The 115220-nt window shown below is 69.3% G+C and carries 101 protein-coding genes, 1 other RNA gene and 2 riboswitches (1 of these 104 only partly in view); of the genes, 38 read left to right on the forward strand and 64 right to left on the reverse strand.

Annotation, left to right across the window (positions count from 1 at the left end; translation table 11 throughout):
* Positions 1 to 34, reverse strand: partial view of a WKL family lipoprotein gene (locus ABIC25_RS19755; RefSeq protein WP_476729722.1) — the beginning only. 494 nt of this gene lie to the left of the window's left edge; the window shows 34 of its 528 coding nt (coding positions 1–34); the start codon lies at positions 32 to 34; its stop codon lies beyond the left edge, outside the window.
* Between the two features lie 233 nt (positions 35 to 267).
* On the opposite strand from ABIC25_RS19755, the gene ABIC25_RS19760 reads away from it, so the two are divergent.
* Positions 268 to 1251, forward strand: coding sequence for an asparaginase (locus tag ABIC25_RS19760; RefSeq protein ID WP_354562819.1), 984 nt, complete (start codon positions 268 to 270; stop codon positions 1249 to 1251).
* Between the two features lie 56 nt (positions 1252 to 1307).
* Here the strand turns inward: ABIC25_RS19760 and ABIC25_RS19765 are convergent, their stop codons facing one another.
* Together ABIC25_RS19765 and ABIC25_RS19770 are read right to left on the reverse strand one after the other, a co-directional pair.
* Positions 1308 to 2882: a DNA polymerase IV gene (locus tag ABIC25_RS19765; protein ID WP_435529107.1), complete on the reverse strand. Its 1575-nt coding sequence runs from the start codon at positions 2880 to 2882 to the stop codon at positions 1308 to 1310.
* 10 nt (positions 2883 to 2892) lie between these two features.
* The gene (locus tag ABIC25_RS19770) at positions 2893 to 3348 is read right to left on the reverse strand and encodes a nitroreductase/quinone reductase family protein (protein ID WP_064571811.1); all 456 of its coding nucleotides are present in this window, start codon (positions 3346 to 3348) and stop codon (positions 2893 to 2895) included.
* A 116-nt stretch (positions 3349 to 3464) separates the two neighbouring features.
* Here ABIC25_RS19770 and ABIC25_RS19775 point away from each other — a divergent pair, with 116 nt between their 5' ends.
* Entirely contained in the window at positions 3465 to 4157 is a 693-nt protein-coding gene (locus ABIC25_RS19775; protein WP_101819472.1) for a TetR/AcrR family transcriptional regulator, read from the forward strand.
* A 27-nt stretch (positions 4158 to 4184) separates the two neighbouring features.
* On the opposite strand, the gene ABIC25_RS19780 is transcribed toward ABIC25_RS19775, so the two are convergent.
* From ABIC25_RS19780 to ABIC25_RS19890, 23 genes are all read right to left on the reverse strand, one after another.
* Entirely contained in the window at positions 4185 to 5090 is a 906-nt protein-coding gene (locus ABIC25_RS19780; RefSeq protein WP_354562821.1) for a sigma-70 family RNA polymerase sigma factor family protein, read from the reverse strand.
* A gap of 198 nt (positions 5091 to 5288) precedes the next feature.
* On the reverse strand, positions 5289 to 8432 hold the full coding sequence (gene ileS / locus ABIC25_RS19785; protein ID WP_308216949.1) for an isoleucine--tRNA ligase: 3144 nt from the start codon (positions 8430 to 8432) through the stop codon (positions 5289 to 5291).
* Between the two features lie 356 nt (positions 8433 to 8788).
* Complete coding sequence (locus ABIC25_RS19790) at positions 8789 to 9649, reverse strand: hypothetical protein (protein WP_354562822.1); 861 nt, start codon at positions 9647 to 9649, stop codon at positions 8789 to 8791.
* 33 nt (positions 9650 to 9682) lie between these two features.
* Positions 9683 to 10498, reverse strand: coding sequence for a DivIVA-like cell division protein Wag31 (gene wag31, locus ABIC25_RS19795; protein ID WP_004021224.1), 816 nt, complete (start codon positions 10496 to 10498; stop codon positions 9683 to 9685).
* A 322-nt stretch (positions 10499 to 10820) separates the two neighbouring features.
* Entirely contained in the window at positions 10821 to 11162 is a 342-nt protein-coding gene (locus ABIC25_RS19800) for a YggT family protein (protein WP_004021225.1), read from the reverse strand.
* Between the two features lie 56 nt (positions 11163 to 11218).
* On the reverse strand, positions 11219 to 11938 hold the full coding sequence (locus ABIC25_RS19805; RefSeq protein WP_004021226.1) for a cell division protein SepF: 720 nt from the start codon (positions 11936 to 11938) through the stop codon (positions 11219 to 11221).
* Between the two features lie 113 nt (positions 11939 to 12051).
* The gene (locus ABIC25_RS19810; protein WP_354562824.1) at positions 12052 to 12819 is read right to left on the reverse strand and encodes a YggS family pyridoxal phosphate-dependent enzyme; all 768 of its coding nucleotides are present in this window, start codon (positions 12817 to 12819) and stop codon (positions 12052 to 12054) included.
* Between the two features lie 25 nt (positions 12820 to 12844).
* Positions 12845 to 13606 carry a peptidoglycan editing factor PgeF gene (pgeF, locus tag ABIC25_RS19815; RefSeq protein ID WP_354562825.1) on the reverse strand — a complete coding sequence of 254 codons (762 nt, stop codon included), beginning with the start codon at positions 13604 to 13606 and terminating at the stop codon, positions 12845 to 12847.
* An 8-nt stretch (positions 13607 to 13614) separates the two neighbouring features.
* Complete coding sequence (gene ftsZ / locus ABIC25_RS19820; protein ID WP_004021229.1) at positions 13615 to 14781, reverse strand: cell division protein FtsZ; 1167 nt, start codon at positions 14779 to 14781, stop codon at positions 13615 to 13617.
* 330 nt (positions 14782 to 15111) lie between these two features.
* The gene (locus ABIC25_RS19825; protein ID WP_064571809.1) at positions 15112 to 15813 is read right to left on the reverse strand and encodes a cell division protein FtsQ/DivIB; all 702 of its coding nucleotides are present in this window, start codon (positions 15811 to 15813) and stop codon (positions 15112 to 15114) included.
* The gene (gene murC, locus ABIC25_RS19830) at positions 15810 to 17372 is read right to left on the reverse strand and encodes a UDP-N-acetylmuramate--L-alanine ligase (RefSeq protein ID WP_354562888.1); all 1563 of its coding nucleotides are present in this window, start codon (positions 17370 to 17372) and stop codon (positions 15810 to 15812) included. Before murC ends, ABIC25_RS19825 begins: the two co-directional genes overlap by 4 nt.
* A 109-nt stretch (positions 17373 to 17481) precedes the next feature.
* Positions 17482 to 18669: an undecaprenyldiphospho-muramoylpentapeptide beta-N-acetylglucosaminyltransferase gene (murG, locus tag ABIC25_RS19835; RefSeq protein ID WP_354562827.1), complete on the reverse strand. Its 1188-nt coding sequence runs from the start codon at positions 18667 to 18669 to the stop codon at positions 17482 to 17484.
* Between the two features lie 101 nt (positions 18670 to 18770).
* Positions 18771 to 20672: a putative lipid II flippase FtsW gene (ftsW, locus tag ABIC25_RS19840; RefSeq protein ID WP_354562829.1), complete on the reverse strand. Its 1902-nt coding sequence runs from the start codon at positions 20670 to 20672 to the stop codon at positions 18771 to 18773.
* Positions 20673 to 20677: 5 nt separating this feature from the next.
* Positions 20678 to 22276: a UDP-N-acetylmuramoyl-L-alanine--D-glutamate ligase gene (gene murD, locus ABIC25_RS19845; protein ID WP_354562831.1), complete on the reverse strand. Its 1599-nt coding sequence runs from the start codon at positions 22274 to 22276 to the stop codon at positions 20678 to 20680.
* Positions 22269 to 23366: a phospho-N-acetylmuramoyl-pentapeptide-transferase gene (mraY, locus tag ABIC25_RS19850; protein ID WP_004022875.1), complete on the reverse strand. Its 1098-nt coding sequence runs from the start codon at positions 23364 to 23366 to the stop codon at positions 22269 to 22271. Before mraY ends, murD begins: the two co-directional genes overlap by 8 nt.
* A gap of 124 nt (positions 23367 to 23490) precedes the next feature.
* The gene (locus ABIC25_RS19855; protein WP_004022876.1) at positions 23491 to 23976 is read right to left on the reverse strand and encodes a UDP-N-acetylmuramoyl-tripeptide--D-alanyl-D-alanine ligase; all 486 of its coding nucleotides are present in this window, start codon (positions 23974 to 23976) and stop codon (positions 23491 to 23493) included.
* Complete coding sequence (locus tag ABIC25_RS19860; protein WP_354562832.1) at positions 23973 to 25646, reverse strand: UDP-N-acetylmuramoyl-L-alanyl-D-glutamate--2,6-diaminopimelate ligase; 1674 nt, start codon at positions 25644 to 25646, stop codon at positions 23973 to 23975. The genes ABIC25_RS19855 and ABIC25_RS19860 overlap by 4 nt, the downstream gene beginning before the upstream one ends.
* A 286-nt stretch (positions 25647 to 25932) precedes the next feature.
* On the reverse strand, positions 25933 to 27858 hold the full coding sequence (locus ABIC25_RS19865) for a peptidoglycan D,D-transpeptidase FtsI family protein (protein WP_004022878.1): 1926 nt from the start codon (positions 27856 to 27858) through the stop codon (positions 25933 to 25935).
* A 108-nt stretch (positions 27859 to 27966) separates the two neighbouring features.
* Positions 27967 to 28836, reverse strand: coding sequence for a cell division protein FtsL (gene ftsL / locus ABIC25_RS19870; RefSeq protein ID WP_239401054.1), 870 nt, complete (start codon positions 28834 to 28836; stop codon positions 27967 to 27969).
* 2 nt (positions 28837 to 28838) lie between these two features.
* Positions 28839 to 29825, reverse strand: coding sequence for a 16S rRNA (cytosine(1402)-N(4))-methyltransferase RsmH (gene rsmH / locus ABIC25_RS19875; RefSeq protein WP_248642958.1), 987 nt, complete (start codon positions 29823 to 29825; stop codon positions 28839 to 28841).
* Between the two features lie 246 nt (positions 29826 to 30071).
* On the reverse strand, positions 30072 to 30512 hold the full coding sequence (mraZ, locus tag ABIC25_RS19880) for a division/cell wall cluster transcriptional repressor MraZ (RefSeq protein WP_064570559.1): 441 nt from the start codon (positions 30510 to 30512) through the stop codon (positions 30072 to 30074).
* 519 nt (positions 30513 to 31031) lie between these two features.
* Entirely contained in the window at positions 31032 to 31436 is a 405-nt protein-coding gene (locus ABIC25_RS19885) for an SCO2097 family morphological protein (protein ID WP_004022882.1), read from the reverse strand.
* 166 nt (positions 31437 to 31602) lie between these two features.
* Positions 31603 to 32082 (reverse strand): SAV_6107 family HEPN domain-containing protein, encoded by a 480-nt coding sequence (locus ABIC25_RS19890; RefSeq protein ID WP_354562834.1) that lies wholly within the window; start codon positions 32080 to 32082, stop codon positions 31603 to 31605.
* Positions 32083 to 32468: 386 nt separating this feature from the next.
* On the opposite strand from ABIC25_RS19890, the gene ABIC25_RS19895 reads away from it, so the two are divergent.
* The 3 genes from ABIC25_RS19895 (at position 32469) to ABIC25_RS19905 (ending at position 35923) form a co-directional block, all read left to right on the forward strand.
* Complete coding sequence (locus tag ABIC25_RS19895; RefSeq protein ID WP_101819454.1) at positions 32469 to 33143, forward strand: GNAT family N-acetyltransferase; 675 nt, start codon at positions 32469 to 32471, stop codon at positions 33141 to 33143.
* 1 nt (position 33144) lies between these two features.
* Positions 33145 to 34764, forward strand: coding sequence for a phytoene desaturase family protein (locus ABIC25_RS19900; protein WP_354562835.1), 1620 nt, complete (start codon positions 33145 to 33147; stop codon positions 34762 to 34764).
* 184 nt (positions 34765 to 34948) lie between these two features.
* Complete coding sequence (locus ABIC25_RS19905; protein WP_354562837.1) at positions 34949 to 35923, forward strand: LppM family (lipo)protein; 975 nt, start codon at positions 34949 to 34951, stop codon at positions 35921 to 35923.
* Between the two features lie 53 nt (positions 35924 to 35976).
* On the opposite strand, the gene ABIC25_RS19910 is transcribed toward ABIC25_RS19905, so the two are convergent.
* On the reverse strand, positions 35977 to 36954 hold the full coding sequence (locus tag ABIC25_RS19910) for a methylenetetrahydrofolate reductase (protein ID WP_033203915.1): 978 nt from the start codon (positions 36952 to 36954) through the stop codon (positions 35977 to 35979).
* Positions 36955 to 36965: 11 nt separating this feature from the next.
* Here ABIC25_RS19910 and ABIC25_RS19915 point away from each other — a divergent pair, with 11 nt between their 5' ends.
* Positions 36966 to 38240, forward strand: a complete 1275-nt coding sequence (locus ABIC25_RS19915) for a polyprenyl synthetase family protein (protein ID WP_354562838.1) — start codon at positions 36966 to 36968, stop codon at positions 38238 to 38240.
* Between the two features lie 8 nt (positions 38241 to 38248).
* On the forward strand, positions 38249 to 39883 hold the full coding sequence (locus ABIC25_RS19920) for an alpha-(1->6)-mannopyranosyltransferase A (RefSeq protein ID WP_354562840.1): 1635 nt from the start codon (positions 38249 to 38251) through the stop codon (positions 39881 to 39883).
* On the opposite strand, the gene ABIC25_RS19925 is transcribed toward ABIC25_RS19920, so the two are convergent.
* The gene (locus ABIC25_RS19925) at positions 39852 to 40217 is read right to left on the reverse strand and encodes an Rv2175c family DNA-binding protein (RefSeq protein ID WP_004022890.1); all 366 of its coding nucleotides are present in this window, start codon (positions 40215 to 40217) and stop codon (positions 39852 to 39854) included. The two genes, ABIC25_RS19920 and ABIC25_RS19925, sit on opposite strands and share 32 nt — an antisense overlap.
* A 153-nt stretch (positions 40218 to 40370) precedes the next feature.
* Here ABIC25_RS19925 and ABIC25_RS19930 point away from each other — a divergent pair, with 153 nt between their 5' ends.
* On the forward strand, positions 40371 to 41585 hold the full coding sequence (locus ABIC25_RS19930; protein WP_101819449.1) for a protein kinase domain-containing protein: 1215 nt from the start codon (positions 40371 to 40373) through the stop codon (positions 41583 to 41585).
* A 54-nt stretch (positions 41586 to 41639) separates the two neighbouring features.
* On the opposite strand, the gene ABIC25_RS19935 is transcribed toward ABIC25_RS19930, so the two are convergent.
* Both ABIC25_RS19935 and ABIC25_RS19940 read right to left on the reverse strand, forming a co-directional pair.
* Positions 41640 to 43031 carry a class II 3-deoxy-7-phosphoheptulonate synthase gene (locus ABIC25_RS19935; RefSeq protein WP_033203917.1) on the reverse strand — a complete coding sequence of 464 codons (1392 nt, stop codon included), beginning with the start codon at positions 43029 to 43031 and terminating at the stop codon, positions 41640 to 41642.
* A gap of 43 nt (positions 43032 to 43074) precedes the next feature.
* Positions 43075 to 43557: a polyadenylate-specific 3'-exoribonuclease AS gene (locus tag ABIC25_RS19940; RefSeq protein ID WP_004022893.1), complete on the reverse strand. Its 483-nt coding sequence runs from the start codon at positions 43555 to 43557 to the stop codon at positions 43075 to 43077.
* Positions 43558 to 43660: 103 nt separating this feature from the next.
* Between ABIC25_RS19940 and ABIC25_RS19945 the strand changes: the two genes are divergently transcribed.
* A complete protein-coding gene (locus ABIC25_RS19945; RefSeq protein ID WP_354562889.1) occupies positions 43661 to 45232 on the forward strand; it encodes a mannosyltransferase in 1572 nt (523 codons plus the stop codon).
* Between the two features lie 4 nt (positions 45233 to 45236).
* Here the strand turns inward: ABIC25_RS19945 and ABIC25_RS19950 are convergent, their stop codons facing one another.
* The 6 genes from ABIC25_RS19950 to ABIC25_RS19975 all read right to left on the reverse strand — a co-directional run bounded on the left by ABIC25_RS19950 (position 45237) and on the right by ABIC25_RS19975 (position 49980).
* Entirely contained in the window at positions 45237 to 45944 is a 708-nt protein-coding gene (locus ABIC25_RS19950) for a lysophospholipid acyltransferase family protein (RefSeq protein ID WP_101819571.1), read from the reverse strand.
* 152 nt (positions 45945 to 46096) lie between these two features.
* A complete protein-coding gene (locus tag ABIC25_RS19955) occupies positions 46097 to 47104 on the reverse strand; it encodes an ROK family protein (RefSeq protein ID WP_354562841.1) in 1008 nt (335 codons plus the stop codon).
* The gene (locus ABIC25_RS19960; RefSeq protein ID WP_354562842.1) at positions 47104 to 47637 is read right to left on the reverse strand and encodes a hypothetical protein; all 534 of its coding nucleotides are present in this window, start codon (positions 47635 to 47637) and stop codon (positions 47104 to 47106) included. The genes ABIC25_RS19955 and ABIC25_RS19960 overlap by 1 nt, the downstream gene beginning before the upstream one ends.
* A gap of 206 nt (positions 47638 to 47843) precedes the next feature.
* Positions 47844 to 49067, reverse strand: a complete 1224-nt coding sequence (locus ABIC25_RS19965) for an ArsA family ATPase (protein ID WP_354562843.1) — start codon at positions 49065 to 49067, stop codon at positions 47844 to 47846.
* 20 nt (positions 49068 to 49087) lie between these two features.
* Entirely contained in the window at positions 49088 to 49525 is a 438-nt protein-coding gene (locus ABIC25_RS19970) for an SRPBCC family protein (RefSeq protein WP_004022899.1), read from the reverse strand.
* Positions 49525 to 49980 (reverse strand): hypothetical protein, encoded by a 456-nt coding sequence (locus ABIC25_RS19975; protein WP_239401073.1) that lies wholly within the window; start codon positions 49978 to 49980, stop codon positions 49525 to 49527. Before ABIC25_RS19975 ends, ABIC25_RS19970 begins: the two co-directional genes overlap by 1 nt.
* Before the next feature lie 108 nt (positions 49981 to 50088).
* Between ABIC25_RS19975 and ABIC25_RS19980 the strand changes: the two genes are divergently transcribed.
* On the forward strand, positions 50089 to 51897 hold the full coding sequence (locus tag ABIC25_RS19980) for an AMP-dependent synthetase/ligase (protein ID WP_354562845.1): 1809 nt from the start codon (positions 50089 to 50091) through the stop codon (positions 51895 to 51897).
* Between the two features lie 37 nt (positions 51898 to 51934).
* Here the strand turns inward: ABIC25_RS19980 and ABIC25_RS19985 are convergent, their stop codons facing one another.
* From ABIC25_RS19985 to ABIC25_RS20000, 4 genes are all read right to left on the reverse strand, one after another.
* The gene (locus ABIC25_RS19985; protein WP_033203921.1) at positions 51935 to 53059 is read right to left on the reverse strand and encodes a glycosyltransferase family 4 protein; all 1125 of its coding nucleotides are present in this window, start codon (positions 53057 to 53059) and stop codon (positions 51935 to 51937) included.
* The gene (locus ABIC25_RS19990; RefSeq protein WP_354562847.1) at positions 53059 to 54453 is read right to left on the reverse strand and encodes a hypothetical protein; all 1395 of its coding nucleotides are present in this window, start codon (positions 54451 to 54453) and stop codon (positions 53059 to 53061) included. Before ABIC25_RS19990 ends, ABIC25_RS19985 begins: the two co-directional genes overlap by 1 nt.
* A 6-nt stretch (positions 54454 to 54459) precedes the next feature.
* Positions 54460 to 55497: an NlpC/P60 family protein gene (locus tag ABIC25_RS19995; RefSeq protein WP_239401222.1), complete on the reverse strand. Its 1038-nt coding sequence runs from the start codon at positions 55495 to 55497 to the stop codon at positions 54460 to 54462.
* A gap of 232 nt (positions 55498 to 55729) precedes the next feature.
* Positions 55730 to 56413 (reverse strand): C40 family peptidase, encoded by a 684-nt coding sequence (locus tag ABIC25_RS20000; protein WP_004022905.1) that lies wholly within the window; start codon positions 56411 to 56413, stop codon positions 55730 to 55732.
* Between the two features lie 16 nt (positions 56414 to 56429).
* Positions 56430 to 56661: riboswitch (cyclic di-AMP (ydaO/yuaA leader) on the reverse strand.
* A gap of 612 nt (positions 56662 to 57273) precedes the next feature.
* On the opposite strand from ABIC25_RS20000, the gene ABIC25_RS20005 reads away from it, so the two are divergent.
* Positions 57274 to 59076, forward strand: a complete 1803-nt coding sequence (locus tag ABIC25_RS20005) for a DEDD exonuclease domain-containing protein (RefSeq protein ID WP_354562848.1) — start codon at positions 57274 to 57276, stop codon at positions 59074 to 59076.
* A gap of 26 nt (positions 59077 to 59102) precedes the next feature.
* The gene (locus ABIC25_RS20010; protein WP_004022908.1) at positions 59103 to 59381 is read left to right on the forward strand and encodes an Lrp/AsnC family transcriptional regulator; all 279 of its coding nucleotides are present in this window, start codon (positions 59103 to 59105) and stop codon (positions 59379 to 59381) included.
* Positions 59382 to 59418: 37 nt separating this feature from the next.
* Here the strand turns inward: ABIC25_RS20010 and trpD are convergent, their stop codons facing one another.
* Together trpD and ABIC25_RS20020 are read right to left on the reverse strand one after the other, a co-directional pair.
* The gene (gene trpD, locus ABIC25_RS20015; RefSeq protein WP_004022909.1) at positions 59419 to 60489 is read right to left on the reverse strand and encodes an anthranilate phosphoribosyltransferase; all 1071 of its coding nucleotides are present in this window, start codon (positions 60487 to 60489) and stop codon (positions 59419 to 59421) included.
* A 22-nt stretch (positions 60490 to 60511) separates the two neighbouring features.
* Entirely contained in the window at positions 60512 to 60997 is a 486-nt protein-coding gene (locus ABIC25_RS20020) for a hypothetical protein (protein ID WP_354562850.1), read from the reverse strand.
* 153 nt (positions 60998 to 61150) lie between these two features.
* On the opposite strand from ABIC25_RS20020, the gene ctaE reads away from it, so the two are divergent.
* The 5 genes from ctaE (at position 61151) to ABIC25_RS20045 (ending at position 67131) form a co-directional block, all read left to right on the forward strand.
* Positions 61151 to 61762, forward strand: a complete 612-nt coding sequence (gene ctaE, locus ABIC25_RS20025; protein ID WP_081487040.1) for an aa3-type cytochrome oxidase subunit III — start codon at positions 61151 to 61153, stop codon at positions 61760 to 61762.
* 55 nt (positions 61763 to 61817) lie between these two features.
* Positions 61818 to 62714 carry a cytochrome bc1 complex diheme cytochrome c subunit gene (gene qcrC, locus ABIC25_RS20030; protein ID WP_004022912.1) on the forward strand — a complete coding sequence of 299 codons (897 nt, stop codon included), beginning with the start codon at positions 61818 to 61820 and terminating at the stop codon, positions 62712 to 62714.
* Entirely contained in the window at positions 62711 to 63868 is a 1158-nt protein-coding gene (qcrA, locus tag ABIC25_RS20035) for a cytochrome bc1 complex Rieske iron-sulfur subunit (protein ID WP_004022913.1), read from the forward strand. Before qcrC ends, qcrA begins: the two co-directional genes overlap by 4 nt.
* Positions 63865 to 65487, forward strand: coding sequence for a cytochrome bc1 complex cytochrome b subunit (gene qcrB, locus ABIC25_RS20040; protein ID WP_004022914.1), 1623 nt, complete (start codon positions 63865 to 63867; stop codon positions 65485 to 65487). The genes qcrA and qcrB overlap by 4 nt, the downstream gene beginning before the upstream one ends.
* Before the next feature lie 147 nt (positions 65488 to 65634).
* Positions 65635 to 67131 (forward strand): bifunctional phosphatase PAP2/diacylglycerol kinase family protein, encoded by a 1497-nt coding sequence (locus ABIC25_RS20045; RefSeq protein ID WP_435529106.1) that lies wholly within the window; start codon positions 65635 to 65637, stop codon positions 67129 to 67131.
* A 123-nt stretch (positions 67132 to 67254) separates the two neighbouring features.
* Here ABIC25_RS20045 and ABIC25_RS20050 read toward each other — a convergent pair whose 3' ends face one another.
* On the reverse strand, positions 67255 to 67671 hold the full coding sequence (locus ABIC25_RS20050) for a cytochrome c oxidase subunit 4 (protein WP_101819434.1): 417 nt from the start codon (positions 67669 to 67671) through the stop codon (positions 67255 to 67257).
* A 2-nt stretch (positions 67672 to 67673) separates the two neighbouring features.
* Positions 67674 to 68771, reverse strand: a complete 1098-nt coding sequence (gene ctaC / locus ABIC25_RS20055; RefSeq protein WP_004022917.1) for an aa3-type cytochrome oxidase subunit II — start codon at positions 68769 to 68771, stop codon at positions 67674 to 67676.
* Between the two features lie 404 nt (positions 68772 to 69175).
* Between ctaC and asnB the strand changes: the two genes are divergently transcribed.
* Positions 69176 to 71101, forward strand: coding sequence for an asparagine synthase (glutamine-hydrolyzing) (gene asnB, locus ABIC25_RS20060; protein WP_354562852.1), 1926 nt, complete (start codon positions 69176 to 69178; stop codon positions 71099 to 71101).
* Positions 71102 to 71228: 127 nt separating this feature from the next.
* On the opposite strand, the gene ABIC25_RS20065 is transcribed toward asnB, so the two are convergent.
* From ABIC25_RS20065 to ABIC25_RS20080, 4 genes are all read right to left on the reverse strand, one after another.
* Complete coding sequence (locus ABIC25_RS20065) at positions 71229 to 71543, reverse strand: DMT family transporter (protein ID WP_004022919.1); 315 nt, start codon at positions 71541 to 71543, stop codon at positions 71229 to 71231.
* Positions 71544 to 71553: 10 nt separating this feature from the next.
* Positions 71554 to 71620: riboswitch (guanidine-III (ykkC-III) riboswitch) on the reverse strand.
* Positions 71621 to 71687: 67 nt separating this feature from the next.
* Positions 71688 to 72665, reverse strand: coding sequence for a carbohydrate kinase family protein (locus ABIC25_RS20070; protein WP_197505607.1), 978 nt, complete (start codon positions 72663 to 72665; stop codon positions 71688 to 71690).
* Between the two features lie 204 nt (positions 72666 to 72869).
* The gene (locus ABIC25_RS20075) at positions 72870 to 73229 is read right to left on the reverse strand and encodes a HesB/IscA family protein (protein ID WP_004022921.1); all 360 of its coding nucleotides are present in this window, start codon (positions 73227 to 73229) and stop codon (positions 72870 to 72872) included.
* Positions 73230 to 73448: 219 nt separating this feature from the next.
* Positions 73449 to 74525, reverse strand: a complete 1077-nt coding sequence (locus ABIC25_RS20080; RefSeq protein ID WP_064570669.1) for a glycerate kinase family protein — start codon at positions 74523 to 74525, stop codon at positions 73449 to 73451.
* A gap of 217 nt (positions 74526 to 74742) precedes the next feature.
* On the opposite strand from ABIC25_RS20080, the gene ABIC25_RS20085 reads away from it, so the two are divergent.
* From ABIC25_RS20085 to ABIC25_RS20095, 3 genes are read left to right on the forward strand one after another with little or no spacing between them, the layout of a single operon-like run.
* Positions 74743 to 75432 (forward strand): DUF3043 domain-containing protein, encoded by a 690-nt coding sequence (locus tag ABIC25_RS20085; RefSeq protein WP_004022923.1) that lies wholly within the window; start codon positions 74743 to 74745, stop codon positions 75430 to 75432.
* Between the two features lie 3 nt (positions 75433 to 75435).
* Positions 75436 to 77304 (forward strand): nicotinate-nucleotide--dimethylbenzimidazole phosphoribosyltransferase, encoded by a 1869-nt coding sequence (gene cobT / locus ABIC25_RS20090; protein ID WP_354562853.1) that lies wholly within the window; start codon positions 75436 to 75438, stop codon positions 77302 to 77304.
* A gap of 17 nt (positions 77305 to 77321) precedes the next feature.
* Complete coding sequence (locus tag ABIC25_RS20095; RefSeq protein WP_248642975.1) at positions 77322 to 78119, forward strand: adenosylcobinamide-GDP ribazoletransferase; 798 nt, start codon at positions 77322 to 77324, stop codon at positions 78117 to 78119.
* 12 nt (positions 78120 to 78131) lie between these two features.
* Here the strand turns inward: ABIC25_RS20095 and ABIC25_RS20100 are convergent, their stop codons facing one another.
* Positions 78132 to 79238, reverse strand: coding sequence for a branched-chain amino acid aminotransferase (locus ABIC25_RS20100; protein ID WP_004022926.1), 1107 nt, complete (start codon positions 79236 to 79238; stop codon positions 78132 to 78134).
* A 91-nt stretch (positions 79239 to 79329) separates the two neighbouring features.
* Positions 79330 to 80448: a glycine cleavage system aminomethyltransferase GcvT gene (gene gcvT, locus ABIC25_RS20105; protein WP_354562854.1), complete on the reverse strand. Its 1119-nt coding sequence runs from the start codon at positions 80446 to 80448 to the stop codon at positions 79330 to 79332.
* Positions 80449 to 80561: 113 nt separating this feature from the next.
* Between gcvT and ABIC25_RS20110 the strand changes: the two genes are divergently transcribed.
* The 6 genes from ABIC25_RS20110 to ABIC25_RS20135 all read left to right on the forward strand — a co-directional run bounded on the left by ABIC25_RS20110 (position 80562) and on the right by ABIC25_RS20135 (position 87663).
* On the forward strand, positions 80562 to 82106 hold the full coding sequence (locus ABIC25_RS20110) for a leucyl aminopeptidase (protein ID WP_354562856.1): 1545 nt from the start codon (positions 80562 to 80564) through the stop codon (positions 82104 to 82106).
* A 241-nt stretch (positions 82107 to 82347) separates the two neighbouring features.
* Entirely contained in the window at positions 82348 to 84141 is a 1794-nt protein-coding gene (gene sucB, locus ABIC25_RS20115) for a 2-oxoglutarate dehydrogenase, E2 component, dihydrolipoamide succinyltransferase (protein ID WP_354562858.1), read from the forward strand.
* 36 nt (positions 84142 to 84177) lie between these two features.
* A complete protein-coding gene (locus ABIC25_RS20120; protein WP_004022930.1) occupies positions 84178 to 85077 on the forward strand; it encodes a TIGR01777 family oxidoreductase in 900 nt (299 codons plus the stop codon).
* Complete coding sequence (gene lipB, locus ABIC25_RS20125) at positions 85070 to 85807, forward strand: lipoyl(octanoyl) transferase LipB (protein WP_101819427.1); 738 nt, start codon at positions 85070 to 85072, stop codon at positions 85805 to 85807. The genes ABIC25_RS20120 and lipB overlap by 8 nt, the downstream gene beginning before the upstream one ends.
* Positions 85804 to 86892 carry a lipoyl synthase gene (gene lipA, locus ABIC25_RS20130; protein WP_101819426.1) on the forward strand — a complete coding sequence of 363 codons (1089 nt, stop codon included), beginning with the start codon at positions 85804 to 85806 and terminating at the stop codon, positions 86890 to 86892. Before lipB ends, lipA begins: the two co-directional genes overlap by 4 nt.
* Before the next feature lie 30 nt (positions 86893 to 86922).
* Positions 86923 to 87663 carry a DUF4191 domain-containing protein gene (locus ABIC25_RS20135; RefSeq protein WP_004022933.1) on the forward strand — a complete coding sequence of 247 codons (741 nt, stop codon included), beginning with the start codon at positions 86923 to 86925 and terminating at the stop codon, positions 87661 to 87663.
* A gap of 172 nt (positions 87664 to 87835) precedes the next feature.
* Here ABIC25_RS20135 and ABIC25_RS20140 read toward each other — a convergent pair whose 3' ends face one another.
* Positions 87836 to 88339 (reverse strand): RDD family protein, encoded by a 504-nt coding sequence (locus ABIC25_RS20140; RefSeq protein ID WP_064570570.1) that lies wholly within the window; start codon positions 88337 to 88339, stop codon positions 87836 to 87838.
* Between the two features lie 322 nt (positions 88340 to 88661).
* On the opposite strand from ABIC25_RS20140, the gene glnA (ABIC25_RS20145) reads away from it, so the two are divergent.
* Together glnA (ABIC25_RS20145) and ABIC25_RS20150 are read left to right on the forward strand one after the other, a co-directional pair.
* On the forward strand, positions 88662 to 90095 hold the full coding sequence (gene glnA / locus ABIC25_RS20145) for a type I glutamate--ammonia ligase (protein ID WP_004022935.1): 1434 nt from the start codon (positions 88662 to 88664) through the stop codon (positions 90093 to 90095).
* Positions 90096 to 90232: 137 nt separating this feature from the next.
* On the forward strand, positions 90233 to 90490 hold the full coding sequence (locus tag ABIC25_RS20150; protein WP_354562859.1) for a hypothetical protein: 258 nt from the start codon (positions 90233 to 90235) through the stop codon (positions 90488 to 90490).
* A 46-nt stretch (positions 90491 to 90536) separates the two neighbouring features.
* Here ABIC25_RS20150 and ABIC25_RS20155 read toward each other — a convergent pair whose 3' ends face one another.
* Positions 90537 to 91595 (reverse strand): zinc-binding dehydrogenase, encoded by a 1059-nt coding sequence (locus ABIC25_RS20155; protein WP_354562861.1) that lies wholly within the window; start codon positions 91593 to 91595, stop codon positions 90537 to 90539.
* 233 nt (positions 91596 to 91828) lie between these two features.
* On the opposite strand from ABIC25_RS20155, the gene ABIC25_RS20160 reads away from it, so the two are divergent.
* Entirely contained in the window at positions 91829 to 92014 is a 186-nt protein-coding gene (locus tag ABIC25_RS20160; RefSeq protein WP_004022938.1) for a hypothetical protein, read from the forward strand.
* 43 nt (positions 92015 to 92057) lie between these two features.
* Here ABIC25_RS20160 and ABIC25_RS20165 read toward each other — a convergent pair whose 3' ends face one another.
* The 4 genes from ABIC25_RS20165 to glnA (ABIC25_RS20180) all read right to left on the reverse strand — a co-directional run bounded on the left by ABIC25_RS20165 (position 92058) and on the right by glnA (ABIC25_RS20180) (position 98201).
* Positions 92058 to 92741, reverse strand: coding sequence for a biliverdin-producing heme oxygenase (locus ABIC25_RS20165; protein ID WP_435529105.1), 684 nt, complete (start codon positions 92739 to 92741; stop codon positions 92058 to 92060).
* Positions 92738 to 93688: an endonuclease/exonuclease/phosphatase family protein gene (locus ABIC25_RS20170; protein WP_101819423.1), complete on the reverse strand. Its 951-nt coding sequence runs from the start codon at positions 93686 to 93688 to the stop codon at positions 92738 to 92740. The genes ABIC25_RS20165 and ABIC25_RS20170 overlap by 4 nt, the downstream gene beginning before the upstream one ends.
* Positions 93689 to 93763: 75 nt before the next feature.
* On the reverse strand, positions 93764 to 96793 hold the full coding sequence (locus ABIC25_RS20175; RefSeq protein WP_081487044.1) for a bifunctional [glutamine synthetase] adenylyltransferase/[glutamine synthetase]-adenylyl-L-tyrosine phosphorylase: 3030 nt from the start codon (positions 96791 to 96793) through the stop codon (positions 93764 to 93766).
* 67 nt (positions 96794 to 96860) lie between these two features.
* Positions 96861 to 98201: a type I glutamate--ammonia ligase gene (glnA, locus tag ABIC25_RS20180; RefSeq protein WP_004022942.1), complete on the reverse strand. Its 1341-nt coding sequence runs from the start codon at positions 98199 to 98201 to the stop codon at positions 96861 to 96863.
* Between the two features lie 326 nt (positions 98202 to 98527).
* Here glnA (ABIC25_RS20180) and panB point away from each other — a divergent pair, with 326 nt between their 5' ends.
* The 3 genes from panB to ABIC25_RS20195 all read left to right on the forward strand — a co-directional run bounded on the left by panB (position 98528) and on the right by ABIC25_RS20195 (position 102006).
* Positions 98528 to 99373, forward strand: a complete 846-nt coding sequence (gene panB, locus ABIC25_RS20185; protein ID WP_064570574.1) for a 3-methyl-2-oxobutanoate hydroxymethyltransferase — start codon at positions 98528 to 98530, stop codon at positions 99371 to 99373.
* An 87-nt stretch (positions 99374 to 99460) separates the two neighbouring features.
* Positions 99461 to 100444, forward strand: coding sequence for a prolyl aminopeptidase (pip, locus tag ABIC25_RS20190; protein WP_004022944.1), 984 nt, complete (start codon positions 99461 to 99463; stop codon positions 100442 to 100444).
* Between the two features lie 68 nt (positions 100445 to 100512).
* Positions 100513 to 102006, forward strand: a complete 1494-nt coding sequence (locus ABIC25_RS20195) for a CYTH and CHAD domain-containing protein (RefSeq protein WP_354562863.1) — start codon at positions 100513 to 100515, stop codon at positions 102004 to 102006.
* Between the two features lie 64 nt (positions 102007 to 102070).
* Here ABIC25_RS20195 and ABIC25_RS20200 read toward each other — a convergent pair whose 3' ends face one another.
* The 6 genes from ABIC25_RS20200 to cobC all read right to left on the reverse strand — a co-directional run bounded on the left by ABIC25_RS20200 (position 102071) and on the right by cobC (position 107907).
* Positions 102071 to 103519, reverse strand: coding sequence for an RNB domain-containing ribonuclease (locus ABIC25_RS20200; RefSeq protein WP_354562865.1), 1449 nt, complete (start codon positions 103517 to 103519; stop codon positions 102071 to 102073).
* 72 nt (positions 103520 to 103591) lie between these two features.
* Positions 103592 to 104008: RNase P RNA component class A (gene rnpB / locus ABIC25_RS20205), an RNA gene on the reverse strand.
* Between the two features lie 71 nt (positions 104009 to 104079).
* Positions 104080 to 104772, reverse strand: a complete 693-nt coding sequence (locus ABIC25_RS20210; RefSeq protein WP_354562866.1) for a histidine phosphatase family protein — start codon at positions 104770 to 104772, stop codon at positions 104080 to 104082.
* 4 nt (positions 104773 to 104776) lie between these two features.
* Positions 104777 to 105514 (reverse strand): zinc ribbon domain-containing protein, encoded by a 738-nt coding sequence (locus tag ABIC25_RS20215; RefSeq protein WP_354562868.1) that lies wholly within the window; start codon positions 105512 to 105514, stop codon positions 104777 to 104779.
* A gap of 82 nt (positions 105515 to 105596) precedes the next feature.
* Positions 105597 to 106733, reverse strand: a complete 1137-nt coding sequence (locus tag ABIC25_RS20220; protein ID WP_354562870.1) for a Nif3-like dinuclear metal center hexameric protein — start codon at positions 106731 to 106733, stop codon at positions 105597 to 105599.
* Entirely contained in the window at positions 106711 to 107907 is a 1197-nt protein-coding gene (cobC, locus tag ABIC25_RS20225) for an Rv2231c family histidinol phosphate aminotransferase CobC (protein ID WP_354562872.1), read from the reverse strand. The genes ABIC25_RS20220 and cobC overlap by 23 nt, the downstream gene beginning before the upstream one ends.
* A 30-nt stretch (positions 107908 to 107937) precedes the next feature.
* On the opposite strand from cobC, the gene ABIC25_RS20230 reads away from it, so the two are divergent.
* Together ABIC25_RS20230 and ABIC25_RS20235 are read left to right on the forward strand one after the other, a co-directional pair.
* Positions 107938 to 108624: an HAD hydrolase-like protein gene (locus ABIC25_RS20230; RefSeq protein WP_004022951.1), complete on the forward strand. Its 687-nt coding sequence runs from the start codon at positions 107938 to 107940 to the stop codon at positions 108622 to 108624.
* Between the two features lie 45 nt (positions 108625 to 108669).
* The gene (locus tag ABIC25_RS20235) at positions 108670 to 109149 is read left to right on the forward strand and encodes a low molecular weight protein-tyrosine-phosphatase (RefSeq protein WP_354562873.1); all 480 of its coding nucleotides are present in this window, start codon (positions 108670 to 108672) and stop codon (positions 109147 to 109149) included.
* Positions 109150 to 109166: 17 nt separating this feature from the next.
* Here ABIC25_RS20235 and ABIC25_RS20240 read toward each other — a convergent pair whose 3' ends face one another.
* Positions 109167 to 110171: a zinc-binding metallopeptidase family protein gene (locus tag ABIC25_RS20240; RefSeq protein ID WP_004022953.1), complete on the reverse strand. Its 1005-nt coding sequence runs from the start codon at positions 110169 to 110171 to the stop codon at positions 109167 to 109169.
* Positions 110172 to 110208: 37 nt separating this feature from the next.
* On the opposite strand from ABIC25_RS20240, the gene ABIC25_RS20245 reads away from it, so the two are divergent.
* A complete protein-coding gene (locus ABIC25_RS20245) occupies positions 110209 to 111198 on the forward strand; it encodes an SURF1 family cytochrome oxidase biogenesis protein (protein WP_354562875.1) in 990 nt (329 codons plus the stop codon).
* Here the strand turns inward: ABIC25_RS20245 and ABIC25_RS20250 are convergent.
* Positions 111176 to 112111: a cobalamin biosynthesis protein gene (locus ABIC25_RS20250; protein ID WP_248645629.1), complete on the reverse strand. Its 936-nt coding sequence runs from the start codon at positions 112109 to 112111 to the stop codon at positions 111176 to 111178. The genes ABIC25_RS20245 and ABIC25_RS20250 overlap by 23 nt on opposite strands.
* A gap of 111 nt (positions 112112 to 112222) precedes the next feature.
* On the opposite strand from ABIC25_RS20250, the gene ABIC25_RS20255 reads away from it, so the two are divergent.
* Together ABIC25_RS20255 and ABIC25_RS20260 are read left to right on the forward strand one after the other, a co-directional pair.
* Positions 112223 to 113035 (forward strand): spermidine synthase, encoded by an 813-nt coding sequence (locus ABIC25_RS20255; RefSeq protein WP_354562878.1) that lies wholly within the window; start codon positions 112223 to 112225, stop codon positions 113033 to 113035.
* A 76-nt stretch (positions 113036 to 113111) separates the two neighbouring features.
* A complete protein-coding gene (locus tag ABIC25_RS20260; protein ID WP_354562879.1) occupies positions 113112 to 115067 on the forward strand; it encodes a protein kinase domain-containing protein in 1956 nt (651 codons plus the stop codon).
* Positions 115068 to 115220: the final 153 nt, after the last annotated feature.

Here is a 115220-nt window from a genome sequence, read left to right on the forward strand (position 1 = left end):
TCATGGTCGCGCCCAGAAATTTCCGATACTTCAACGATCTCCCTCACTGTGTTCTCGGGCATGGGGTGCGCCGGTGGGCGCTACTCGTACCGCGATGCCGGACGTGTCTGCCGGGTACGACCCGGCGACGGCCCACACCACTATGCCAAACGACGAGCACTGTGGGTCCCCGGTACCGACGACACCCCCGACGGTCCGGCAGTCCGGGGCGGCGCCGAGCAGGCAACGCTTGACGGGCCGGTCGGGTTCCGGTGACCCTTGGGCACCATGACAGGCACCCCTCCCACCGGCACCCCCGCGATCATGCTGATCAGCACCGGAGGCACCATCGCCGCCCACCGCACCGCCGACGGCGCGGTCCCCGCCCTCGGTTCCGCCGAACTCCTGTCCGTCACCGGCACAACCGACACGGGACCCGCGATCCGCACCGTCGATCTGATGTCGGTGGACAGCTCGGCGATGACGGTCGCCGACCAGTTCGCGGTGGTCCGCGCGATCGCCGACGCGCTCACCGACCCGGCGGTCCGCGGTGTGGTGGTCACACACGGAACCGACACGATGGAGGAGACGGCGTTCCTCGCCGACCTGTATGCCGCCGACGACCGGCCGGTCGTGTTCACCGGCGCGATGCTGCCGTCCGACTCCCCGGAGGCCGACGGTCCGGCGAACCTCGGCGCCGCGCTGGCCGCGGTCGTCGATCCGGCCGCGCGCGGTCGGGGCGTCCTCGTGGCCCTGGGCGGTCGGCTGCTACCCGCACGCGGTCTGTTCAAGGTGTCCACCACCGCCCTCGCTGCCTTCGACACCGTGCAGGCCGCCGGTCCCGCGAACGACCTGCCGCTCCCGCGACGGGTCCTGACGGGACCGGTGCCGGTCGGGCGGACGGCACGGGTCGACGCCTTCACCCTCTACCCGGGCGTGTCGCCGGGTCTGATCGCCGCGTCCGTCGCCCAAAACGCCGCGGGGCTGGTCCTGGCGGCCACCGGGGCGGGCAACACCCACCCGGACATCACCGCGGAGGTGGCCCTCGCCGTGCAGCACGGGGTGATCGTCGTCGTGACGAGCCGGGTCCCCTACGGCGAGGTGTCGGCGACCTACGGCGGGGGCGGCGGTGCCGTCGATCTGTGTCGGGCCGGCGCGATCGTGTCGCCATGGTTGCGCGCCCCGCAGGCTCGCATGGCCCTGATCGCCCTGGTGACCGCGGGCCACGATCGCGATGCGATCACGGATTTCTTCGTCGGCCGACACCCCTGAGGAGCGCCGCCGGCATCGGTTCACTGCGGGTGCCACCCGTCGCCCGTACGCGCGGGTCAGTCGTCGTGCGGGAGATCCCACTCGAGGCTGTCGAGTGGGTTCGCCGGACGGAGCTCGGGGTCGTCGACGCCGAAGGTGCGGGTGCGTCCCGGCCCGCTCGTCCGCGTCTCGAACCGCACGGTGACGACTCCGTGTCCGCTGCCCTGGACCCAGCCGTGTCCATGATCGGGATGGGTCACATCGGCGCCCGGCCCGAATCGTCCGACCGGCATCGAACTGCCACCCGGCGCGAATCGTGGGGGTGCGGACAGCGAGTCCGTCACCGGTGCGGCGAGCGCCGCGCCGACACCGTCGACCACCGGGTCGGCCGTCTCGGCGCCGACCTCCGGCAGAGGCACTGCAATCCGGTCCGCATCCGCGGCGTCGCCCTCGGCCGTGTCGTGGTGGGTGGTCTCGACATCGCCCGCCCCCTCCGCGAACACATCGTCGAACAAGGCATACTGCTGGACCGCGGTGAGGCCCGAGAAGCTCACGCCGACAAGACGAATGGCGCCGACCGACCGGGGGTCGAGGGCGAGTCGCTGCGCCGACCGCTCGAGATCGTCGAAGTCGGTGGTGGCCGTGGCGGTGGTCGCCGAGCGCGTCAGTATCGACATGTCGGATCTCTTGAGCTTCAGCACCACGGTGCGCGCGCCCCGTCCGTCGGCGCGCAATCGGCGGTGCGCGTCGACGGCGGCCTTGCGGATGGCGGGACGGAGCGCATCCAGTTCGACGATGTCCTCGGCAAAGGTCGACTCGGCGCTGATCTGTTTCGCGGACGCACGTTCGGCGACGGGCCGGTCGTCGATGCCGTGCGCGAGACGATGCAGGGCGGGCCCGACGGTACCGCCGAGGACGGAGGCGACCTCGACCGGCGACATCGCCGCGAGGTCCCCGATGGTCACGATGCCCAGGCGCGCCAGGCGATCACCCGACACCGGCCCGATGCCCCACAACTTGCGCACCGGGAGCGAATGCAGGAAGTCGAGCTGCCCCGACGGCGGGATCACCATCACCCCATCGGGTTTGGCCATACCCGAGGCGATCTTCGCCAGCTGCTTGCCACTCCCGAGTCCGACCGACGCGGCGAGTCCCACCTCGGACCGGATTCGGGCCCGGAGCAACTCGGCGAAATCGCGGGCCTCGTCGACCGTCGCCCCCACGAGCTCGGCCGGCTCGCCGAACGCCTCGTCGAACGACAATGTCTCGATGATCGGAACCGCTTCGCGCACAATGCCGAAGACCCGTTTGCTGACCGTGCTGTACACCGAGCCGCGCGGCGGGATGACCACACCGGTCGGACCGATGAGCCGACGCGCCTGGTGCATCGGCATCGCCGACCCGGCACCGAACACGCGGGCCTCGTAGCTGGCCCCGGCGACCACCCCGCGTCCGCCGGACCCGCCGACGAGGACCGGCCGGCCGCGCAGAGTCGGCCGGGTGAGCTGTTCGACGGAGGCGAAGAACGCGTCCATGTCGAGGTGCATCACCCAGCGCGAGCTGCGTTCGGGCCCCTGTCCGCCCGCCGAGGTCCCGGGGTGCTCCGACACCACACCGCGACGTTGCGGCGGTTCGGACTCGGGACGTGACACCTCACCGAGTCTAGTGAGCAGCGGTGACGGTGAAGACGGGGATCAGTTCGGCGTGCGCAGCCAGTTCGTCGTCCGACGACGAGACCTCGAGACCCGCGGGCAGGAAGCGCGCGACCTCCCACCCCCAGCGCCGCAGATAGTCACGGATGACCGGCGGACGGAGCGCGGGGTCGACTTCGGTGAGGGCCACGACGGTCCGCTGCCGGCCGCGGCGCAGTTCGGCCGTCCCGGCCGCCCGCGCATTCCGCACCCACTGGGTGTCGCCGCGGACCGCGACCAGGTACTCCGCCCCGTCGAGTCGCAGCACGTTGACGGGCACCCGCTGCGGCGTGCCGGTCCGCCGGCCGACGACGGTGAGCGTCTGCGCCCCGGCCAGATCGACCCCGCGGTCCGCGAGCCAGCGGACAGCGCGGTTGACGACGGCGTCGAAGCCGCTCGGGGCCTTGTAGTGGGCAGTCGCGGTCATGTTCGGCCTTTCGTCGAGGTGTCAGGTTCTCGAGAGCAGTGCTCTCGTTCTGAGTATGCAGACACCACGCCCGTAAATCAAGAGCACCGCTCTCGATTTGTGGCAGGATCATCGCCATGGCCACCGGACGAAGCCGCGCGGAGAACCGCGCGATGATGACCGACGAGATCCGTCGGTTGGGACGCGAACACCTGACCACCTACGGGGCCGCCGGGCTCTCCTTGCGCGCCATCGCCCGCGACATGGGCGTCGTCTCCTCCGCGGTGTACCGGTACGTCCCGAGCCGCGACGAGTTGCTGACCATGCTGCTGGTCGAGGCGTACACCGACGTCGCCGACGCGGTCGATGCCGCGGCCGACTCCGTCGATGCCGCCGACCGGCGCGAACGGCTCGCGGCCGCGGCCGCGGCGGCGAGAAGGTGGGCGCTCGCCGACCCCGCCCGATGGGCGCTGATCTACGGAAGTCCGGTGCCCGGTTACTCCGCCCCCGGTGATCGGACCATCGGTCCGGGTACTCGTATCCCCGTCCGGCTTCTCCGCGAGTGCGTCGCCGCCCATCACGAAGGCCTGCTGCGTCCCGACCTTCCTTCTCCGACAACAGACATCGCTGCCGACATGGACGCCATCCGCGACGAGTTCGACCTCGACACGCCGGCCGCGGTCCTGGCCGCGGCCACCACGCTGTGGGCGGTGCTCGTCGGCGCGATCAGCCTCGAGACATTCGGCCAGTACGGAGCCGACACCTTCGCACACCCCGAACAGCTGTTCCGGTTCCAGATCGAACAGACGCTGTCCGGACTGTTCGCCTGACGTGTCATTCCTCGAGCCGGCGGAAGGTCACCGGGTCACGGACCGGGGATGCTCGACCCCACCGAGCTTGTCGGGGTTGCGCATCACGTAGATGTCGGCGATCAGACCGTCGACGACGCGGAGGGTCAGGACGGTCTGCAACCGGCCGTCGAAGTGCAGGATCATTCCCGGCTGACTGTTGAACATCGCGAACTCGACGCGATAGTCGTCGAGCACCGCACCGATCCGGGCGAATCCGGACAGGACCTGCATGACCGCGGGCGCACCACACATGGGCCGGCGGACCGCCGTGGTCTTGCCGTCGCTGTCCGAGGTGAGCACCACGTCGGGTGTCATGAGGGTCAACAGGGTTCCGGCGTCACCAGATTCGGCCGCCGACAGGAATGCATCGACGATCTCCGCGGCGCGGGCACGGTCCACCGGATCGAAGCGGGGGCGCCGACGTTCGACGAGGGATCGGGCCCGTTCCGCGATCCGCTCCACGTCCCCCGACGTCGGCGACAGGATCGTGGCGATCGCGTCGGCGCCGAATCCGAACACCTCGCCCAGGACGTACACCGCGCGGGCTTCGGGCTCGAGTTCTTCGAGGACCACGAGCAGCGCGGTCGACACCGCCTCGGCGAGGACCCCATCGGCCATGGCGTCATCGTCCAACCGGATGGGCTCGGGCAGCCACGGCCCGACGTAGCCGTCCGCGGCGCGTCGACGGACAGCCAGCGCATCCACCGCTCGCGGCACGACCAGCGCGGTGACATGCGTCCGGGCCTCCCCGGGCCCGACCTCCCCCGGGCCGGGCGGGCTCTGACGCAAGCATTGCCGCACAACGTGTTCCGCATCGACGGCCGAGCCGAGGATCTCGTAGGCCACGGTGAACAGCAGCGGTCCGAGCGCAGCGTGGTGTGTCGTGCGGGGATCCACATCTGTGCCGGTCATCGAGTCGGCCCTCCTGCATGGGTCGGGCGGTGACGTCGGAAGGAGGTTCCGATGCCGCCGGGTCCGCGCCTTCCCCGGTCGCGGAAGTGACCACACGGTACGTGACGTTGCACCCCCTCGAAGGAAGTGCAGCAATCCCGTCCCGGATCACTCCGGCCGCCGGACCGAGTCCAGCGGGCGCGGTTCACCCGGCTCGCATCAACCCGCCTTCGCCACGTCGGCGGTCACGCCGTCACCGAGCTCGATGCTGCCGGCGTCGCCGTCGCCCGTGACGTCGAACCGCACCGCGAGCACTTCGCCCGCGATCAGATCGGCATGCGTCCGCGCCCAGTCCAGTCGCTCGGCGGGCACGACGAGCCGCACGGTGATCCGGTCGGAGACGTCGAGACCCAGGGTGCGCCGGGCATCCTGCAACTCGCGGACGCGGTCCTTCGCCCATCCCTCGGCCTCGAGTTCGGGCGTGACGGCGGTGTCCAGGACGACCAGACCGTTCCCGCCCGGCAGCTCCGCGGTCGAATCGGGCTCGACGGCCACGAGCCGGCGGCTGAACTCGCCCTCGCGCAGTTCGATGCCGTCGGCGACGACCACCTCGGAGCCGTCGGCACCCTCACTCACCGTCCAGTTGCCCGACTTCACCGCTTTGATCGCACGTTGGACGTCCTTGCCCAGACGCGGACCCGCGGCCCGGGCGTTCACCGCGATCTCGTACCGGCCGTATGCGCTGGCATCGGTGGCGAGCGTGACCGCCTTGACGTTCATCTCGTCCTTGATGAGGTCGACGAACGGTTCGAGTGCTTCCGCGGTGGACGAGGCCACCGTGAGTCCCGACAGCGGCAGGCGGACGCGCAGTTTGTTGGCCTTGCGCACACTCGACGCCGTCGAACACACCGCCTGGACCTGATCCATCGCCGTCACCAGGTCGGCGTCGGCCGGGAGTTCGTCGCCCGTCGGCCAGTCCGTCAGGTGTACCGACCGCTCGCCGGTGAGACCCCGCCAGATCGCCTCGGTGGCCAGCGGGAGTAGCGGTGAGGCGAGCCGGCAGGCCACCTCGAGCACGGTGTAGAGCGTGTCGAAGGCGTCGGTGTCCTCGTCCTGGCCCGCCCAGAAGCGCGCGCGGGACCGCCGCACGTACCAGTTGGTGAGCGACTCGACGAACTCGCGGAACGCATCACACGCCCCAGCGATGTCGTAGATGTCGAGGGCCTCGGTCATCGAGTCGCGGGTCGTCGCCAGCTTCGCGAGGATGTAGCGGTCCAGGACATGCTGTGAGTCCGTGCGCCACACCGCGGGTCGCTCGGCATAGAGCTGCAGGAAGCTGTAGGCGTTCCACAGTGGCAGCAGAGCCTGCCGGACGCCCTCGCGGATTCCCCGCTCCGTGACGACGAGGTTGCCGCCGCGCAGGATCGGTGAGGCCATCAGGAACCACCGCATCGCATCCGAGCCGTCGCGGTCGAAGACCTCGTTCACGTCGGGATAGTTGCGCTTCGACTTCGACATCTTCTGGCCGTCGTCCCCGAGCACGATCCCGTGCGCGGCAACCGTCTTGAACGCCGGGCGATCGAACAGCGCGGTGGCCAGCACGTGCAGCGTGTAGAACCAGCCGCGTGTCTGCCCGTTGTACTCGACGATGAAGTCGCCCGGGTTGTGTGCCGGCGCATTCGCGGAATCACCACCGTCGAACCAGTCCCGGTTCTCGAACGGGTAGTGCACCTGCGCGAAGGGCATCGAGCCCGACTCGAACCAGCAGTCGAGGACCTCGGGCACCCGCCGCATCGTCGACTTCCCGCTCGGGTCATCGGGATTCGGGCGCGTGAGGTCGTCGATGAACGGACGGTGCAGATTGTCCGGCCGCACCCCGAAGTCGCGTTCGAGGTCGTCGAGCGAACCGTAGACGTCGATCCGCGGGAACTCGGCGTCGTCGGACACCCAGACCGGTAGTGGCGCACCCCAATACCGGTTGCGGCTGATGTTCCAGTCGCGAGCACCCTCGAGCCACTTGCCGAACTGGCCGTCTCGGATGTGTTCGGGCACCCAGGTGATCTGCTTGTTCAGCTCCACCATTCGGTCGCGGAACTGCGTGACCGCCACGAACCACGAGGGCACCGCCATGTAGATGAGCGGCTGCCCCGACCGCCACGAGTGCGGGTAGGAGTGCTCGATGGTCTCGTGCCGCAGGATCCGCCCGGTGGACTTGAGGTCCTTGATGATCACCGGGTTGGCGTCGAACACCATGAGGCCCTCGTACGGCGGGACCTGCGAGGTGAAACGCCCACCCGGGTCGAGAGGCTGGACCACCTCGATGCCGTTGGCCGTCGCGAGGTCCATGTCCTCCTCACCGAAAGCCGGGGCGAGATGCACGACGCCGGTACCGCTCTCGGTGGTGACGTAGTCGCCGAGCAACACCCGATGCGCATTCGGATGCCCGGCGAAGAAGTCGAACGGCGGTGTGTACGACAGGTTCTCGAGTTCGGCCCCCCGATGCGTACCGACCACCTCGGGATCGGCCAGCTCTTTCCCGTACGCACCGAGCAACGCCTCGGCGAGCAGGTACTCCTGACCATCCGCGGCCCGGACGTGCACATAGGTGACATCGGGATTGACCGCGATCGCGAGGTTCGACGGCAGCGTCCACGGCGTCGTCGTCCAGATCAGCGCATTGACACCGTCGAGCGACGCGAGCGGACCGTCGGGTACCGAGAGCGGCATCGTGACGGTGACCGCCGGGTCCTGCCGCATCCGGTAGGCGTCGTCGAGCTTGGACTCCTGGTTCGACAGCGGCGTCTGCTCGTACCAGCTGTACGGCAGCACGCGGTAGCCCTGGTAGATGAGCCCCTTGTCGTAGAGGGCCTTGAATGCCCACATCACCGACTCCATGAAGTCGAGATCGAGGGTCTTGTAGTCGTTGTCGAAGTCGACCCAGCGCGCCTGGCGGGTCACGTAGTCCCGCCACTCCCCCGTGTAGCGCAGCACCGAGTCTCGGCAGTACTCGTTGAACTTGGCCATGCCCATCTTCTCGATCTCCGACTTGTCGGTGATCCCGAGCTGGCGTTCGGCTTCGAGTTCGGCGGGCAGACCGTGTGTGTCCCAGCCGAATCGGCGGTCCACCTTCTTGCCGCGCATGGTCTGGTACCGCGGTACCAGATCTTTGACGTAGCCCGTCAGCAGGTGGCCGTAGTGAGGCAGTCCGTTGGCGAAGGGCGGACCGTCGTAGAAGACGAACTCCTCGGCGTCGGCTCGATTGTCGATCGACGCGGCGAAGGTGGAATCGGTGTCCCAGTACTGCAGCACCCGCTGTTCCACGAACGGGAAGTCCGGGGCACTGCGCCCGGTGCCCCCGGTCATGTCGACCTTCGGGTACACCCGAGCGTTCTGGGCGGGGTCGGTCGCGTCGCTCACGGCTGGTCTCCTCGTGCCTGGTGATGTCTCATCGGCACGGGGACGCATTCCGGAGGTCTGCGCGGTACCACCCCGCTTGCACCGGGGACCCGGCGCCACTCGTCGAACCGCCGCGGCGAGTAGCCGGGGTGATCCTGCGGCTGTGACGGGCCACACCCGCCCGGTTCTACTGAGGACCCGAGGGTCCTGTTCTTCCGGGTGCTCCCCGGTGATGGCCGGATCGACGCGTGACCCAGTGTAGCGACGACCTGTCCGGTCGGGCCAACGGGTTCGACGGCACCCGCCACGCGCCCGCCACCGGGTCAGTCAGCAGGCGGATGCCAGTTCGGATCGAGCGGGTCGAAATCCGGGCGCAGACGGCGAGACCCGGAATCGTCGGGGCGTTCGGGATGCGTAGACCAGTCGTCCGGTCCGGCGGTGTCGCCGCCCGGCACGTCCTCGGGGACCCACCCCGACTGCGCCGGCTCGAACGGGCGCCGGCCCGATGGAGGTGACGTCGGGGGGCGCCCCCGTCCCTGCGGCTGCCCGGGCTGAGGAGGCGATTGCGGTGGTGCGGACGGCGGCGGTCCGAACCGACCGGACTGCTGGGCAGGCGGGACCGTGCCCGGAGGCGGCGACGCGTAGCGCGGTGGAGTCGGCGGCCGCTGGAGGCCAGGAGATCCCCCCGGCGCGCGCACGTCGTCGGGTGCTGCGCTCGGTACGGGATTGTCCGCGCTCGGCGCGTCGGCGCCGACCGACCGCAGGTAGTCCGCCAGATTTCCCTCGCGACGTTCCGGCGCGGGGCGACCGGGAGGCACGGAACCCTCCGGAGCGGCCATCCCGGGTTCGAACGACCCCGGCCGGTAGGCGTCCGGACCGTCATCGACCGAATCCACGGCACCGGACACGGGATACCGACGGGTGGGCGCATCCGCGGCCACATCGTCTGTCGGCTCGCGCTCGACATCGGAGTCAGCCGGGTCGCGACCAGCACCCGGGACCATGTCCTCGAGCGACCGACCCGCCTCGCCCTTGCGGCCGGCGAACACGTCCACCAGCAGGAATCCGAGGCCGACGAGACAGACCACGATGCAGGCCACGGCCAGCCACACGATCCCGGTGATGAGGCCGAGGATGAGCAGCACGAACCCGAGAAGGGTCGCGGCCAGGGCCAAGGTCAGCACATCACCAGCCTAGTGCGCACCGAATGGTCCAGATCAGCTGGGCGAGTAGCTGCTGAATCCACCGTTACCCGGATCGTTCGAGAACGACTGATCGGGCCGACCACCCTCGACAGGAGCCGCACTGCCACGCTGCTGGAGTTCCTCGAGCTGCGATTCCAGGTAGGTCTTGAGACGCGTCCGGTACTCGCGCTCGAAGGTCTTGAGCTGTTCGATCCGACCCTCGAGAACACCGCGCTGCTGGTTGATCGTGCCCATGATCTCGCTGTGCTTGCGCTCGGCATCGCTCTGCAGCGCGTCCGCACGCTCCTGCGCCTGGCGCAGCTGCGCCTCCGATCGCGTCTGCGCGTCGGCCAGGATGGCCTCCGACCGCTGGCGGGCGTCGGCGAGCATGGCGTCGGACTTCGTCTGCGCCTCGGACACCATTGTGTCGGCCCGTGTCTGGGCGTCGGACAGCATCGCGTCGGCATCCGCGCGAGCGCTCCCGGTCAGACGGTCCGCGGTGTCCTGGGCCAGTGCGAGCACGCGGGCGGCGCGCACGTTGGCGTCGTCGTTGGTCGCCTGCGGGGCCGGCGTCGGCGCCGGGGCGGGAGGCTCGGGAGCCGCAGCGGGCTTGGCGAACATCTGGGTCCGGTCGTCTGCCGAGGAGCCGGCACCGGAGCGGGCATCGGCGAGCTCTCCCTCGAGCTCCTCGACGCGCTGCTTCAGGTCGGTGTTCTCCTCGATCAGCCGGGCGAGCTCGGCTTCGACGAAGTCGAGAAACTGATCGACCTCATCCTCGTTGTAACCGCGCTTACCGATGGGCGGTTTGCTGAACGCGACGTTGTGCACATCAGCTGGAGTCAGCCGCATGTCGGTTCCCCTCGTGTCTGGTGGTGAACTTGTGTTCAGTTGGCGGGCCGTCCAACCCGGGTCGCGCGACGATGGGTCGTTCGACCAATCCAGGTTGTCACTAACTATTCATACCAGTCAAAAATCGTAACTGGCGTCCAATCCTGTCACACGCGAACCGTTGGTCGCATCTCTTCGATGCACTCTCGAAATGAAACAGTCATCCGAAGATGACTTACAACGGTAGACCATTCCCCTATCGCGGGGTAACCGCGCATCGCGGCGCGCGTGTCGACGAATGACGCCCCGCCGGGTGCGCGCCCGTTCGCGGGCGGGGCGGAGATCACGGACGGACGAGATGAGCGGCGATCGCCAGCGAGTCGGCCAGGGCGTCGGCACGCAGACCGTTCACGATGTTCATTCCGATGATCACGACGAGCATGACGATCATGAGCGACAGGTCGAGCCGGATGGGGCCGAGCGGGATCGGCGGGAGGACACGACGCAGGGCCTTGATCGGGGGGTCGGTCACGGTGAAGACCATCTCGATCACGACCACCGCGACGCCGGTCGGACGCCACTCACGGGCGAAGGTTCGGACCAGTTCGACGACCAGGCGGCCCAAGAGGAGCAACCAGAAGATCAGCAGGATGTAATACAAGACGCTCAACAGAATCGCAGCCACGCGTCAAGAGTGCCTGAACATGGCGCGCGGCGACGAACCGAGGTCCCCGACGCCGGTCAGGAGTGGTTGTAGAAACCCGTCTCGGCGATCTTGCGGCGGTCCTCCGGCGACACGTCGACGTCGGCGGGCGACAGCAGGAACACCTTCGTCGCGACCTTGTCGAACGACCCGCGGAGGGCGAACGCGAGACCCGCGGCGAAATCAACGAGTCGCTTGGCGTCGTCGTTGCTCATGTCGACGAGGTCCATGATGACCGGGTTGCCGTCACGGAACCGCTCACCGATGGTGCGCGCCTCGCTGTAGTCCGACGGCCGCAGGGTGGTGATCTTCTGCAGCGGGCTGTCGGCGAAGACGCGTTCCAGTTCGACGCGCGGGTCCGCGCCCATCGACCGCGGTGCAGCGGCGGCGCGCAGCGCGGCGCTCGACGAGCGCTGGAGGGGTTCGAGGCGCGCCGGCGCCCGCATCGGGCCGTCGCCGGATGCGCGGGGCGCGGCGTAGGCGAACTCCGCCGCATATTCCGGGGCGAGTTCGTAGCCGGCGTCGTAGTGGCGGTCGGCCAGTTCGTCCCGGTAGGCCATCTCCTCGCGGTAACCCGCATCGCGGAAGGAGGGCTCGTATCCGGGGTCGAAAGACGAGTCGCCGTAGTAGTCGTCACGGTAGGCACGCTCACGCGACCGCTCACGCAGCGGCGGGGCCGACTCCTCGAGGTAGTCGTCCTCGTACTCGCTGGGCGGCACCATGCCGAAGTAAGCCTTGAACTTCTGCATCGTGGTCATTGACGGCCTCTCTGGTAGTGCGACGCCGGTTGCTGCCGTGCCGGGTGGTGCATCTGTTGTCAGTGAGTTCTTTGCGCTTCTTGTGTCACTTGGTTCTGGTGTTACCAATGTGATTACTGAGAGACTAGCGGCCGCTCGCCCATGATCGCGGTTCCGACACGCACGCATGTCGAGCCCGCGGCAACCGCCGCTTCCATGTCTCCGGACATGCCTGCCGACAGTTCCGCGGCGTCGTCGAAGCGCACCCGGAACGCCTCGTGGACACGTGCCGTCTCGGCCATCCAGTGCGCGGGGTCGCCATGCAGCGGAGCGATGACCATCAGCCCGCGCAAGCGCAGCGAGTGCGCGGCGACGACCTGCTCGGCCAGACTCGTCAGGTCGGCTTCGACGACACCGCCGCGCTGCGGATCGCCGTCGAGGCTGACCTGGAGCAGGACGCCGAGTCGGTCGGCGCGTTCGCCGTCGTCGAGCGCCGCGGCAGCGGCACGTTCGAGTGCGTCGACGACCTTCGGACGGTCGACGGAGTGCACCGCGCGCGCCCACCGTGCGACCGAGCGCGCCTTCTTGGACTGCACCGAGCCGATCATGTCGAACACCGGGACGTCGTCGGGGTCGGGCGACTCCCAGTCGCCCAGCTCCCAGTCCCGGAGCACACTGGCGACCTTCCGTCCGGCTTCGGGTTCGCGCGACTCCCCGAACGCACGCTCGCCCAGCTGCAACAACCTGCGGACGTCGTCCGCCGGAAAGAACTTCGTCACCACGAGCAGTTCGCACGAGCCCGCCGGGCGACCGGCGGACTCCACCGCCGCGTCGAGGCGACGACGCACTGCCGCCAGCCGGTCCCCCAGTTCGACGGTGCGCGCATCAGATGACCCGGTCATGTCCCCATCCTTCTCGCCACCGGGTTCATTCCCCGAGCGGCCCGCCGGCTCCGCTCCCGGGAGTCTCGTGGGTCTCGTCGGTGTCCGGGTCCATCCAGATGACCGAGGCGAGCCGTCCTGTGGGCGCCCCGCGTCGGTGGCTGAACAGGCTCGGATCGGAGATCGTGCATCGCGGATCGACCGCGACACCGGCCACTCCCGCGTCCAACAACTGCCGCCGGAGACCGGCGCGCAGATCGAGGCCCGCGGTGCCCTTCTTGGTGCGCACGGCGCTGCCCGGCAGGTGCTTCTCGACATCGGCCTGCATCGCGGCGGGCACCTCGTAGTGGTCGCCGCTCGCAGCCGGACCGAGAAAAGCACCGATCGACCCGATCCGGGCCCCGAGGTCGACCATGGCACGCAGCGTGGCCGGCACGATGCCGATCCGGGCGCCGACACGTCCCGCGTGGACCCCCGCGATCACACCGGCCTCGTCGTCGCTCAGGAGTACCGGGACGCAGTCGGCGGACAGCACCGCGAGGGCGAGCCCGGGTGTGGTGGTGACCAGCGCGTCGGTGACCGGCACCGGCTCGGTGACCGGTCCGTCGACCACGGTGACGTTGCGGCTGTGGATCTGCTCCATCCACACCACCGACCCGGCCGGGACGCCGATCTGCTCGGCCAGCCGGATCCTGTTGGCCGCCACCGCTTCCGGACCGTCCCCTACGTGATCACCGAGATTGAACGAATCGTACGGCGACACCGAGACCCCGCCGGCACGGGTGGTGATGACACGACGCACCCGCATCCGGGGGCTCAGCGCTTCATGAACGACGGCACATCGACGTCGTCGTCATCGAGCCGCACGGTGTTCCGACGAGGCGGTTCCTGCTCCTGCTCGAACGGATCACCCGCACCCTTCGGCATGTCGCCGAACAGCGGATCGTTCTTCGGCGGCGAGTTCACGGCACCGGCCTGGCCCTGACCGACCGCGGAGCGTCCCGCGGCGGCGGGCACGTCGGCCCGCTTCTTCGGCGAACCGCCGTCGAAGCCGGCCGCGATGACCGTGACCCGCACCTCGTCGCCGAGGTTGTCGTCGATCACCGTGCCGAAGATGATGTTGGCGTCCTCGTGCGCAGCCTCCTGCACCTGGGTCGCGGCGTTGTGGATCTCGAACAGACCCAGGTCGCTGCCACCGGCGATCGAGATCAGCACACCACGGGCGCCCTCCATCGAGGCCTCGAGCAGCGGTGAGTTGATCGCGGACTCCGCGGCCTTGCGCGCCCGCTCCTCGCCGCGAGCCGAACCGATGCCCATCAGCGCACTGCCGGCATCGCTCATGACGCCCTTGACGTCGGCGAAGTCGACGTTGATCAGGCCCGGCGTCGTGATGAGGTCGGTGATGCCCTGCACACCGTTGAGGAGTACCTCGTCGGCGCTGCGGAACGCGTCCATCAGGCTGACCTGCGCGTCGCCGAGCTGCAGCAGACGGTCGTTCGGGATGACGATGAGGGTGTCGCAGGACTCGCGCAGGGCGGTGATGCCCGCCTCGGCCTGTCCGCCGCGACGCTTGCCCTCGAAGGCGAACGGGCGGGTGACCACACCGACGGTGAGCGCGCCGAGCTTGCGCGCGATCGATGCGACCACGGGTGCGCCACCGGTGCCGGTGCCGCCTCCCTCGCCCGCGGTCACGAAGACCATGTCGGCGCCCTTCAGGAGTTCCTCGATCTCGTCGCGTGCATCCTCGGCGGCACGGCGACCGACCTCGGGGTCGGCGCCCGCGCCGAGACCTCGGGTCGAGTCACGCCCGACGTCGAGCTTGACGTCGGCGTCGCTCATCAACAGCGCCTGGGCGTCGGTGTTGATCGCGATGAACTCGACTCCCTTGAGTCCCTGCTCGATCATCCGGTTGACGGCATTCACGCCGCCACCGCCGATGCCGACGACCTTGATGACGGCCAGGTAGTTGTGCGGTGGCGTCATGCGCTCGCCTTCCTTGTGTGGATCGACCTCGTGGTGAGTCGCGATCTCGTCGTGATGTGTCTGTGTGGACCGGCCGGTCCGCGTCCCGCTGGCGACAAACCCTAAACCTGAACCATAGATTTAGAGTTATGTCAAGTAACTCGTTGTGGTCATGACGCTAGGCATCGAGGGCGCCGGTATCCAGATCCGCCCTCGGCGTGTCGGGAAGTCGCACCCGAATTGCCCCGGAATCCGCGGCTTTTCACTCGTGCTCGGGGGTGACCGCGCCGTCAGCGGCGGGTTCGCACGGCCACGCCGGCGAACCCGGGAACCCCCGGACCCGCCGGGCGGTCACCGATAGGCCGGGAATTCGGGGCTCGACACGTTGTACATCGTCGCCTTGCGGGTGAGCAGGTGCGTGAGCGTGCGGGCCTTCTCGGCGCCCCGGTCGCTGTCACCCCACACGACGGTGCGCTTCTCGGACAGGGTGAACTCGATGTCGACGGGTGAGGTCGCGGTCACCCGGATGACCTGCCGCGCCAGCGATTCGGGCAGTCCCGCCACCGCCGCGATGGTCTCCCGGGTGGTCGGGTCCGCCGGTCCCGGATTGGGGGTGACGAGTACCGGGAGCTTGAGCACCTCGGGCGGGACCCCCTGCGTGCGGTCGTAGTCGAGGAAGGCGACGCCGGATTTGTCGAGGACGTGGACGTCGTCGCCGTTGTTCACGATCACGACCGGCACCCGCTCGACGACGGTGATGGTCAGCGACGACGGATAGCTCCGTTGCACCCGCGCCGACTCGACCGACGGGATCGTGGCGACGCGCTGCGCCACCGCCCGGGTGTCGACCTGCAGCAGCGGGGTGCCCGACGGCACCGCGGCGACGCGCAGGATCTCGTCCGCGGGAATCGATCCGTTGTCCCGGACATCGGTGCCGCGCACCGACATCAGCGGGGTGAGATAGGCGATCAAGACCAGGCCGACCCCCATCGCGACGACCATGAGCGTGCCGAGCAGCACGCGGGACCGGCGGCGCTCCGGCCACCGGATCACGACACCCGCCCCGTCCGGTCGCCGGACTCCCCCGGTGTCTCGGCCGGAGATCCGGCCGGATCCGCGCCGTCGGCGGCGTCGCCGGTCGTCGACGCCGAGGCGAGCGCGGCGAGGATCTCCGGCCCCTGCATGGTGACGTCGCCCGCTCCCAGCGTGAGGACGACGTCGCCGGACCGCGCCAGCCGGGCGACCTGCGCGGCCAGCCGAGAGAGGTCCGGGGCGAAGATGCCCGGCACCGTCAGCTTGTCCGAGATCGTGCGCCCGCTGACCCCGGGGATCGGGGCCTCGCGGGCCCCGTACACGTCGGCGACCACGACCGTGTCGGCGAGGTCCAGGGCGGCGGCGAAGTCGTCGGCGAATTCGACGGTGCGCGAATAGAGATGCGGCTGGAACACGGCGATGACCCGACCGCGCTCCGCGCCCGGCCCGCCGCGTGCGGAGACCATGTCCTGCGCCGCCGACAGCACGGCACGCACCTCGGTCGGATGATGGGCGTAGTCGTCGATGACCTCGACGCCGCCGCGCTGTCCCCGGAACTCGAAGCGCCGGTGGACGCCACCGAACGAACCGATCCCGGCCACGATGCCGTCGAACCGGTCCGAGATGTCGGTGGCCACCGCGCCGGCCGGCGTGCCGGTCCGAGCCGCACCGATGACCGCGGCGATCGCGTTGAGCGCCATGTGCTCTCCGGGGAGCGGAAGGGTCAGCTGACGGTCCTCCACGTCCGGGCACAACGGTGCGGTGAACCGGACCGTGGCCGCTCCGCCGACGCCGCGCGGCTCCCACGACAGCATGGTGGCGACGTTCGGGACGGTCGGCGCCAGCGCGGCGTGCGTCCCGCGTCCGTAACCGAGGACCTCGACCCCCCGCGCGGTGAGCGGCTCGGCGACGCGGCCGGCCAGCGCTGCCGACCCCGGGTCGTCGAGACACACGACGAGTGACCCGCCGGTCGTGATCCGCGCGGCGAACCGGTCGAACACCTCGACATAGGCCTCGATAGAACCGAAGAAGTCGAGATGGTCGGCGTCGATGTTGGTGACCACGACGACGTCGGGTGTGTACTCCAGCAACGAGCCGTCACTCTCGTCGGCCTCGGCGACGAAGATGGGGTCGCCGCCGTGGTGGGCGTTCGTCCCCGACTCGTTCAGCTCGCCGCCGATCGCGAACGACGGGTCGGTTCCGGCATGTTGCAGTGCGACGACGGCCATCGAGGTCGTCGACGTCTTGCCGTGGGTCCCCGCGATCAGAAGGCTGCGATAGCCCGCCATCAGCTGGGCCAGCACACGAGGGCGCAGGAGCACGGGGATGCCGCGTGAGCGTGCCGCGACGAGTTCGGGGTTGGTCTTGGGAATGGCGGCGTGGGTGGTCACCACGACCGACGGGCCGCCGGGGATCTGGTCGAGTGCCGACGGATCATGCCCGACCTGGACGCGGGCGCCACGGGTGCGGAGTTCGAGGATGCCACGGCTGTTCTTGGCGTCCGACCCGGAGACCTGACCACCGCGGGCCAGCAGGATCCGGGCGAGTCCCGACATCCCGGCGCCGCCGATGCCGACCATGTGCACGCGACTCAACTGGTCGGGCAGCGCCCCCTGGGCCGACGCCGACACGTCGCTCTCCGTCGTGTGGTCCACCGTCTCGTCGCTCACCGTCTCGTGGCTCACCGTCTCATCGCTCACGCCGTGACCTCCCGCTCCGGCGCCCGGCACGGAATTCCTGCGCGAGTTCGATTGCCGCGGTGGCCACCGCCGAGGCGGCGTCCCGGTGTCCGGTGCCCGCTGCGGCGACCGACATCTCGTTCAGCCGCACCGAATCCGTCAGCAAGGCCGGCACTTCGCGGGCAACCCACTCGGCGTCGACCGTCGAATCATCGACGAGCAGTCCCCCGCCCGCCTCCACGACGGGCAAGGCGTTCAACCGCTGCTCGCCGTTCCCGTGCGGCAACGGGACGTAGATCGCGGGTAGTCCGGTCGCCGACACCTCGGCGACGGTCATCGCACCCGAGCGGCACATCACCAGATCGGCGGCCGCGTACGCGAGATCCATCCGCTTGAGGTATCCGACCGCACGGTACGGCGGCGCGCCGTCGACGACGGCGGGATCGATCGAGTTCTTGGGGCCGTAGGCATGCAACACGCCGATACCGGACCTGCCCAACGTCTCCGCCGCGCCCGACACCGCGTCGTTGAGTCGCTGCGCACCCTGCGAGCCGCCGAAGACGAGCAGCGTCGGAGCGTCGTCGTCGAGTCCGAAGTAGTGGCGCGCCTTGGCTCGCAGGGCCGGACGGTCGAGTTCGGCGAGCACACCGCGGACGGGGATGCCGACGACCGTCGCGTCGAGCCCGGAGCCGTCGACGGCCGCCAGGACGCGGTCGGCGAACCGGGCACCGACCTTGTTGGCGATGCCCGCCGAGGCATTGGCCTCGTGGATGACGATCGGGATCCTGTTGCGCCGCCGCAGGTGCATCTGTGCCGCCAGGTATGCGGGCACCGACACGTAGCCACCGAAGCCGATGACCACGTCGGCATCCACGTCGTCGAGCACCCTGCGGGTGGCGGCCACCGAACCGAGCAGACGACCGGGGGTACGCGCCAGATCGAGGCCGGGCTTGCGCGGCAACGGCACCGGCGGGATCAGCTGCAGGTCGTATCCGCGTTCCGGGACCAGATCGACTTCGAGGCCCCGCCTGGTGCCCAGGGCGGTGATGCGGGCGGTCGGATCGATGCGACTGACCGCGTCGGCGACGGCGAGGGCGGGCTCGATGTGACCGGCCGTACCGCCACCGGCGACGACCACCGACAACGGACGGCCCGTCGGCCGCCCGGTCGAATCAGCGTGTACTGCACCCGAACTCACCGGCGTCGTCACTCCATTTCAGCCTCTGGTCATGTCAGCCGGGCACCCATGCCCGACGGGTCGGGGCGGTCGCACTCCGGCACCCGCGGGGACCCCACCGGTCACCGGCGACCCGCGCCACGGGCATTCGCTCCGCTCCCGGCGCCGCGCACATACGGCCCGCTCGCTCCGCTCCCGGCGCCGCGCGGATGTGGCCCGCTCGCTCCGCTCCCGGCGCCGCGCGCACTCCGCCCGCTCCCCCGATACCCGACACCGTAGTCGACGCCGCCGCGCGGAGTCGTCCCAGGTCGGGCCCGCCCCGTCGGACCGCCGGCACGGCCGGTGGCCGTCGATCGGGCGCCCCAGGTCGTCGTGCCGCCTCGAGGAGCCGACCGGCGCGCTCGCCCATCGTCATGCGGGGCCTGCTGCGTCGTCGCGGCGCGCTTCCACGGCAGCGGGAACCGTCGGCGGCCGCGACCCGCGTCGGCCGACGGCGCGCGTCCACTCGGCGGCCGGCGACGCGACGCCGGTCCTCGACCACCGTGGGCGGCTGCGGCCACGCGCGGCCCCCCGGCGCGACGCTGGTCCAGTCGGTCGCGCAGCGATTCCGCCCGCGTCTGCCGGTAGGCCACCGGCGTCGGGAGTCGCAACCACCGCGCGACGCGGCTCGGCGATCCGCCGGTGAGTGTCGCCACCGCTTCGGGTTCGTGTCTGGCCGCGTTGGCGAGCAACCCCAGCATCGCGAGCACGGTCAGTGTCGACGTGCCGCCCGCCGAGACCAGCGGCAACTGGATTCCGGTCACCGGCAGCAGTCCGATGACGTAGCCGATGTTGATGAAGGCCTGCGCGATGATCAGCACCGTTATGGTCGCCGACATCAGGCGCAGGAACGGATCGGTCGAACGGTGCGCGATCCGGAACCCGATGTAGGCGAGGACGACGAAGAGGAACACGACCATGAGGCCGCCGAGAAGCCCGAGCTCTTCGCCGATGATCGCGAAGATGAAGTCGTTGTGTGCGTTCGGCAGGTAGTTCCACTTGGCGCTCGACTGGCCGAGACCCACGCCGAAGACCCCGCCGTTCGCCAGTGCGTAGGTCGCCTGGCGGGCCTGATAGCCGGCGCCCTGCGGGTCGTCGACGTTGCCGAGGAAGCTCATCACACGCTGGGACCGGTACCCCTCGGCGAGGGCGAGGATCACGGCCAGAACGATGCCGGACACCGCGAACGAGGCGAAGACCTTGATCGGCAGACCCGCGAACCACAGCAGCGCACCGACGATGATCGCGATGGTGATGGTCGTCGAGAGGTTCGGTTCGAGGATGATCAGCAGGCAGACGAGCATGGCCACCGGGACGAGTGGCACCAGCAACTCGCGCAGCGAGGCGTTGTCGCGCCGGCGCGAGGCGAGCAGATGCGCGCCCCAGATACACAACGCGACCTTCACCAGCTCGGACGGCTGCACCGACAGGCCGTAGATGACGAACCAGCGGCGTGCGCCCTGACTGAGCGTGCCGACGCCGGGAATGAGGACCAGCGCCAGCAGCACGACCGCGACGAACATCGCGGGGGCGGCGAACCGGCGGAGCAGCCGTACCGGCACGCGCAGCATCAGATAGAACACCACGAGGCCGAGCAGGGCGAAGATCACCTGGGTGGTGAACAGTCCATACGCCGATCCCTCTTTGGAGTAGCCCTCGACCGACGATGCCGAGAGAACCATCACCAGTCCGAATGCGGTGAGCAGGAACGACATCGTGAGGATGAGCTGATACGACGCAAGAGGCCGGGCCAGCAGGTTGCGGATCGCGTCGAGGACGATCGCCGGGACCGACGCGGCGGTCGCGGCCGCCGCACCCGTGGACCGGCCCAGCGCCCCGCTCGTCGCCGAACTGCTGCCCGCCGCGCGCCCGGTACCCGGTCGATCGGCCTTGTCACCCGTGCCGGGGTCGACGTCCTCGACGCCGGCGGCACCGGATGTGTCGTCGGCGGGTTCGTCGTCCGGGGCCGGGGTCCGGCTGCCCATCGGACTCACCGTCCGGCGCGGGGCGAGCCGGCGATCCGGCGTGCGGCCGCGGCGAAGGCGTCCCCGCGCGCACCGTAACCGGCGAACATGTCCAACGAGGCCGCCGCGGGGGCGAGCAGCACGGCGTCGGGGGCGGGTGAGCTCGCGACGGCGAACGCCCAGGCCTCCTCGACGGCCCGGTCCATGACCGCGACCGACGCCGAGGAGCCCGAACCCGGGCGATCGGATGCTGAGGCTTGGGGACCAGCCTGTCCCGGACGATGCACGTTCACCGTGTCATCGTCTCCTGTGAATACTGTGACTGTTGGGACTTCTGGGGCGTGTCGCGCGATCGCCTCGATCACAAGGTCGCGGTCGCGCCCGATCGCGACCACGCCGACGAGCCGAGCTCGCACCGCGGTCAGCATCTCGTCCATCGACGCGCCCTTGAGCAGACCGCCCGCGATCAGCACGACCCGCTCGAAGGCGGCCACCGCGGCCTGCGCGGCATGCGGATTGGTGGCCTTCGAGTCGTCGACGAAGGCCACCCCGTCCCGGGACGCGACGACCTCACCACGATGACCGGCCGGACGGAACGCCGCCAGCCCGGCCCGGATCGCGTCGGCTCCGATGCCGGCCGCGAGCGCCAGGGCCGAGGCGGCCAGAGCGTCGGCAACACCCGACGGCCCGGCCGGTCGCACCGCGTCGGCGTCGAACAGCCGGCCGGCGTCGAAGGCGCGATCGGTCAACCGGCCGTTCTCGACACCGAGCTGCCCGGGCTGCGGCTCGGACAGGGTGAAGCCGATGCGCCGGCCCGCGGCGGGCAGCCCGGACGCGACCGGATCGTCGAGGCCGACGACACCCACCGCACCGCGCAGGGCTCCCGCCTTCGCGAGCGCGTACGCGTCGAATGTTCCGTGCCAGTCGAGGTGGTCATCGGCGACGTTGAGCACCACCCCGGCATCCGGACGGACCGAGGGCGCCCAGTGCAGCTGGAACGACGACAACTCGGCGCAGAGCACATCCACTCGCGGATCGGCCTGCATCGCATCGAGCACCGGGAGACCGATGTTGCCGCAGGCAGCGCCTGCGCGACCCGCGGCCTCGACGATCCCGGCGAGCATCGAGGTGGTCGTCGTCTTGCCGTTGGTGCCGGTCACCACGAGCCAGGTGCGAGGTTCGCCGAGGAGTCCTGCTGCGTCGACGCGCCAGGCGAGTTCGACCTCGCCCCAGACCGGTACGCCGCTGTCGGTCGCCGCCCGCACCAGATGGTGGGTGGGCGCGAAGCCGGGCGAGACGATGACCACCGCGGCGGTCGCCATCCGTGCGGGGTCGGCGAGCAGATCCGCGACGGCAATCGGCTCGACCCCCCGCGAGGCCAGTTCCGCGACCCCGGGGACCGCACCGGCCGCGGTCTCGCGATCGGCCGGGGACGCATCGCGGCCGGCGAAGCGATCGTCGGCCAGAAGCACATCGGCGCCGAGCGTGACGAGGAATCGGGTGGCGGACAGACCGGCGGTCCCGGCGCCGCCGACCACCACGATCCGGCCGGCCAGCTCGCGCGGGTCGGGCCCCGAAGGCTCCGACCTCACCGGTTCCGGATCCCGCACCGGGCGATCAGCCATTGGTGGTGAGGAACTCGCCGTAGAACAGCGACAGACCGAGGGCGCACGCGATCGCGGTGAGCAACCAGAACCTGATGATCACCGTGGTCTCGGCCCAGCCGCCGAGTTCGAAGTGATGGTGGAAGGGCGCCATCCGGAACACGCGTCGTCCGGTCGTCCGGAAGAAGGCGATCTGGATCACCACCGACATGATCTCGGCGACGAACAGTGCGCCGATGACGACCGCGAGCAGCTCGGTCCGCGTGGTGATGGACAGGCCGGCGAGCATTCCGCCGAGGGCCAGCGAGCCGGTGTCCCCCATGAAGATCTTGGCCGGAGCCGCGTTCCACCAGAGGAAGCCCAGGCATGCGCCGCCGCCGGCCACCGCGATCAGCGCGAGGTCCAGCGGGTCGCGCACCTGGTAGCACCCCGTGGGGATCTCGCTGGGCGGCTTGGCGCCACCCGCACAGGCATTGACGAACTGGAAGAACGTGACCAGGACGTAGGAGCCCAGGACCATCGCCATCGAGCCGGCCGCCAGGCCGTCGAGTCCGTCCGTGAAGTTCACCGCGTTCGACCACGCCGCGACGACGAGCCAGCAGAAGACCACGAACACCACCGAACCGAGCGTGATCGCGTCGATGTCGCGGACGTAGGACAGGTTCGTGCTCGCCGGCGTGTACCCGTAGTCGTTGCGGAACTGCAGCACCAGGATGCCGAAGAGGATGGCGGCGATGAACTGGCCGATCGACTTCGCGGTCTTGTTCAGACCGAGGTTGCGATGCTTGCGGATCTTGATGATGTCGTCGAGGAACCCGACGACGCCCAGCGCGGTCGCCAGGCCGAGGACGAGCAGGCCGGACGCGGTGGGCCCGTTCCCGGCGTCGGTGAACACCCCGATGAGATGGGCACCGAAGTAACCCGCCCACAGCGCGGCGAGGATCGCGACACCACCCATCGACGGGGTACCGCGTTTGGTCTGGTGACTCTGCGGACCCTCGACCCGGATCTCCTGCCCGAATCCCTGCCGGGAGAAGACCTTGATCAGGATCGGCGTCAACAGGATCGACACCGCGATCGCGATCGCGCCCGCGAGGAGTATCTGTGTCACCGCGTTGCCCCCGCATCCTCTCCGTACCCGACCGGAATTCTGTCCTCGACCACGATCGTTCCCCCGAACCCGTCCTGTGCCCCGCGCCGGTACGGCATCGCCGTCACGATGGTTGTCCCGCCGTTCATGGCGCCGACTCCTCGCCGGTCGCCGCAACGACGACCTGCCATCCCCCGTGCTCCGACCACGCGGAGACCACCGCGTCGAGATCGGCGGTGGCCGTCGCCAGCAGGATCACGTCGCCGGCGGCCGGACGCCAGTCCGGGTCGGTGTCGGCAAGACCGGCGGCCTCGTCGGCCGATGCGACGATGCGGGCCTCGTCGCCCCAGGAACCCTCCATGACAGCGCCCTGATGCAGTGCGTGCACGGACCGCGAGTCGCCCACGCAGAGAGTCTTGTCGACGGCCAGCCGGACCGCCAGACGACCCAGCAGATCGTGTTCGACGACGCGCTGGTTCTCGGTCAGCCCCGCCGGCGAGGCGAGTTCGGCGATCACCGCCCACGTGCGGCCCGCCCCGGCGGATTCGGCGAGGCGCCGGAGCAGCAGACGGGCGTCGTCGACCGACACCGGCGGGTTCCCACGGATCACCGTGACCGACGGCGTCGTCATGACCGGTCCCCGGTTGCCGAATCCGGGGCCCCGGGGGTCGACTCCTGTGCCCGGGACTCCTGCACACGGGACTCCAACGCACGAGCGACGACCTCGCGGTCGTCGAAGGGATGCTTCACGCCGTCGATCTCCTGACCTGCCTCGTGTCCCTTGCCCGCGACCAGCACGATGTCACCGGGCTTCGCCCAGCCGATCGCCGCCTCGATCGCCGCGGCCCGGTCGCCGATCTCCCGGATCGGTTCGGCACCCCGGGGGCGTTGCGTCTCCGGCACCGCGCGGGCCCCGGCGAGCACCTCGGCGCGGATCGCACCGGGGTCCTCGGTACGCGGGTTGTCGTCGGTGACGACGACGAGCTCGGCGCCGCGCGCGGCGGCCTCCCCCATCAGCGGACGCTTCCCGGTGTCGCGGTCGCCGCCGGCGCCGATGACGATGGCGACCCGTCCGGTCGACTGGCCGCGCAGGGTCGTCAGCACGGCATCGACCGCGCCCGGTTTGTGGGCATAGTCGACGAGCGCCAGGAAGGGCTGCCCGCGGTCGATGCGCTGCAGGCGTCCCGGCACGCTCACCGACGCGACCGCCTCGAGCGCGGTCGGCACCGGCACCCCCGCGGCGTGCGCGACGGCGACGGCGAGGAGCCCGTTGGCCACGTTGTACCGGCCGGGCAGCGGGATGCGGAGCTCGTGGTCGCCGTCCGGCTCGGCGAACGGTGTACGCGACGAACCGTCGGCCTCGAGCGACGACTCACCCGCGTGCCAGTGGGCCGGCGTCGGCCCGGTGGACACCAGGACCGGCTGCAGATGGGCGGCCTCGCCCGGCCGCCGGGCGAGCTCGGCCATCCGCCGACCCCACTCGTCGTCGACGCACACGACCGCCCGGACCGCATGGGTCGGGGCGGACGGGACGAACAGCTGCGCCTTCGCATCGAAGTAGGCGCGCATCGTCTGGTGGAAATCGAGGTGGTCTTGCGAGAGGTTGGTGAAGGCGCCGATCGCGAAATGCGCACCGTCGACGCGACCGAGGGCCAGCGCGTGACTCGACACCTCCATCACCACGATGTCGACGCCGTCCTCGAGCATCGCCGCGAGCAGGGCCTGGAGGGTCGGTGCCTCCGGCGTGGTCAGCGTACTCGGTTGCGCGATGCCGTTCACCCGCGTCTCGACGGTGCCGATCAGGCCGACGGAGTGGCCGGCGGCCAGCAGGGCGGCTTCGACGAGGTAGGACGTCGTGGTCTTGCCCGACGTGCCGGTGATGCCGATCAGCTTGAGCCGTTGTGACGGGTTGCCGTAGACGCGCGCACTGACATTGCCGAGGACCGTGCGCGGAGTGGGATGGATGAGGACCGCCACGGCGGTCTCCGGCGGCAGCACGCGAGCGAGTTCGGCCCGGCCGGCCGGATCGGTGAGGATCGCCGACGCACCGGCCGCCACGGCCTGGTCGGCGAACCGGGCGCCGTGGGTGCTCGACCCGGGCAGCGCGGCGAACAGATCACCGGGCCGCACCTCCTGTGCACGCAGGGTGACGCCGGTGACGTCCGTCTCGGCGTCTGCGCCACCGACGAGGTCGAGTCTGGCGCCGGTGGCGGTGGACAGCACCGACACGGGTGTCGGTGTGACCTGCCGGGGACGGATCGGTCCACCACTGCGGTCCGGTGATCGTCGACGAGACGCCATCGGTGCTCCTCGCCTCCTCGGTTTTCTCTCGGGGTTTCTGGTCTCGGGGTTTCTGGTCTCGGGCGGGCGGTCCGCCTGCGCGGGCAAGTACTGGTCGTGCGGGGCGGATCCGTGCGGGGTCGGATCGGACGTCGGATCGGGGCGGGCCGCTGGGCGTGTCGACCCCTCTCCGGGCGGCGCAGAATCGCACTCACGATACCGGCCCGCCCGGACAGGTCCGGCACACGGTGCGCCACGGCGACACCTGCCGGATCGAGCGACCGGCCGGCGGGCGACGCCGTACGGCCTACCGCGCGGTCAGGGTCAGTCGCGGCGTCGGAGCCGACAGCGGCACCTGGGCGCGCTGGAGCATCCACGAGGTGATGGTCGAGAACAGCGGTGCCGCCGACTGACCGCCCGATCCGTCGGAACTACGTCGCGGGTTGTCGAGCATGATCCCGACGACGTAGCGCGGGTTGTCGGCGGGCGCGATCCCCGCGAAGGTGATGTTGTACCGCGAGTTCGAGTAGCACCCACACGCCGGATCGACCTGCTGGGCGGTGCCGGTCTTCCCGCTCACCTGATAGCCGTCGACCGCCGCCTTGGTCCCGGTGCCCTGCTGTTCACCCGTCGGATCGTCCTGGACCACCGACCGGAACATGTCCCGGACGGTGCGGGCGGTCGACTCACTCACGACGCGGACCGGCTGGGGTCGCGCCCGGTCGTCGGGTGCCGACCCGTCGCGCTGTTCGGAGGACAGAATCCGTGGCGGGATGCGCAGTCCGTCGTTGGCGATCGCCTGGTACATCGCGGTCATCTGCAACAAGGACATCGAAAGCCCCTGTCCGATGGGCAGGTTGGCGAACGAGCCACCCGACCACTGGCTCAGTGCGGGCACCTCGCCCGCGCTCTCCGCGGGCAGGCCCACCCCGGTTCGCTGACCGAGACCGAACTTCTTCACCATGTCGGCGAAGCGCTCCTCGCCGATGCGCTGCGCGAGCATCAGGGTGCCGACGTTCGAGGACTTACCGAAGATGCCGGTGGTGGTGTACGGCTCGACACCGTGTGGCCACGCGTCACGCACGGTCACGCCGGCCATCCGGATGCTCCCGGGTACCTGGTGGACGGTGTCGGGCTTGGTGATCCCGTACTCGACGGCGGCCGCGGCCGCGATGAGCTTGTTGACCGAACCCGGCTCGAACGGCGAGGTGACGGCCGGGTTGCCCAGGTCGGCGTCCGGCTGCTCGGACAGCGGGACCGACGCGTTGAAGGTCCCGTCGTTCGCCATCGCCAGCACCTCGCCGGTCCGCGCGTCGAGCACGACCGCGGAGGCCCCCTGCGCGCCGGAAGCCTGCTTGGCCTTCATGATCTGGCTCTGGACGAACCACTGGATGTCGGAGTCGAGGGTGAGGCGCACCGTGGCGCCGTTGAGCGCCGGGTGCACGTTGCGCATGCTGCCGGGGATGACCGCGCCGTCCGATCCGCGGTCATAGGTCCGCGAACCGTCGGTCCCGGACAGGATGGAGTCCAGCGACGCCTCCAGTCCGATGAGGCCGTTGCCGTCGTAGTTCACGTCGCCGACCACGTTCGCGGCCAGTGACCCGCCCGGGTAGAGGCGGATGCTCTGCGGGTCGGCGCCGACCTCGGGGAACTCCTCGGTGATCCGCGACGCGACGTCGGGGCTCACCGACCGGGCGAGGTACACGAAGGTGTCCTCGCCGGTGACCTTGGCGAGCAGATCCTCTTCGCTGATCGAACCGCCGAGGGCCACCGACACGCCCTTGGCGATCTCCTTCAGCCTCGTGTCGACGTCTGGCAGGGCCGGATTCTTGCGATGCTCCTCGTCGATCGTCTTGCGAACGGCCTTGGGCAAGAACGTCAACGACCTGGCTTCGTCGGTGTAGGCGAGCGGGCGCCCGTTGCGATCGAGGATCGCTCCGCGCTTGGCGGTCAGGACCTGGGTGTACTCGCGCTGCTGCGCGGCCTCGGCGGAGATCGACCCCGCCTGCACGGTGTGCACGACGATCATCTTGACCGCGACGGCGAGAACGACGAGCAGCACCAGCACGCCGGCCGCGCGCGCACGGAAGACGAAGCTCTGCGGGCCCCGGCCGTTCCGCTTGCCGGTCCCCGGCCGCTTCGGCCCTCCCGACCCCGCGGCCGGCCCTCCGCCGGGGCGACGTCCCGGTCGTGACGGCCCGGCGCCGAGCCGCTCGAAGGTCGCACGTGTCATGGTCGTCAATTGTTCACCGCTTCAACGTCGTTACACCGGATTTGATCCCGGCGGGTTGGAGATGACGCCGGAGACCCAGCCCACGTTGCGGGCCGGGACACCGATGACTCACGGGCTCGGCACCACATTCGGCGCCGGGGTCGGTGTCGACGGTGCGGCCGGCGGAACCGCACTCGTTCCGGACGGCACCGGATTCGTCCCGGACGGCAGCGGATTCGCACCGGGCGGGGCGGTCTGCGACGGGGCGGATTGCGAGGGTGCGGATTGCGAGGGTGTGGTCGGTTGACCGGCAGCCGATGGCGACGGAGTGGGCTGGGGGGTGGTCGTGCGGCCCGCCTCGGAACCCGCCGACCCCGACCGCCCACCCAGCCCGATCGAGTCGTCGACCTGGCTCGGGTCGACCGAGTCCGCGGGATCCGGTGCGGTGTCCGGATTCAGACTCCCCATCGGACGGCCGGAGGCAGGCTCCGGCTTGCCCACCACTCGGGGACGACGCGGGTCGTCGACGATCATGCGTGCCGGGTTGTCGGCGGGGATCATCCCGAGACGTGCTGCCTTGTCGGACAATTCGGGCGCCGAGTTCCCCGATTCGTAGGTGCGCTTGAGTGCGTCCCGCTGATCGATGAGGGACTGGTTCTGTGTCCGCTCGATGCCCAGCTTGTAGGAGTCCTGTGCCGCTTTGGTCGACAGCCACAGGCTGAGCCCCAGCCCGAGTACCAGCAGCGCGATGACCGGCACGACGAACGGGGTGTGCTGCAGTCGTTCTCGCAGGGACACCCCGGTCATCGACAGTCCACCGCCGGTGCGACGCGTCGGCGCGGCACGACCTGCTGCGGTCCGGCGATGGCGCCGGTCGAGTGCGCGCTGGGCGGCGCGCGACCGTGTCGCCCGTTCGGACTCGATGCGGGTCCGGCGGGACCGTCGAGAGTCGCGGTCGTCGTCGGCGGCACGCGACGGGGCCTCGTGCAGGATGGTCATGCTCAGCCCTTCTTCTCGACTCGTTCGATCGCGCGGACACGAACCGGTGCCGAGCGCGGGTTGGTGGCCAGTTCGGTGTCGTCCGGACGCTCGGCCCCGCGGGTGATGAGACGGAAATCCGGTGCAGTGCCGGGCAATTCGACGGGAAGCCCGGGAGGCGAGGTCGACGTCGTGCGCGTGGCGAACTCGCGCTTGACGATCCGGTCCTCCAACGATTGATAACTCATCACCGCGACCCGGCCACCGACCACGAGTGAGTCCAGCGCCGCGGGCAATGCCTCACGCAGGACGTCCAATTCGTGATTGACCTCGATGCGCAGTGCCTGAAAGGTCCGCTTGGCCGGGTGCCCGCCGGTCCGCCTGGTGGCCGCGGGGATCGCGTCGTAGAGCAGTTCGACGAGACGTGCGCTGGTAGTGAACGGCTGCTTGTCCCGCTCGCGGAGAACCGCCGACGCGATCCGCCCGGCGAATCGTTCCTCGCCGTAATCGGAGAGCACGCGGGCCAATTCACCGTGCGAATACGTGTTGAGCACGTCAGCGGCGGTGAGCGGGTCGTCGGCATTCATCCGCATGTCCAGCGGTGCGTCCACCGCGTAGGCGAACCCGCGCCCCGCTTGATCCAGCTGCATCGAGGACACACCGAGATCGAACAGCGCGGCGTCGAGCGCCGATTCGCCCGCCGCGTCCATCACCTCACGGATCTGGTGAAACGTGGCCTGGTGCAGGGAGATCCGGTCGGCGTACGAAGCCAGGCGTGCGCGGGCGATCTCGAGGGCGGACGCATCTCGATCGATGCCGACCACCCTGGCGTTCGGGAACGACTCGAGGATGAGTTGGCTGTGCCCGCCGGCGCCGAGCGTGGCGTCGAGGAAGACCCGTGGTTCATCGGAATCCAGTGCGGGGGCGAGTAGTTCGACGATCCGAGCACCCATCACCGGTACGTGTCCGTACTCGCCGGAACGGCGAGGTTCGTCACCTGCATCGACCATGATGAAGACCCCCCATCGGCATGTGTGCGGTATCGGCGGTGGGCGGTTGCTTCGGGTCGGCGAGAGCAGGCGGTCGGATGGAGCGGGGTCCCGACCCGATCACGCACCTGGCGTTGGGGAAGTACGCCAGGGTCGCGACCGGGCCGAGGCCTCGTGCCACCCGAAGCCTCTGGGCACCGAACTCGCCCATCGGTTGCTGTCTCTTCGGTCTGTCTCTTGGTCGGTCGCCGGGCCTGGGTGGCCCGGCTACAGCACCGCGTTCAGGGCCGCGGAGTTGGCGGCCGAGAAGTTCTCCTCGTGGCTGGTCTGGTACTCGTTCCACGCGGCCGAGTCCCAGATCTCGAGGTGGTCGAAACTGCCGAACACCACGCACTCCTTCGTCAGCCCCGCGTAGACACGATGGTCGGCGGACAGGCTGATCCTGCCCTGACCATCTGGTCGTTGTTCTTCCGAACCGGCGAAGAAGGTTCGCTGGAAGGCACGCAGATCGGGATCGTTTCGGGATGCCTCGACGATCCGAGCGGCGATCGCATCGAACTCCTCGGTCCGGTACACCGACAAGCTGTGATCTTGGCCTTTGGTGACCACTACCCCTCCTGCCAGTGCGTCGCGGAACTTGGCGGGCAGCGTGAGCCGCCCCTTGTCGTCCAACTTGGGCGTGTAGGTACCGACGAATCGCACGGACACGTCGACACCTCCTGCCCACCGGATTCTGCGCCGTCCTGCGCCTCACCCGGTGATGCCACAGTACCCCACTTTCCACCACTTTCCACCCCACACGCCCCCTGATTCACCCCACCTCAGCAAATATGCAGTTCAGAGACATTGATTCGAGTGTCGCGAAGCCTGCCTCGGCGCGTCGCGAGAAGGAATCTCGACGCGAGCGGCGTGACAAGAGGTGTTTGTGATGCGAGAGAGGCTTGAATGACGAGGCGAAACCGATGGGTGGGGCATAGTGGGGCGCCCCGGTGGGGGGAAGTGGGGATCGCCGGTGGGGTGAAGTGGGGACACCGTCGACTGGGCGTCCGATCCCGTCGACCGTGCGTCCGATCCCGTCGACTGTGCGTCACGCAGTGTTTCGGAACTCACAGGAGGCGAACGGCAGCACGAAAAGAGCCGCGTGCCCGAAGGCACGCGGCTCTCTCTATGCAGTTGTGTCGCGGGGTCGGTCAGCCGATCGACGAACGCGGAGTCGCGATCAGCGGATCACTCTTGCTCGAACCGGCGATTGAATCGCTCCTCCATACGTTCGGACAGCTTGCGCTTGCCGCCGGACGACCCGGATTGCTTCTTGCCGGCCCTGGGGGCCGACGAACCGGACTCGGCGGTGCCGCTGCTGTCTCCCCAGAGAGCGAAGAGACCGGCCCCGAACATCACCAGGAAGCCCAGCAGGCTCACTATCGGGAATCCGCCGATGCTGATGTCGACGATGAGTCCGCCGACCAGCATCACCAGGCCGACGACGAAGATCGCCGCCGCCTGCAAGCGACGACGACCGCTCGACCTCCCCAGACGTCGACGCTTGACACTGGACGCAAACTTGGGGTCTTCCGCGTACAGCGCGCTCTCGATTTGTTCGAGCATGCGTTGCTCGTGCTCCGAAAGTGGCACCGACCCTCCTTCTCACTGATCCGCGACGCCGACGAAGGTCACCCGCGACCGGAAAGGCGTCTGCGCCTATATCGTCCCATGATACGAGGTGAAACCGACCGCGACCACCATTACTCGCCGTTGCGGATGACCGGCCGGTGCGAGATACGGCAAAGTGTGGCCCGATTCACGCTGTCGCGCCGATCTGCGGGGCCTCGAAACCGAGTTTTCCTTGCTCGTAGGCGATGACCATCGTCTCGACCTGGCGCAGGAAGTCGAGGACGAGCAGACGCATTCCGGCCACGCTGTCGGGGTCGACCGTGCGGATGATGCCGGACTCGATCTTCATCCGCACCGGCGAGAGCGCCGCGAACCGGGCTGCGATCGACGCCAGCTCAGGTGCGACCATGCCGATGCGCGTCCACGCGTTCGATGTCGACGTCCTGCGCCGGACCGTGCCGATCGGCTCGTGGACGGCCAGGGCCGCACCCGATGCGCGGAGGGCGACCAGATACAGCTGTCGAAAACGTTCGGCACCGTCGTCGACACCGTCAGCATTGTCGAGGAGCAGGTGTGCGCGCTCGAGGAGATCGCGGGCGCGGCCGACCATCACCGGATCGACGGGTGCCCCGTGGGTGAGAGCTGTGGCGCTGCGACTCCTGGCCATGCCGTCCTCCTCCTCGTGCGTGTGGTCGTTGTGTCCGGCGGCAGACGCTTCCCTCGTCCGCCGCCGGACCGTGTCGTGGATGAACGCGAACAGCTTGCGGAGGCACATTCATCGAACATCCGTTCGACACGTTCAATATAGCTAGCCCGGCGTCGGTGTTCAAGACATCTGTGACCCGAAACCACCGCCGGCCTGTACAACGCCACCACCCGCGACCCGATTCCTGCCGAGTGTGCATCATCGATAGGACAATTCCCGGAAGTGTCCGGCGCCGGTATCCACCCCAGAGGGCGGTGCGCCGGCGGTGATGCCGGGCGACTCATACGCGGTGACGACAACACAGAGCCGACGACACAAAGAACGACGACGAGGAGAACGGGAGTCCGTTGACGATCCGCCTGGTGAGCCTGACCGGCCAGGACGCCCGGGCCTGGCTCGAGCCCGCACTGGAGATCTACGTGACCGCGATGAACTATCCGCGCGGTACCGAGATCCACCGCGCCGGGCTCTGGCGTGAGCACATCGGCCGGCCCGGATGGCGCGCGGTGGGAGCGGTCGAGACCGTGAGTCCCTACGAGGCGCGGACCATGCCTGCCGCGCGCCGTCGGGTGGGTCCGCCGGTCGGCATCGGGCCCGACGACCTGCTGGTCGGCATCGCCTACGGATACACGGGCGCGACCGGCCAATGGTGGAACCAGCAGCTGCGACTCGGACTCCGTCAGACCGGCCGGCCGCCCGAGACGATCGAGGCGATCGCCCGCGACTACTTCGAACTCACCGAATTGCACGTGCACCCCACCGCCCAGGGACGAGGAATCGGCCAGTGGCTGCTCGCGCGGCTTCTCGCCGACCGGCCCGAACGTCACGTACTCCTCTCGACCCCGGAGATCCCTGCCGAGGACAATCGGGCGTGGTCGCTGTACCGGCGGATGGGCTTCACCGACGTCCTGCGTCATTTCACCTTCACCGGCGACCCCCGTCCGTTCGCCTTCCTCGGACGGCCGCTCCCCCTCGAACTACAACCGCCGACCGCGGCCCGCCGCGCCGAAGCCGGGAGCTGACATGCACGGAACCCGGCGCGACGCCGTCATCATCGGCGGGGGCCACAACGGGCTGATCGCCGCGGCCTATCTGGCTCAGGCCGGACGGGAGGTGGAGGTCCTCGAGCGGGACGAGATCCCCGGCGGCGCCGTCTCGACCGTCGAACGGTTCCCCGGGCACCGGGTCGACCGCGGGTCGTCGTCGCACCTGATGATCCGTCACTCCCCCGTCCTCGACGACCTCGAGCTGGCCGCACACGGTCTGCGGTACGTCGACTGCGATCCGTGGGCGTTCGTCCCGGCGACCGAGACGGCCCCGCCGATCGTCTTCCGCACCGACCTCGACGCGACCTGCACGTCGATCGAAAATGCCTGTGGTGCAGCCGATGCCGCCGCCTACCGCCGATTCGTCGCCACGTGGACACCACGTGCCCGCGCGGTCATGGACGCGTTCTACCAACCCGCGACGATGGGTCGGTTCGGTCGGGCCTTCGGCGGGCTCGGCGACACCGCGACCACGGCGCGCACCGGATTCCTCGGCCGGCGGGGCGGCCGGGTGCTGAACCTCACCGCCGAGTTGATGGCCTCGGGCGACTCGCTTCTCGACGAGTACTTCGACTCCGAACAGCTCAAGGCCGGACTCGCGTGGTTCGGCGCGCAGTCCGGGCCGCCGATGAGTGCACCGGGGACCGCACCGATGATCGGCTTCGCCGCACTCATGCACCGGATTCCACCCGGCCGCGCGATCGGGGGCAGCGGTGCCCTCACCGACGCACTCGTACACCGGATCGACCACGACGGCGGCATCGTCTCGTGCGGCGACCCCGCGGTCTCCATCGCGCGCTGCGGCGACCACTGGCAAGTACTCACCCGCAGCGGCGAAACCCGCTGTGCCGGCACCATCATCAGCGCCTGCCACGTGCTGACGACGCTGGATCTCCTCGCCGCCGGCGGCTACGACGCCGGCACCATCGACCGGTGGCGACGCGCCGTCGTCGTCGGCAGCGGGATCGGTATGGCGGTACGGCTGGGGACGACGAGTCTGCCCGCCTACCGGGATCTGCCGGACGACCTGCCCGAGCACGGTGTCCATTCGGCTCTGGGACTGCTCGTCACCGACCGCGCCCACCTCACCCGGGCCCACGCCGCGGCGTCGGTGGGCGAGCTCCCGCCGCGTCCCGCCGTGGTCGCGATGAGCTACTCGGCGATCGATCCGACACTCGCTCCGCCGGGCCGTTCCGTCATCAACCTGTGGGCGCAGTGGCATCCGTACCGGCTGGCCGAGGGCGACTGGCCCGCCGCGGCCGACCGGGCCGCGAAGGCCGTCTGCGACGAGGTCGACCGCCATGCACCCGGATTCGCCGAGTCGATCGCACACCGGTACATCCAGACACCGCGGGATCTCGCCGACGAGCTGGGCCTGATCGGCGGCAACATCATGCACGTCGAGATGTCCATCGACCAGATGTTCATGTGGCGCCCGACCCCCGACCTCGCGGGTCACCGGGTGCCCGGCGCCGACGGGCTGCTCCTCGCCGGCGCGTCGACACACCCCGGTGGGGGTGTCACCGGCGCCAGCGGGTACATCGCCGCCCAGTCGGCTCTGCGGCGCGGGCGCCGGGGGTTCGGCCGCCGATCCTGACTCGCCGACCGTCCGACCCGAGAAGCGCCCTGGACAAGAACCCTCGAGCGACCGCCGCCCGCGATCTGCCGCGTGGGCCGCGGTGGGCGGTGTCCGGGCCGGGTGGTTCGACATCGGGGTGGCCGGGAGACCCGACGCGGCGCGGCACGATGGGTGCCCCGCGCTTCCGTCGAGGTCTGGCACGATGAGCACCGTGCGTTCGTCGAATCCCGTACCGGGTGCGCCCGAGTCCCGCCGAGCCCGGCGCCTGCTGCCGTCCGCGGTGGCCGTCGCCCTCGTCGCCCTGTCCCCGTTGATGGCCGGTTGTCTCGAGCGGTCGACGACGGTCGGTGATCGCTACTCGGGGAGCGTGGTCGTAGCGACCACCCCGGACAATTCGCGCGGGACACCGCAGTTCGATCTCCCCGAGTCGATGGCCGGGCAGGTCTCGGTGACCGACTACCGACAGGTGCCCGAGCGACCCGACGCGCCGTCGTCGACTCCCGGCGCCGGACCCGAGAGCCCGGCCGAATCCGAATCCTCCTCCCCCTCCGAGACCGCCGGTAACGATGACGCGGGTGCGGACGGGAGTCCCGACGAGGACGATCCCGCCACCCGGGTGGGCTCGCGAGCGACGTTCAGTGATCTGACGGCAGGTCAGTTCGCCCAACTCGGCGACATCGTGGCCGACGCCTACGGCGACACCTCGCTGACGATGGACCTCACCGCCAAGCGCAGCGGCGAGGTCGTGCGATTCCGCGGTGACACCGACCTGACCGAGCTCGTCCCGGAACGCGACTACGTCCAGCTGACCGTCACCTTCGGCGGTCCGGTGACGGCGACGAACGGTGAACAGGTCGGGGAATCGACCGTGACCTGGACGCCCGCACCCGGTGAACCATCGGACTTCAGCGCCGACGCCACCTACCCGGACCCGGCGACCGCCGCGGTCAGCAGCTGGTCGTGGTTCGTCGCCCTGCTGTGCGTCGTGGTGGTCCTGGTGATCGTCCGGATCGCCTACAGCAAGCGATACCGCGGACCACGCCCCGGACGGCCGGTACCGACGAAGTCCGCACCGTCGACGATCTCGGGCGAGGGACTCGCCGCAGCCGCCGATCCCGCGGCAGGTGCGTCACCGGCACCGCCCGCCACGGACCGGAAGCCCTCCGCCGGGACGTGATTCAGCACGCCGGTCCGGCGTCGACACCGGTCCGGCGTGCCGGGTCTCCCCGCTCAGGCCGGAACGTGCAGCGCGGCGTCGACGTCCACGCCGAGACGGCCCAGGACCTCGGTCGTGGCCTTGGCGAAGTTGAGGCTGCAGAAATGCAGGCACGGCGCGCCCTCGGCGACGAGGCGCTGCGCCATCTCGGTGGCGAAGTCGATGCCGACGGCGCGGACCGACGCGCGATCCTCCTCGGCACCGTTCCCGGCCGCCTTGGCGAAGCGTTCCTCGACGTCGGGCGGGATCACCGAACCCGACAGCTCGACCATCCGCCGCGCGGTGGCCAGTGAGGTCACCGGCATGATGCCCGGGATGATCGGTTTGAGTCCCTGCTCGGGGTCGGCGGCGGCGACCCGATCGCGCAGCCGCAGGTAGTGCTCGACGTCGAAGAACATCTGGGTGATGGAGTACTCGGCACCGGCGCGCAACTTGTCGACCAGCGTGCGGGTGTCGTGATCGATGTCGGGCGACCGGTGATGGGTCTCCGGGAACGACGCCACTCCCACGTGGAAGTCGCCCAGGGTGTCGATGAGCCGGACCAGTTGTTCGGCGTACTCGACCCCGTCGGGATGGGCGACCCACTCGCCGAGCGGATCGCCCGGCGGATCGCCGCGCAGCGCGAGGATGTTGGTGATGCCCTGGTCGGCGTAGGCGCCGACCAGTGCCCGCAGTTCCGCGACGCTGTGGTTGACCGCGGTCAGGTGGGCCACCGGCAGCAGTGTGGTCTGTGCGGCCAGCTCGCCGGTGATGCGCACGGTGCGGTCCCGGGTGGAACCGCCGGCGCCGTAGGTCATCGAGACGAATGCCGGGGACAACCGCTCGAAGATGCGCACCGCCCGCCAGAGCCGGGACTCGGCCTCGGCGTCACGCGGTGGGAAGAACTCGACGGAGAACGGGACCGGGCCGCGGTGCGGAGCGGCCAGACGTTCGACGATCGAGGGTGCGGGAGCGGTTGGGGTCACTCGCACAGTGTACGGAGCTGGTCGCATAGCCTGGCAGGGTGACCTCCACGATCCCCACGCCCACCTCGCTCGATGCGGTCCCGGGCGCCGTCGAGGCCGAGTTGCGGGCCTTCTTCGCCGACGCGGTGCCCGCCACCGCCGCGATCGCGCCGGTGGTCGGCGAGGCCGCCGAACTGATCCGGGATTTCGTCCTGCGGGGCGGCAAGCGCATCCGGCCGGTCTTCGCCTTTGCCGGCTGGCGCTGCGGGACATCGTCGTCGGACCGCACGGTCGCCGGACACGATGCACCCGGCCCGCGGGACGCGCTGCGGGTCTGCGCCGCACTCGAGCTCGTGCAGGCCTGCGCCCTCATCCACGACGACATCATCGATCGGTCCGACACCCGTCGCGGGTTTCCGACGGTGCACCGCGAATTCGAGTCGCGCCACGAGAGCGCGAAGTGGGCCGGGGACCCCGGCGCGCACGGTGTCGCCGCTGCGATCCTCGCCGGCGACTTCGCGCTCGCCTGGGCGGACGACCTGGTTCACGGTCATCGGCCGGGGGTTTCGACAAGCTCAACCGGCAGCAGGGTCGGCTCAACCGGCAGCAGGGTCGGCTCAACCGGCAGCAGGGTCGGCTCAACCGGCAGCAAGGTCGGCGCGACCGGCAGCAAGGTCGGCGCGACCGGCAGGGACGGATCGACCGTCGAGGACGGCGGCCGCCCATTGCCCGCCGCGGTGGGCGCGACATGGGCGGCGATGCGGACCGAGGTCCTCGGCGGGCAGTTCCTCGACATCGTCAACGAGGCCGGCGGCGACGACTCGACCGAGGCCGCCTACCGCGTGATGGAGTTCAAGACCGCCGCCTACACCGTGGCGCGGCCCCTCGAACTGGGCGCGCGGCTGGCCGGTGCGTCCGACGATCTCGTGTCGGGCCTGCGGTCCATCGGCCACGATCTCGGCGTCGCATTCCAGCTCCGCGATGACCTGCTCGGTGTGTTCGGCGATCCGGAACGGACCGGGAAGCCGTCGGGCGACGATCTGGTCTCCGGTAAACGCACGGCACTGCTCGCGATCGCCCTGCAACGAGCCGACGCGGCCGACCCGGCGCTCGGCGCCCGTCTGCGCTCCCACCTCGGGCGCGCCCTGGACGATGACGAGTTGAACTCCGCGCGTGGCATTTTCGTCGAGGTGGGCGCGGTGGCCGAAGTCGAGAACTCGATCGACGAGCTGCTGGGGTCGGCGCTGTCCGCACTCGACGCCGCCGACATCGGCGCCGACATCCGCACCGAGCTGATCGCGGTCGCACATCGCGTCGCGCACCGCGAGGCGTGAACGCTCCCGTGACACGGGCCGAGCGCAGCTCGACCGGCCGGTTCGATCTGATCCTCGGCGCCGTCGGTTCCCTGCTCGTCTGCCTCGGCAGCTTCGGGGTCGGCGACCCGCCGCGGAACTCGACCGTCCTGTCCGATCTGGGTCTGAGCTGGATCACCTACGGACACGGGAAGAACGTCTTCGGCACCCTGTTCTGGCTGGGCGTCTTCCTCATGGTGTTCGGCTGGGTCCGACTGGGGCGTCGGATCTTCTCCCGCTCTGCTCACACCCCATCGACCCGGACGTTGAGTCGGTGGGTACTGGTGTGGGCCGCCCCACTCCTCGTGGCGGTGCCGGTGTACTCCCGCGACGTCTACGCCTACCTGGCGCAGGGCGCCGTGTTCGGCGCAGGTTTCGATCCGTACGCGGACGGTCCCGCCCACCTACCGGGCCCACTCGTGGACAGCATGGCGCAGGTGTGGGCGACCACGACGGCTCCCTACGGCCCCTTCTTCATGGGCATGCTGCGCGTGGTCACCGAGATCACCGGCGATCACGCGATCATCGGCGTGCTGGCCATCCGGCTCGTGCTGTTGCCCGGACTGTTTCTGGCGCTCTGGGCGATCCCGCGGTTGGCCGAACGGTTCGGGGCCTCACCCCAGGCCGGGCTGTGGCTGGCCCTGTTCAATCCGATGGTCCTGATCCACCTCGTGGCGGGCCCGCACGTCGAGTTGCTCATGATGGGCGTGCTCGTGACCGGGATCGTCCTGGTGGTCGACGGCCGGCATGTGTGGGGTACGTCGGTCCTGGCGCTTGCCGTGTCGATCAAGATCACCGCCGGGATCGCGCTGCCGTTCGTCTTGTGGATCTGGTTGTCGCACATCCGCTCTCGTCGACCGGTGACATCCCGCGACGCGGTGACGGTGTTCACGTCGATCGTCGGCATCGCGGTCGCGGTGTTCGGGGTGTGGACCCTGGCGATCGGTCTGGGACTCGGTTGGCTCACCGGTCTGGGGTGGGCCGACGTCATCATCAACTGGTTCACCGTCCCCACCCTCGCCGCCCATCTCGTCACCCTGATCGCGGCGCCCTTCGTCGCACTCAACCTGCAACCGGTTCTGGAGGTCACCCGGGCGATCGGTTCGGTCGTTCTCGCGGTGACCCTCGTCGCGGTGTGGTGGCGACATCGACACGACGCACGGGATGCGGTGGCCGGGATGGCCTGGGCGATGCTGGCCGTGCTGCTGCTCGAACCGTCGACGCTGCCCTGGTACTACACCTGGGTGCTGGTGATCGCGGTCGCCTTCGACCTGCCGATGTGGGTGCGGGCGACGGTCGTCGGCGCGTCGACCTTCCTGCTGATCGTCTTCCAGCCCGACGACGCGATCGTCTTCTACAAGCCCGTCGAGGTGGCGCTGGCCGCGGCACTCGCGGGCCTCGCGGCGTGGTCGCTGTCCCATCGGGACCCGTTGCGGCTGGGCCGGTTCGGGAGGTGGGCCTGGGGTGCGACCCCGGCCGGCGAGAGCGCTGCTGCGTCGGATGCCATCGCGGAGTCCGGGGTCGAGAAGTCGGCGCGCGCCGACGCCGAACCCGGGGAATTCGAGGCCGGGGAATTCGGGACCGGGGCGCCGGTCAGAAAGCCTGGGCCTGCGCCCGGCGGATGATCTCGCGGGCGAAATCCGTGTGCAACGCAGCTGCCGGGTGGAGACCGAGATCTTCCTGCTCGGTGAACAGCCACTCCATCACTTCGTCGCGCGTGTAACCGCCGTCGATCAGGACCGCCACGAGTCCGTAGAAATGCTTGGCGACGCCGTCCTCGTCCACGAACAGTGCCGGAATCGCCGGGTGGCCATCGTGGCTGACCGCGAGCAGATGATGGTCACGGATGAGTGTGCGCACTCGGTTGGTCGACACCCCGAGACGGTCGGCGACATCGTCGATCGACAGGAACTCGGTGTCGGACGGCAGAGTGTCAGGCGACAACGGTAGGGAACCCACGTCGAAAGGGTAACCGGTCGTCGGAAGCGGGAGAAACCGTCGGGTCGAGACAACCGGCCGAACGAGACCCGCGAAGGCCCGGCGGCAACGCAGTCGGTCTCGGCATCGTGCCGATGCTCTCGACCGGCCCGGGCGGCAGGTAGATTCGGCAGCGTGAACTCCCCCGTCGACACGATGCTCGGGACCGTCCTGGAGGACCGGTACCGGATCGACGCGCCCATCGCGCGCGGCGGGATGTCGGCGGTGTATCTCGCGGTCGACCTGCGGCTGGGGCGCGACGTCGCGGTGAAGGTGATGGACTCCCGCTATTCCGGTGACCCACAGTTCCTGCGCCGCTTCGAGTTCGAGGCGCGTGCGGTCGCCGGCCTGAAGCACCCCGGGCTGGTCGCCGTCTACGACCAGGGCATCGACAACGGCATCGCCTTCCTGGTGATGGAACTGGTCGACGGGGGCAGTCTGCGAGAACTGTTGCGCGAACGCGGCCCGATGCCGCCCCATGCCGTCGTCGCGGTGGCCGCGCCGGTACTGGGCGGACTCGGCACCGCACATGCCGCGGGCCTGGTCCATCGCGATGTGAAACCCGAGAACGTGCTCATCTCGGACGAGGGCGAGGTCAAGGTTGCCGACTTCGGGCTCGTGCGCGCCGTCGCCGAGGCGGGGGTGACCTCGGCGAGCGTGATCCTCGGGACCGCCGCCTACCTCTCCCCCGAGCAGGTCGAGTCCACCCACGCCGATGCGCGCAGCGACGTCTATTCCATGGGTGTGATGATGTTCGAACTCCTCACGGGCAGAACACCTTTCTCCGGCGACTCGCCCCTCGCGCTCGCCTATCAGCGACTCAGCTTCGATGTGCCGGCGCCCGGTGACGTGATCGCGGGGGTGCCCGAGGAGTTCGACGAGATCGTGCTGCGCGCGACCGAACGCAACCCCGCCGACCGGTATGTGGACGGCTTCGACATGCAGCGGGCGCTCCTCGGCGTCGCCGACGAACTCGATCTCCCGCCGTTCACGGTGCCGGCGCCCCGCCGGTCGGCCGAGCGACAGACGGTGTCCCGCTACCGGGGTCCGGATCCCGGCGGGCACGGCACGCGGGTGCAGTCGGTGCCGGGTCCGCACACCCCGGCGTCCGAGCCGGTACGGCAGGCGAACGACACCCCGGTCGAGCAACCGGCGGCCGAACGCGAGGACCTCGCACCGTCGCCGCGGCCCGTGACCCGCCGCACCGCTCGGCCCGAGGCCGTGGAGCCCGAACTCATCGGCGGCAGCCGCCTGGGCGCCCTGATGTGGATCGTCGTCGTGCTGCTGCTCACCGCGGGACTCGGCGCCCTCGGCTTCTGGGTCGGCAGCACGTTCCTCGCGATCGGCTGACTCGCTGCCCCCGAAGGTGCGAGCGCAGCACCTCCGGGGGCAGGGAGCAGAGTGTCAGCCGCGCAGCATCTCCGCGACGAGGAAGGCGAGCTCGAGCGACTGCTGGGTGTTGAGACGAGGATCGCAGGCGGTCTCGTAGCGCCCGCCGAGATCGAGGTCCGAGATCTCCTGTGCGCCACCGAGACACTCGGTGACGTCCTCACCGGTCAGTTCGACGTGGACGCCGCCGGGATGGCTGCCCAGCGCGCGATGGACCTCGAAGAAGCCCTGCACCTCGTCGACGATGCGATCGAAGTGCCGGGTCTTGAAACCGGTCGACGCCTCGTGGGTGTTGCCGTGCATCGGATCGCACTGCCAGATGACCTTGTGTCCGGTCGCCTCGACGGCGCCGACGATCGCCGGCAGCACGTCGCGGACCTTGCCGTTGCCCATCCGCGCGACGAGCGTGAGCCGCCCCGGCACGTTGTGCGGATCGAGCCGCTCGACGTATTCGACGGCCTGCTCCGGGGTCGTCGTGGGCCCGATCTTCACCCCGATCGGGTTGTTCACGAGTTCGGCGAAGGCGATGTGCGCACCGTCGAGCTGGCGGGTCCGCTCGCCGATCCACAGGAAGTGGGCCGACAGGTCGTAGAGGACCTTGCCCGGCCCGTCGGGGTCGTCGGCCAGACGCAGCATGGCGCGCTCGTAGTCGAGGACGAGCGCTTCGTGCGACGCGAAGATGGAGGCGGAGTTCAGATTCGAGTCGGTGACGCCACATGCGTCCATGAACCGCAGACCGCGGTCGATCTCCGACGCGAGCGCCTCGTAGCGCGCGCCGGCCGGTGACGTGCGCACGAACTCACGGTTCCAGTCGTGCACCCGCGTCAGGTCCGCCTCGGCCTGCGTGAGCGCCCGGACGAGGTTCATCGCGGCGGCCGCGTTCGCGTACGCCCGCACCAGACGGGACGGATCGTGTGCCCGCACCGCCGCGTCGGCGGGGAACCCGTTGACCATGTCGCCGCGGTAGGAGGGCAGACCCAGGGCGTCGGTGTCGGACGATCGCGGTTTGGCGTACTGGCCCGCGATCCGCGCGACCTTCACGACCGGCATGCTGGCGCCGTAGGTCAGCACGACGGCCATCTGCAGCAGCGTGCGGATGTTGCCCTTGATGTGCGGTTCGGTGTTGTCGGCGAAGGTCTCCGCGCAGTCGCCGCCCTGAAGCAGGAACGCGCGCCCCTCGGCGACGTCGGCCAGTTGCGCGGCGAGCGTCTGGACCTCGGCGGGCATGCAGATCGGTGGCACCGACTCGAGGACGGTACGCATCTTGCGCGCCTCGTCGGCCGGCCAGCTCGGCTGTTGCACGGCCGGGCGGCTGAGCGCGTCGTCGAAACGCGTCTGGAGATCACCCGGTAGCGGAGGGAGCTCGGGGAGCTCGTCGATCGGCACGTCTACGGTCCAGTTCACCACCCGTCCAGGGTAAAGGAGACGCGGCCGACGACCCGTCCGCGGGTCAGACGCGAGCCTTCTCGATGGCCTCCCAGCGGCGCAGGTTGTGGCGGGCGTCGCTCAGCGCGTCGTGCGCATCCGACGGTGTGGGCGGAAGCGCCGGACGACCAGCGGCCTCCCAGTGCTGTCGCAACTCGCGGGTGAAGCGCGGGATCTCCCGCGGCAGCGCGGTCATCGGACCCCACAGCTGGCAGAGCACCACGTGGTCGTAGGCGCCCACCCAGGCCCACAGCTCGATGTCGGTGCCGTCCGCGGTGAGGAACTCGAGCAGATCCTCGCGGATGCGGCGGCGGTCCCGCCATGCGGAGGACGACGGCGACGGCAGCTTCGGCAACACGTTGGCCCGCACCCAGTCCCCCGCCCGGCCGGGATCGAAATCGGTCGACACCGCATAGAACTCGCGGCCGTCCTCACCGACGACCCCGATCGAGACCAACTCGATGGTGGTGCCGTCCTCGATGAACTCCGAGTCGTAGAAGAAGCGCATGGGTCAAGTATTCACACACCCGCGCACCGACCCGCGCACCGCGCACCGTTTCGCCATACCGCCCTCTGCCTGTCTACCCTGGTATTTCGTGCGCTCCAGGTCTGTGCTGGCGACCGCTCTCCTGGCGGCGTCGATCATCGCGCGGCTCGTCTGGGACACGCTGACCGTGAACGGCAGGAACTTCGTGGACCTGCACGTTTACCGCGACGGTTCGGCGGGTCTCGCCGACGGGTCGCTCTATGTCTTCACCTACGCCGGTGAGACCGACTTCGCGCTGCCCTTCACCTATCCGCCGTTCGCGGCCGTCGTGCTGTACCCGCTGTCCCTCGTACCGTGGGATCTGGTGGCGATCGGCTGGCAGCTGGCGACCTTCGGCGCGTTGTATGCGTGCGTGGTACTCGCCCTGCGCCTGTGCGGGTCGACCACCGACGTCTACGCCGTGGCCGCCCTGTGGACCGCGCCCGCGATCTGGTGTGAGCCCGTGCGGGTCACCCTCGACTACGGCCAGATCAACGTCTTCCTGATGCTGGGCACCCTGCTGGCGGTGACCTGGGCGCGCAGCGACCGGGGGGTACTGGCCGGCGGTGCGCTCATCGGTCTGATGGCGGGTATCAAGCTGACCCCGGCCATCTCGGGTCTCTGGTATCTGGCAGCCCGCAAGCCCCTGGGTGCGGTGGCCGCCGCGGCTGCCTTCGTGTTCACGGTCCTCGGCTGCCTGCTGCTCTTCCCGGACGTCACCCGGACCTACTACGGCACCCTGTTCGGCGACGCCGAGCGCATCGGCCCGGTCGAGGCGGTGATCAACCAGAGCCTGCGTGGCACCCTGTCCCGCTTCGTCGGCTTCGACGTCGGGACGGGCTGGATCTGGATGATCGGCGTCCTGGTCGCGGTCCTGGTGGCCGTGTTCGCCTGGCGGGCGGTCTCCGACGCCCTGGGCATCCTCCTCGTGGTGCAGTTCTTCGGGCTCCTGATCTCGCCGATCTCGTGGGTCCATCACTGGGTGTGGGTCATCCCGCTGGCGATCTGGCTCGTCCACGGCGCCGGGTCACGGCGTCGGGGCGCACGAGTCGTACTCGCGATGTGGGTGGCGGTCGCCGGGCTCGGCATCCCGTGGCTTCTGCGGATCACCATCGAGTACGGTCCCGAGCCCCCCGCGGCACTCGAGGCGATCTTCGGAGCCGCGTGGCCGGTCGCCACCTTCGTCACCTTCGCCTGGATGATCGCGACCCGCGCCGCACGCGACGACCCCCGCGACTCCCGACCGCCCGACGTGGTCGCCGCCGCGATCATCGTCGACGGTCGGTTGCTTCTCGCCCAGCGGTCACGTCCGGCCGAACTCGCCGGCCGGTGGGAACTGCCCGGTGGCCGCGTCGAATCCGGGGAAACGCATGCGGCCGCGCTGGTCCGGGAGATCCGCGAGGAACTCGGCGCCGAGGTCGAACCGCTGGGGGCCGTGGGCTCCCCCGTCGCGCTGCCCGGTGGATTGACCCTGCACGCCTACCTCGCGCGCCTGCGGTCCGGGACCCCGACCGCACTCGAGCACCTGGACGTGCGCTGGTTCTCCGCCGACGAACTACGGCTCTTCGACACCGCCGAGATCGTGCCGGCGGATCGCGACTGGATCCCCGACCTGTGCGCCGTCCTCGACGGCACCCGGGTGGGCGACGCCGGCTGAGCAGTCAGGCGGCGTCGGCAGCGGGCGGCTCGACCGGCGGCGCCTGATTCTTGAGACTCGCGGCGTAGACGTCGACGTACTGCTGACCCGAGAGCTGCATCAGCTCGTACATGATCTCGTCGGTGACCGCGCGTTCGATGTAGCGGTTGCCCTCCATGCCCTCGTAGCGCGAGAAGTCCAGGGGCTTGCCGATGCGCACCGCGACCCGGGTCGGCCGCGGGAGAATGCTGCCGGGCGGGTTGAACTTGTGGGTGTCGATCATCGCGACGGGGATCACCGGCACCCCGGTGTCCATGGCCAGCCGGGCCAGGCCGGTCTTTCCCTTGTAGAGGCGTCCATCCGGCGACCGGGTGCCCTCGGGGTACATCCCCATCAGCTTGCCCTTGTCCAGCTGGCGGCGCGCGGCGGTGAGTGCGCCCTCCGCCGCCTGGGCGCCGGACCGGTCGATGGGGATCTGACCGACGGCGGTGAAGAACCAGCGCTGGAATCCGCCCTTGAGGCCGGTGCCCGTGAAGTACTCGCTCTTGGCGAGGAAGTAGATCCGGCGGTCCACCATCAGTGGCAGGAAGAAGCTGTCCATCACCGCGAGGTGGTTGCTGGCCAGGATCGCCGGGCCGTCGGTCGGGATGTTCTCGTGACCTTCGATGGTCGGCCGGCCGAGGACCCGCAGGATCGGGCCGAGAAAGATGTACTTGAACGCCCAGTACCACATGAGATTCTCCTCGCCGCGCACACCGACCCGATGATTTCCCGCCGGCCGATCGCCCCGCGGAGACCGCGGAACGCACCGGGTGCCCCGACGCCAAGACCTTACCCGCGTCGAACTCTACCGTCCGGCCAGGATCGGCAGGCCGTGCGAAGCGCTCAGAGTCCGGCGGCCGGACGCGACTCGGGCCCGGGTTCGGTCAGGGTGCGGTCGGTCGACCGGATCGCCTGGCGCGCAACCTCTGCCGCGCCGACGACGCCGGCGGTCTCGCCGAGTTGGGTACCGCGGATGCGAGCGAGCTGGCGGTGTCCGGCGCCGGTGACCTGCCGGGCATAGTGTTCCCGGGCCTCGTCGAGGAACAGGCCCGACGCCGCGCCGACGCCGCCGGCCAGCACGATGAGGTCGGGGTCGAAGATGTCGGCGATCATCGCGAGCCCCTGGCCCAGCGACGTCGCGAACCGCCCGAACGCCGCCAACGCCACGGCGTCACCGTCCGCAGCGGCGCGGGCGACGCGACGGCCGGTCAACGACCCGGGATCGGCCGCGACGTCGGCCGCCAGCTGGCTTCGTCCCCAATCGCCGTCGGCGAGCAACTCCACCACGGTGTCCACCAGGGCGGTTCCGCTGCAGTACCGCTCCCAGCAGCCGCGCTTGCCGCAGGCGCAGGCACGCCCGTCCGGGACGATCGTGAGATGTCCGAGTTCCGGTGCGACACCGTAACTTCCGCGGTAGATCTCCCCATCGATGACGAATCCCGCGCCGATTCCGGTACCGATCGCCAGCACGACGGTGTTGTGTCCGCGCGCGGCGGCCCCGAACCGCCATTCGGCCACCGCCGCGGCGTTGGCGTCGTGTTCGGCGAAGACCGGGATGCCGACGCGCCTGGTCATCTCCTCGGCCACCGGCGCCTCACGCCAGGGCAGGTGCGGCGCGAACCGGACGATCCGGCGGTCGGTGGTGAGGAAACCGGCGATCGCGAGCCCGACGGCCTTGGCGTCCCACCGCGACGTCAACTCGCCGACGAGCCGGTCCAGGCAGTGCTCGAGCGCGTCCGCGGTGGGCGGGGTCTGCGCGCGGAGCGTGTCGAGCATCGTCCCCCGGTCGTCGACGACCGACGCACGCACGCTGGTGCCGCCGATGTCGATGCCGATCGTCAAGTCGCCCATCAGTTCTCCTGCCCGGGGCCGGATGCGGGGGGCGGTGCGGTCGGGCGCGGTGCGGTCGGGCGCGGTGTGGTCGGGCGCGGTGCGGTCGGGCGCGGCGACCCGGCGTCGCGATCGGTTGCCGCCACGTTGACCCGCACCGCGATCGGCTCGTACTGGCGCGGGGTCGCGGATGAGGTGGGCGAGGAGCGCAGCGCCTCGGCGATGGCCTCGAGCACGGCGATGACGGCCGCTATCAGACGGGCGACGAGGTCACCGATCTCCGCGAGCAGCGAGGTGATCTCCCCCGATGCCCCGGAGAGCGCATGTCCGAGCGGACCACCGTCGACGAGGGCCGCGAACCCCGGCCGGGCGCCTCCCACATCCCCACCATCGGGAGTGGCCGACGGCGGAGCCGGCGTGAAGAGAGCGGCCAGGTGGTCGATCTGGGCGGCCAGCCCGAGCAGCAGGTCACGGACCGGGTCGGCGGGTCCGTCTCGACGCTCGTGCGCGGACCCGTCACCGGCCTGCCGGAACGTCTCGTCGTCCGTGCCCATCGCGAACTCACCCCTTCTCCTGGCCCCGCGCGTACACCCACCCGCGTGTCTGTCGTCGGGGTCATCGGCACCGTACCCTGCCGGGTCGAACAGTGCGGTCTCCGAACGTACCCCGACCGGGTCGGATCATTCCACCATCGCCGTTCCCGCTGGTCGTCGGAGCGACTTGCGGTGTCGACGATGCATGCGGGCTGATCGGATCGGTTCTACGACCGGGGCCAGACCGACGGATCGGGGACGAACCCGATCCCCAGCCTCGCTCCGTCCCAGTCGGCGTCGACCACCGTGCATCGCCGCAGGACCGAGGGCAACCGCACCGGATGACGGAATCCCGCGATCGTCACCAGCAGGTCGTCTCCGCTGCGCCCCAGGGCCAGCGAGTCCGGATCCGGCAGGCGCTGCGGCCAGGACAACCGGTACACCGGGCCCGCCGGCCTCCCGTCCACGCGGCCCTGACCCGCCTCGACCTCGGCCGCGGCCGACCCCCGCGGCACGCCGTGCGGCTCGGGCAACGTCACCGACAGCTTGCGCAGCCGGGCCATGCGATCGATCGTGTCGGCCGATTTCTCGACCACCTGGACGTGCACGGATCGGGAGCCGACGGCGTCCGCGAGTTCGGCCTGCACCATGTCGGCGATCTCGGCCGCCGACTCGGCACCGACACCCGCGTTGACCTGGACCGAGGCCAGCGGCAATCCCATGAGGTCGGCGGCGGCGAGGTGATACCCGGTCAGCCGCCGGCTCCGGTCATCGGCGGCGAGCACGAGATGTACCGCGACCGCGTGTGGGTCGGCGAGCAGCTCGGCGATGTCGAGGCAGTCCCGGTCGATGGCGTCGACCGCGGCCGTCAGCTGGGCGACCATCGGACGTTCGGCGGCCATCGCGAGACGCCGGTGCCGAGGCCAGAACCGGTTGAGCGCCTGGCTGAGAACCGCTCCGCCACGCAGGAATTGGAGCGGGTCACCACACCCGGAGCAGTCGACGACGATCCGCTGCCACCGGCCGCTGACCGCCTCGTCGCGGATACGCCGCAGGAGCAGGAAGTCGTCGATCCCGGGCAGTGCGGTGAGCTCGGCGGCATCGATGCCCGCCAGTACGCCGACCCCGGGAAGCATCGTCTTGCTGCGGCTCACCGTCTGCTCGAGCACCTCCGCGAACGCCGACCACGTGCGTTCGGTGAGGTCCAGCCGATCGAGGCTCAGCAGGTGCAGGTATTTGGACACCACGATGGGCTCACCCGGCCGGCGATACACCCGCGCCCAGTCGTGCACCGGCGACCAGCGGTCGACGGTGATGAGAAGCGTGTCGGGTTCGGCGACAGCGAGGCCCGATCGGGGCGCCGCGCGGGTCGCCCGGTTGGCGGCGGGACGCCGGGTCGCGCCGGCGGCTGCGATCGCGGAGACACCAGAACCCCCCGGACCGAGCACCACGTGGATGGGTGTGAGATCGATCAGCCTTCGACCCTTTTCTTGAGGTCGTTCAGTGCGGCGTCGGTGATGGCCTTCTCGGCGCGTCGCTTCAGTTGTCCGATCATCGGCACCTGGAGATCGACCATGAGTTCATAGGTCACCTTCGTCGATCCCGGAACCTGCTGGGTGAGTATGTAGCGGCCGCGTTGATCCTTCTGCAGATCACTCGACACGAGGCGCCAGGAGACCGATGTGGTGTTCGGATCCCATTCGTAGGCAAGCACATACGTGTCCTGCAGGACACCGGCGTCGAGGACGAAGCGAACCTCCAGGGCGCGGCCGGACTCATCGGCGCGCAGCACCTCGACCTCGCGGGCGGCGGTCACCCACTCGGGGTAGTGCTCGAAGTCGGCGATGACGGCGAGGATGGCGTCGGCATCGGCGCCGATCACGATGTCGCGTTCGGTGTGGTCGGCCATCACGGCGCCCCGGTCGCGGTCGTGTGCGGTCCGGGAGCCCGGTCGTGGCCCGCAGCGGGGCCGCCGACGACACGGCCGTCCTCGAGCAGTCGTTTGACCTCGAAGGAGACCTCTTTGCCCGTCACCCGACGCTGCTTGTTGGCCTCGGCCAGCACGTCGGCCCGGGCTCGCGGGTCCTCGGGCAGGGGGGCGGTGGGCTCGGCATGGAGGAAGTAGTGCAGCACGAAGCCGTCGAGCACCGCCTCGTTCCAGATCTCCATCGTCCCCGACACCGGACCCTCGACCCGCCAGCGCACGCCCTGCTCGCCCCGGTCCTCGGTGACCGCCAGCCGGAGGTCCGGCCACCACTTGCGCCAGTTGGCGGGGTCGCCGATCACGGCGGCTGCCGACGGCGGTGCCGCGGCGACGAAGACCTCGTCGGCCACCTGGATGCTCGTCACGCCCACTAGCTTCACATACTCGCGTCGGCGCAGGGTAGTGCACCCGAAACCGACGTCGCGATCAGTCCGATTCAGCAGCGGGGATACGATTCGGTGACTGATGTCTACTGGAGGGTAACCACGATGGGTGAGTACAGCGTGCCCGCGAAGTTCTCGATCGCCGACGACGAGAACTGCACGAACATCATCTTCGGCCTGGCGGAGCGATCACCGCAGCACATCGTGTTCCGCCACAAGCAGGGCGACCGGTGGGAGCCGGTCACCGCCGCCGACGCCGCGTCCCGGATCTCCGCGATCGCCAAGGGCCTGATCGCCTCCGGCGTCAATCCCGGCGACCGCGTGGCACTGCTGTCGCGCACCCGCCTCGAATGGAACCTCTTCGACTTCGCGATCTGGTCGGCCGGCGCGATCACCGTCCCGATCTACGATTCGTCCTCCGCAGGTCAGATCGAGTGGATCATGCAGGATTCCGGCGCGGTGGCGATCGTCCTCGAAGACGACGGTCATCGCGCCGAGTTCGAGTCCATCGACTCCCTCGCCACGCCGGTCACCGTCTTCCAGATCGATCGCACCGACGCGCCGGGTGCCGTCGACGAACTCGTCGCGGCGGGCGCCGACGTCCACGACGACGAGGTCGCAGCCCGCCGGGCCACCGTCAAGGCCGCCGATCCGGCGACCCTGATCTACACCTCGGGGACCACCGGACGCCCGAAGGGTTGTGAACTGACCCACGCCAACATGCTCTCCGAGGTGCGGGCGGTCCTCGCCGGCGACATCCTCGACAAGGTCATCGCGCGCGACGAGAAGCGTCTGCTGATGTTCCTCCCCCTCGCCCACGTGCTCGCCCGCGCCATCACGCTCGTCGCCATCGAGGCCGGCGCGGAGGTCGGACACACCAGCGACATCCCGAACCTGGTGGACGAATTCGCCGTCTTCAAACCGTCACTCATCCTGTCGGTGCCGCGCGTGTTCGAAAAGGTCTACAACACCGCCCGGCAGAAGGCGCACGACGGCGGCAAGGGCAAGATCTTCGACGCCGCGTCCGACACCGCGATCGCCTACTCGCAGGCGACGGAGAAGGGGCAGGTCGGTCTGGCGCTGAAGATCAAGCACGGCGTCTTCGACGCCCTCGTCTACAAGAAGCTCCGCGCCGCTCTCGGCGGTGAGTGTCAGATGGCGATCTCCGGCGGCGCTCCGCTCGGCGCCCGCCTGGGACACTTCTTCTCCGGCGTCGGCGTGCCCGTCTTCGAGGGGTACGGTCTCACCGAGACCACCGCCGCCTTCAGCGTGAACACCCCGTCGGCGTCGAAGATCGGCAGTGTCGGGAAGCCGTTGTCGGGCAACGCTGTCCGAATCGGCGACGACGGTGAGGTGCTGCTGCGCGGCGGTGTCGTCTTCACCGAGTACTGGCAGAACCCGGAAGCCACCGCGTCCGCGGTGGTGGACGGCTGGTTCCACACCGGCGACCTCGGCACCGTGGATGCCGACGGATTCATCACGATCACCGGGCGCAAGAAGGAACTGATCGTGACCGCCGGCGGCAAGAACGTCTCCCCCGCCGGACTCGAGGACGTCATCCGCGCGAACGCCCTGATCTCGCAGGCAACCGTCGTCGGTGACGCGAAACCTTTTGTGGCCGCACTGATCACGATCGATCCCGAGGCGTTCCCGGCGTGGAAGGAACGCACCGGGAAGCCCGCGTCCGCGACGGTCGCCGATCTCGCCGACGACGCCGACCTGCGCGCCGAGGTCCAGTCGGCCGTCGACCTCGCCAACAAGACGGTGTCGCATTCCGAGGCCATCAAGAAGTTCCGTATCCTGCCGACCGATTTCACCGAGGAGACCGGTGAGATGACACCGACCCTCAAGGTCAAGCGCAATGTCGTCGTGGAGAAGTTCGCCGGCGACATCGAGGCGATCTACCAGCGGTGAGCTCGCCGCCGGCGTGGTCCGCCGGCGCCGGTTGCCCTCAGAGCAACTGGCGCAGGCGGGCCGCCATCTGGCTCCACTGCCAGTTCTCGACGACGTAACGCCGCCCGGCCCGGCCCATCTCGGCCGCCGCCGCACGATCGGAGAGGATCGACAGGATGGCCAGGGCGACGGCGTCGACGTCGGTGCCGTCGACGGCGGTCCCGGTGACCCCCTCGTCGATGGTCTCCGGCGCACCACCGGACAGACCCGCGACCACGGGCACGCCGGACGCCGACGCCTCCAGGTAGACGATGCCCAGCCCCTCGACGTCCAGTCCACGACCCCGCGTCCGGGACGGCATCGCGAACACATCGGCGATGTTGTGGTAGGCCGCGAGTTCGTCGGCGGGCACCGAACCGGTGAAGACGACATCACCCGCCACCCCCGTGTCGGCGGCGAGGTCGCGCAGGGTCTTCGCGTAGGGACCTCCACCGACGATGACAAGCGCGGCGTCGGGAATCGTGCGCCGGATCAGCGGCAACGCACGGATCAGGACGTCCTGTCCCTTGCGTGGCACGAGACGCGACAGACAGAGGATCGTCGGTCGCTCCCCCAGATCGAGACGGTCGCGAAACTGCTGACGCAGCACCGGGTCCGGGGCGAAGCGCTCGGTGTCGACACCCGGGGGCAGATGTTCCAGCGCCGCCCGCGCGCCGAAGGCCGACGCGAACCGGCCGCGGGTGTAGCGGCTGACGAAGGTGATCACGTCGGAGTGGCGACCGATGTGACCGAGAACCTGGCGCGCGCCCGGGAGCATCGACCACCCGACCTCGTGGCCGTGCGTGCTCGCGATGATCCGCTGCGCGCCCGCGCGACGCATCGCCGGCGCCAGCACGGCCAGCGGCGCGGCCGCCCCGAACCACACCGTCGAGATCTGTTCCCGGCGCACGATCTCGGCGGCGCGGCGGGCGACGAACGGCGTGGGCAACATGAGGGTCGTCGGGTGCCGGTACACCCGGTAGGCCGCGGCTGCATCGAACTTCTCGTGCGAGTCGCCCCGCCAGCGCGGCGCATAGACGACGACGTCCTCCGGCGGCAGCAGATCCACCAGGTTCTGCAGGTAGGACTGGATACCACCGGGCCGGGGCGGAAAATCGTTGGTGAGCAACAACGTCCGGGTCATCAGCCGACCTGCCGGACGAGCCAGCGCTGCCAGCCGGTGATCAGTTCGGCGCGCGTCAGCCCGAGGGTCGAGGTGATCGCCGCGTCTTGGGCCGCGGGCACGGCCGACGCCGCGACACCCATGTACATCTTCTTCAGGTGGGCCTCGTCGAATCGATCGGCGACGTAGGCGGCCAACGACCACGCACTCTGATAAGCCACCAGTGAAGTCTGCCCGTCCATCGCGAAGTCGGCATCGGCGGGTGGGCCCGCCGGGAGCGCACCGGTGCGCACGGCCGCAGTCAGATCGGGCGCGGCGTCGGCGAACCGCGTGTATGTGCCCTTGCGGCCGACATATTCGGCGACGCCCTCGGTGATCCACAACGGCGCGTCGAGAGCGGTGGAGGTGCGGGCGGCGACGTGCGTCAGCTCGTGCCGGAGCACGACGGCGAGAGTGGGAGGCGCGAACTCCCGCGCCGTCGGGGTCAGGATGATCCGCTGACCGGTCGCGGTGCGCTGCACCAGGTCCACGGTGCTGTGCACCGTGGCGGCGGCTGCCGCGCCGGTGGCCGCGCGCCCGCCGGGCACCAGTGCGGTGAACTGGTCGTCGGTCGCGGTCGCCACGACGACGGCACGACGATCCCAGGACCCACCCCAGAACGCGGTGACGGCGTCGACCGCTCCGGGCAGTTCACGTCGCAGCGTCGCTGCTGTCGGCGCTGTCCGGAGGTACGACGCGACCACCGATGTACCGCCGGCCGTGGCGGTGTCGGCGACCTGGAGTCCGGGCAGCTCCCACATCTGCGTCGGGGGCGGCTCGCGCCCCAGGACCTCGGCGTCGCCGACGAGGCGCCACTCGTCGCCGTGACGGGCGACCACGAACTGCGTACCGACGACCACCTCGGACTCCGCGATACCCGGGGCGGTCTCGCCGCCGAGCGCGTAGCGCAGCTCCACCGGCGCCACCCAGGAGTCCGAACTCCCCCCGGCGTCGAGGAGCTCCTGGAGGTCGCCGGGGACGAGCACCTCCGCCTCTTCGGTGGGCGCGAGCTGATACGTGAACGTGGCGAACCGCAGGATCCCGGAACGACCGTCCCGCGGCGTGAACCGGCGGGGCGCGAATGTGCCGGTCGCGGTGGCGAATCTGTTCCGGAACGCCGGCGTCGCGGCGGTGTCGAACAGGGCGCCGATCGCCCGGACATCGCCGGAGCGCACGGTCTCGGTGAGCGACTCGAGCAGTCGGGTCACCCCCGCGGCACGATCACGCTCGTAGACGTTCACCTCGGTGGTCGACGACGCGGGTGCGGCGGACGAGCCCCCGCCGGGAACTCCGACCGTGCCGCATCCGGTGGCCACGACAACGGTCAGGACGACAGCGGCCAAGGCCGGGCCGGCACGTCTGCGCCGTGGGGTCACCGGGGACTAGAACCGGCGGGCGGAGTTGTACGGGCCGGCCTCGTCGATCGGCACCACCTTCACCGGGACGCCGAAGGTCGACGCATGGATGACATAGCCGTCGCCGACGTACATGCCGACGTGGTGCGCGTCGGGGTAGTAGATGATCAGGTCACCCGGCTTGAGATCGTCGCGGCCGACGGATTGCCCGCCACCCATCTGCGCCTCGCTCGAGCGCGGGATGGTCTTGCCCGCCTGCTTGAACGCCCAGACCATGAGACCCGAGCAGTCGAACGAGTTGGGTCCGGTGGCGCCCCACACGTACGGATCACCGATCCGGGTCAGGGCGGCCTGGACCGCGACGAGTCCGGCAGCGGTGCCCCTGGGCACCAGGCGCGGATCGAAGTCGAAGGTGGGTCCGCGGAGCGCGGCGAGCTGCTTGCCGGTCATGGACTTGTAGATCGCCCGGATCTGGATCGCCTGGAGCTGCAGGTCGGCCTGCTTCGTCTGCAGATCACCGCGCACGCGCTCGGCGCGGGAGACCGCCTCGGAGGCCGCCACCGCCGTCTGCTCGGCGTCCTTCTTCGCGACCGCCGTCTGAGCACGGACCTTCTTGATGGCGGTGAGATCCGCCGACGCCTGACGGGAGATCATGTCCAGGCCCGACATCTGGTCGAGCAATGCCTGGGGCGAGTCGCTGATCATCACCGCGTAGAGCCCGCTCACGCGGGCACCCTGGTAGCTGGCGCGCACGATCGCGTCGACCCGGTTCTGATGCACCGCGAGCTGGGCACGGCTCGTGTCGAGCTTCTGCTGCGCTTCGGCCGCCGCTGTCTTGGCCGCCGTCACGATGCCGCGCTGCTTGTCGTACTCGATCTTCGCGTTGTGCATCGCCTCGGTGGTCTTCTCCGCGTCGACGCCGAGCTGCTTGTAACGGTCGAGCAGTTGATCCGCCGAACGTGCGGGCACCGCGCGGGCGGCACCGACCCCGCCACCGACCGTCGGTACGAGCACGGCGAGCGCCGACAGGACGCAGACCGCAAGCATCAGCGGACCCGAACGCATACGTGGCCGCGTTGCGCGAGCCCGTCCCTCCCCGATCAGCACGGTCCTACTCACTCCCTCGTGTGTGCTCGTCGCTCCCTGAGCAACCCGGGTCGTCGTCACCCGTGCCCCACGTCCCGTCGACCACCCTAGGCCGCCGACAGGCCCCCGGGACTGGTTCGGGCGGATCGCGATCCACGCGACCCGCCCGTCCAGAGACCCTCGTGCTCAGTCTGTTCGTGTTCGGTTGTGGTCAGTACCGACGGATGCCCGTCAGCGTCCACTCCTTAACGGCGTCGCGCTTGACCGGCGTGCCGTAGTTGGACGAGTGGACGAACTGGCCGTTGCCGACGTAGATGCCGGCGTGGCCGCCACCGTTGAAGATCATCACGTCGCCGGGCTTGGCGTCGGAGTAGGACACCGCGCGTCCGCCACCGAGCTGGCCGTAGCTGTCACGCGGGATGTTCTTGCCGGCCTGCTTGTAGGACCAGTAGACGAGGCCCGAGCAGTCGAAGGCGTTGGGGCCGGCGGAGCCGTAGGAGTACGGGGAGCCGATCTTGCTCTCCGCGGCCTTGACGGCCTTCTCACCTGCGGTCAGCTGCGGCTGGCCGAGCGGGGCGCCGCCCTGCGGGCGGAACTGCTGCGGAATCTGGTCCGGCGCGATACCCGGCACGGTGAACTGTCCCAGGTTGGGGATCTCGACCGTGGCCGCGGGCGACTTCTTCACGGGTGTGGCCTGAGGTGCGGGCTTGGCCTCCGGGGCCTTCGCACCGGGCAGTGCCGGGATCTCGAAAGTGCCCAGCGGGGTGTGGACCGGGGCGGCGAGAGCAGGGCCTGCGGCGGCGGCGAGCGAACCGAGCGTGATCGATCCGGCGATCACCGCCTTCTTGGCGACCGTGCTGCCACGATTGGGCTGTTCCAAACGATGTTTGGCCACGAAGCGAGTTCTCCTTCAGATCTTCCTGTACCGCCGACCGAGTTAGCTGTCGGGTTCGGGCCGGAAGAGTGGCCCTACGCGTGTTTCGCGCATGAGGTATCCACTGGACACTCATGCGTGGCAACGCGATTCACCCCGATTCGGAACGGTTTCGCGAGAAGCGCATCGATGATGATGCGCTCCGACGAGCCCGCCCGAAGGTTGTGGTTCCCCGGTTCGCCGCGAGGGCGATTGAGCGGTGACTACTGCGGACCACTTCTGTTGAAGCGGGACGCTCCGCAAGGTCTCAGAAAGGTTACGAAATCGGATGCGCCCTGTCCACTAGGCGACGGACAGCCAAACCTGGGCCGATTCTCAGCCCGCCCTGAGGACCGTCACAGAGGCGTGCCGATCTGGCCCCTGAACTGCTTCTTTGGCGGATCTTGCAGATCGTGCAGCACTACTCGTCACCATTGCAGCAGCCTGCAGAACGTCGATGGCGAGGTCGATCTCGGCGTCCGCCTCGACCGTTGACGCCGTTACCGAAACTCCACCTTGGTCCGCCATATCGTCCCAGCTCGGACCGCCAAACAGCACCGTCATCATGCACCCGTCACAGGCGACGGGACGGGCGGGGCAGCGCGCGCAGTCGACGTACATAGTGTGATCTCCATCTCATCTGGTGAGGCGGGGCCGTGTCGGCCCTCGTAGGGGTCGTGGTCACCGTGAGAACACCGCATTTCTCACGTCCAGGCGGAGAGTAGGAGCGACCACCGACAAGTCCGTCGAACAGCGATCGACACAGCAGTCACAGCAGTCACATGAGCGACGCTCGGTGCGCCGCCGTCGCGCTGTCGGTGGATCGAACTAGTGTTCGCCGGGTGACGCAGACCAGCGTGGCCGGCTCCCCCGCCGGGCAGCTCACCTTCGCCGACCTGGAGGCCGCCGATCAGGTGGCCACGGGTGACTCGTCGAACGAGTTCAGCGACCGCTCCCTCTTCGACACGACTCTCGTCGTGGTCGACCTGGAGACCACCGGCTCCGATCCGGCACGCGACCGGATCACCGAGATCGGCGCGGTCAAGATCCGCGGCGGCGAGATCATCGGCGAGTTCGCCACCCTCGTCGATCCCGGCCGGCCCATCCCGCCGCAGATCGTCACCCTGACCGGCATCACCACGGCCATGCTGACCGACGCACCGCGGATCGAGTCGGTCCTGCCCTCGTTCTTCGAGTTCGCTCGCGGCTCGATCCTGGTGGCGCACAACGCTCGATTCGACATGGGCTTCCTGCGTCAGAACGCGATCCGGCTCCAGCTCCCGTGGACGTTCGGCCTGAGCCTGTGCACGGTGACCATGGCCCGGCGCATCCTCACCCGCGACGAGGCACCGACCGTCAAGCTCAGCGCCCTCGCCGACCTGTTCGACGTCGCGGTGCGACCCACCCACCGGGCACTCGACGACGCGCGCGCCACGGTGGAGGTCTTCCACCGACTCCTCGAACGCGTCGGCAACCAGGGCATCGCGACCGTCGGTGACCTGACGTCCTACCTTCCACGGACCGACCCGCGGCTACGGGCCAAGCGCACGCTGGCCGACCACGTCCCCTCCCGTCCCGGTGTCTACCTCTTCCGCGGACCGTCGGACGAGGTCCTCTATGTGGGTACCGCGGTGGACCTCCGCCGTCGGGTCCGGTCGTATTTCAGCGGGAGCGACCCGCGTCGCCGCATCGCCGAGATGGTTCTCCTCGCCCAACGGGTCGACTTCGTGGAGTGCTCCCATCCCCTGGAGGCCGCGGTTCGCGAACTGCGGCTGCTGGGCGCACACGCACCGGCGTACAACCGTCGTTCGACGCAGCCGCACAAGGGATGGTGGGTGACCCTGACCGAAGAACGCTTCCCGCGCCTGAAGGTCAGTCGCACGCCCACCGACGAATCCGTCGGCCCGGTCGGCAACCGCACCAACGCGGCGACCGTCGCCGATGTGATCTCGGCGGCCGCGGGCCTGCGGACGTGCACCAAGCGGCTCGGCGCCAACGGCTACCACTGGTGCCCCGACGCCGACGGGCGCCGACGCCCGGGCTCGTGCCGGGCCGCCACCACGCAACCACAGACGGTCCCCGACTACTCCCCGCGCGTCACCGCGGCTCGACGGCTCATGCGGGGTGAGGCCGACGAACTCCTCGACGGCCTCACCGCACGCCTCGCCGACCTCGCGCAGGCCCACATGTTCGAGACCGCGGCGCGACACCGGGACCGGCTCGCGCTGACAATAGACACCCTCGCCCGCTGTCAGCGGCTGGCGGCGCTCTGCGCGATCGCCGAGATCGTCGTCGCGCGACCCGACGGCGAACGGGGATGGCAGTTCGCGGTGATCCGGCACGGACGCCTCGCGGCAGCCGGACGGGCACGACGCGGCGTCTCCCCCATGCCCGTCGTCGACGCGCTGGTCGCCGCGGCCGAGACCGTGCTGCCCGGCGACGGACCGCTGCGCGGCGCGCCGGCCGAGGAGGTCGGTCTCGTCTACCGCTGGATGACCGAGCCGGGCGCGCGCATCGTCTCGACGAGCGAGCCGGTCGCACTACCGGCCGGCTCGGCCGAACGCCGGCTCGGCTGGTCGCAGTCGGCGCACGACGCACGTGCGGCCAGGCCCGGCACCGACCCTCGCGTGCGACAGGCGAGCTGACCGGGACACACCACTAGGCTGACGGCATGATCACTGCCATCGTCCTCATCCAGGCCGACATCCACCGCATCCCGGAGACGGCACAGGCCGTCGCCGACATCCCCGGGGTCGAAGAGGTGTACTCCTGCGCGGGCGATGTCGACCTGATCGCGAAGATCCGGGTGCGCGACCACGAGCAGATCGCGACGGTCGTCACCGGCGAGATCAACCGGCTCCCGGGCGTGCTCAAGAGCGCCACCCACATCGCCTTCCGCAGCTACTCCAGCTCCGACGTCGAAGGCGGATTCTCCATCGGCGAGAACTGACTCACCAGCACGTCAGGTGATGAGGGCCCTGCAGTCGTCAGGCGTGTGCCGCGAGCTGACCGCTGAGATCGGCCCACCGCTGCAGCAGGTCCGCGGCAGCACCGTTGTCGATCGCCTCCGCGGCGCGGCCCTTCGCCGCGCCCAGCGCGTCGGTCAGTTCCGCCGAGGTCATGGGTGCGTCCTGTTCGAAGGCGACGATGGCCCCGGCCGAATTCAGCAGCACCGCGTCGCGGACCGGACCGGTGGTCCCGGCCAGGAGCTCGCGCGCGATCGCGGCATTGACCGTCGCGTCACCGCCCTGCAGAGACGACAGCTCAACGCGCGCGATGCCCAGATCGGTGGGATCCACGCTGAGTTCGTTGACCTGCCCCGCGATGACCTGCCACACCGTCGACGTGGTGGTGGTCGTCAGTTCGTCGAGACCGTCGTCGCCGCGGACCACCAGCGCGGAGCCGCCGCGCTCGGCGAAGGCCCGGGCCAGGACCGGGGCCAGGTCGGCGAATGCGCAACCGATGAGCCCGCGCGACGGTGTCGCGGGGTTGGTCAGCGGCCCCAGCACGTTGAAGACGGTCGGGATGCCGATCTCCTTGCGCGGGGGGCCGGTGAACCGGAACGCGGGATGGAACACGGGCGCGAAGCAGAACCCGATCCCCAGTTCGTCGACACATCGGGCGACCGCCGCGGCGTCGAGGGAGATGTTCACGCCCAGCGCCTCGAGCACGTCGGCACCGCCGCTCTTCGACGACGCCGCCCGGTTGCCGTGCTTGACCACCGCGACCCCCGAGGCGGCGATGACGATCGACGTCATCGTCGAGATGTTCACCGTGTGCGACCGGTCACCGCCGGTGCCGACCACATCGACCGCCGGCCGGCTGACGTCCACGAGCGTCGCGTGATCGAGCATCGCCCGCGACAATCCGAGGAGCTCCGCGGGCGCCGCCCCCTTCATCTTCACGCCGACGCCGAAGGCGGCGACCTGAGCGCCGGTCGCGCTGTCGGTCATGATCTCGTTCATCGCCCACGCGGCCTCGTCCGCGCTCAGGTCGAGGCGATCGACGATCTTGCCGAGGATCTGCGGCCAGCTGAAGTCGGACTGTGCGGTACTCACGAGGAGAAAGCCTAGTGTCTGCTCAGCCGGACGGACGCTGGAGGACGGCCCACTCGCGCACGAATCCGCCGTGCCGCGAGCCGAGGCTGGCCATGCGGGATCGTTCTTGCGACAGATGCATGGCGTCGAGCAACTGGACCCGCGCCAGGACCAGGACGACCAGTCCGTCCTCGCGCGCCGCCGGTCTCGGCCCCCAGCGCTCGTCCTCGACCGACTCGTAGCCGTCTAAGGCGGCGACGGCCGCCGCCTCGGACCGCCGCTCGGGCGGCACCTCGACGTGATGGCGCAGGATGACCTCCTCGTCCGCCCGCCACGACGACGCGTCGAGGGCGACCGAACTCGCGATCGCATCGTCATCGGAACTCGCCACCACCTCCACCCGTTGGTCCAGTGTCAGCGGTCCCGCCTCGGCACGCGGGCGAAGGCGCGCACGGAGACGGGCCAAGCGGCTCTGCTCGACCACACGGCCGTTGAGATCGCGGGGGCCGGGTGAGGTCGAACTCGACATGAACACACGGTAGCGAGCCGGGCCCGCGCCAGGCGCCTCCAGGACACGCCGACGGCCGGCCGATACCGGCGCGGACCTGCACCGGGAGAATTACTCGGAGGCAATTTCCGACCCGGGTGGCCACCGCTTACTACGAACCGTCATACTTCACTTGTGACAAGCGCTGTAGGTACCTCAGGAACAGCCATCACCTCGCGCGTGCACTCGCTGAACCGGCCCAACATGGTCAGCGTCGGCACGATTGTGTGGCTGTCCAGTGAGCTCATGTTCTTCGCTGGCCTCTTCGCGATGTATTTCGTCGCCCGTGCCAACTCGGCGGTCGGCTGGCCGCCGCCGCCGACCGAGCTGAATCTCGCCCTCGCCATCCCGGTGACGACGGTGCTGATCCTCTCCTCGGTGACCTGCCAGATGGGTGTCTTCGCTGCCGAACGCGGCGACGTCTTCGGCCTCCGCCGCTGGTACGTCATCACCCTGGCAATGGGCACGTTCTTCGTCTGCGGTCAGGCGTACGAGTACTACCACCTGGTCGAGCACGGCACGACCCTCGCGTCAGACGCCTATGGCTCGGTCTTCTACATGACGACCGGCTTCCACGGCCTCCACGTCATCGGTGGTCTGATCGCGTTCGTCTACCTGCTCATCCGGACCAAGCTGTCGAAGTTCACGCCGGCGCAGGCAACCGCCGCAATCGTTGTCTCTTACTACTGGCACTTCGTCGACATCGTGTGGATCGGACTCTTCGTCACGATCTACTTCATCCGATGACATCGGCGACCTCGCTCTAGAACAACAGCCCGTCCCGCTTAGTAGAGAGTCACAGATGAGTTCATCTCCACCGCGTCCGTCGGATAGCGGCACCGAGGTCGGACCCGATGCCTCGGCCCGACGCTCCTCTGCACGCGACGCCGGCCGCCGCGCCAAGACACGACGCAAGCTCCGTCGGCGCGCCACCGGCACCATCGTGCTGCTGGCCGGTCTCGTCATGGCAGGCGTCCTCGCCTCGGTCCTGACCCCCGACCCCCAGGTCGCGGTCGCCGACGAGAGCAACGCCGCGATGATCGACGACGGTCAGAAGCTCTACGAGACCTCGTGCATCACCTGCCACGGCGCCAACCTCCAGGGTGTGCCCGATCGTGGTCCCGCGCTGCTCGGCGTCGGTGACGCCGCCGTCTACTTCCAGGTCTCGACCGGACGTATGCCCGCGGCTCGCGGCGAGGCGCAGGCCCAGCGCAAGCCCGCGAAGTTCACGACCGAGCAGATCGACCAGCTCGGCGCCTTCATCCAGGCCGAGGGCGGCGGACCGCAGGTCCCGCGCAACGCCGACGGCTCGGTCGCGCAGGAGTCCCTGCGCGGCGACAGCATCGGCCGGGGCAGCGAACTGTTCCGCCTGAACTGCGCGTCGTGCCACAACTTCACCGGGCGCGGCGGAGCGCTGTCCTCGGGCAAGTTCGCGCCGAACCTCGACGGGGTCAACGAGGCACAGATCTACACGGCGATGCTGACCGGTCCGCAGAACATGCCCAAGTTCTCGAACCGTCAGTTGGATCCGGAAGAGAAAAGGGACGTGATCGCCTACGTCAAATACGCGACCGAGGCGAAGCCCAGCGGCGGACTCGGACTCGGCGGTTTCGGCCCGGTCAGTGAAGGCATGGTCATGTGGTTCGTCGGCGTCATCGCCATCGTCGCAGGCGCCATGTGGATGGGATCTCGAGCATGAGCGCGAACGACAAGGATGTCCCGTCGCGGGACGAACTCGACCAGATGAGCACCGACGAGCTCGTCAAACTCGGCACCAATCTCGACGGCGTCGAGATCATCCACCGGTCCGAGCGTTACACCGTGCCCGGTACCCGGGTCGAGAAGCGCGCCGAGCGTCAGGTGGCCATCTGGTTCACCATCGCCGGCGTCTCCGCCCTGGCCTGCCTCGGCATCTTCCTGTTCAACCACTGGGAGTTCGCGCTCCCCGATGACCCGAACTACTGGTGGTACACGTTCAACACGCCGCTCCTCGGTGTGACGTTCGGCCTCTCGGTGTTCGCCATCGGCGTCGCGATGATCCTCATCACCAAAAAGTTCATCCCGGCGGAGATCTCGGTCCAGGACCGTCACGACGGTGGATCGGCCGAGGTCGACAAGAAGACGATCGTCGGCCTGCTGCAGGACACCGGCACCACCTCGACCCTCGGTCGCCGCAAGATGATCATCGGCTCGGCCGGGTTCGGTCTCGGTGCGTTCGCGCTGACCGGACTCGTCGCCTTCCTCGGCGGTTTCATCAAGAACCCGTGGGCCGAGGGTGCCGACTCGCCGCTGTGGCACTCGGGATGGTCGCCGATCTACAACCCGCCGGAAGCTCCCAACGAGACCATCTACCTGCGGCGCGACACCGGCAATCCGTTCCAGGTCGCCCTGGTCCGGCCGGAAGATCTCGACGCAGGCGGTATGGAGACCGTGTTCCCCTGGCGTCGTTCGGACGGGTTCGGCGAGTCCGAGCACTCCCGCCACCTGCTGGAGGAGGGCCTGCACCAGGTCCGCAACCCCGTCATGCTCATCCGTCTGCGTCCCGAGGACGCGGCCCGTGCCGTCAAGCGCAAGGGTCAGGAGAGCTTCAACTACGGTGACTACTTCGCCTACACCAAGGTGTGCAGCCACCTCGGCTGCCCCGCCTCGCTCTACGAGCAGCGGAGCAACCGCATCCTGTGTCCCTGCCATCAGTCGCAGTTCGACGCACTCGAGTACGCCAAGCCCATCTTCGGACCGGCCGCCCGTGCCCTGGCACAGCTGCCGATCACGGTGAACAATGAGGGTTACCTCGTTGCCGCAGGCGACTTCATCGAGCCCGTAGGACCGGCATTCTGGGAGCGTAAGTCATGAGCATCGCCGAACGCCTCGGCACTCAAGCCGAAGAAGTCGACTCGCGGTATCACCTGGCCGCGGGTATGCGTCGCCAGATCAACAAGGTCTTCCCCACCCACTGGTCGTTCATGCTGGGTGAGATCGCGCTGTACAGCTTCATCATCCTGCTGGTCTCCGGTGTCTACCTGTCGCTGTTCTTCGATCCGTCGATGACGCGCGTGGTCTACGACGGCGCCTACCAGCCGCTCAACGGCGTGATGATGACCAAGGCGTACGAGACAACGCTGAACATCTCGTTCGAGGTGCGCGGTGGCCTGTTCGTCCGTCAGATCCACCACTGGGCCGCACTGTTGTTCGCGGCGTCGATCATCGTGCACATGCTGCGCATCTTCTTCACCGGTGCGTTCCGCCGTCCGCGTGAGGCCAACTGGATCATCGGCTGCCTCCTGCTGATCCTGGCGATGTTCGAGGGCTTCTTCGGCTACTCGCTCCCCGACGACCTGCTCTCGGGCACCGGCGTCCGCGCCGCGATGAGTGGCATCGTCCTCGGTATCCCGGTGGTCGGCACCTGGATTCACTGGGCGCTGTTCGGCGGCGACTTCCCCGGCGTGATCATCATCCCGCGCCTCTACGTGCTGCACATCCTGCTCTTCCCGGGCATCATCCTGGCGCTGATCGGTGCGCACCTCGCGCTCGTCTGGTACCAGAAGCACACGCAGTTCCCCGGCCCCGGCCGCACCGAGAAGAACGTCGTCGGTGTCCGGATCATGCCGGTGTTCGCGGCCAAGGCCGGCGCGATGTTCGCCTTCGTCACCGGCGTGCTCGCGATCATGTCGGGCATCTTCCAGATCAACCCGGTCTGGAACATCGGTCCGTACAACCCGGCACAGGTCTCCGCGGGTTCGCAGCCCGACATCTACATGATGTGGACCGACGGCCTGATACGTCTGTTCCCGGCGTGGGAGCTCTACCTGGGCAATTACACGGTGCCGATGTCGAACTGGGTCGTGCTGATCATGACGATCATCTTCGGCCTGATGTTCGCCTACCCGTGGATCGAGAAGAAGCTCACCGGCGACGATGCGCACCACAACCTGCTGCAGCGTCCTCGTGACGCACCGGTGCGGACTGCGATCGGCGCCATGGCGGTCTCGTTCTACATCCTGCTGACGATCGCGTGTATGAACGACATCATCGCGTTCAAGTTCCACATCTCGCTCAACGCGACGACCTGGATCGGACGCATCGGCCTGATCATCCTGCCGCCGCTGGTGTACTTCATCACCTACCGTTGGGCGCTCTCGTTGCAGCGCAGCGACCGCGAGGTCCTGGCACACGGCATCGAGACCGGCATCATCAAGCGTCTCCCGCAGGGTGAGTACATCGAGGTCCACCAGCCGCTCGGCCCGGTCGACAGCCACGGCCACCCGATCCCGCTCCCCTACGAGGGTGCGGCGCTGCCGAAGCGGATGAACAAGCTCGGTTCCGCGGGCGCACCGGGTACCGGTTCGATCCTCACGGCCGATCCGCTGGAGGAGCAGCTGCGCAACGTCGAACTCGAGCACGAGATCGAGGCAGGCGAACGCAAGGCTCTCCGCGAGCTACAGGCCAAGGGCGGCAACCCCTTCGGCGAGTAGCCACGCGAGAAGTTCCACACACGACCCACCGCGGGCCGTCGAGCACCATCGGGTGCACGACGGCCCGCGGTGCGTTTCCGGGTCGAACCACTCCCCTCCCCCGCGTCAGCGCCCGGCACCGTTCGTCGATGTGGCACGGTGGACCCCATGCACCGACCGCCCCGAAGTTCCGGTCTGTCCCAGATCACCCGTGGGATGGGCACTCTCGACGCCGAGATCTACGATTCGATCGCCCGCTCACCGAGCCCGCTTCTCGACGTGACGATGCCGGCGCTCACCCGGGCGGCCGACCACTCCAAGCTGTGGATGGCCATCGCGGCCGGGCTCGCCGTGTCCGGACGTCCGTCGCTGCAGCGCGGTGCCGCGCGCGGCATCGTCTCGCTCGCCGTGACAAGCCTGGTGACCAACCAGGGCGCCAAACGTGTGCGTCGCCGCTCGCGTCCGGCCCACGGGCTCATCCCGGTGCCACGACGCGGCCGCCGGCGCCCGACGTCGAATTCCCTGCCCTCGGGTCACTCGGCCAGCGCTGCGGCGTTCGCCGTCGGTGTTGCCGTCGAGAACCCGCCGGCGGGTCTCCTGCTGTCCGCACTGGCCGGGCTGGTCGGCTTGTCCCGGGTGGCCACCGGGGCCCACTACCCCGGTGATGTGCTCGCCGGGCTCGGCATCGGCGCCGCGATCGCGACCATCGGTGCGCGCGTCGTACCGCCCATCACCGAACCGTCGCTGTCCCTGGCCGCCCCGTCGGTCGTCGACGCGGACCGCAACCCGGACGGCGTGGGTCTGGTCGTCGTCGTGAATCCGGGTTCCGCGGATGGCCGTGGGCGTCGGGTCCTCGAGCAGATCCGCCGCCGACTGCCGGCCGCCGAGATCATCGAGCTCGACGAGACCGACGACATGGCGGCCGTGTTCGCCGACGTCGCGACGCGCGCCACGATCCTCGGGGTGGCGGGTGGCGACGGCACCGTGGCGTGCGCCGCCGGGCCGGCACTCGCCGCCGACATCCCGCTCGCGGTGTTCCCCGCGGGCACCTTCAACCACTTCGCCCGCGACATCGGTTGCGGCACGGTGGAGGCCACCATCGAGGCGGTCCGTTCCGGGTCGGCGTCACGTGTCGATGCGGTGTGGCTCAACGATTCCCGACTGATCCTGAACACGGCGAGCATCGGCGCGCACCCCGACTTCGTCCGCGTCCGCCGGCGCCTACAGCGTCGGATCAGCCGTCCTCTCGCGACCGCGGCCGCCGTACTCCATGTCCTCCGCAAGGATCCGCACGTACGCATCGAGGTGGAGGGACGGGTGCTCGACGCGTCCCTGTTCCTCGTCGGCAACTCCATCTACCAGCCGACCGGATTCCTGCCGACCCGTCGTGTCCGACTCGACGACGGTCTCCTCGACGTGCGCATCCTCGAGACCGGTCACCGCTGGGCGACCCTACGGCTGCTCGGCTCACTCGCCGTCGGACGCCTCGAACGTTCGCACCTCTACCACGAGATGCAGGTGCCCGAGTTCCGGTTCACCGCGGTCGACGGTCCCGTCGCCGTGTCGCATGACGGCGAGGTCGAGGATTCGTACTCCCACGCCGACTTCCGGGTCGACTACCGCGCCCTCAAGGTGTTCCGGCCCGTCGCCCCCAGGCGGCCCTGAGCTCCGATCGGGGTGGCCCGCCCGAGCGTTGCGGGCGGGACACACCGGCGACACGAGAGCGCCCCACCGGAATCCGGTGGGGCGCTCTCGAATGTGTTCGTCGACCGCGTATACCGCGGCGGCTCAGTGCTTCTCGGGACCGACGTGGTACTCGAAGACGAGTCCGGCGGCCGTACCCATGATGACCACCGCCGCGAAGATCGACAGCCAGAAGTTGCCGGTGGCGAAGCCGACCGCGAAGATCGAGGCGCCGAGCGCGATCAGGATGGGCCACCACGAGTGCGGGCTGAAGAAGCCCAGCTCGCCGGCGCCGTCCTCGATCTCGGCGTCTTCGTAGTCCTCCGGGCGGATCTCGACGCGTCGGGCGACGAAGCGGAAGAAGGTGCCCGCGATGAGCGTCAGGCCGGCCGCGAAGAACAGGCCGACGACGCCAACCCACTCGATGCCCTTGCTGGTGAAAGCGGTGAACAGGGTGTACGCGACGCCCGTCAGAAAGAAGAAGGCGGTCAGCATCTCGAAGAGGCGTGCCTCGATCTTCATCGTCAGCTCACTTTCTTGGTGCAGTTGGCGAGGGTCGGGTTGTCCGGGTCACCGGTTGCGCCGACGGTTCCGTCGGTGGCCCGTCGGGTGTCGAACGGCACCGTGGTCACCGATTCCGGGGCCTGGCAGATCGCCGCGAGAGCCTCGGCGTTGGTGGCACCGGGATTCGCCTCACGGAAGCGGATGTAGCTGTCGAAGTCCTCGGGGGCGACCGCGCGGACCTCGAAGTTCATCATCGAGTGGTACGTGCCGCACATCTCGGCGCAGCGGCCGACGAAGGCGCCGGTCCGGTCGATCGACTTGATCTGGAAGACCGGGTCGGTCGCGTTCTGCTCCGGGAACGGGAAGACGTCGCGCTTGAACAGGAACTCCGGCACCCAGAACGAGTGGATGACGTCGGCCGAGGCGATGTTGAACTCGATGCGCTTACCGGTCGGCAGGACCAGCACCGGGATCTCCGACGACGAGCCGACCGTCTCGATCTTGTCGAACTTCAGGTAATCGCGGATGTCGTCGTCACGGCCACCGGCGGGACCCGGGAGCTCGCCGTGCTCGCCACCCTCGTCGCTGCCGGCGTGTTCGGTCTCGGCGCCACTACCGGTCTGGGCCTGGACCTCGAACGGGTTGCCGTTCTGCTCGAAACCGTTGTAGGTCGTGCCGTCGGAGAACTCGACCTGATTGTAGCCGAACTTCCAGTTCCACTGGAACGCGGTCACATCGACGACGACCTTCGAGTCGTCGTTCTTGCTCTCGACGTTGTTCTGCACGATGACCGTGAAGTAGAAGAGCACCGCGATGATGACGAACGGGATCGCCGTGTAGGTGAGCTCGAGCGGCACGTTGTACGCGGTCTGGCGCGGGAACACGCCCTTCTTCGCGTCGTTCGCACGGTGGAAGGTGATCGTCCAGAAGATCAGCGCCCACACCAGGATGCCCATGACGAGCGCTGCAATGACCGACCAGGTCCACAGATCGACCATCTCTTTGCCATCGGGCGTGACGCCCTCGGGCCAACCGAAACGCATCGCCTCACTGGCGTCGCAACCCGACATCAGCAGTGCGCCGAGGCCGAGAGTGGCGACGAATGCCAGTCGCTTCATCGTCCGCGACGCTGATGAGACACGCCTCGCTCGGGGCCGTCCACCGTGTGCCAATTTCACGCCTTCCTGCTCGCTCACCGGCGCCCTCGCGCCGAGGTGAGTGCATGCCACATGACCTGCACGGGGCAAGGTCTTGCCGTGGACACACAGCAATTCTTGCACCTAGTACTACGCAGCGTAGACCAACCCGCGGAAGCTGTCGGAATCGGGGCGCGATCCGGTCGTGTCCCCGTGGTTTCCGCCTCGTACCGATGTCGGCGACCCGGTGACGACGTCCCGGCCACGTGCGTCACCCGACCCCGCCGTGTCGGAACACGACCGGCCGCTTCAGGCATACTCGGACGCGGTCCGACGCCGCGTCGGAACCCGCGCCTGGACTGGCTACCGAATGGAGAGAACGAGACGTGTGTGGTCTGCTCGGCCTGCTGACATCCGACGGAACGGCCGCCGAGGTCGTCGATCCGGTGGCGGTGGCCTCGCACTGCATGCGGCATCGCGGACCCGATGAACCCGGCACCTGGCACGACGACGACATCGTGTTCGGCTTCAATCGGCTCTCGATCATCGACATCGAGCACTCGCATCAGCCCCTGCGCTGGGGTCCGCCGGAGAATCCCGATCGGTATGCGCTGGTGTTCAACGGGGAGATCTACAACTACCTCGAGATCCGGGCCGAGCTCGCCCGGGACGAGGGCGCGCTGTTCCGCACCGAGGGCGACAGCGAGGCGATCGTCGCGGCCTTCCATCACTGGGGACCCGACGCGGTCCGGCGGCTGCGCGGCATGTTCGCGTTCGCGATCTGGGACACCGAGAACCGCTCGCTCTTCCTCGCCCGTGACCCGTTCGGCATCAAGCCTCTGTTCGTGGCATCGGGCCCCGGCGGGCTCGTCTTCGGCAGCGAGAAGAAGAGTCTGCTCGAACTGATCGAACGCATCGGGTTGTCGACGGAACTCGATCCCCGCGCGATCGAGCACTACACGGTGCTGCAGTACGTCCCGGAACCCGAGACGATCCACGCCTCGATCCGGCGACTGGAGTCGGGCTGCCATGCCACCGCGACACCGGGCAGTCCCCTGTCGATCCGGCGCTATTTCACTCCCCAGTTCGGCGTCCGTCCGGTCACCGACGCCACCCGGCAGAAGCGCTACGACGAGATCGCCGACGTACTCGCCGACTCGGTCGCCAAGCACATGCGGGCCGATGTGACGGTCGGGTCGTTCCTGTCCGGCGGTATCGACTCGACGGCGATCGCCGCGCTGGCGATCCGGCACAACCCGGACCTCATCACCTTCACCACCGGCTTCGAGCGCGAGGGTTATTCGGAGGTCGACGTCGCCGCCGAGTCGGCGGCGGCGATCGGCGCTCGCCACGTGGTGAAGGTCGTCGGACCGTCGGAGTTCATCGAGGCGATCCCCTCGATCGTCTGGTACCTCGACGACCCGGTCGCCGACCCCGCGCTCGTCCCGCTGTACTTCGTGGCAGCCGAGGCACGTAAGCACGTCAAGGTCGTGCTCTCCGGCGAGGGCGCCGACGAATTGTTCGGCGGATACACGATCTACAAGGAGCCGTTGTCCCTGGCCGCCTTCGATCGGCTGCCGCGGCCGCTGCGTCGCGCGGCGGGGAAGATCTCCGACCGGATCCCGGAGGGAACGCGCGGCAAGAGCCTGCTGCACCGCGGTTCGCTCACACTCGAGGAGCGCTATTACGGCAACGCCCGCAGCTTCGACGACGCGCGACTACGCGCGGTCCTGCGCGACTACCGCCCCGAATGGACCCACACCGACGTCACCGCCCCGATCTACGCGATGAGCGAGGGGTGGGATCCGGTGGCCCGCATGCAGCATCTGGATCTGTTCACCTGGCTGCGCGGCGACATCCTCGTCAAGGCGGACAAGATCACGATGGCCAACTCCCTCGAGTTGCGGGTGCCGTTCCTCGACCCGGAGGTGTTCGCGATCGCCGAGGGCCTCCCCCATGACGAGAAGATCGCCCACGGCACAACGAAATACGCGCTGCGCAAGGCACTGGAGCAGATCGTCCCGGCGCACGTCCTGCACCGCAAGAAGCTCGGCTTCCCGGTTCCGATCCGGCATTGGCTTGCCGGCACCGAGATGTACGACTGGGCGCACGAGACCATCACGCACTCCCAGACCGATCACATCTTCGCCAAGGACGCGGTGGTCGCGATGCTCGACGAGCATCGAGAAGGCGTGGTGGACAACAGCCGCCGGCTCTGGACGGTCCTGATGTTCATGGTCTGGCACGGCATCTTCGTCGAGGGCACGATCGTCCCGGAGATCATCGACCACACCTATCCGGTGCGGGTCTAGTCCGAGAGTCGTTCTCCGGCAACACAACCCGCCCCGGAAATCGCCGGCCACAGCGCAGTCGACCACGATACGTCACCGACTTCGCCACGCAGGGCCCATTTCCGGGGCGGCTTCGACGGTCGTGCACTCAGTTCGCGAGCTTCAGACCGATGACCCCGCCGACGATCATCAGCAGGAAGAACACCCGCAACACCGACACCGGCTGCCCACCGGTGAGCATGGCGTAGACCACGGTGAGCGAAGCCCCGATGCCCACCCACACGGCGTAGGCGGTGCCCACGGGCAAGTCGCGCATCGCATAGGCCAGTCCGGCCATACTGATGGCGAGCGCGACGAGGAACAAGCCCGTCGGCCCCGGTTTCGTGAAGCCCTCCGACCGACCCAACGCGGTGGCCCACACTGCTTCGAACACACCCGACACGACGAGAACGAGCCATGACATGACGACCTCCCACGGGCCGTCTTGTCGCACACCGGGTACAGCACCCCTCGTCCGGGAGTCCTCGATCGGGACTCCGTTCCAACGTCTCACGCCGGGGCGGGGGTGGCAACGTCAGACGCGTCACCACCCCGGGCAGACCGGACTTCAGCCGGCGAACGCCGCCTTGATCTCCGCGGCGGCCTCGGCGCCGTACGCGCCTTCGATCCGGGCGAGAGCCGAGTCCGAGTCCCAGGCCCAGTCCTGTGTCGAGACGGTCTCGAGCACGAGCACCGCGACCATCGACCCGACCTGCGCGGCGCGCTCGAAACCGAGTCCCTTGGACAGCGCGGACAGGAACCCGGCCCGGAATCCGTCGCCGACGCCGGTCGGGTCGACCTTCGCGGTCTCCGGCACGACGGACACATGGATGCGGGTGCCGTCGCGGTCGACGATCTCCACGCCGTCCTTGCCGAGCGTCGTGACCCGGACCCCGACCATCTCGGCGACCTGCGCCTCGGACAACCCGGCCTTCTGACGGAGGAGACCCCACTCGTATTCGTTGGTGAACAGGTAGGCGGCGCCGTCGATGAGGGTGCGCGTCTGCTCGCCGTCGAGGCGGGCCAGCTGCTGCGACGGGTCCGCGGCGAACGGGATACCCGCTGTTCGGCACTCCTCGGTGTGGCGGATCATCCCGGCCGGGTCGTCGGCACCGATGAGGACGAGGTCGGGCGTGCCGACCTCGGCGATCACCTCGGCGAGGGCGATGTCGCGGCTCTCGCTCATCGCACCGGCGTAGAAGGTGGCCAGCTGGGCCATCGTCTCGTCGGTCGTGCACATGAACCGCGCGGTGTGATGGGACTCCGACACGCGGACACCGCGGCAGTCGACTCCGTTGGACTCGAGCCACTGGCGATACTCGGTGAAGTCGGACCCGACGGCCCCGACCAGGACCGGAGCGCCGCCGAGCTGACCCATCGCGTAGCAGATGTTGCCGCCGACCCCACCGCGCCGGACGACGAGGTCCTCCACGAGGAAGCTGAGGGAGATGTGTTCGAGGTGGTCGCCGAGCAGCTGCTCGGAGAACTTGCCCGGGAACTTCATCAGATGATCGGTTGCGATGGAGCCGCACACAACGATTGCCACTGGAGATCTCAGCCCTTCATGTGGTTGCCCGACAGATAGTGCCCAGCAGGTGGTGACCGCCAGGTGATGACCCGAATGGGTGATGACCCGGGTAGGTGATGACACAGACAGGTGTCCACGCTACTCACCCCACGACATACGGCACCGGCCGCACCCCCATGGGATGCGGCCGGTGCCGGAAAGCGTCTGACGTGTGCCGACGTGTCAGTTGAACGAGTCGCCGCAGGCACAGCTGCCGGTGGCGTTCGGGTTGTCGATGGTGAAACCCTGCTTCTCGATGGTGTCGACGAAGTCGATGGTCGCACCCTGCACGTAGGGCGCGCTCATCCGGTCGACAGCCAGTGTGACGCCGCCGAAGTCGGTGGTGATGTCACCGTCGAGGGTGCGATCGTCGAAGAAGAGCTGGTACCGCAGGCCCGCGCAACCACCCGGCTGGACGGCGATACGCAGCGCGAGGTCGTCGCGGCCCTCTTGGTCGAGCAGCGCCTTGGCCTTGGACGCGGCAGCGTCGCTGAGGACGACGCCGGTGCTCGTGGCTGTGCTCGTTTCGTTCTGCACGGTCATGGATGCTCCTGTAAGTGGTGTGGTCCCGGTGCAATGTGGCCCGATGCCGTCGTGATGGGTTGCGCCCCGCACGGTCGTTCGGGATTCACCCCGCTCGCCGGGAGGTCGACCGGTTGTGCCCGTGCGTACAACCGTACTCCTCCCCGTGGTATTCCCGTCCAGTCGGACGGGCGTTTCCCCGAGGTCCGGCCGGGTTCTCGGCTCGACACGTCGGCGCGATCAGCGGTGCGCGTCATCGAGATCGGACGCCACCGTTTCGGCGAGCGCGACGAGCTGGTTCTCCGCATCGGCCATCGCGACCTCGACCGAGCCCGCGACGTCGACGATCGCGTGCGCCGCCGCCACACCGGCCTCGGCGATCTCGTCGGGGCTCAGGGCGACCTGTCCCGCGAGGACGATCGTCGCCGCTCCGGCACCGTGAGCGCCGAGCGACGAGGCAGCGGAGTGCAGTGCGGAGACGACCTTGCCGCGGAGCGTCTGCGCATCGAACCTGCCCTCCCCGGTGACGACGACGTCGGCCGCGGCGACCTCGGCAGCCAGGCCGGTCGCGTCGGCGACGACGGTGGCGCCGGAGACGCGGACGCCTCCGAGCGCGAGGAGCGCCGCACCCAGACCACCTGCGGCACCGGCACCCGGCTCGTCGGCGATGTCCCGACCTGCGAGGTCACCGAGGACGCGCGAGAAGTCGTCGAGCCGCCTGGCGAGCAGGGCGACGGTGTCCGGGTCGGCGCCCTTCTGCGGACCGAACACCGCCGCCGCGCCCAGCGGGCCCAGGAGCGGGTTCTCCACATCGGATGCCGCGATCAGCTCCACGCCGCGAAGTCGCCGCCGGGCGTGATCGCCGCCGCCCAGGGCCTCCAGCAGGCCGGCACCGCCGTCGGTCGTCGCACTGCCGCCGAGTCCGATCACGATCCGGTCCACCCCGCGCGCCAGTGCCGCCACGACGAGCTCACCGACACCTCGGGTGTCGGCCCCCACCGCCGTGCGCGGCGTCGGCGTACCGCCCAGCTGATGTAGACCGCACGCCTGCGCGCACTCGATGTAGGCGGTCGAGGGTTCGTCGAGAAGCCACCGGGCACGCACGCCCGCGCCGAGCGGGCCGGACACCGATTCGGTGATCACGGTCCCGAATCGCGACGCCAGGACGTCGACGAAGCCCGGTCCGCCGTCGGACTGCGGGGCCACGACGAGTTCGTCATCCGGCCGCGCGGCAGTCCACCCGCGCGCGATCGCGTGCGCGGCGACCACCGCGGACATGGTGTCGCCGAACGAGTCCGGCGCGATCAGGATGCGCACCGGAACCCCGTCGCCGGTCCCGTGGGTGTCGCACCGCGCGTCGCATCGTTCCCGGTCATGAGCACGGAGTATAGGGAGCGGACCCGATCCCGGCAGTGCGACTCCGGACGCCGCATCCGCGGTGGGCACGCCCCTCGGGACGACATCGGGCGGCGACCACCGAAAAGCGACGACCGCGCGTTTGTCTCGCAACACCGATCACCTAGGCTCTACAGGCGTGAAGCTGCCATGGAAGAAGGACGACACCCAGGCGGATTCCGGCGACAGCTCGGTCTCCACCTACACCGCCGACGACGAGTCCGGCACCGACGTCGCGCCCTCCGCCAAGGGCAGCAAATACACTCCGGGCAAGGGGCGCCCGACGCCGTCTCGCCGCCAGGCCGAGAACCGGCGGCGCGGTCCCGTCGCGCCACCACCGACGAACCGTTCCGAGGCACGCGCCCGCAAGAAGGAGCTCAAGTCCACGCTCTCCAAGGAGGAGAAGCGGGCACTCTCCACCGAGCGACGCGAGAAACGGCTCCAGCAGCGGGAACGGATGATGGCCGGCGACGAGGCCTATCTGATGCCGCGCGACAAGGGCCCCGCGCGGCGCTACACCCGCGACATCGTCGACGCCCGGCGCAATTTCGCCGGGCTGTTCATGCCGTTCGCCATCCTGCTGATCGTCCTGATGTTCCTGGTCCCGCAGGCCGCCGCGCTGACGAACCTCATCCTGGTCGCGTTCGTCGTTCTGATGGCCGTCGACGGTGTGATCCTCGGCCGCATGGTCAACCGCCGCGTCGCCGAACGTTTCCCGGAGTCCGGCGACGGGGGCTTCAAGCTCGGCTGGTACGCGTTCACCCGCGCGATGCAGCTGCGCAAGATGCGCGCCCCCAAGCCGATGGTCTCGCCGGGCGACGAAGTCTGATCGATGACCGATCGCGCAGTGCGCACCCTTGTCCTCGGAGGCGTGCGCTCGGGTAAGTCCGCGCACGGCGAGTCCCTGCTCGGCGAGCACCGGCAGATCCGATACCTGGCCACCGGCCCGCTCACGTCCTCCGACGGCGACTGGATGGACCGCGTGCGGATCCACCGCGAACGCCGCGACGCGCGGTACACGACGATCGAGACGACCGACCTCGGGCACGCCCTGCGCTCCGCACCGGACATCCCGGCCCTCGTCGACGATCTGGGCAACTGGCTCACCGCGCAGATCGACGCTGTCCACGGCTGGACCTCGGGGTCGGAGATCGACCTCGACGGCCCGATCGACGACCTCTGCGACGCGTTGAGCGCGATGTCGGCCGACGTGGTGCTGATCAGCCCCGAGGCCGGGTTGTCGCTCGTACCTCCCACCCCCGCCGGACGGGTCTTCCAGGACCTGCTCGGCACCCTCAACGCCCGGGTGGCGCAGGTGTGCGAGCGTGTCGACCTCGTCGTCGCCGGGCGGGTCCTCAACCTTCCCGCCACGCCGGGATCGCCGATCACCCGGACGACAACCGGCAGTGCGGATTCGGCGTCGGACACCCCGCCGCCCTCGGCGACGGCCTCCGATCACGCCGAGCCTGCTCCGCGGACGTCGGTCGCCACCGCGACCCCCACTGCCGACTCCTCCGCGCCCGACTCCTCCGCGCCCGACTCCTCCGCACCCGAACCGGTTGCGGGCGTGGGATTCTCCACGGGCCCCCGGCCCGACCCCACCGACGCCGAGGTGTTCGCGCCGATCACGCCGCCGGACGAGGCGATCGCCCAGGACGCCCGCAAGCGGCAGGCGACCCTCACCAAGCCACCGGGGTCGCTGGGCCGCGTCGAGGAGATCGGCGTCTGGATCGCCGCCTGCCAGGGCCAGTGCCCGCCCGCACCTCTCACCTCCCCCACCGTCGTCGTCTTCGCCGGCGACCACGGCGTCGCCCGCGGTGGGGTCTCGGCGTTCCCGCCCGAGGTGACCGCACAGATGGTCGCCAACATCTCCGCGGGCGGCGCGGCGGTGAACGTCATGGCGGGCCGCGTCGGCGCGACGGTGAAGGTCGTCGACATGTCCGTCGACGCCGACACCGCTCCGGAGCTGTCGCGGTACAAGGTCCGGCGCAGCAGCGACGACCTGCGCACCACCGACGCGATCACTCTCGCCGAGGCGCGCGAGGCACTCGCCGCCGGCCGCGCCATCGCCGACGACCTCGTCGACTCGGGCACCGATCTGCTGATCGCCGGCGAGATGGGTATCGGCAACACCACCCCGGCCACCGTCCTCATCGGCGCGCTGACCCGGCGCGAACCGGTCGAGATCGTCGGCCGGGGAACCGGCGTCGACGACGCCGGGTGGATGCGCAAGACCGCCGCGATCCGCGACGGTATGCGCCGCGCGCGTAAGGTGATCCACGACCCGCTCGCGTTGCTCGCCGCCGTCGGCGGGGCCGACCTGGCCGCCACCGTCGGTTTCCTCGCCCAGGCGGCCCTGCGCCGGACGCCGGTCATCCTCGACGGCGTGGTGATCACCGCCGCGGCGATGGTCGCCAACGAGCTCGCGCCGGGCGCGATGCGCTGGTGGATCGCCGGTCACCGGTCGGTCGAACCCGCCCATCAGATCGCCCTCGAGCACCTCGACCTGGTTCCGGTTCTCGATCTCTCGATGCGGCTCGGCGAGGGCAGCGGAGCCGTCCTGGCCCTGCCGATCGTGCAGTCGGCCGCCGATCTGCTCGTGTCCATGGCCACCTTCGACGAGGCCGGGGTGACCGACAACAGCATCCCAGATGGGGACCCCGCAGACGGGACCATCGCCGCCGACGCCGAGACATCCTGACGCCGAACGGATTCGCCGTGATTCCGCCGACCCGGGCGCTCCGTACCGCGTTCAGTTGGATGACGATCGCGCCCGTCGGAGGTCACGAGGCGTCGGCCGCGCCGGATCGATCGCTGGGGGCGGCGGTGATGGCGTCGGTCCCGGTGGTGGGCGTGGTGCTGGGTGCCGGATCGGCGATCGCGGCCCTCGGACTCTCACACACCGGACTCCCGACGCTGCTGATCGGTGTTCTCGTCGTCGTCCTGCTCGCCACGCTGACCCGTGGCATGCATCTCGACGGGCTCGCCGACACCGCCGACGGACTCGGGTGTTACGGCCCGCCCGAACGTGTCACCGAGGTGATGCGCAGCGGCACCGTCGGACCGTTCGGCGTGGCGACGCTGGTCTTGGTCCTGGCGGTGCAGTCGACCGGATTCGCCGCACTGGCCGATGAGTCCCGATGGTACGACCTCGCGTTCGCCATCGCGCTCGGCCGGCTCGGCGCGGTCATCGGCACCCGGCGGTCACTGGATCCGGCCCACCGCAACGGCTTCGGCGCGCTCGTCGCGGGCACCCAGCACACCTCCATCGCCGCCTGGCTGCTTGTCGCGCTCATCGCGACCGTCCCACTCGGATTGTCTGCCAACGGATTCGACGGCGGCCACCTCGAGGTGGCCGCCGTCGTCCAAGGATCTGCGGTCGTGCTCGGCGTCGCGGCAGTGGCCTGGTGGTTCACCCGGCACTGCGCGAGGCGGATGGGCGGGATGACCGGCGACGTGCTGGGCGCGACCATCGAACTCGGGGTCGCACTCGCCGTCGTCGGCCTCTTGCTCTGACCGCGGCGCCGGTCAGCGGCGGTAGAGCTCGGTCATCCAGCCGTGAGTGTCGGCGAACGTCCCGCGCTGGATGCCGGTGAGAGTGTCCCGCAACGCCTGGGTCACCTCGCCGGTCTCACCGTTGTTGATGGTGTAGTCCTCGCCCTCACCCTTGACCCGGCCGACCGGGGTGATGACGGCGGCGGTGCCGCAGGCGAACACCTCGGTGATGTCGCCCGACGCCACGCCCTTGCGCAGCTCCTCGGTGGTGATCTTGCGTTCCTCGACCTCGAAGCCGGCGTCGGTGGCCAGCGTCAGCAACGACGAACGGGTGATCCCCGGCAGCAGCGACCCGGACAGTTCGGGGGTCACCAGGCGGGCGTCGGCACCGGAGCCGAACACGAAGAACAGGTTCATGCCGCCCATCTCCTCGATGAAGCGGCGCTCGATCGCATCGAGCCACACGACCTGGTCGCACCCCTGCTCGGTCGCCTGCCGTTGCGCGAGGAACGCGGCGGCATAGTTCCCACCGCACTTGGCGAATCCGGTACCGCCCGGTGCTGCGCGAACGTACTCGGTGGAGAGCCAGACGCTCACCGGCTTGATGCCGCCGGCGAAGTAGGCGCCGGCCGGCGACGCGATGACCGAGTAGATGTACTTCGTGGACGGGGCGTTCACGCCGAGACTCGCCTGCGAGGCGAACATGAACGGACGGAGATAGAGCGACTCCTCGCCGCCGGCGGCGGGCACCCACTCGTTGTCCGCATCCAGCAGTGCCTTGAGAGAGGCGATGAAATCCTCGACCGGCAGTGCCGGCATGGCGAGTCGTTCGGCACTGCGCTGCAGCCGGGCCGCGTTGGCCTCGGGCCGGAACGCGGCGATCGAACCGTCGGGCTGGCGATAGGCCTTGAGCCCCTCGAACACCTCTTGGCCGTAGTGCAGAACCGTGGCCGCCGGGTCCAGCGCGATCGGACCGTACGGCTTCACCGTGGCGCTGTGCCAACCCACCTCGGCGTCGTAGTCGATCATCACCATGTTGTCGGTGAAATGGCGCCCGAATCCCGGGGCGGACAGGATCTCCGCGCGCCGGCCCTCAGACACCGGATGCGGGTGCTCGGTACGGTTGAACTCCAAGGTCATGGCGCCATCGTACCGCCGGGTCCAAAAGCATTTCCGCGCCCGGTGGGGTCACCCCCGGGCCCCGGTGCGGCCCCATGCGAGTGCTCGCAGGTCACACGTGCGACGGCACGAACGGCGGGATCACGACCTCACACGTCAGGTCGCGGCCGCGGACATCGACGACGACCTCGTCACCCTTGCGCACCCCCGACGCCGTGTCCAGCAGCGCGAGTGCGATGCCCTGTTTGAGCGTGGGCGAGAACGTGCCCGACGTACAGGTCCCGATCGCCGCTCCGCCCGCTGCGTCGCCTGCCTGCCGAACCGCGCAGCCGGCCCGCGGGACTCCGCGTCCGGTCGCCCGCAACCCGTACAGGCGACGCGCCGGCCCAGCCTCCTTCTCGGCCAGCAGGGCGTCGCGCCCGAAGAACGACGGCTTGTCCCAACCGACCGCCCAGCTCGAGCGCGCCTGCACCGGCGAGATGTCGGGACCGAGCTCGTGTCCGTGCAGTGCGTAACCCATCTCGGTGCGCAGCGTGTCCCGCGCGCCCAGCCCCGCGGGAAGGCCGCCGACCGCGGTGATCGCCTCGAGCAGGACGTCGAAGACCGCGCCGGCGTCGTCCCACCGCGGCACGATCTCGTAGCCCCGTTCCCCGGTGTATCCCGTCCGGCAGACGCGCACCGGGGCCGCCCCTCCGGGCGTCGCCAGGTCGGCGTCGGCGAAGGCCATGTACTCCATGTCGGCGGGGAGTCCGAGTCCGGTCAGGATGTCGGGAGACCTCGGCCCCTGCACCGCCAGGACGGCCAGGTCACGATGCTGGTCGATGATCGAGATGCCTTCCGGCGCAACCGCTTGCAGTCGGGCCACGACGTCCGCGGTGTTCGCCGCGTTGGGCACCAGGAAGACCTCGTCGTCACCGACGAGATAGGCGATCAGGTCATCGACGACACCGCCGGACTCATTGCAGCACAACGTGTACTGCGCCTTGCCGGGCACGATCTTGCCGAGGTCGTTGGTGAGCGTCGAGTTGACGAACGCCGCCGCGCCCGCCCCGGACACCAGCGCCTTGCCGAGGTGACTGACGTCGAAGATGCCCACGTTGTCCCGCACCGCGGCGTGCTCGGCCACCGTGCCCGAGTACGACACCGGCATGTTCCATCCGCCGAACTCGGCGAAGGTGGCCCCCAGTGCGGCGTGACGGTCGGCGATCGGCCCGGCGAGGAGTTCACTCATGCCGTCCACGCTATCGGGCGACCCGCGCCGCCGGGCGCACCCGTGGCGGCACGCCCGGCGGGATCGGCGTTCGCGGCAGCCCGCCGCGGCGCCGCTGTGGCAGAGTTGAGCGGGTGAGCAAGAACGACACCGTCGACCGCGCACGCGGCCCCGAACTCGAACTGTCCACCTCGATCGGCAAGGGCGATTCCGCCCTGGTCATCGGCCTGATCAGCGCGTCGTCGTCCGACGACGATGCCGACGGCCCCGGCGCCGAGCCGACTCTCGCCATCGGTGACGGCATCCTCGACGACGCTCAGGCCGCCGCCATCAGCGCCGCCCTCACGGCACTCGGGGCCACCGGCTCGCACGGCGAGGTCACCCGGACCGCGGCTCCGGAGTCCCTGCCGGTCGGTGTCGTCGTCGCGGTCGGTCTCGGCGACGCCGACAACCTCGACGACGCCGACCAGGTCCGGCAGGCCGCCGGGATCGTCGCGCGCGAGCTCGACGGGCACGAGTCGGTGGCCACCACGCTCGCCGCGATCGATCTCCTCGCCGCGGCCGAAGGGCTGTTCCTCGGCGCGTACCGGTTCGACGAGTTCCGCTCGTCCAGTTCGAAGCCGAAGAAGACTCCGCCGCAACGCATCACACTGCTCGTCGAATCGAAGTCCAAGGAGGCCAAGGCCGGCCTGGAGCGGGCGGTCGCGATCGCCGACTCCGTCGCCATCGCCCGTGACTTCGTCAACACCCCGCCGAGTCACCTCTATCCCGAGGAGTTCGCGGCCCGCGCCCGCACGCTCGGGAGCAAGGCCGGGCTCAAGGTCGAGATCCTCGACGACAAGCAGCTCGAGGCGCAGGGCTACGGCGGGATCATCGGCGTCGGCAAGGGTTCCTCGCGACTGCCGCGCCTCGTCCGGCTGACCCACACCGCGAAGAAGTCCCCCACGAAGGTCGCTCTCGTCGGCAAGGGCATCACCTTCGACACCGGCGGCATCTCCATCAAGCCCGCCGCGAACATGGACGCGATGACCTCGGACATGGGCGGCGCCGCCGCCGTCATCGCCGCGACCATCCTTGCCGCCCGCCTCGACATCGACGTCACGGTCACCGCGACCGTGCCGATGGCCGAGAACATGCCCTCGTCGACCGCCCAGCGCCCCGGCGACGTGCTCACCCAGTACGGCGGACGCACGGTCGAGGTCCTCAACACCGACGCCGAGGGCCGTCTCATCCTCGCCGATGCGATCGTGCGGGCCTGCGAGGACGATCCCGACTACCTCATCGACACCGCAACGCTGACCGGTGCGCAGATGGTGGCGCTCGGCACCCGCACACCCGGCGTCATGGGTACCGACGAGTTCCGCGACCGCGTCGCGGCCCGCTCGGCCGATGTCGGCGAGAACGCCTGGGCCATGCCGCTGCCCGCGGAACTCCGCGCCGACCTGAAGTCCCGCGTCGCGGACCTGGCGAACGTGACCCCGCACCGCTGGGGCGGGATGCTCGCCGCCGCCATCTTCCTGAAGGAGTTCGTACCGGAGGATGTGCAGTGGGCCCACATCGACATCGCCGGACCCGCCTTCAACACCGGCAGCCCGTGGGGTTACACCACGAAAGGCGGTACGGGCGTACCCGTCCGGACCATCGCCGCGGTGCTCGAGGACATCGCTGCGAACGGCTGAGAAGACAGCCGACCGACAGCCGCCGACACCCGCGCGCCGCACCGATGAGAATCGTTACCGACGAGTACGAGCCGAACCGAGTCGGCGGCGCACCGTGCGGGTAGGGTTGGCCGCGGGGATGAGCGGCTGATCCGCCACTCATCTGCGCGGTCGTCGTACCGCCCCCGACCCCGTGCCCACGGCGCACACACCATTGGGCATCACCTACAGACCACCACGTCGAGTTCAGGAGTTCACAACGATGGCCTTCTCCGTCCAGATGCCCGCCCTTGGTGAAAGTGTCACCGAGGGGACAGTCACCCGGTGGCTGAAGGAGGAGGGCGACACCGTCGAGGCCGACGAGCCCTTGCTCGAGGTGTCGACCGACAAGGTGGACACCGAGATCCCGGCGCCCACTTCGGGTGTGCTGACCAAGATCATCGCGCAGGAGGACGACGTCGTCGAGGTCGGCGGCGACCTCGCCCTGATCGGTGACGCCGACGAGGCCGACTCCGGTTCCGACGACTCCGGCTCGGAGTCGGCCGGAGGCGACGAGCCCACCGAGGCCGCCCCCGAACCCGAGCCCGAGCAGGCGGCCGAAGAGCCCTCCACCGAGGAGGACGCCCCCGCCGAGAAGCCCACGGCCGACACCGGTTCCGGCTCGGCCGAGGGCACCGATGTGCTCATGCCCGAGCTCGGTGAGTCGGTCACCGAGGGCACGGTCACCAACTGGCTGAAGTCCATGGGCGACGAGGTGGCGGCCGACGAACCGCTGCTCGAGGTCTCGACCGACAAGGTCGACACCGAGATCCCCTCCCCCGTCGCGGGCACGCTCCTCGAGATCCTCGCGCAGGAGGACGACGTGATCGAGGTCGGCGGCAAGCTCGCCGTCATCGGTGACGCGTCGGCGGCTCCGTCGAAGAAGGAGCCCGAGCCGGAGCCCGAGCCCGAGCCGGAACCCGAACCCGAGCAGAAGTCGGAGCCCGAGCAGAAGCCCGAACCCGAGCAGGCACCCGCTCCCGAGGAGGAGCAGAAGCCGCAGCCCGAGGCCGAGTCCAAGGGCCCCGAGAAGTCCGACCCGCCGACCGTCGAGTCGACGCCGTACGTCACCCCGCTGGTGCGCAAACTGGCCGCGGAGAACAACATCGACCTCAACGCGATCAAGGGCACCGGTGTCGGTGGCCGGATCCGCAAGCAGGACGTGCTCGCGGCGGCCGAGGAGGCCAAGGCGCCCGCTCCCGAGCAGAAGCCCGCGGCGGCCGCTGCTCCGTCGGCACCCGCGGCATCGGCCGGGAAGTCCGCATCGCCGGAGATCCGTCCCGAGCTCGCCGAGCTGCGCGGCACCACCCAGAAGATCAACCGCATCCGCCAGATCACGGCGAAGAAGACCCGCGAGTCCCTGCAGCAGAGCGCCCAGCTGACGCAGGTCTTCGAGGTCGACATGACCCGCATCGCCGGACTGCGCAAGGCGGCCAAGGAGAGCTTCAAGGCCTCCGAGGGCGTCAACCTCACGTTCCTGCCGTTCATCGCGAAGGCCGTCGTCGAGGCGCTGAAGGCGCACCCGAACGTCAACGCGTCGATCGACGAGGACAAGAAGGAGATCACCTACTACGACAAGGTGCATCTGGGGATCGCCGTCGACACCCCGCAGGGTCTGCTGTCGCCGGTCATCCACAACGCGGACGACCTGTCGATCGCCGGCCTCGCCCGGGCCATCGCCGACATCGCGTCGCGCGCTCGGTCCAACGGCCTGAAGCCCGACGAGCTCGCCGGCGGCACCTTCACCATCACCAACATCGGCAGCCAGGGCGCCCTGTTCGACACCCCGATCCTGGTCCCGCCGCAGGCGGCGATGCTCGGTACCGGTGCCATCGTCAAGCGTCCGGTCGTCATCACCGGCGAGGACGGCTCGGAGTCGATCGCGGTGCGCTCGATGTCCTACCTGCCGCTGACCTACGATCACCGTCTCATCGACGGCGCCGACGCCGGCCGCTTCCTCACCACGGTGAAGAAGCGTCTCGAAGAGGCTGCCTTCGCCGCGGACCTGGGCCTCTAGCCCGGATTCCCGGAGACGGCACACCGAGGACACGCGATGCGGATCGCCGTCGCAGGGTCACAGGGGCTGATCGGCAACGCCCTGGTCAACTCGCTGCGCGCGGCGGGCCACACGGTCACACGTCTGGTCCGCCGCGAGGCACGCGCTGATGACGAGTTCAGTTGGGATCCCGAGACCATCGGCGTCCCGCCCGAGAGCCTCGACGGCGTCGAGGCGGTGGTGTCACTCGGTGGTGTCGGCGTCGGCAACGGCCGGTGGACCGGCCGGTTCAAACAGGAACTGCGGGACTCCCGGATCACCCCGACCGAGATCCTCGCCGAGGCGGTCCGGGATCTCGGTATCCCGACCTTCGTCAGTGCGAGCGCGACGGGCTACTACGGCGACACCGGTTCACGTCCGGCGACGGAGTCCGACGGTCCGGGCGAGGGTTTTCTGGCCGACCTGGTCGTCGACTGGGAACGCGCGGCAACCGCCAACGCGGGAGACGGCACGCGTCTCGTCCTGCTGCGCACCGCGCCCGTCCTGAGTGCGCAGGGTGGCCTGCTCGGCAAGCTCCGTCCGCTGTTCAAGCTGGGTCTCGGCGGGCCCATCGGCGACGGGAAGCAGTACTTCTCGTGGATCAGCCTCATCGACGAGGTGCGGGCCATCGAGTTCCTCCTCGCCTCCGACGTGTCGGGACCGGTGAACCTGAGCGCACCGGGCGCCGTTCCGTTCGGCGAGTTCGCGTCGGCTCTGGGCCGTGCCGTACACCGTCCGACCGTGCTGCAGGTCCCCGCTTTCGCGGCACGCCGGGTCGGCGGCGAGATGGCCGAGGAAATGATTCTGTTCAGTCAACGCGTTGCACCTGAGGTGCTGACCGATCACGGATTCACCTTCACCCATCCCGGTGTCGACGAGGCCCTGGCCTACGCCACCGGTTCCCGACGCCATGACTGATCGACCGATCCGCGCGAGTACCGATCCGGTCGAGATCCGCCGGCTCGGCGTCCTCGACTATCAGTCGGCCTACGACATGCAGCACGGGCTGGCCACCGACCGCGCGGACGGCATCCTCGACCACGACGTACTGCTGTTGCTGGAACACCCCTCCGTCTACACCGCGGGCAAACGCACCGAGGACTCCGACCGGCCCACGAACGGCGCGCCGGTGGTCGATGTCGACCGCGGCGGTCGGATCACCTGGCACGGCCCGGGGCAGCTCGTCGGCTACCCGATCGTGAAGCTCGCCGAGCCGCTGGACGTCGTCGAGTACGTGCGTCGCCTGGAGGCGGCGCTGATCACGGTCTGCGCCGGGCTCGGCGTGGCCACCGGCCGTGTCGACGGCCGATCGGGCGTGTGGATCACCGACGACGCCGGGGAACGCAAACTCGGACAGATCGGTATCCGCGTCGCACGCGGGGTGGCGTTGCACGGCTTCGCGCTCAACGTGGACCCCGACATGTCGGCGTTCGAGGCGATCGTCCCCTGCGGAATCGCCGACGCCGGGGTGACCTCCCTCGCCCGCGAACTGAACCGCCCACTCTCGGTGGACTCGATGCTCGACGACACCGTCGACGCGGTGTGCTCCGCGCTCGACGCCCCCGACTTCGACCCCACCGCCAACCCGGTGCCTGCCACCACACAGTCCGAAACACCCACTACTGCAAGCGTAGGATCGATTCAGTGACCGCGTCCCCCCTCACCCCCGGACCCGGTGCCCCCGACGCCACACCCACGGCATCGGCACCCGCACCCCAGACTCCGAGCCCCGCCCCCGAAGGCCGCAAACTCCTGCGCCTCGAGGTGCGCAACGCCCAGACCCCCATCGAACGCAAACCGGAGTGGATCCGGACCCGCGCGACGATGGGCCCGGAGTTCACCGAACTCAAGGGCCTGGTCAAGCGTGAAGGCCTGCACACCGTCTGCGAAGAAGCCGGCTGCCCCAACATCTACGAATGCTGGGAAGACCGCGAGGCGACCTTCCTCATCGGCGGCGAGCAGTGCACCCGCCGCTGCGACTTCTGCCAGATCGACACCGGCAAGCCGTCGGCCCTCGACCGCGACGAACCCCGTCGCGTCGCCGAGAGCGTGCAGGCGATGGGTCTGCGCTACTCCACCATCACCGGCGTCGCCCGCGACGACCTGCCCGACGAGGGCGCCTGGCTCTATGCCGAGACCGTCCGCGCGATCCACCGCCTCAACCCCGGCACCGGTGTGGAGAACCTCATCCCTGACTTCCACGCCAAGCCCGACCTGCTGGCCGAGGTCTTCGACGCCCGCCCCGAGGTGCTCGCGCACAACCTCGAGACCGTGCCGCGCATCTTCAAGCGCATCCGGCCGGCGTTCCGCTACGAGCGGTCTCTCGACGTGCTCACCGCTGCACGCGATTTCGGTCTGGTGACGAAATCGAACCTCATCCTGGGCATGGGCGAGACCCCGCAGGAGGTGCAGTCGGCGATCGTGGATCTGCACGAGGCCGGCTGCGACATCCTGACCATCACGCAGTACCTACGGCCCTCGCCACGGCATCATCCGGTCGAGCGCTGGGTCAAGCCCGAGGAGTTCGTCGACCACTCGGAGTTCGCGCAAGAAGTCGGTTTCGCCGGCGTCATGGCGGGTCCGCTGGTGCGTTCGTCGTACCGGGCCGGGCGTCTGTACGCGCAGGCGATGGCCCACCACGGCCGCGAGATCTCGCCGGCACTGGCCCACCTGGCAGCCGAGGGATCGGCCAGCCAGGAGGCCTCCAGCCTGATGGCCCGCCTCGCCCGCTGACTCCTCGGCGCGCGGACGTAAACTGGGCTCATGGCAAAGGCGCAGGTGAGCAAAGAGGTCAAGGCCGAGAAGAAGAAGGCCCGTAAGGCGGCATCGAAGGAACGGCGCCAACAGCTGTGGCAGGCCTTCCAGATGCAGCGCAAGGAAGACAAACGACTCATCCCCTACATGGTGGGCGTGATCGTCCTGTCGATCGCTGTCTTCACCGCGCTCGGGTTCGTCCTCGGCTCGCCGTGGCTGCTGATCCCGCTCGGGGTGGTGCTGGGCATCCTGGGTGCGTTCATCCTGTTCGGCCGCCGGGTCCAGAAGAACGTCTACACCAAGGCCGAGGGACAGCCGGGCGCCGCGGGGTGGGCCCTGGGCAACATGCGCGGGCAGTGGCGGGTCAAGCAGGCCGTCGCCGGGACGTCTCAGCTCGACGCCGTGCACCGCGTCATCGGCAAGCCGGGTGTGATCCTCGTCGGCGAGGGCTCGCCCACGCGCATCAAGTCGCTGCTCGGCCAGGAGAAGAAGAAGGTCGCGCGCGTCGTCGGCGACACCCCGATCTACGAGATCATGGTGGGCAACGACGACGGTCAGATCCCGCTGTCGAAGCTCGAACGGCACCTCAACAAGCTGCCCAGCAACATCGACCGCAAGCGGATGGAGACCCTCGAGGGTCGGCTGTCCGCCCTCGGCAGCAAGGCTCCCGGCCCCGGCATGCCGAAGGGGCCGCTCCCCGCGAACGCCAAGATGCGCAGCATGCAACGGACGGCGCGCCGCCGCGGCTGACGCTTCTGCCCCACCCCGTCGACCGTGCACCGAATTGCGTCGACTGTGCACCCGATTCCGTCGACTGTGCGCCGGGGTGAGTTCGACGGGCAACGACCTACGACAAAACCCACCACCGATTCGATTCGGTGGTGGGTTTTGTCGATGAGTGGCTCGTGCGGATCGGCCGCCGTCAGCGGGTCCGGACGAGAGCGGTTCCGGTGGCGCGGTCGTGCAGGGCGCGCCCGTTGTAGTCGTTGATCAGCGCCGGCACCAGGAAGATCATCAGCAGCTGACGGAAAAAGGCGCGGACGATCCCGACCGCCGCCGGGCTCTGCTCGCCGGTCGCCTCGGCGGTGTTGCGCTCGGAACCGAAATCCACTCGCGCGACCCGCATCCCGATGACGAGTTGGCCCGGGGTGAACCCGAACAGAGTCACCGCGAAGATGCCCATCACGAACCACACGCCGAGCTGTGTGGTGGCGAGGTGTGGCGAGTAGAACCCGACGAACAGCAGCGCGAGTCCGGCGGCTATCAGCCAGTCGACGAGCAGACCCGCGACGCGCGGCCAGCCGGTCGCCAGCGACCCGGGCCCGTTCTCCGGGAGGCCCAGATCCTGCCCTCGGTACTCGTTCTCCACGCCGGACGCGGGACCGATCTGCGGTCCCGACAGCCAGGAACCCGTGACTCGTCCCATCGGTGATGACTCCTCTCACGCGACCGCGCGACCACCTCGGTCCGCGTCGTCGCCGCACTACGAACCATCGTAGTCGCTGGTTGTCGCGACCCGTCCCGCCCATTCGGGCCTGCCGCTAGGGTTGGGGTGCGCCGAGTGCGTCGCGCCCCGAACACGCTGTGTAGCGAACACCACTGCGCGTGTAACACGGGGGAAACACGGACTTAGCGCATGGGCAACTTCGCCTCCATACGGTTGCCGCTGAGATCCGCTGCTGTTTCTCAGTGGCGGATGTGGCGTGTCCCCATACACGGACCACCGATCACGAAGGAGTCACCGCACGGTGTACAGCAGTAAAGAAGAACTACTCGAGGGCATCAAGAAGGAAGGTGTCGAGTACGTCGACATCCGATTCTGCGACCTGCCCGGTGTCATGCAGCACTTCTCGATCCCCGCGTCGGCCTTCGACGAGGACGTCTTCGAGGAGGGTCTGGCATTCGACGGCTCGTCGGTGCGTGGCTTCCAGTCGATCAACGAGTCGGACATGATGCTGCTGCCCGACCCGGCCACCGCGCGGATCGATCCGTTCCGCAAGGCCAAGACGATGAACCTCAGCTTCTTCGTCCACGACCCGTTCACGCGCGAGGCCTACAGCCGCGACCCGCGCAACGTCGCCCGCAAGGCCGAGGACTACCTCGCCTCGACCGGCGTCGCCGACACCTGCTTCTTCGGCGCCGAGGCCGAGTTCTACATCTTCGACTCGGTGTCCTTCGGCTCCGAGATGAACGGCACCTTCTACGAGGTCGAGTCCGAGTCCGGCTGGTGGAACACCGCCTCGCCGACCGACCCGGACGGCAGCCCGAACCTCGGCTACAAGGTCCGCCCGAAGGGTGGCTACTTCCCCGTCGCACCGTACGACCACTACGTCGACCTGCGCGACGAGATGTCGACGAACCTGACCAACTCGGGCTTCGAGCTCGAGCGCGGCCACCACGAGGTCGGCACCGCAGGCCAGGCGGAGATCAACTACAAGTTCAACACGCTGCTCCACGCAGCCGATGACGTGCAGCTGTTCAAGTACATCATCAAGAACACCGCGTGGCAGAACGGCAAGTCGGTCACCTTCATGCCGAAGCCGCTCTTCGGCGACAACGGCTCGGGCATGCACGCCCACCAGTCCCTGTGGAAGGACGGCAAGCCGCTGTTCCACGACGAGGCCGGCTACGCGGGCCTGTCGGACCTGGCGCGCTACTACATCGGCGGCATCCTGCACCACGCACCGTCGCTGCTGGCCTTCACCAACCCGACGGTCAACTCGTACAAGCGTCTGGTGCCGGGCTACGAGGCCCCGATCAACCTGGTCTACAGCCAGCGCAACCGGTCGGCCTGCGTGCGTATCCCGATCACCGGCAACAACCCGAAAGCCAAGCGCCTCGAGTTCCGTTGCCCGGACAGCTCGGGCAACCCGTACCTGGCGTTCGCCGCGATGATGATGGCCGGCCTGGACGGCATCAAGAACAAGATCGAGCCGCACGAGCCCGTCGACAAGGACCTCTACGAGCTCCCGCCGGAGGAGGCGAAGAGCATCCCGCAGGCTCCGACCTCGCTGGCCGCGGTCATCGACCGCCTCGAAGAGGATCACGAATACCTCACCGCCGGTGGCGTGTTCACCGAGGACCTCATCGAGACCTGGATCGCGCTCAAGCGCGAGAACGAGATCGAGCCGGTGCAGATCCGTCCGCACCCGTACGAGTTCTCGCTGTACTACGACTGCTGAGCCACGCTCCAGCCGACTCGGCCCGCTCCGCGATCGTTCTCCGATCGCCGAGCGGGCCGTTTCGTTGCCGGGCTACCAGCACGGCAATCCGCGCGAGGCGCCCTACCCGCCCGTCCCATCGTGCGACGATGAGCCGCATGGGCACACTCCTGACGTCCGACGAGTTCGAGATCCGGCTGCTGTTCGCGGAGTCCGTCCCGGAGGTGATGCAGTTCGTCCGCGACATGGTCCGGCAAGGCGAACCGATCGCCCTCGAACTGGAGGGGTCCGCGCACATCGTGAACCTCGCCAACGTCCGGCACTTCTCGCTGGTCGACCACACGGCCGACGACGAGACGCTGGACTCCGACGAGCGCACCACGGTCGTGCTGTCCATCGCCGAGGCCAGAGAGTAGCGACGCCACGCAGATCGGGGCGTACGTCGCCGTGAGGGGGCGTCCCTCAGTCGCCGGCGGCGATGATCACCTTGAGCGCGTGCTCGTCGGCAGCGTTGCCGAACGTGTCGTACGCTTCGTCGAATTGATCGAACGTGAACCGGTGGGTGATGAACTTCTCCGGGGCGATGTCGCCGCGTTCGATGCTCTCCAGGAGTTCGGGCGCCGTGGTGGCATTGACCAGGCCCGTGGTGATCGTGAGGTTGTTGATCCAGTCCCGCTCGATCGGGAACGTCACGCTCTCGCCGTGCACGCCCACGTTGGCGACGTGACCGCCGGGACGCACCGAGTCGAGCGCGACGCCGAACGTCGCGGGTACTCCGACAGCTTCGATCGCGACGTCCACACCGAGTCCGCCCCGGCTGAGTTCTCGGAGCTGGGCGACGACGTCGCCGCCGGCATTCACGTCGATGGTGTCGGTCGCGCCGAACTCCCGGGACTGCTCGAGCCGGAACTTGTTGCCGTCCACGGCGATCACCTTGGAGGCACCGGCGGCCGAGGCCGTCATCACGGCGGCCAGACCCACCGGCCCCACCCCGACGACGGCGACGACGTCGCCCTGCCCGACCGCGCCGTAGAGCACCCCGATCTCGTAACCCGTCGGCAGGATGTCACTGAGCATCGTGCCCTGCTCCGGCGTCACCTTCTCCGGAAGCGGGATGAGTCCGTTGTCGGCGAACGGAACCCGGACGAATTCGGCCTGCGTCCCGTCGATGAGGTGGCCGAAGATCCAGCCGATGCCACCCACCGTCTGGCAATGCGACGTCAGACCCGCTCGGCAGAACTCGCACGTACCGCACTTGCTCACGCACGACACGATCACGCGATCCCCGACCCGAACCCGTTCGCAGCCCGGACCGACCTCGGTGACCACGCCGACGCCTTCGTGACCGAGAATCCGACCCGGCGTGACCGCCGGTACGTCGCCCTTGAGTATGTGCAGATCCGTCCCGCAGATGGTGGTCACCTCCATCCGGACGATCGCATCCGTCGGTTCCTGCAGAACAGGATTCGGAACGTCCTCCCAGGCTTTCCGGCCGGGACCGTGATACACGAGAGCTTTCATCGACGACTCCTCACGTCTGCGGGTCTCGCCCGCAGCGTAAGCACGGACCGGTGAGCGGTTCGTCTCAGATTGAGACGCCCCGGCTCACTCGTCGAGAGACCGTCCACCTCGTCACTTGGGCACCGCCCGATCCCGCAATTCGTGGACCAGGAGGCCGACGCGGCCTGTGATCCGTACCACTTTCGGGACTTGTTACCCTGCCGACTCACCAGGTACGACCGTAGTTTGGACGAATGACCCGCGATGTATATGTCGAAGACCTCGTACCCGGCGACCGGATCAGCCTCGAAGGCACTCCCCGCGTCGTTCGCACCACCAGCCGACTCGACGGCAATCAGCTACGGATCGAGCTCGTGAAGGGTCATGACGACCTGAGCGAGGTCGTGCTGGACCGCACGGTCAAGCTGCAGGTCAACTGAACCGGAGCTCGTCAGATCCCGACCGCGCGGACGGACCTATGGGTCAGGCCGCCCGGGCGCCGTCGAGATCGCCGAACACCGCCTGGTTGTGATCGAATGCCGCGATCGCCTCGCCGACGAGGCGATCGATTCCGTCCGCGTCGAGGGGTAGTGCGTCGAGCCGTGCCCGGTAGGCGTCCTTGTAGCGCTTGAGCTTGTCGATCTCGTCGAACGAGTAGAAGCTCAGTGCCGCGTCGTCGACGCCGTAGTGCTCCCGCATGCGGTGGGCCACCACCTGACCGCCGCTGAGGTCGCCGAGATAGCGGGTGTAGTGGTGGGCCACATACCGCGCCGGGTCGGTGCGGGTGGACTCGATCGCGGCCACATACCGCGCCACCGCGGGCAACGGCGTCGTGTCGGACGGGTCGATGCCGAAGGACGCGAGGTCGGCACCGAGTCGTTGCAGGCGCAGCAATCTCGGGTCGAGCACGGCCTCGGCGACGGGATCTCCCGCCAGGTCGGCGCCGACACGTTCCAGGGCCTCGTAGACGAAGTAGAGCTGGATCGCGAGGCGCTGGTACTCGCCGGTGTCCAGCCGGCCCGATATCAGGTCGTCGATGAACGGAGCGTGTTCGGCGCGCTCGTGCGCCACCGCGGTCGCCGACCGCAATCGCTCGGAGATACTCCGACGCTCCGGCGCACTCGGGCGGTCGGCGTCCTGGGGTCCGGCGTTCTGCAGATCCGTCATGATGCCACCAGTGATACCACCAGAGTCCGGTGATCGGAACCCGGCAGGTAGTGGGTGTCCATCGACGTCGCCACGAAGCCACGCAGGATGACGCGGTCGATGGCGACCAGCGGCCGGTTGCCGATCTGCTTGTCGGTGGGATAGCTGGGCAGGAACCCGGCACCCGCCACATCGGTGCCGTCGACGAGCCCGTTGGTCAACAGACTGCGGTATTTCGCGTGATTCCACGTGGAGTTGTAGTCCCCGATCGCGATCACCCGGCCTGGCGGGAGCTGCTCGAAATGCGCGGCGAGGGTGTCCATGTCGGCGAGCCAGTCCCAGTTGCGGCCCCACAACGGTGCGGCCGGATGGATGGCCAGCACCTGGGTGCCCGCCGCCCCCGGCAGGTCGGTCCGGGCCTGCAGGTTGTGCAGCACGGTCCCCGGGATGTTGTAGCGCTCGTCGAGCGGCATCTTGCTGAACATCGCGGTACCGGCCGCGTAGCTGTACGGGATCGCGAACTCGTGCGGCAGCGCGCGCCCGATCTCGCTGCGCCTCAGGCGTTCCAGCGCCTCGGGAGTGACCTCCTGCAGGGACACGAGGTCGGGATCGGCGTCGGCCACGATCTTCTCGAGCGCAGCGATGTCACCACCGCCGAAGAGCAGGTTCGCCGAGACCACCGTGAACCGCTCGCCGGCGGGCGCGGCCTCGGCGACGACGAGAGGCACCTGGGTGTAGGCCAGAGCGCCGGCCGCCACGACGGCGAGCGCCAGCATGAACCAGCGTCGCAGAACCCCGAAGACGATGATCGCGATCAACCCCGGGATGAGCGCGAACTGGACCGCGCTCGTGAGGTACAGCGTGACGTCACCGCGTGACGGGTAGTAGTGCAGGAACACACCCAGCACCACGCCGGCGAGCATCGCCCACCCCAGGACGTACGCAGCCGCCCACAGAAATCTCGTCATCGCTCCCCCATGTGACCCGGTGTTCCCCCGCCGGATTCATCTGTGCCCTTGGGCCTCGTCTGTACCGCCGGTGTGTCAGGCCCCGAAGACCTTCAGCACCACGGCCTTCGCTCGACGCGTCACCCGGAGATAGTTCTCCAGGAACTCGTTGGCCTGATCCTCCGGCCACCCCGCGGCGAACGCGATCTGGCGCAGTTGCGCGCCCGGTCCGGGCAGCTGGTCGATCGGCTTGCCGCGGACCAGGACCAGCGCATTGCGCGCCTTCGTCGCGGTCGTCCAGGCGTCCTTCAGCAGCGTGACGTCGTTCTCCGACAGCAACTCCGCGGCGCCGATGGCATCCAGCGAGTCGAGCGTCGACGTGTTGTGCAGGCTGCGGTAGCGGTGCGCGTACTTGAGCTGGAGCAGTTGCACCGTCCACTCGATGTCGGCGAGGCCGCCGCGACCGAGTTTGGTGTGGGTGGCCGGATCGGCACCGCGCGGCAGGCGTTCGGCATCGACCCGGGCCTTGATCCGGCGGATCTCCTTCACGGCGTCGTTGCTGACCCCACCGGCCGGGTACCGCACATGATCGATCATGTGCAGGAAGTCGATGCCGAGGGCTTCGTCGCCGGCGACCTGGTGCGCGCGCAGCAGGGCCTGGACCTCCCACGGTTGCGCCCATTGCGCGTAGTAGGCGGCATAGGACGCCAGGGTCCGCACGATGGGGCCGTTCCGGCCCTCCGGGCGCAATCCGGTGTCGACCTCCAGCGGCGGGTCCGCGCTGGGGCTGCCCAGCATCGACCGCACGTTCTCGGCGATCGTCTGCGCCCACTTGAGCGCTTCGGACTCCTCGGCGGCCCGGTCGGGCTGACACACGAACATCACGTCGGCATCCGAGCCGTAGCCGAGTTCGCCGCCGCCGAGCCGACCCATTCCGATCACCGCGATGCGGGCCGGCGCACGGCTCCCCCGCTCGCGCTCGGAGATGTTGATCGCCACGGTCAGCGCGGCATTCAGCACCGCCGCCCACACACCGGACAGCGCCTTGCAGACGGCCGGCACGTCCAGCAGCCCCAGGACGTCGGCGGACGCGATGCGTACCAACTCCGCACGCCGATGCGAACGCGCAACGGCCACGGCTCGTTTCATGTCCTGCTGGCGAACGGTCGACGCGATGAGCCCCTTGGCCACGTCCTCGGGCCGGACGTTGCACAGCTTGGGACCGTCCGGTCCGTCGGAGTACTGGTGGATCACCTCGGGTGAGCGCATCAGCATGTTCGCGATGTACTCCGACGTCCCGAGGACCTTCATCAGCCGCGCCGCGACGACGCCGTCGTCGCGCAACAGACGCAGGAACCAGTCGGTGTCCTCCATGACATCGCAGAGGCGGCGGTAGTTCAGCAGACCCGCGTCGGGGTCGGGGGTGTCCCCGATGTGCTCGAGCAGCTGGGGCAGGATGAGGAGCTGGATCTGGCCGCGCCGTCCCGGCGCGTTCGACAGGGCGCGAATGTGACTCAGCGCGCGGTCGGGTTTCGCGTAACCCAGTGCGGCCAGCCGTCTTTCGGCCGAGGTGTCGGTCAGGGTCAGCTCGTCGGTCTTGAAGCGGGTGACCGCCTCGAGCAGCGGCCGGTAGAACAGCTTCTGGTGCAGGCGCCGAACCCGCAGGCTCTGGTGACGGATCTGTTCGCGCAGCACCCCTGTCGCGTCGAGTTCGCCCTCACGACGGATGTGTGCGGCGCGGGCGAGCCAGCGCAGTGCCTCGTGGTCGTCGGGCTGGGGCAGGAGGTGCGTCCGCGACATCCGCTGCATCTGCAGACGGTGTTCCAGCAACCGCAAGAACTGGTATGACGCACTGAGATTGGCGGCGTCGTCGCGTCCGACGTAGCCGCCCGCGGTGAGCGCGGCCAGCGCGTCGACGGTCGGCATGACGCGCAGCTTCTCGTCGACCCGGCCGTGCACCATCTGCAGGAGCTGGACCGCGAACTCGACGTCGCGCAGACTGCCGCGTCCGAGCTTGAGGTTGCGTTCCCGCTCGTCCTCGGGCAGCAGGGATTCGACGCGGCGCCGCATCTTCTGCACCTCGGGCACGAAGTCGGGTCGCTCGGCGGCCTTCCACACCATCGGTTTGACGGCGGCGATGTACTCGTCGGCGAGCTGCATGTCGCCGGTCATCGCCCGTGCCTTGAGGAGTGCCTGGAACTCCCAGGTCTTGGCCCACCGCTCGTAATAGGCCACATGCGATTCGAGTGTCCGCGTCAACGCGCCGGACTTGCCCTCGGGCCGGAGTGCGGCGTCGACCTCGAAGAACGCGAGCGAACCGATGCGCATCATCTCGCCTGCGATGCGGGCCGCGGTTCCGTCGGCCGGGTCGCTGACGAAGATGACGTCGACGTCGCTGACGTAATTGAGCTCGCGCGCACCGCATTTGCCCATCGCGACGACGGCGATCCGCACCGCGATGGGATCGTCGCCGCACACCTCGGTGAACGCGACGGCGAGCGCCGCGGTCAGGGCGGCGTCGGCCAGGTCGGACAGGTACGCGCCGACCTCGGGCAGCCACATCACCGGCTCGTCCTCGACGGTCGAGGCGACGTCGTGCGCGGCGAGTTGCAGGATCAGGTTGCGGTAGGCCAGGCGTAGCGCGACGACGGCCTTCGGGCCGGCCAGTCGGGCCCGGTAGACCCGATTGCCCTTCTCGACCTCACCCGGCACGGCCTGGGCGTCGACGGCGGCGAGCATCAGACGGTCGACCTCGGCGCGGTCGGGCAGCTCGTCGGCGAGCAGCAATCGCCAGCTCGACGGTTCGGCGACGAGGTGATCGGCGAGTGCGTCCGAGGAGCCGATGACCGCGAACAGGCGGCCGCGGAACGAGCGCTCCGCCCGCACCAGGGCGTCGATCTCGGACCACTCGTCACCGACGGCTCCGCGCAGCCGCACGAGCGTTCGCAGCGCGAGGTCGGCGTCGGGTGATCGCGACAGCGCCCACAACACATCGACCGATTCGGGCGTGTTCCAGCCGAGGTCGGCCAGGTTCCGGGGTGCGGAGTCGTCGAGGAGACCCAGGCGTCCCGCGCTGGGGACCGTGCTGCGTCCGGCTCGCCCAGCGGGTCCCGATCGTGTTGTCACATCACAAAAGTAGCGACCGAGTCCGCCGAATACGACATCGCGGTGCCGGACCGGGTCGGACCGGGCTCTACAGCGGCAGGTAGTTCTGCAGCTCGAACGGGGTCACGAGGCTGCGGTAGTTCGTCCATTCCGTCCACTTGTTGCGGAGGAAGTAGTCGAAAACGTGCTCGCCGAGCGCCTCGGCGACCAGCTCCGAGTTCTCCATCTCCTTCAACGCGTCGGCCAGGCTGCCGGGGAGTTCCTTGTAGCCCATCGCACGACGCTCGGCGGAGGTGAGGGCCCAGACGTCGTCCTCGGCCTCGTCGGGCAGCTCGTAATCTTCGTTGATGCCCTTGAGGCCCGCGGCCAGCAGTACCGCGAAGGTGAGATACGGGTTGCAGGCCGAGTCGGGGCTGCGCACCTCGACGCGCCGCGAGGACGCCTTGTTCGGCGTGTAGAGCGGGAGCCGGATCAGCGCGGAACGATTCGCGCCACCCCAGGTCGCCGCAGTGGGCGCCTCGCCGCCGTGGATGAGCCGCTTGTAGCTGTTGACCCACTGGTTGGTGACCGCACTGATCTCCGAGGCGTGGTGCAGGATGCCGGCGATGAACTTCTTGCCCGTTGCGGAGAGCTGCATCGGGTCGTCGGGGTTGTGGAAGGCGTTGATGTCGCCCTCGAAGAGACTCAGGTGGGTGTGCATCGCCGACCCGGGATGCTCGCTGAACGGCTTGGGCATGAAGGTCGCCCAGACGCCCTCGTTGATCGCCACCTCCTTGATGAGGTAGCGGAAGGTCATGACGTTGTCGGCCATCGACAGCGCGTCGGCGTAACGCAGGTCGATCTCCTGCTGCCCGGGCGCACCCTCGTGGTGGGAGAACTCGACCGAGATCCCCATCGACTCGAGCGCCTCGATGGCGTGCCGCCGGAAGTTCGGTGCGGCGTCGTGGACGGCTTGGTCGAAGTAGCCGCCGGAGTCCGCCGGGGTCGGCACCGACCCGTCGAGCGGCGCCTCCTTCAGCAGGAAGAATTCGATCTCGGGATGGACATAGCAGCTGAAGCCGAGGTCGGCGGCCTTGTTCAGCTGCCGGCGCAGGACATGGCGCGAGTCGGCCCAGCTGGGGGTGCCGTCGGGCATCGCGATGTCGCAGAACATGCGGGCCGAGTGGTGCCGGCCGGCCGAGGTGGTCCACGGCAGCACCTGGAAAGTCGACGGATCGGGTTTCGCGACGGTGTCGGCCTCCGAGACCCGTGAGAAGCCCTCGATGGCCGAGCCGTCGAAGCCGATCCCCTCCGCGAACGCGCCTTCGAGTTCGGCCGGGGCGATCGCCACGGATTTCAGATAACCGAGGACGTCGGTGAACCACAGACGTACGAAACGGATGTCGCGCTCTTCGAGGGTCCGCAGCACGAATTCCTTTTGGCGATCCATGGTCGCCGACCTTAGAAGTACGCTGTTAAATCCGTGTTACACGCGCGAATCCAACTCGCTGTGCAGCGGTTTTGCAGCCGTCATCCCACATCGTGGGAAGCTGCGGCGAGCACCCGGGACTCGAGGCGCGTCGTCGTCGCGGGCCGGCCGGTCTCCAGGGTCCCACATTGCCCGAGCCCGACCGGTCGACGCGTGTGACCAATCGCATACAGACGGCCGGTCACAACGGGCCCCGCCGGTGAAACAATGGCCTACGTCCGTGTTCAACCCGGGTACCCGCCGCGCCGCTCCGGCCAGTCGGGACTCGAGGCAGAAAAGAGACAACGATGTCCGATTCCTCGGTATACGGCGCGCCCGCCTCCGGTCAGTCCGCCAAGCGGCGCGTGACCCGCATCCACCACCTGGCCCAGATGAAGGCCGAAGGCGAGAAGTGGTCGATGCTCACCGCGTACGACTATTCCTCCGCCCGCATCTTCGACGCTGCGGAGATCCCGGTCCTCCTCGTCGGCGACTCCGCCGCGAACGTGGTCCTGGGCTACGACACCACCATCCCGGTCACCGTCGACGAGATGATCCCGCTCATCCGCGCCGTCGTTCGCGGCGCACCGCACGCGTTGGTCGTCGCCGACATGCCGTTCGGCAGTTATGAGATCGGGCCGCAGCACGCCCTCGAGAACGCGTTCCGGATCTTCAAGGAGACCGGCGCACACGCGGTCAAGCTCGAGGGTGGCGAGCGCGTGGCACCGCAGATCGCCGCTCTGTCCGCCGCCGGCGTGCCCGTCATGGCGCACATCGGTTTCACCCCGCAGAGCGTCAACGGGCTGGGCGGGTTCCGCGTCCAGGGTCGCGGCGACGGGGCCGATCAGCTCATCGCCGACGCCATCGCCGTCCAGGAGGCGGGTGCCTTCGCCGTGGTGATGGAGATGGTCCCGGCAGACCTCGCTGGCCAGATCACGCGCAAGCTCACCATCCCGACCGTCGGCATCGGCGCGGGCAACGAGACCGACGCCCAGGTCCTCGTCTGGCAGGACATGGCCGGCCTCACCCACGGCAAGACCGCCCGATTCGTCAAGCGCTTCGCCGATGTCGGGGGCGAGTTGCGTTCGGCCGCCGAACAATACGCCGACGAGGTACGCCGCGGGATCTTCCCGGGCCCCGAGCACAGCTACTGACCCGCGGGTCCGCCGTCCCGGCGCAGCACGCCTGTCGCCGGGACGTCCCACCGGCCGAGCGTGGCGCAGACGCCTACGCTGACGTCCATGCGGAACTTCTACCCGGAGATCGAGCCCTACGCCGCCGGCCACCTCGATGTCGGTGACGCCCAGCAGATCTACTGGGAGACGTCGGGCAACCCGGACGGGAAGCCCGCGGTGTTCGTACACGGCGGACCCGGGGGCGGGACCGCTCCGACGCAACGCCGGTTCTTCGACCCGGCGAAGTACCGCATCGTGCTGTTCGACCAGCGCGGCTGCGGCCGGTCGCGTCCGCACATCGCCGACGGCGCCGACCTCAGCGTCAACACCACGCCACACCTCATCGCCGACATGGAGCGACTCCGTGCCCATCTCGGCATCGAACGCTGGCAGGTCTTCGGCGGCTCCTGGGGTTCGACACTGGGCCTCGCCTACGCGCAGGCCCATCCCGATCGGGTCACCGAACTCGTGCTCCGCGGCATCTTCCTGCTGCGACGCAGCGAGATCGACTGGTACTACAACGGCGGCGCCGCCCACATCTACCCCGATCTGTGGGAGAGCTACCTCGAACCCATACCGGTCGACGAGCGCGACGGTGACCTGGTCGAGGCGTATCACCGGTTGCTCACCTCCGACGACGCCGAAACAGCTCGCGCCGCCGCCCGCGCCTGGACGGGCTGGGAACAGGCGACCAGCTATCTCCTCCCCCGCCCCGAGGAGGACACGGCCGACGCATCGGAGGACACACCGCACGGCACGGACGCCGACCGGTTCGACCTCGCCTTCGCGTCGATCGAGAACCACTACTTCGTCAACCACGGATTCCTCCGCGACGGCCAGCTCCTCGAGAACATCGACGCGATCGCCTCCATCCCCGGCGTGATCGTCCAGGGCCGTTACGACGTGGTGTGCCCGACGCGCAGCGCGTGGGACCTGCACCGCGCGTGGCCGGCCGCCGATCTGCACATTGTCGCCGACGCCGGGCATGCGTCCTACGAACCGGGCATTCGCCATCACCTCATCGAGGCGACCGACCGCTTCGCGCGGTAGCCGGCGCCGAACGTCGGCCGGGGTCACTAGACTCGGCGGACAGCCGTCGAGAAATCCAGGAGGAACAGGTGGCCGCATCCGAGCAGCTCGAGGTGGAGCTCAAGTTCGACGTGGACGCCGGACACGTGGCCCCCGACCTGCGAGCCCTGCCGGGCGTCGTCTCGTCGACCACTCCGGAGACGTTCTCCCTCGACGCCACCTACTTCGACACCGAGAACCTCGACCTCGCTGGCAACCGGATCACCATGCGCAGGCGCACCGGCGGGACCGACGAGGGCTGGCATCTCAAGCGCCCCAGCGACATTCCCGGGGCGCGGCGAGAACTGCAGGTCGGATTCGACGAGGCACCCGCAGACGGGGAGGTTCCCGAGGCGCTGTCGGCCCCGGTCCTCGCACACATCCGCGCGCGCACGCTGATCCCGGTCGCGGTCATCTCGACGACGCGCACGGTGACCCGGTTGCTGGGTGCCGACGACGAGCCGCTCGCCGAACTCGCCGAGGATCTGGTGACCGCGCAGTCGCTCCTGCCGGGCGGCCACTGCCAGCAGTGGGCCGAGTGGGAGTTCGAACTCCTCTCCGGAGGCACGACCAAGCTGCTCAAGGCCGCCGACAAGGCGTTGCGCGCCGGGGGTGGCCGAGAGGCGTCGAGCGCGTCGAAGCTCGCCCGTGCGATCGGTGCGACGCCGACGGTCCACGAGCCGCGACTCTCCAAGCGACCCACCGCACTCGAACTCGTCGTGACCGACATCGCGCTGCACCGCAATTCGCTGGTCGCCTACGACCCGCTCGTGCGTGTCGACGCCCCCGACGCCGTACACCAGATGCGGGTGGCCTGCCGCCGTCTGCGCAGCGTGCTGTCGGGATTCCCCACCGTCCTCGATGCCGAGCGCACCGCACACATCGGCGCCGAGCTGAAGCTGCTGGCTCAGATCCTCGGCGACGCCCGCGATTCCGAGGTGCAGCTCGAGCTGAGCGAATCACTTCTGCGTGGCGAGAACGCCTCGCCCGAGCTGCGCGCCGAACTCGCCGGCACCGAGGTCACCGTGCATGACCGCGCACTGCGCGCGGCGCACGCGGCGATGTCGTCGAAGCGGTATTTCACCCTGCTCGACAGCATCGACGGCCTGATCGCCTCGCCGCCCCCGGGTCCCGACGCCGACCTCCCGGCGACGACGGTCGTCGACAAGGCGATCGCCCGCAGCCGCAAGCACATTCATCGCGCCCAGGCCCGCCTGGCGAGCTTCGCCGAGGGGTCGGACGAATGGGAGGAGCAGATGCACACCGTCCGCAAGCGCGCGAAGCGTCTGCGCTACAGCATCGACGCGACCGAACCGCTCGGCAAGAAGAAGTACCGTGCCGTCGGCTCGGCCGCCAAGAAGATCCAGTCCGCGCTCGGCGATTTCAACGACACCCGGATCAACCGGACGCGACTCGCGCAGATTGCGTCGGCCGGAAACCTCGGTGGCCCCGACATGTTCGTCCTCGGCCGGATCGACGCCCGGCTCGAGGCCGACGGTCATCGCGCGATCGCCGCATACCGGAGGGTCGCCAAGGACCTCTGACACCGCTGCTGCTCGAGCCACGCACCGGTGGCGAGCCGAGTCGAAACCACTCCCCCGCAACGACTCAGACCCGGCGGAACTCCACCGTCCGGCTCATCTCGTCGGCCTTGGTGAGTTCGACGACCACGCGGTCGCCGGGGCGCAGATCACCCGCGCTGCGCGCGATCACCGGCGGATCGGACAGGAAGATCTGCGCCGGGCGACGTTCGGTGGCGGCAGACATCACCACGGCGTCGAACCGCTCGCCCACCCGCTCGCGCAGGATGACGGCTTCCGCGAGGTCGATGCTCGCGCGATCCGCGGTGGCGCCGAGCGTGTCGGCCGACCGCAGGATCTTCGGCAGCGTCGGCAACGCCCGCTGCACCCAGTCGGGTACCGGCGTACCGGCGGTGACCGCGAGGCACACCTCGGTGGCGAAGCGATCGCCGAGCCGACGCAGCGGCGCGGTGACATGGGCGTAGAGCCCGCCGATCGCCGAATGCCGCATCCATGCGTCGTCGACGGACTCGGCGTCGTCGCCCCCGGGAAGTGCGAGATAGTTGGCGCCGCGCATCAGACCGCCCGCAGCCGACTGCAACGCCAAGGTGCTCGGCTCGTCCCCCGGCAGACCCGCCAGGAACCGTCCCACCGACACTCCGTCCGGCCAGTCCACGCCGAGCGCCCGGGCCGCGGCGCGCAGATCCTCGACCGCATCCTCCTCGGCCGGCGGCAGCGTGCGCAGCAACCCCACACCGGCCTCGGCCATGAGTGTGCCCGCGCACATCCCGGCGAGCAGCGACACCTGGGAGTTCCACATGTCGGCGGGAGTGTGCGCCTCGAGGTCGAGCCGCCACCCGCCGTCGGTGCGGACGACCGTCTGATCGGGCAGGTCGAGTTCGACCGCACCGCGCGCCAACGCGACCTCGCGCCGGAGCTCGCCGAACGCGGGCAGAGCCGCGATGGACGGGTGCAACCGACCGGTGGCCGCGTCCGCCGAGACACCGGCGTAGTCGAGGCGGGCGACGGAAGAGATGCGGGATCGTCGCACTCGAACATCGGTCACCGACCCGTCTCCGGCCACGCGGATGGTCCACAGCACGCAGAGTCTGACCTGTTCGGGCAGAAGGGAACCCGCGCCCTCGGACAGCTCGCGAGGGTGCAGCGGGACCGAGCCGTCCGGGAAGTACACGGTGGTGCCGCGTCGACGGCTCTCCTGGTCGAGGGCGCCCTCCGGGGTGATCAGGGCCGCGACATCGGCGATCGCGTAGTCGACGACGAACCCGTCACCGTCGGCCGCGATGTGTACCGCCTGGTCGAGATCGCGGGAGGTCGGTGGGTCGATGGTGACGAAGGGGACGCCGGTGTGGTCCTCGCGGACCTCGGCGTACCGATCTGCACCCGGGGCGTCGGACTCGATCCGTTCCGCGGTGGCCCGTGCCTCGGCGAGCGCGTCCGCGCCGTACTCCTCGTCGACGCCCAGTTCGGTGCGTATACCGGCGAAGTCGATGTCCGGGGCCGAGAGAATGCGTTTCACTCCCCCAACCCTAGAGAGCACGCGGGCCCCTACGGCGCACGACGCGCGATCGCGGCGTCGATCGAGAAAGGGCGAACGAGTCGGCACATAAGCCGGATCCTGTACCCGCACGGTCGGTGAGACCGATGCGGGTGGCGACCATCCATCTGGGCACACCGTCGCCGGGTACCTCGAGCGGCCCACCCGCGGGCTGGGGCGAGCAGCCCTCGTGACGCCCGCGCACACGCACCGTGAGGTGCGTGCTTCGGCCTTGCTCCGGGTGGGGTTTACCGAGCCGGCACGGTCACCCGTGCCGCTGGTGCGCTCTTACCGCACCGTTTCACCCTTACCGACCTCGTGGCCGGCGGTCTGTTCTCTGTGGCACTGTCCCGCGGGTCACCCCGGGTTGCCGTTGACAACCACCCTGCTCTGCGGAGTCCGGACTTTCCTCGATGCGCGGCGTGGCGGGAGACCGCCCGTTCCGCGTACCGCGGCCGCCCGGCCGACTCGTTCGCGCACCCAGGATACGCACGGACCCGCGCACGGCGACAGGCGGGCGGCGACCGGGATCGCCGAACGCGTCAGTCGCGCCAGTGCGCCGCGTCGTTGACGAGCCGGACGACGGAGCCGCCGTCGTCGAAGAACTCGGCGATCGACACCGACGCGAGGTCGAGGTGCAGCCGGAACAACAGCTCGGGTCCGACGCCGAGTGCGTCCTGTAACAGCGTCTTGATCGGCGTGACATGGGAGACCAGCACCACGGTCTGCCCCGAATACTTCGCCAGCAGTTCGGCTTTCGTCTGCGCGATGCGCTCGGCGACCTGCGCGAAGCTCTCCCCGCCGGGCGCCGGCACGGTGACGTCGGACAGCCAGGTGCGGTGCAGCTCCGGGTCGCGCGCGGACGCCTCGGTGAACGTCAGGCCCTCCCAGTCGCCGAAGTCGTTCTCGATCAACCCGGGGTGTTCGATGACGTCGATTCCGGTCAGCGCACCGACCTCCTCGGCCGTCGCTCGTGCACGACGCAGCGGCGAGGTCACGATCGCGGTGATCCCGTCCTCGCGGACGACGCGCTGTGCGGCCGCGCGCGCCTGGCGCCGGCCTTCGTCGGTGAGTTCGGGATTGCCCCGGCCGGAATAGCGCCGCTCCACCGACAGCGCGGTCTGTCCGTGCCGGAGCAGGATGAACCGTGTCGGTTCGCCCCGCCGGCCCTGCCACGACGGCGCCTTCGTCGTCGAATCGCCCTCGGGCGCGGACTCTTCGGCAGTGGCCGTCACGAATCTAGATCCCGGATTCGGCGGTACGCACGAGGACTGCACCGCACTCCTCGCATCGGATCACCTCGTCGGACTGCGCCGCACTGATGGTTGCGATCGTCCCGCGGTCGAGTTCCATCCGGCATGCTCCGCAGCGGCGGGCGCGCAGCAGGCCGGCACCGATACGTCCGCCGGCGCGCTGCTTGTCGTACACCGCGAGCAGCGGCGCATCGATCTCGACCTCCACGGACTCCCGGCGCTCCCGCGCACGCGACAGGTCCTCGTCGATGGTCGCCAGCGACTTGTCCCGCCGGACCTGCGCCTCGGCGACCTTCTCCTCGAGGTGGCTGATGGTTGCCGCGGCACGGGTGCGTTCGGATTCGACGGCCTCCTGCTGCTCCATCAACGACAGCATCTCGTCCTCGAGCACGGCGCGCCGACGACCCAACCCGGCCAGCTCATGTTGCAACTCCGACAACGCCTTCGGCGCCAGACCACCGGCGGTCAGCAGGGCCGAGTCCTTGGCCTCGCGGTTGGCCATACCGGTCACCTCGGAGTCGATCCGACGGTACTCGCGACCCAGGTCCTCCGCGGCGATCTCCGCGCGCACCAGATCGTCACGCGCAGCATCGATCGCGGAGTTGTGTTCGGCGATCTCGGCGTCCTCCGGCAGGGTCTTGCGGCGATGGACGAGACGGTTGATCTCGGCATCGGAGTCCGCGAGATCGAGCAGCAGTCGCTGCACGGCGGCGTCGACTTTCATTGCGGGTCTCCTCTTCGGCGAAAGTCCCCCCACCGTACGCGGGAGGTGTCCACGAGCCGGCGGCGGCTCGGTTTCTCCGGACTCAGCCCGCGCTGTGCAGCGCGAACGGATCGGTCGGCGCGTCGAAGACTCGCACCGGCGCCCCCAATTCGGTCTCCAGCAGCGTCCCGACCTGCGCACACCACGGGAACTCGGTCGCCCAGTGTCCGGCGTCGACCAGGGCCGGCCCCCCATCGCGCAGACTCTCGTCGACCGGATGATGACGGAGATCACCGGTCAGATAGACGTCGACGCCGAGACCGCGGACACGATCGAGCAGGGAGTCCCCGGCCCCGCCGCACACCGCGACGGTCTGCACGAGCGCGTCGGGGTCGCCCGCGGCGCGAACGCCGGTCGGGGTGCGCAGCACCCGGGCGGCCTCGGTGACGAAGTCGCGCAGTGTCATCGGCTCGGCGAGGGACCCGACCCGACCGAGTCCGACCTCGCTGCCCAGGTCGGCCAGCTCGAACACGTCGAAGGCCGGTTCCTCGTAGGGATGGGCGTTGCGCAGAACACGCAAAATCCCGGCGCGCAGGCCACGGGTGGCGACCATCTCGACCCGCGCCTCGTCGACGTGGGTGCGCATCCCGATCTCGCCGATGGTCGGCGACGCGTCCTCGCCGGCCTCGAACTGTCCCGTTCCGACGACGGTCCAGGAGCAGTCCCGGTAGTCGCCGATCGCTCCCGCGCCCGCGGCGAACATGGCCTCGCTCACCTGCTCGACGTTGCCCTCCGGCACCATCACGACCCATTTGTCCATGGCTGCAAGCGGTTTCGGATCGATCGGAACCGTGCCGCGGAGTCCGAGCACAGAGGCGAGCGCGTCGGAGACACCGGGCCGGGCACTGTCGGCGTTGGTGTGTGCGCACAGCAGTGCGATCCCGCTGCGGATGAGCCGATGCACGATCCGTCCCTTGGGGGTGTCGGCGGCCACCGAGGTGACGCCCCGCAGCAGCAGCGGATGGTGGGCGACGACGATCCCGGCGCCGGCCTCGACCGCGGCGTCGACCACCGCGTCGGTCACGTCCACACACACCAGGACGTCGCGCGCGGAATCGGCCGGGTCGCCGCACACCAGACCGACCGCATCCCACGATTCGGCGAGGACGGGCGGATAGGCACGTTCGACCACGGCGACGACGTCACCGACCGTCACCTCAGAACGGGTCTCCGACGTCACGGCCGATCTCCTCTCGTACCAACTCGATCGCGCGCGTGAGCGCCCGAACCTGCGGAAGTCCACGGATGGCGAGACGAAGGTGCGAGTCGCCGAGGCCGACGAAGTTCGCGCAGCTCCGCACCGCGAAACCGTGGCGGACCAGACGCGCTTTCACCTCGGTGGCGTCGGGCATCTCGACCAGGACGAAGGGCGCGGCGGGAGCGGCCGCCACCCGGAGTCCGACGCGCGTGAGTTCGTCGACCATGTCGGCACGCTCCGCGGCGACCAGGTGCGCGGTCTCGGCGCAGTAGCGCTGCCCCTGCTCCTCGACGCAGGCGGTCAGCGCTGCGAGAGCGGGGGTCGACACCGCCCACGGCCGACGCCCCGCCCGCAACCGGTCGAGCAGGTCCGCCGGTCCGAGCAGATACCCCGCACGCAGGCCTGCGAGACCGAACGTCTTTGTCACACTGCGGATCACGAGAAGATCAGGCCAGTCGGCGGAGGCGAGTGACTGCGGTTCGGGCGATCCGTCGGCGCCGAGGGTGAGGTCGGCGAAGGCCTCGTCGACCACGAGAATCCGCCCCGGCCGGCGCAGCGCGGCGATGGCCTCGGCCGGGTGCAGCACCGAGGTCGGATTGGTGGGGTTGCCCAGGATGACGAGGTCGGCATCGTCCGGCACCGTGGCGGTGGTCTCGACGCCGGCCGGCGCGGCCAGGTTCCAGGGCGCCCTCAGCGCGACGTGGGTGATCGGGATGCCGGCGGCCCGGAGCACGATCTCGGGTTCGGTGAACGACGGCTGGATCAGGGCCGCATGCCGGGCACCCAGTCGTGGGAGCATCTCGAATCCATCGGCGGCGCCGGAGAGCAGCAGCACCTCCTCGGGGCGACGGTCGTGTGCCGCGGCGATGGCGTCGACGGCGCGTCGCTCCTGCGCTCCGGTCGGATACCGCGCGAGATCGTCGAGTCCCGCCCGGATCGCGTCGAGCACGAATCCGGGCGGCGTGCCGCGGACGTTGACCGCGAAGTCGACGAGTCCTGGGACGGCGTCCTGGTCGCCATGGCGTTCCGGGTCGGTGAGATCGGCGCGCGGCGGCTGCGTCTCGGTGATCCCCATGCCGGTGCGGGCCCGCGCAGGAGACACGGACGGACGCGAGGGCCCGGTCTCGACATCGAGCGCGTCGTACCCAGCTGTCATGTGTTCAGACCTTACGTGCACGATGGAGACGTGACGACGACGCCGGATCCCCGCCATCCCGAGACCGTCCTACTCGTCGACCTCGACGGCACGGTCACCGACAGTTTCGCAGGTATCGAGAACAGCTTTCGGCATGCTCTCGCCGTGGTCGGGGCACCCGACCCCGACCCGCGCATCGTGGCCGGCATCGCCGGACCGCCGATGATCGACACGCTCAACGCACTGGGACTCTCGCCCGAGGTGGCCGAGAAGGCGATGCGCGCGTATCGAGAGCGGTACACCGAGGTCGGCTGGTTGGAGAACTCGGTCTTCGACGGCATGGGCGAGCTGCTCGCCGATCTGGCCGCCGGGGGACGAACCGTGGCGATCGCGACGTCGAAGAACCAGACCACCGCCCGCCGGATTCTCGACCATTTCGGTCTCGCCGATCACTTCCGCTTCATCGCCGGGGCGAGCGACGACGGCACCCGCCGCGAGAAGGCCGATGTGATCGCCTCCGCGCTCGACGAGCTCGGGATCGCCACCGACCCGCAGACCGGGCACGTCACCAGTCCGGTCGTGATGATCGGCGACCGCAGCCACGATGTGCAGGGCGCAGCGGCCTTCGGCATCCCGGCGATCCTCGTGCGTTGGGGTTACGCTCTGGGCGGGGAGGAACAGGGCGCGACCTGGGCGGTCGGGTCCGTGGCCGAACTGCGCGACGTGCTGGGTGTGTGACCCCCACCCCGACAGCGGACGGCGAATCGACTTGTTGAGGTAGCAGTGGCTGACGAACTTCACATCTGCTTCGTGTGTACGGGCAACATCTGCCGGTCACCGATGGCGCAGAACATCTTCCGGACCGCACTCGACGACGCCGGACTCGGCGGCAAGGTGCGGGTGTCGAGCTGCGGGACGAGCGGCTACCACGTCGGCGAACCGGCGGACAATCGCGCGCGGACCGAACTGGTCGCACACGGCTATTCCGACGCCCACGTCGCCGCTCTGCTCGGACCCGAGCACTTCGACGCCGACCTCCTGCTCGCGATGGACGAGGGCCACGTGCGCGAACTCGAACGCAAGCGGCTCGGCGACCGCACGCGGCTGCTGCGCTCGTTCGATCCCGCGGCCCAGGCCGACGATCTCGACCTCGCCGACCCGTACTACGGCACCCCCGACGACTTCGTACTGACGCGCGAGCAGATCGAGGGCTCGATGCCGGGGCTCATCGACTGGGTACGAGCCGAGCTCGGGGTGTCCTGAGCTCGACCGGCGCGAACTCAGGCCGCCGGGGCCACGAGGTTGTGCACGAAGCGGATCTTGGTCAGGACCTTCTCGGGCAGCACGAACGGATAGAGGTCGGGGTGCCCCATCGACCGGTTGATCTGGTTGAGCGCCCAGGTCAGCGGTAACCACTCGCCGAGGATCCGATCGAAGCCGACATCACCGGGCGGGACCCCTTCGAAGGTCGAGCCGGCGGGCGCCATCGCGAACGCCGCCGCGGTGTCGAGGGTGTCGCGAATGTGCAGGTAGTGCGCAAATGTCTCGGCGAAATCCTCGGCCGGATGCATCGTCGCGTACGACGACACGAAGTCCTGCTGCCAGCCCTCCGGCGCGCCCTCGCTGTAGTGGCGGTCCAGTGCTGCCTGGTAGTCCTCGTCGGGATCGCCGAACAATTCCTCGAAGCCCGGGCGTCGATCATCGGTGATGAGGACGAGTTGGTAGTAGTGCCCGATCTCGTGCCGGAAGTGGCCGAGGACGGTCCGATACGGCTCGGCGAGCTCGACGCGCATCTGTTCGCGGTGAACGTCGTCCCCCTCGGCCAGGTCGAGCGTGATGACCCCGTTCGCATGACCGGTGATGACCGACTGCTGCGCGCTGGAGAGCAGGTCGAAGGCGAGACCGGACTGCGGATTCTCCTCCCGCGTCTCGATCGGCAGCTTGAGTTCGTCGAGTTCCAGGATGAGGCGCCGCTTGGCGGTCTCGGTCTGTCCGAAGATGACCAACGCCTCGGTGTCATCGTCGCCGGGCCGGGTGCGAGTGAGCCGGCACGACTCGCACATCGTCGGCTTGCCGCTCCACTTCACCAGCCAGTTGCATTGCGCGACTTTGGTATTGGCGCAACGTTCGAGCAGCACGCCGTCGACCTCCGCGCGCGCCTTGTCGTCGAGGACGTGGATCGACCGGGTTTTCAGCCAGAAGCCGAGCGGGCTCCGGCAGTTCAGGCACAGACTGTTTTCGAAGGAGAGACGCTGACCGCACTTCAAGCAGAGGAAGTCTCGCATTTCGATCAGGCTACCCCCGCTCGGTAGCCTGGGCGGTGTGCACGTACTGCGAACGATCCTTCGGCCCGGGTGGATTGCGCTCGGTCTCGTGGTCGCGGCGTTCGCGGTGGCCTGCTTCACCCTGCTCGCACCCTGGCAGCTGGGCAAGAACTCCGACACCGAACGCCGCAACGACCTGATCCGTACCGCCACGTCGATCGAGACGGCCCCGCTGGCCGAGGTCGCGCCGTCGTCGGCCTTCGTGCCGTCCTCAGAGTGGCGGTCCGTCGCGGTGACCGGCCGTTATCTGACGGACCGGCAGGCTCTGGTCCGGCTCCGCAACATCGACCAGCGACCCGCCGTGGAGGTCCTCACCCCATTTGCGGTCACCGGGTCGGACCGGGTGATCCTCGTCAACCGCGGGTACGTACGGCCGGTCGAGGGTGCAGTACCCGACATCCCCGCACCACCGGCCGGCGAACAGACCGTCGACGGCCGGATCCGGGCAGCCGAGAGCGTGAGTACCGAGCGCGGCACGCGCGTGGAAAACGGCGCGCTGACCGTCGCGACGATCAACCCGGGCCTGGTGTCCGCCGCGACCTCGACCCCGATGGACGATTTCTACCTGCAGCTCTCCCCTGACCAGCCGGGTTCACTCGGTGAGATCTCGCTGCCGCAGCTCGACACCGGACCGTACCTGTCCTACGGCCTGCAATGGCTGGCGTTCGGTGTGATGGCCCCCCTCGGCGTCGGCTACTTCCTGTACTCCGAGATCCGCGCCCGACGCCGGGCCGCCGCCGAGGCGTCGGCGGCGGCGCAACCGGCCGCGGCCACCCCGCCCGACTCCGAGGCCTCGTCCGAACCGGACGCGACTCCCGGTCCGGCGGCCGAGTCGCGCGCCCAGCGGCGGCAGCACCGTCGTGACGAGCTCCGGGCGGCCGCCGGAACCACGATGACCCATCAGGTCGGCGACATCGGCCACGGCCGGCGGAACGTCGACGAGTCGCGCGACGTCCGCGACAAGCTCACCCGGCGATACGGCGGCTGAGCCAGCGCGCCGCGGCCGTGGCGCCCGGACGCGCGACGGCGACGGCCGCGCAGGTCAGGACCGTCGCGCGCTGCACGCGTCGGGACAGCGCCACGGCGGCCCGGAGATCGGCCGGTCCCGGCGCCGGTCCGGAGCCGAGGGTCGGACGCACCTCGACTCCGTGCGGGTAGACCGTCCGTCCGCCGAGTTGCACGCCCAGCGCACCCGCGAACCCGGCTTCGACGACCCCGGCATTCGGGCTCGGATGGGCGCCGCTGTCCCGCCGCCAGGCCTCGACGGTCCGACGCGGCGCGCCGCCGAGCACCACCAGCAACGAACCGGCGAGCCGCGCCGGAAGCAGGTTGGCGAGATCGTCCAGGCGCGCGGCCGCCCAACCGAAGTCCTGGTAGCGCGGATTCCGGTATCCGACCATCGCATCGAGCGTGTTCACGGCCCGATACCCCAGCACGCCGGGGACACCGGCGACGGCGCCCCACACCAGCGGCCCGACCGTCGCATCCGACGTGTTCTCCGCGATCGACTCGAGGGCGGCGCGGCACAGGCCGGCCTCGTCGAGCGATTCCGGGTCCCGGCCGCACAGGCTCGGGATGAGCGCCCGCGCGGCGTCGATGTCGTGCGTCTCCAGTGCCTCCGCCACCGCGTCGCCGACCCGGCACAGCGAGGTGCCGCCCAGGGCGATCCACGTCGACGCGGCGGTCACCGCGACACCGGCGATGCCCGTCGCGCGTCGATCCGCTGCAGCCGCCAGGACCACCGTCGATCCCACCATCACCCCGACCAAACCCACACCCGCACGCCGCGAATCCCGGTAGAGGCGCCGCTCCACGGCGCCGGTCAGCCGGCCGAACCCGGCCACCGGGTGGCCGAGTGCCGGATCGCCGAACAGATCGTCGAGCACGAAACCGACCAGCATCCCGGCCGCGGTGACGGCACCGCGTCGACGATCGGGGCGGGGACGGCGAACACGGGGCGGTCTGGGCACCGCGCGATCGTATCGACCCGTGCCGTGCCAGACTTGGCCCCCGTGGCCCGGACAACCGCACACCCGACGCCCGGTCGGTACGACATCGACACCGGCGTTGCCGAGCTGAGCCCGGACACGATCGCGGGCGGGTGGCTGCTCACGATCAACGGAGCCCACAGCTCGCACATCCACCCCGACGACCCCACTGCGCTCGACTTCGAATACCTGCGCCAGATGGCCGCCGTCATCGACGAGCGTCACCCCGACACCACCGATCGCCTCCGGGTTCTGCACCTCGGCGGCGCGGCCTGCGCACTGGCACGTCACCTCGACCACCGCTACCCGGACGCCCGTCAGGTGGCCGTCGAGATCGACGCCGAACTCGCACGCCTCGTCCGGGAATGGTTCGACCTGCCCCGCGCGCCGAAGCTGCGTATCCGCGTCGGCGATGCACGGCAGGTCGTCGAGTCGCTCCAGCCCGGCACGCGCGATGTGGTCGTGCGCGACGCCTTTGCCGGCGACCGCACCCCGCGGCATCTGACGACCATGCAGTTCACCGAGTGTGTGCGCGATGTCCTCACCCCCGGTGGCCTGTACCTGGCCAACTGCGGCGACAGCCGCGACCTCGCCGGTGCCCGGGCCGAAGCCGCGACCGTCGGAGCCGCGTTCGACCATCTGGCGCTCATCGCCGATGCCGCGATGTTCAAGGGCAGGCGCACCGGCAACATCGTGATCGCAGGCAGCGACGCACCGCTCGATCCCTCGGCGACACTCATCCGCACTCTGCTCAGTGACCCACTACCGGCGCAGATCCTCTCGGGGGACCGCGCTCGGGAGTTCGCCCGCGGTGAGGCCCTCACCGACGAGGCGTGACGAAGCACGCTGCACGTCGATCACGGTCGATTGGATAGGGTTGTCTCGATTCCGACGCCGAGGAACCGAGGATGACGTGAGCGATCCATCGTCGCGTGCGGGTACGACGCTGGGCCCGTACCGCATCGACAGACTTCTGGGTCGTGGCGGCATGGGTGAGGTGTACGAGGCCTACGACACCGTGCGCGAACGCCGGGTCGCGTTGAAACTCCTGCCCCCACATCTCGTCCACGACAAGGACTTCCGCGAGCGATTCGAGCGTGAGTCGAAGACCGCGGCGAAGCTCTCCGACCCGCACGTCATCCCGATCCACGACTGGGGCGAGAAGGATGGCGTCCTGTTCATCGACATGCGGCTCGTCGACGGGCAGGACCTGCGCAAGCTCCTCGCCGATGGCCCGCTGCCGGCCGCCCGGGCCGTGGCGATCCTCGGCCAGGTCGCGTCCGCGCTCGACGCCGCACACCGTGGCGGCCTGGTGCATCGCGACATCAAGCCGGACAACATCCTCGTCGACGCCGACGACTTCGCCTACCTCGTCGACTTCGGGATCGCCCAGGGCACCACGGACAGCCGGCTCACCCAGATCGGAACCGCCCTCGGGACGCTCGCGTACATGGCGCCGGAGCGCTTCGGCGACGACCCAGCCGGGCCCAGCTCGGACAACTACGCACTCGCCTGCGTGCTCTACGAATGCGTCACGGGTCAGACGCCGTACCCGGCGAAGACCGACCAGGGTCTGATGACCGCGCACATCACCAAGGAACCACCGACGATGGGCGGTCCGCTCGACCCGGTGATCGCACGCGGACTCGCCAAGGATCCGGCACACCGCTATCCGACGGCCCGAGAACTGCTCCGCGCGGCGTCGACCGCGCTCACCGACCCTCCCCCGTCGTCGGCGCCGCCGACGGTGACACCCCGCATCGTGACACCACCTCCGATGGCCCCACCCCCGACGGCCCCACCCACGTACGCACCGGGCGGGAGCGGCTCGGACGCGTTCGGAAAGCCCGGCGGACCGGTTCCGTCGGATCGCACCATCATCTCGCCCGGCACGCCCCCGGCCGGCAAGCCCGGCGCGCGCGGGTTCGCTTCTCCCCCTGAGCATTCCGGCCCGCAGAGACATTCGTCGTACTCGGGTCCCCCGCAGCATTCGGGCCCTCAGCAGCACTCCGGTTCCCAGCGGTTCTCGGGTCCCCAGCAGTTCTCCGGTCCCCAGCAGTTCTCCGGCCCGACCCAGTGGGGCGGCGCACCGACGCCTGCGCCGCGGAAGTCGAACACCGGGCGGAACGTCGCCATCGCGGTGGGAGTCGGGCTGGTGGTCATCGCGCTGGCGGTGACCGGCATCGTGGTCGTCCTGTCGGGCTCCGGCGGCGACGATTCCCCCACGCCGAGCCCGTCGACGAGTGCGATCCCGGCGGGCACCGTGACGTGCGATTACCCTCAGCGCACAGCAGTCGGCGGCATCACCGAGCCCGCACCGGCCGCGAGCCAGCCGAACACCGGAACGGTGGAGGCGCAGATCCCGATCGCGGGCCAGGGCACGATCGATCTGACGCTCGACCGCGCGGAGGCGCCCTGCAACGTCGGGGCGATGGTGTCGCTGATCAAGTCCGGCTTCTACGACAACAGCAAGTGTCACCGGGCGTCGCGGCAGTACCTCATCTGCGGTTCGTCGGGTGGCCGGGAGGGCACCAATCCGGGTTGGACCAGCCCGGACGAGCTCCCCGAGAACCTGCCGTCGGCGGGTACCGACGACGACGGGGTCCCGCAGGTCACCTATCCGCGCGGCACCGTCGGCATCCTCGACCTGCCCGACGACGAGGGCGCGACCGGATCGACCACGTTCTTCTTGCTCGCCGACGACACCCGCCTGCCGCTGACCTACTCGATCGCCGGCACCATCGACCCGTCCGGACTGGCCGTCCTCGACAAGGTCCTGGCCGGCGGGTTCACCCCGACCCGGCCTGGGGCCGCGTCGGGTCCGCCGAATCAGAACCTGCTGATCCAGAAGGCCACCGTCAGCGAGTAGGGCGACGAGAGTCCCCCGGATCCGGTTGCGGGTTGTGGCCGGGGGCGGGGGCAAACCCCCACCGCCCCCCCAGCGGGTTTGTTGGGTACCCCGCCGGCCCACCGGCACGCCGCGGCGGGGGCCCCACCCCCGGGGCGCGCTGTCTCAACAGAG

Source organism: Gordonia sp. PvP123 (genome assembly GCF_040547295.1).
Taxonomy (GTDB): domain Bacteria; phylum Actinomycetota; class Actinomycetes; order Mycobacteriales; family Mycobacteriaceae; genus Gordonia; species Gordonia terrae.

Bases quoted from the DNA above. Each gene is read 5' to 3' on its own strand.
- ABIC25_RS19905 (WP_354562837.1), top strand. From the start codon at position 34,949: ATGAGCACCGTGCGTTCGTCGAATCCCGTACCGGGTGCGCCCGAGTCC.
- pgeF (WP_354562825.1), bottom strand. From the start codon at position 13,606: ATGCGGGTGCGTCGTGTCATCACCACCCGTGCCGGCGGGGTCTCGGTG.
- ABIC25_RS19860 (WP_354562832.1), bottom strand. From the start codon at position 25,646: ATGGCGTCTCGTCGACGATCACCGGACCGCAGTGGTGGACCGATCCGT.
- ABIC25_RS20140 (WP_064570570.1), bottom strand. From the start codon at position 88,339: ATGGGACGAGTCACGGGTTCCTGGCTGTCGGGACCGCAGATCGGTCCC.
- murC (WP_354562888.1), bottom strand. From the start codon at position 17,372: ATGGTCGGCATCGGCGGCGCCGGGATGTCGGGACTCGCCCGGATCCTG.
- ABIC25_RS20170 (WP_101819423.1), bottom strand. From the start codon at position 93,688: ATGACGAGATTTCTGTGGGCGGCTGCGTACGTCCTGGGGTGGGCGATG.
- cobC (WP_354562872.1), bottom strand. From the start codon at position 107,907: ATGACAGCTGGGTACGACGCGCTCGATGTCGAGACCGGGCCCTCGCGT.
- pip (WP_004022944.1), top strand. From the start codon at position 99,461: ATGCGGAACTTCTACCCGGAGATCGAGCCCTACGCCGCCGGCCACCTC.
- glnA (WP_004022942.1), bottom strand. From the start codon at position 98,201: ATGGATCGCCAAAAGGAATTCGTGCTGCGGACCCTCGAAGAGCGCGAC.
- murD (WP_354562831.1), bottom strand. From the start codon at position 22,276: ATGGCTGATCGCCCGGTGCGGGATCCGGAACCGGTGAGGTCGGAGCCT.
- ileS (WP_308216949.1), bottom strand. From the start codon at position 8,432: ATGACCGGGGGCACCGGGCGCAGTGCCCCGGACTTCCCGTTCGTGGAA.
- ftsL (WP_239401054.1), bottom strand. From the start codon at position 28,836: ATGACCATCCTGCACGAGGCCCCGTCGCGTGCCGCCGACGACGACCGC.
- ABIC25_RS20240 (WP_004022953.1), bottom strand. From the start codon at position 110,171: ATGCGAGACTTCCTCTGCTTGAAGTGCGGTCAGCGTCTCTCCTTCGAA.
- ABIC25_RS19910 (WP_033203915.1), bottom strand. From the start codon at position 36,954: ATGCGACCAGCTCCGTACACTGTGCGAGTGACCCCAACCGCTCCCGCA.
- ctaC (WP_004022917.1), bottom strand. From the start codon at position 68,771: ATGAAGCGACTGGCATTCGTCGCCACTCTCGGCCTCGGCGCACTGCTG.
- ABIC25_RS20150 (WP_354562859.1), top strand. From the start codon at position 90,233: ATGGGCACACTCCTGACGTCCGACGAGTTCGAGATCCGGCTGCTGTTC.
- ftsZ (WP_004021229.1), bottom strand. From the start codon at position 14,781: ATGACGCCACCGCACAACTACCTGGCCGTCATCAAGGTCGTCGGCATC.
- ABIC25_RS19810 (WP_354562824.1), bottom strand. From the start codon at position 12,819: ATGACCGGGTCATCTGATGCGCGCACCGTCGAACTGGGGGACCGGCTG.
- ABIC25_RS20165 (WP_435529105.1), bottom strand. From the start codon at position 92,741: ATGACGGATCTGCAGAACGCCGGACCCCAGGACGCCGACCGCCCGAGT.
- panB (WP_064570574.1), top strand. From the start codon at position 98,528: ATGTCCGATTCCTCGGTATACGGCGCGCCCGCCTCCGGTCAGTCCGCC.
- ABIC25_RS19760 (WP_354562819.1), top strand. From the start codon at position 268: ATGACAGGCACCCCTCCCACCGGCACCCCCGCGATCATGCTGATCAGC.
- ABIC25_RS19995 (WP_239401222.1), bottom strand. From the start codon at position 55,497: ATGCGTTCGGGTCCGCTGATGCTTGCGGTCTGCGTCCTGTCGGCGCTC.
- ABIC25_RS19865 (WP_004022878.1), bottom strand. From the start codon at position 27,858: ATGACACGTGCGACCTTCGAGCGGCTCGGCGCCGGGCCGTCACGACCG.
- ABIC25_RS19980 (WP_354562845.1), top strand. From the start codon at position 50,089: ATGGGTGAGTACAGCGTGCCCGCGAAGTTCTCGATCGCCGACGACGAG.
- lipB (WP_101819427.1), top strand. From the start codon at position 85,070: ATGACTGATCGACCGATCCGCGCGAGTACCGATCCGGTCGAGATCCGC.
- ABIC25_RS19775 (WP_101819472.1), top strand. From the start codon at position 3,465: ATGGCCACCGGACGAAGCCGCGCGGAGAACCGCGCGATGATGACCGAC.
- ABIC25_RS20010 (WP_004022908.1), top strand. From the start codon at position 59,103: ATGATCACTGCCATCGTCCTCATCCAGGCCGACATCCACCGCATCCCG.
- rsmH (WP_248642958.1), bottom strand. From the start codon at position 29,825: ATGGTCGATGCAGGTGACGAACCTCGCCGTTCCGGCGAGTACGGACAC.
- sucB (WP_354562858.1), top strand. From the start codon at position 82,348: ATGGCCTTCTCCGTCCAGATGCCCGCCCTTGGTGAAAGTGTCACCGAG.
- ABIC25_RS19900 (WP_354562835.1), top strand. From the start codon at position 33,145: ATGCACGGAACCCGGCGCGACGCCGTCATCATCGGCGGGGGCCACAAC.
- ABIC25_RS19940 (WP_004022893.1), bottom strand. From the start codon at position 43,557: ATGCGCTTCTTCTACGACTCGGAGTTCATCGAGGACGGCACCACCATC.
- ABIC25_RS20045 (WP_435529106.1), top strand. From the start codon at position 65,635: ATGCACCGACCGCCCCGAAGTTCCGGTCTGTCCCAGATCACCCGTGGG.
- ABIC25_RS19770 (WP_064571811.1), bottom strand. From the start codon at position 3,348: ATGACCGCGACTGCCCACTACAAGGCCCCGAGCGGCTTCGACGCCGTC.
- ftsW (WP_354562829.1), bottom strand. From the start codon at position 20,672: ATGGGCAGCCGGACCCCGGCCCCGGACGACGAACCCGCCGACGACACA.
- cobT (WP_354562853.1), top strand. From the start codon at position 75,436: ATGACCGATCGCGCAGTGCGCACCCTTGTCCTCGGAGGCGTGCGCTCG.
- ABIC25_RS20065 (WP_004022919.1), bottom strand. From the start codon at position 71,543: ATGTCATGGCTCGTTCTCGTCGTGTCGGGTGTGTTCGAAGCAGTGTGG.
- qcrB (WP_004022914.1), top strand. From the start codon at position 63,865: ATGAGCATCGCCGAACGCCTCGGCACTCAAGCCGAAGAAGTCGACTCG.
- ABIC25_RS20075 (WP_004022921.1), bottom strand. From the start codon at position 73,229: ATGACCGTGCAGAACGAAACGAGCACAGCCACGAGCACCGGCGTCGTC.
- ABIC25_RS20215 (WP_354562868.1), bottom strand. From the start codon at position 105,514: ATGAAAGTCGACGCCGCCGTGCAGCGACTGCTGCTCGATCTCGCGGAC.
- ABIC25_RS20250 (WP_248645629.1), bottom strand. From the start codon at position 112,111: ATGCTGGTCGGTTTCGTGCTCGACGATCTGTTCGGCGATCCGGCACTC.
- ABIC25_RS20135 (WP_004022933.1), top strand. From the start codon at position 86,923: ATGGCAAAGGCGCAGGTGAGCAAAGAGGTCAAGGCCGAGAAGAAGAAG.
- ABIC25_RS19890 (WP_354562834.1), bottom strand. From the start codon at position 32,082: ATGGCCAGGAGTCGCAGCGCCACAGCTCTCACCCACGGGGCACCCGTC.
- ABIC25_RS20020 (WP_354562850.1), bottom strand. From the start codon at position 60,997: ATGTCGAGTTCGACCTCACCCGGCCCCCGCGATCTCAACGGCCGTGTG.
- ABIC25_RS19950 (WP_101819571.1), bottom strand. From the start codon at position 45,944: ATGTGGTACTGGGCGTTCAAGTACATCTTTCTCGGCCCGATCCTGCGG.
- ABIC25_RS20100 (WP_004022926.1), bottom strand. From the start codon at position 79,238: ATGACCTTGGAGTTCAACCGTACCGAGCACCCGCATCCGGTGTCTGAG.
- ABIC25_RS19955 (WP_354562841.1), bottom strand. From the start codon at position 47,104: ATGGGCGACTTGACGATCGGCATCGACATCGGCGGCACCAGCGTGCGT.
- ABIC25_RS20050 (WP_101819434.1), bottom strand. From the start codon at position 67,671: ATGAAGATCGAGGCACGCCTCTTCGAGATGCTGACCGCCTTCTTCTTT.
- gcvT (WP_354562854.1), bottom strand. From the start codon at position 80,448: ATGAGTGAACTCCTCGCCGGGCCGATCGCCGACCGTCACGCCGCACTG.
- ABIC25_RS20160 (WP_004022938.1), top strand. From the start codon at position 91,829: ATGACCCGCGATGTATATGTCGAAGACCTCGTACCCGGCGACCGGATC.
- ABIC25_RS19855 (WP_004022876.1), bottom strand. From the start codon at position 23,976: ATGACGACGCCGTCGGTCACGGTGATCCGTGGGAACCCGCCGGTGTCG.
- ABIC25_RS19780 (WP_354562821.1), bottom strand. From the start codon at position 5,090: ATGACCGGCACAGATGTGGATCCCCGCACGACACACCACGCTGCGCTC.
- wag31 (WP_004021224.1), bottom strand. From the start codon at position 10,498: ATGCGGCTGACTCCAGCTGATGTGCACAACGTCGCGTTCAGCAAACCG.
- ABIC25_RS19970 (WP_004022899.1), bottom strand. From the start codon at position 49,525: ATGGCCGACCACACCGAACGCGACATCGTGATCGGCGCCGATGCCGAC.
- ABIC25_RS19985 (WP_033203921.1), bottom strand. From the start codon at position 53,059: ATGACCCGGACGTTGTTGCTCACCAACGATTTTCCGCCCCGGCCCGGT.
- ABIC25_RS20155 (WP_354562861.1), bottom strand. From the start codon at position 91,595: ATGAAAGCTCTCGTGTATCACGGTCCCGGCCGGAAAGCCTGGGAGGAC.
- ABIC25_RS19960 (WP_354562842.1), bottom strand. From the start codon at position 47,637: ATGGGCACGGACGACGAGACGTTCCGGCAGGCCGGTGACGGGTCCGCG.
- qcrA (WP_004022913.1), top strand. From the start codon at position 62,711: ATGAGCGCGAACGACAAGGATGTCCCGTCGCGGGACGAACTCGACCAG.
- ABIC25_RS19805 (WP_004021226.1), bottom strand. From the start codon at position 11,938: ATGACCACGATGCAGAAGTTCAAGGCTTACTTCGGCATGGTGCCGCCC.
- qcrC (WP_004022912.1), top strand. From the start codon at position 61,818: ATGAGTTCATCTCCACCGCGTCCGTCGGATAGCGGCACCGAGGTCGGA.
- ABIC25_RS20120 (WP_004022930.1), top strand. From the start codon at position 84,178: ATGCGGATCGCCGTCGCAGGGTCACAGGGGCTGATCGGCAACGCCCTG.